97 protein-coding genes (1 of these 97 running past the window's edge) are annotated in these 115,343 nt (G+C 45.2%); 38 read left to right on the top strand and 59 right to left on the bottom strand.

Translation table 11 applies throughout. From position 1 onward, the window contains the following. The 3 genes from LZG72_RS07125 to LZG72_RS07135 all read right to left on the bottom strand — a co-directional run. Positions 1 to 1,071 carry the 5' portion of a TlpA disulfide reductase family protein gene (locus tag LZG72_RS07125; protein ID WP_233869443.1) on the bottom strand. Its footprint begins 81 nt before the window's first position, so the window shows 1,071 of its 1,152 coding nt (coding positions 1-1,071); the start codon lies at positions 1,069 to 1,071; its stop codon lies off the left edge, out of view. A gap of 29 nt (positions 1,072 to 1,100) precedes the next feature. Beyond that, entirely contained in the window at positions 1,101 to 2,597 is a 1,497-nt protein-coding gene (gene gatB, locus LZG72_RS07130; protein ID WP_233869445.1) for an Asp-tRNA(Asn)/Glu-tRNA(Gln) amidotransferase subunit GatB, read from the bottom strand. Positions 2,598 to 2,684: 87 nt separating this feature from the next. Further along, positions 2,685 to 3,242 (bottom strand): hypothetical protein, encoded by a 558-nt coding sequence (locus tag LZG72_RS07135; protein WP_233869448.1) that lies wholly within the window; start codon positions 3,240 to 3,242, stop codon positions 2,685 to 2,687. Between the two features lie 274 nt (positions 3,243 to 3,516). On the opposite strand from LZG72_RS07135, the gene rpmG reads away from it, so the two are divergent. From rpmG to LZG72_RS07160, 6 genes are all read left to right on the top strand, one after another. Further along, positions 3,517 to 3,699, top strand: a complete 183-nt coding sequence (rpmG, locus tag LZG72_RS07140) for a 50S ribosomal protein L33 (protein WP_031528413.1) — start codon at positions 3,517 to 3,519, stop codon at positions 3,697 to 3,699. A 27-nt stretch (positions 3,700 to 3,726) separates the two neighbouring features. Beyond that, complete coding sequence (locus tag LZG72_RS07145) at positions 3,727 to 3,879, top strand: DUF4295 domain-containing protein (protein WP_149639761.1); 153 nt, start codon at positions 3,727 to 3,729, stop codon at positions 3,877 to 3,879. Between the two features lie 156 nt (positions 3,880 to 4,035). Next, positions 4,036 to 4,998 carry a signal recognition particle-docking protein FtsY gene (ftsY, locus tag LZG72_RS07150; protein ID WP_233869450.1) on the top strand — a complete coding sequence of 321 codons (963 nt, stop codon included), beginning with the start codon at positions 4,036 to 4,038 and terminating at the stop codon, positions 4,996 to 4,998. Positions 4,999 to 5,218: 220 nt separating this feature from the next. Further along, positions 5,219 to 5,494 carry a type II toxin-antitoxin system RelE/ParE family toxin gene (locus tag LZG72_RS29410; RefSeq protein WP_409017672.1) on the top strand — a complete coding sequence of 92 codons (276 nt, stop codon included), beginning with the start codon at positions 5,219 to 5,221 and terminating at the stop codon, positions 5,492 to 5,494. 108 nt (positions 5,495 to 5,602) lie between these two features. Further along, positions 5,603 to 6,913, top strand: a complete 1,311-nt coding sequence (gene rimO, locus LZG72_RS07155) for a 30S ribosomal protein S12 methylthiotransferase RimO (RefSeq protein WP_233869453.1) — start codon at positions 5,603 to 5,605, stop codon at positions 6,911 to 6,913. 70 nt (positions 6,914 to 6,983) lie between these two features. Continuing rightward, positions 6,984 to 7,460: a DUF4293 domain-containing protein gene (locus LZG72_RS07160; RefSeq protein ID WP_233869456.1), complete on the top strand. Its 477-nt coding sequence runs from the start codon at positions 6,984 to 6,986 to the stop codon at positions 7,458 to 7,460. A 96-nt stretch (positions 7,461 to 7,556) separates the two neighbouring features. Here the strand turns inward: LZG72_RS07160 and LZG72_RS07165 are convergent, their stop codons facing one another. After that, positions 7,557 to 8,531 (bottom strand): SIS domain-containing protein, encoded by a 975-nt coding sequence (locus LZG72_RS07165; protein ID WP_233869459.1) that lies wholly within the window; start codon positions 8,529 to 8,531, stop codon positions 7,557 to 7,559. Positions 8,532 to 8,627: 96 nt separating this feature from the next. Between LZG72_RS07165 and recQ the strand changes: the two genes are divergently transcribed. The 4 genes from recQ to LZG72_RS07185 all read left to right on the top strand — a co-directional run bounded on the left by recQ (position 8,628) and on the right by LZG72_RS07185 (position 14,669). Further along, complete coding sequence (recQ, locus tag LZG72_RS07170) at positions 8,628 to 10,841, top strand: DNA helicase RecQ (protein WP_233869461.1); 2,214 nt, start codon at positions 8,628 to 8,630, stop codon at positions 10,839 to 10,841. 53 nt (positions 10,842 to 10,894) lie between these two features. Beyond that, positions 10,895 to 12,184: a phosphoribosylamine--glycine ligase gene (gene purD, locus LZG72_RS07175; RefSeq protein ID WP_233869465.1), complete on the top strand. Its 1,290-nt coding sequence runs from the start codon at positions 10,895 to 10,897 to the stop codon at positions 12,182 to 12,184. A gap of 117 nt (positions 12,185 to 12,301) precedes the next feature. Beyond that, positions 12,302 to 13,405 carry a stage 0 sporulation family protein gene (locus tag LZG72_RS07180; protein WP_409017674.1) on the top strand — a complete coding sequence of 368 codons (1,104 nt, stop codon included), beginning with the start codon at positions 12,302 to 12,304 and terminating at the stop codon, positions 13,403 to 13,405. 70 nt (positions 13,406 to 13,475) lie between these two features. Continuing rightward, on the top strand, positions 13,476 to 14,669 hold the full coding sequence (locus LZG72_RS07185; RefSeq protein ID WP_233869471.1) for an anhydro-N-acetylmuramic acid kinase: 1,194 nt from the start codon (positions 13,476 to 13,478) through the stop codon (positions 14,667 to 14,669). A gap of 29 nt (positions 14,670 to 14,698) precedes the next feature. Here the strand turns inward: LZG72_RS07185 and LZG72_RS07190 are convergent, their stop codons facing one another. The 7 genes from LZG72_RS07190 to LZG72_RS07220 form a co-directional block, all read right to left on the bottom strand. Continuing rightward, positions 14,699 to 15,376 carry a hypothetical protein gene (locus LZG72_RS07190; RefSeq protein ID WP_233869474.1) on the bottom strand — a complete coding sequence of 226 codons (678 nt, stop codon included), beginning with the start codon at positions 15,374 to 15,376 and terminating at the stop codon, positions 14,699 to 14,701. Positions 15,377 to 15,880: 504 nt separating this feature from the next. Next, positions 15,881 to 16,417 (bottom strand): hypothetical protein, encoded by a 537-nt coding sequence (locus LZG72_RS07195; protein WP_233869477.1) that lies wholly within the window; start codon positions 16,415 to 16,417, stop codon positions 15,881 to 15,883. 163 nt (positions 16,418 to 16,580) lie between these two features. Continuing rightward, complete coding sequence (locus LZG72_RS07200) at positions 16,581 to 16,886, bottom strand: hypothetical protein (RefSeq protein WP_233869480.1); 306 nt, start codon at positions 16,884 to 16,886, stop codon at positions 16,581 to 16,583. Between the two features lie 263 nt (positions 16,887 to 17,149). Continuing rightward, positions 17,150 to 17,368, bottom strand: coding sequence for a hypothetical protein (locus LZG72_RS07205; RefSeq protein ID WP_233869483.1), 219 nt, complete (start codon positions 17,366 to 17,368; stop codon positions 17,150 to 17,152). Positions 17,369 to 17,375: 7 nt separating this feature from the next. Next, on the bottom strand, positions 17,376 to 20,621 hold the full coding sequence (locus tag LZG72_RS07210) for an RHS repeat domain-containing protein (RefSeq protein WP_233869486.1): 3,246 nt from the start codon (positions 20,619 to 20,621) through the stop codon (positions 17,376 to 17,378). A 56-nt stretch (positions 20,622 to 20,677) separates the two neighbouring features. Further along, the gene (locus LZG72_RS07215) at positions 20,678 to 24,328 is read right to left on the bottom strand and encodes a T9SS type A sorting domain-containing protein (protein WP_233869490.1); all 3,651 of its coding nucleotides are present in this window, start codon (positions 24,326 to 24,328) and stop codon (positions 20,678 to 20,680) included. 292 nt (positions 24,329 to 24,620) lie between these two features. After that, positions 24,621 to 25,238 (bottom strand): Crp/Fnr family transcriptional regulator, encoded by a 618-nt coding sequence (locus LZG72_RS07220; protein WP_233869493.1) that lies wholly within the window; start codon positions 25,236 to 25,238, stop codon positions 24,621 to 24,623. Between the two features lie 161 nt (positions 25,239 to 25,399). On the opposite strand from LZG72_RS07220, the gene lhgO reads away from it, so the two are divergent. From lhgO to LZG72_RS07240, 5 genes are all read left to right on the top strand, one after another. Next, the gene (gene lhgO / locus LZG72_RS07225) at positions 25,400 to 26,599 is read left to right on the top strand and encodes an L-2-hydroxyglutarate oxidase (RefSeq protein ID WP_233869496.1); all 1,200 of its coding nucleotides are present in this window, start codon (positions 25,400 to 25,402) and stop codon (positions 26,597 to 26,599) included. A 129-nt stretch (positions 26,600 to 26,728) separates the two neighbouring features. Beyond that, the gene (locus tag LZG72_RS07230) at positions 26,729 to 26,902 is read left to right on the top strand and encodes a hypothetical protein (protein WP_233869499.1); all 174 of its coding nucleotides are present in this window, start codon (positions 26,729 to 26,731) and stop codon (positions 26,900 to 26,902) included. Between the two features lie 183 nt (positions 26,903 to 27,085). Continuing rightward, positions 27,086 to 27,448, top strand: coding sequence for a DUF6169 family protein (locus LZG72_RS29415; protein WP_409017675.1), 363 nt, complete (start codon positions 27,086 to 27,088; stop codon positions 27,446 to 27,448). 196 nt (positions 27,449 to 27,644) lie between these two features. After that, entirely contained in the window at positions 27,645 to 27,854 is a 210-nt protein-coding gene (locus LZG72_RS07235) for a hypothetical protein (protein ID WP_233869502.1), read from the top strand. 133 nt (positions 27,855 to 27,987) lie between these two features. Then, a complete protein-coding gene (locus LZG72_RS07240; RefSeq protein ID WP_233869505.1) occupies positions 27,988 to 28,257 on the top strand; it encodes a hypothetical protein in 270 nt (89 codons plus the stop codon). Positions 28,258 to 28,397: 140 nt separating this feature from the next. On the opposite strand, the gene LZG72_RS07245 is transcribed toward LZG72_RS07240, so the two are convergent. The 6 genes from LZG72_RS07245 to LZG72_RS07270 all read right to left on the bottom strand — a co-directional run bounded on the left by LZG72_RS07245 (position 28,398) and on the right by LZG72_RS07270 (position 36,962). Beyond that, positions 28,398 to 29,849, bottom strand: a complete 1,452-nt coding sequence (locus tag LZG72_RS07245; RefSeq protein ID WP_233869508.1) for an amino acid permease — start codon at positions 29,847 to 29,849, stop codon at positions 28,398 to 28,400. Positions 29,850 to 29,970: 121 nt separating this feature from the next. Continuing rightward, complete coding sequence (gene secDF / locus LZG72_RS07250) at positions 29,971 to 32,943, bottom strand: protein translocase subunit SecDF (RefSeq protein WP_233869511.1); 2,973 nt, start codon at positions 32,941 to 32,943, stop codon at positions 29,971 to 29,973. Positions 32,944 to 33,077: 134 nt separating this feature from the next. Next, entirely contained in the window at positions 33,078 to 33,431 is a 354-nt protein-coding gene (locus tag LZG72_RS07255) for a hypothetical protein (protein ID WP_233869514.1), read from the bottom strand. 165 nt (positions 33,432 to 33,596) lie between these two features. Next, entirely contained in the window at positions 33,597 to 34,493 is an 897-nt protein-coding gene (locus tag LZG72_RS07260) for a type VI secretion system baseplate subunit TssG (RefSeq protein WP_233869517.1), read from the bottom strand. 7 nt (positions 34,494 to 34,500) lie between these two features. Beyond that, a complete protein-coding gene (locus tag LZG72_RS07265; RefSeq protein ID WP_233869520.1) occupies positions 34,501 to 36,282 on the bottom strand; it encodes a hypothetical protein in 1,782 nt (593 codons plus the stop codon). Positions 36,283 to 36,533: 251 nt separating this feature from the next. Further along, the gene (locus tag LZG72_RS07270) at positions 36,534 to 36,962 is read right to left on the bottom strand and encodes a GPW/gp25 family protein (protein WP_233869523.1); all 429 of its coding nucleotides are present in this window, start codon (positions 36,960 to 36,962) and stop codon (positions 36,534 to 36,536) included. A gap of 78 nt (positions 36,963 to 37,040) precedes the next feature. On the opposite strand from LZG72_RS07270, the gene LZG72_RS07275 reads away from it, so the two are divergent. Beyond that, the gene (locus tag LZG72_RS07275; protein WP_233869526.1) at positions 37,041 to 37,808 is read left to right on the top strand and encodes a TssN family type VI secretion system protein; all 768 of its coding nucleotides are present in this window, start codon (positions 37,041 to 37,043) and stop codon (positions 37,806 to 37,808) included. A 117-nt stretch (positions 37,809 to 37,925) separates the two neighbouring features. On the opposite strand, the gene tssD (LZG72_RS07280) is transcribed toward LZG72_RS07275, so the two are convergent. From tssD (LZG72_RS07280) to LZG72_RS07410, 27 genes are all read right to left on the bottom strand, one after another. After that, the gene (tssD, locus tag LZG72_RS07280) at positions 37,926 to 38,342 is read right to left on the bottom strand and encodes a type VI secretion system tube protein TssD (RefSeq protein WP_233869530.1); all 417 of its coding nucleotides are present in this window, start codon (positions 38,340 to 38,342) and stop codon (positions 37,926 to 37,928) included. A gap of 42 nt (positions 38,343 to 38,384) precedes the next feature. Continuing rightward, positions 38,385 to 40,226 (bottom strand): type VI secretion system Vgr family protein, encoded by a 1,842-nt coding sequence (locus LZG72_RS07285; protein ID WP_233869533.1) that lies wholly within the window; start codon positions 40,224 to 40,226, stop codon positions 38,385 to 38,387. Further along, a complete protein-coding gene (tssD, locus tag LZG72_RS07290) occupies positions 40,227 to 40,727 on the bottom strand; it encodes a type VI secretion system tube protein TssD (RefSeq protein ID WP_233869536.1) in 501 nt (166 codons plus the stop codon). It lies immediately after the preceding gene. Between the two features lie 3 nt (positions 40,728 to 40,730). Continuing rightward, positions 40,731 to 41,138 carry a type VI secretion system tube protein TssD gene (gene tssD / locus LZG72_RS07295; protein WP_233869539.1) on the bottom strand — a complete coding sequence of 136 codons (408 nt, stop codon included), beginning with the start codon at positions 41,136 to 41,138 and terminating at the stop codon, positions 40,731 to 40,733. Between the two features lie 192 nt (positions 41,139 to 41,330). Then, positions 41,331 to 42,707, bottom strand: coding sequence for a DUF5458 family protein (locus LZG72_RS07300; protein ID WP_233869542.1), 1,377 nt, complete (start codon positions 42,705 to 42,707; stop codon positions 41,331 to 41,333). A gap of 77 nt (positions 42,708 to 42,784) precedes the next feature. Continuing rightward, positions 42,785 to 43,234: a hypothetical protein gene (locus tag LZG72_RS07305; RefSeq protein ID WP_233869545.1), complete on the bottom strand. Its 450-nt coding sequence runs from the start codon at positions 43,232 to 43,234 to the stop codon at positions 42,785 to 42,787. A 43-nt stretch (positions 43,235 to 43,277) separates the two neighbouring features. Further along, positions 43,278 to 43,577, bottom strand: coding sequence for a PAAR domain-containing protein (locus tag LZG72_RS07310; protein WP_233869548.1), 300 nt, complete (start codon positions 43,575 to 43,577; stop codon positions 43,278 to 43,280). Between the two features lie 334 nt (positions 43,578 to 43,911). Then, complete coding sequence (locus LZG72_RS07315) at positions 43,912 to 44,913, bottom strand: hypothetical protein (protein WP_233869552.1); 1,002 nt, start codon at positions 44,911 to 44,913, stop codon at positions 43,912 to 43,914. A 16-nt stretch (positions 44,914 to 44,929) separates the two neighbouring features. Beyond that, the gene (locus LZG72_RS07320; RefSeq protein WP_233869555.1) at positions 44,930 to 46,234 is read right to left on the bottom strand and encodes an OmpA family protein; all 1,305 of its coding nucleotides are present in this window, start codon (positions 46,232 to 46,234) and stop codon (positions 44,930 to 44,932) included. Continuing rightward, entirely contained in the window at positions 46,231 to 47,349 is a 1,119-nt protein-coding gene (locus LZG72_RS07325) for a hypothetical protein (protein WP_233869558.1), read from the bottom strand. The genes LZG72_RS07320 and LZG72_RS07325 overlap by 4 nt, the downstream gene beginning before the upstream one ends. Positions 47,350 to 47,358: 9 nt before the next feature. Then, positions 47,359 to 48,174: a fibronectin type III domain-containing protein gene (locus tag LZG72_RS07330; RefSeq protein ID WP_233869561.1), complete on the bottom strand. Its 816-nt coding sequence runs from the start codon at positions 48,172 to 48,174 to the stop codon at positions 47,359 to 47,361. 58 nt (positions 48,175 to 48,232) lie between these two features. Continuing rightward, positions 48,233 to 49,375: a hypothetical protein gene (locus tag LZG72_RS07335; RefSeq protein ID WP_233869564.1), complete on the bottom strand. Its 1,143-nt coding sequence runs from the start codon at positions 49,373 to 49,375 to the stop codon at positions 48,233 to 48,235. Between the two features lie 38 nt (positions 49,376 to 49,413). Further along, positions 49,414 to 50,256 (bottom strand): hypothetical protein, encoded by an 843-nt coding sequence (locus LZG72_RS07340; protein ID WP_233869567.1) that lies wholly within the window; start codon positions 50,254 to 50,256, stop codon positions 49,414 to 49,416. A 24-nt stretch (positions 50,257 to 50,280) separates the two neighbouring features. Further along, complete coding sequence (locus tag LZG72_RS07345) at positions 50,281 to 52,761, bottom strand: ATP-dependent Clp protease ATP-binding subunit (RefSeq protein WP_233869570.1); 2,481 nt, start codon at positions 52,759 to 52,761, stop codon at positions 50,281 to 50,283. 28 nt (positions 52,762 to 52,789) lie between these two features. After that, positions 52,790 to 53,740 (bottom strand): hypothetical protein, encoded by a 951-nt coding sequence (locus LZG72_RS07350; RefSeq protein WP_233869573.1) that lies wholly within the window; start codon positions 53,738 to 53,740, stop codon positions 52,790 to 52,792. A gap of 192 nt (positions 53,741 to 53,932) precedes the next feature. After that, complete coding sequence (locus LZG72_RS07355) at positions 53,933 to 55,096, bottom strand: hypothetical protein (protein ID WP_233869576.1); 1,164 nt, start codon at positions 55,094 to 55,096, stop codon at positions 53,933 to 53,935. A 23-nt stretch (positions 55,097 to 55,119) separates the two neighbouring features. Then, a complete protein-coding gene (locus tag LZG72_RS07360; protein WP_233869579.1) occupies positions 55,120 to 55,302 on the bottom strand; it encodes a response regulator transcription factor in 183 nt (60 codons plus the stop codon). Positions 55,303 to 55,444: 142 nt separating this feature from the next. Next, on the bottom strand, positions 55,445 to 56,095 hold the full coding sequence (locus LZG72_RS07365) for a response regulator transcription factor (RefSeq protein ID WP_233869582.1): 651 nt from the start codon (positions 56,093 to 56,095) through the stop codon (positions 55,445 to 55,447). Between the two features lie 306 nt (positions 56,096 to 56,401). Beyond that, complete coding sequence (locus LZG72_RS07370; RefSeq protein WP_233869585.1) at positions 56,402 to 57,520, bottom strand: P1 family peptidase; 1,119 nt, start codon at positions 57,518 to 57,520, stop codon at positions 56,402 to 56,404. Between the two features lie 93 nt (positions 57,521 to 57,613). After that, positions 57,614 to 58,516, bottom strand: coding sequence for a DUF4249 domain-containing protein (locus LZG72_RS07375; RefSeq protein ID WP_233869587.1), 903 nt, complete (start codon positions 58,514 to 58,516; stop codon positions 57,614 to 57,616). A gap of 53 nt (positions 58,517 to 58,569) precedes the next feature. Next, entirely contained in the window at positions 58,570 to 60,942 is a 2,373-nt protein-coding gene (locus LZG72_RS07380) for a carboxypeptidase-like regulatory domain-containing protein (protein ID WP_233869589.1), read from the bottom strand. 216 nt (positions 60,943 to 61,158) lie between these two features. Then, complete coding sequence (gene folK, locus LZG72_RS07385; RefSeq protein ID WP_233869591.1) at positions 61,159 to 61,650, bottom strand: 2-amino-4-hydroxy-6-hydroxymethyldihydropteridine diphosphokinase; 492 nt, start codon at positions 61,648 to 61,650, stop codon at positions 61,159 to 61,161. Positions 61,651 to 61,738: 88 nt separating this feature from the next. Further along, on the bottom strand, positions 61,739 to 61,978 hold the full coding sequence (gene rpmB / locus LZG72_RS07390) for a 50S ribosomal protein L28 (RefSeq protein WP_026632020.1): 240 nt from the start codon (positions 61,976 to 61,978) through the stop codon (positions 61,739 to 61,741). Between the two features lie 88 nt (positions 61,979 to 62,066). Next, complete coding sequence (locus LZG72_RS07395; RefSeq protein WP_233869593.1) at positions 62,067 to 62,756, bottom strand: response regulator transcription factor; 690 nt, start codon at positions 62,754 to 62,756, stop codon at positions 62,067 to 62,069. After that, positions 62,753 to 64,006: a sensor histidine kinase KdpD gene (locus LZG72_RS07400; protein ID WP_233869595.1), complete on the bottom strand. Its 1,254-nt coding sequence runs from the start codon at positions 64,004 to 64,006 to the stop codon at positions 62,753 to 62,755. Before LZG72_RS07400 ends, LZG72_RS07395 begins: the two co-directional genes overlap by 4 nt. A 24-nt stretch (positions 64,007 to 64,030) precedes the next feature. Then, entirely contained in the window at positions 64,031 to 64,885 is an 855-nt protein-coding gene (locus LZG72_RS07405; protein ID WP_233869597.1) for an N-acetylglucosamine kinase, read from the bottom strand. 59 nt (positions 64,886 to 64,944) lie between these two features. After that, positions 64,945 to 65,178 (bottom strand): cytochrome b5 domain-containing protein, encoded by a 234-nt coding sequence (locus LZG72_RS07410; RefSeq protein ID WP_233869599.1) that lies wholly within the window; start codon positions 65,176 to 65,178, stop codon positions 64,945 to 64,947. 149 nt (positions 65,179 to 65,327) lie between these two features. Between LZG72_RS07410 and LZG72_RS07415 the strand changes: the two genes are divergently transcribed. From LZG72_RS07415 to LZG72_RS07425, 3 genes are all read left to right on the top strand, one after another. Further along, complete coding sequence (locus LZG72_RS07415; RefSeq protein WP_233869602.1) at positions 65,328 to 65,783, top strand: hypothetical protein; 456 nt, start codon at positions 65,328 to 65,330, stop codon at positions 65,781 to 65,783. 87 nt (positions 65,784 to 65,870) lie between these two features. Then, entirely contained in the window at positions 65,871 to 66,890 is a 1,020-nt protein-coding gene (thiL, locus tag LZG72_RS07420) for a thiamine-phosphate kinase (RefSeq protein WP_233869605.1), read from the top strand. 138 nt (positions 66,891 to 67,028) lie between these two features. Continuing rightward, positions 67,029 to 67,883, top strand: coding sequence for a hypothetical protein (locus LZG72_RS07425; RefSeq protein WP_233869608.1), 855 nt, complete (start codon positions 67,029 to 67,031; stop codon positions 67,881 to 67,883). A 52-nt stretch (positions 67,884 to 67,935) separates the two neighbouring features. Here the strand turns inward: LZG72_RS07425 and LZG72_RS07430 are convergent, their stop codons facing one another. After that, positions 67,936 to 68,766: an aminotransferase class IV gene (locus LZG72_RS07430; RefSeq protein ID WP_233869611.1), complete on the bottom strand. Its 831-nt coding sequence runs from the start codon at positions 68,764 to 68,766 to the stop codon at positions 67,936 to 67,938. A 100-nt stretch (positions 68,767 to 68,866) separates the two neighbouring features. On the opposite strand from LZG72_RS07430, the gene LZG72_RS07435 reads away from it, so the two are divergent. Continuing rightward, a complete protein-coding gene (locus tag LZG72_RS07435) occupies positions 68,867 to 69,841 on the top strand; it encodes a polyprenyl synthetase family protein (protein ID WP_233869614.1) in 975 nt (324 codons plus the stop codon). A 23-nt stretch (positions 69,842 to 69,864) separates the two neighbouring features. Next, positions 69,865 to 70,485 carry a rhomboid family intramembrane serine protease gene (locus tag LZG72_RS07440; RefSeq protein ID WP_233869617.1) on the top strand — a complete coding sequence of 207 codons (621 nt, stop codon included), beginning with the start codon at positions 69,865 to 69,867 and terminating at the stop codon, positions 70,483 to 70,485. Here the strand turns inward: LZG72_RS07440 and LZG72_RS07445 are convergent. Then, the gene (locus LZG72_RS07445) at positions 70,477 to 71,136 is read right to left on the bottom strand and encodes a phosphatidylserine decarboxylase family protein (RefSeq protein ID WP_233869620.1); all 660 of its coding nucleotides are present in this window, start codon (positions 71,134 to 71,136) and stop codon (positions 70,477 to 70,479) included. The two genes, LZG72_RS07440 and LZG72_RS07445, sit on opposite strands and share 9 nt — an antisense overlap. A gap of 413 nt (positions 71,137 to 71,549) precedes the next feature. Continuing rightward, complete coding sequence (gene secA / locus LZG72_RS07450) at positions 71,550 to 74,891, bottom strand: preprotein translocase subunit SecA (RefSeq protein ID WP_233869623.1); 3,342 nt, start codon at positions 74,889 to 74,891, stop codon at positions 71,550 to 71,552. Between the two features lie 293 nt (positions 74,892 to 75,184). Here secA and LZG72_RS07455 point away from each other — a divergent pair, with 293 nt between their 5' ends. From LZG72_RS07455 to bshC, 7 genes are all read left to right on the top strand, one after another. Continuing rightward, complete coding sequence (locus tag LZG72_RS07455; RefSeq protein WP_233869626.1) at positions 75,185 to 75,418, top strand: PspC domain-containing protein; 234 nt, start codon at positions 75,185 to 75,187, stop codon at positions 75,416 to 75,418. Between the two features lie 160 nt (positions 75,419 to 75,578). Then, the gene (locus LZG72_RS07460; protein WP_233869629.1) at positions 75,579 to 76,757 is read left to right on the top strand and encodes an acetyl-CoA C-acyltransferase; all 1,179 of its coding nucleotides are present in this window, start codon (positions 75,579 to 75,581) and stop codon (positions 76,755 to 76,757) included. A gap of 104 nt (positions 76,758 to 76,861) precedes the next feature. Beyond that, positions 76,862 to 77,869 (top strand): glycosyltransferase family 2 protein, encoded by a 1,008-nt coding sequence (locus LZG72_RS07465; protein WP_233869631.1) that lies wholly within the window; start codon positions 76,862 to 76,864, stop codon positions 77,867 to 77,869. Continuing rightward, a complete protein-coding gene (locus LZG72_RS07470; RefSeq protein ID WP_233869634.1) occupies positions 77,866 to 78,981 on the top strand; it encodes a glycosyltransferase in 1,116 nt (371 codons plus the stop codon). Before LZG72_RS07465 ends, LZG72_RS07470 begins: the two co-directional genes overlap by 4 nt. A 1-nt stretch (position 78,982) precedes the next feature. Beyond that, complete coding sequence (locus LZG72_RS07475) at positions 78,983 to 81,874, top strand: putative Ig domain-containing protein (protein WP_233869637.1); 2,892 nt, start codon at positions 78,983 to 78,985, stop codon at positions 81,872 to 81,874. Between the two features lie 140 nt (positions 81,875 to 82,014). Beyond that, positions 82,015 to 83,829, top strand: a complete 1,815-nt coding sequence (locus LZG72_RS07480; protein ID WP_233869640.1) for an acyl-CoA dehydrogenase family protein — start codon at positions 82,015 to 82,017, stop codon at positions 83,827 to 83,829. 243 nt (positions 83,830 to 84,072) lie between these two features. Beyond that, entirely contained in the window at positions 84,073 to 85,623 is a 1,551-nt protein-coding gene (gene bshC, locus LZG72_RS07485) for a bacillithiol biosynthesis cysteine-adding enzyme BshC (RefSeq protein ID WP_233869643.1), read from the top strand. Positions 85,624 to 85,630: 7 nt separating this feature from the next. On the opposite strand, the gene LZG72_RS07490 is transcribed toward bshC, so the two are convergent. The 3 genes from LZG72_RS07490 to LZG72_RS07500 form a co-directional block, all read right to left on the bottom strand. Further along, a complete protein-coding gene (locus LZG72_RS07490) occupies positions 85,631 to 86,689 on the bottom strand; it encodes a hypothetical protein (protein ID WP_233869646.1) in 1,059 nt (352 codons plus the stop codon). Then, positions 86,646 to 87,257 carry a hypothetical protein gene (locus LZG72_RS07495; protein ID WP_233869649.1) on the bottom strand — a complete coding sequence of 204 codons (612 nt, stop codon included), beginning with the start codon at positions 87,255 to 87,257 and terminating at the stop codon, positions 86,646 to 86,648. Before LZG72_RS07495 ends, LZG72_RS07490 begins: the two co-directional genes overlap by 44 nt. A 181-nt stretch (positions 87,258 to 87,438) precedes the next feature. Continuing rightward, positions 87,439 to 88,002, bottom strand: a complete 564-nt coding sequence (locus LZG72_RS07500) for an RNA polymerase sigma factor (RefSeq protein ID WP_233869652.1) — start codon at positions 88,000 to 88,002, stop codon at positions 87,439 to 87,441. A gap of 201 nt (positions 88,003 to 88,203) precedes the next feature. On the opposite strand from LZG72_RS07500, the gene LZG72_RS07505 reads away from it, so the two are divergent. Both LZG72_RS07505 and LZG72_RS07510 read left to right on the top strand, forming a co-directional pair. After that, a complete protein-coding gene (locus LZG72_RS07505; RefSeq protein ID WP_233869655.1) occupies positions 88,204 to 89,427 on the top strand; it encodes a 4-hydroxy-3-methylbut-2-enyl diphosphate reductase in 1,224 nt (407 codons plus the stop codon). A 137-nt stretch (positions 89,428 to 89,564) separates the two neighbouring features. Next, positions 89,565 to 95,027 carry an alpha-2-macroglobulin gene (locus LZG72_RS07510; protein ID WP_233869658.1) on the top strand — a complete coding sequence of 1,821 codons (5,463 nt, stop codon included), beginning with the start codon at positions 89,565 to 89,567 and terminating at the stop codon, positions 95,025 to 95,027. 5 nt (positions 95,028 to 95,032) lie between these two features. Here the strand turns inward: LZG72_RS07510 and LZG72_RS07515 are convergent, their stop codons facing one another. Beyond that, positions 95,033 to 95,773: an MIP/aquaporin family protein gene (locus LZG72_RS07515; protein WP_233869661.1), complete on the bottom strand. Its 741-nt coding sequence runs from the start codon at positions 95,771 to 95,773 to the stop codon at positions 95,033 to 95,035. Positions 95,774 to 95,924: 151 nt separating this feature from the next. Between LZG72_RS07515 and purB the strand changes: the two genes are divergently transcribed. After that, positions 95,925 to 97,280 (top strand): adenylosuccinate lyase, encoded by a 1,356-nt coding sequence (gene purB / locus LZG72_RS07520; RefSeq protein ID WP_233869664.1) that lies wholly within the window; start codon positions 95,925 to 95,927, stop codon positions 97,278 to 97,280. 59 nt (positions 97,281 to 97,339) lie between these two features. Here purB and LZG72_RS07525 read toward each other — a convergent pair whose 3' ends face one another. From LZG72_RS07525 to LZG72_RS07545, 5 genes are all read right to left on the bottom strand, one after another. Further along, positions 97,340 to 99,892: an adenosylcobalamin-dependent ribonucleoside-diphosphate reductase gene (locus tag LZG72_RS07525; protein ID WP_233869667.1), complete on the bottom strand. Its 2,553-nt coding sequence runs from the start codon at positions 99,890 to 99,892 to the stop codon at positions 97,340 to 97,342. A 254-nt stretch (positions 99,893 to 100,146) separates the two neighbouring features. After that, positions 100,147 to 101,199: a hemin-degrading factor gene (locus LZG72_RS07530; protein WP_233869670.1), complete on the bottom strand. Its 1,053-nt coding sequence runs from the start codon at positions 101,197 to 101,199 to the stop codon at positions 100,147 to 100,149. Between the two features lie 30 nt (positions 101,200 to 101,229). Beyond that, positions 101,230 to 102,027 carry a heme ABC transporter ATP-binding protein gene (locus LZG72_RS07535; protein ID WP_233869673.1) on the bottom strand — a complete coding sequence of 266 codons (798 nt, stop codon included), beginning with the start codon at positions 102,025 to 102,027 and terminating at the stop codon, positions 101,230 to 101,232. Further along, complete coding sequence (locus tag LZG72_RS07540) at positions 102,024 to 103,130, bottom strand: iron ABC transporter permease (RefSeq protein WP_233869676.1); 1,107 nt, start codon at positions 103,128 to 103,130, stop codon at positions 102,024 to 102,026. The genes LZG72_RS07535 and LZG72_RS07540 overlap by 4 nt, the downstream gene beginning before the upstream one ends. A 3-nt stretch (positions 103,131 to 103,133) precedes the next feature. Then, positions 103,134 to 103,964: a hemin ABC transporter substrate-binding protein gene (locus tag LZG72_RS07545; RefSeq protein WP_233869679.1), complete on the bottom strand. Its 831-nt coding sequence runs from the start codon at positions 103,962 to 103,964 to the stop codon at positions 103,134 to 103,136. A gap of 188 nt (positions 103,965 to 104,152) precedes the next feature. Between LZG72_RS07545 and dctA the strand changes: the two genes are divergently transcribed. The 7 genes from dctA (at position 104,153) to LZG72_RS07580 (ending at position 111,778) form a co-directional block, all read left to right on the top strand. Beyond that, a complete protein-coding gene (dctA, locus tag LZG72_RS07550) occupies positions 104,153 to 105,430 on the top strand; it encodes a C4-dicarboxylate transporter DctA (protein WP_233869682.1) in 1,278 nt (425 codons plus the stop codon). A gap of 47 nt (positions 105,431 to 105,477) precedes the next feature. Then, on the top strand, positions 105,478 to 105,672 hold the full coding sequence (locus LZG72_RS07555) for a DUF433 domain-containing protein (RefSeq protein WP_233869686.1): 195 nt from the start codon (positions 105,478 to 105,480) through the stop codon (positions 105,670 to 105,672). 102 nt (positions 105,673 to 105,774) lie between these two features. Next, on the top strand, positions 105,775 to 107,508 hold the full coding sequence (locus LZG72_RS07560) for a M3 family oligoendopeptidase (RefSeq protein WP_233869688.1): 1,734 nt from the start codon (positions 105,775 to 105,777) through the stop codon (positions 107,506 to 107,508). A 61-nt stretch (positions 107,509 to 107,569) separates the two neighbouring features. Next, positions 107,570 to 107,836 (top strand): hypothetical protein, encoded by a 267-nt coding sequence (locus LZG72_RS07565; protein WP_233869691.1) that lies wholly within the window; start codon positions 107,570 to 107,572, stop codon positions 107,834 to 107,836. Positions 107,837 to 108,075: 239 nt separating this feature from the next. Further along, positions 108,076 to 109,152 carry an NAD-dependent epimerase/dehydratase family protein gene (locus LZG72_RS07570; protein WP_233869694.1) on the top strand — a complete coding sequence of 359 codons (1,077 nt, stop codon included), beginning with the start codon at positions 108,076 to 108,078 and terminating at the stop codon, positions 109,150 to 109,152. A 57-nt stretch (positions 109,153 to 109,209) separates the two neighbouring features. Continuing rightward, entirely contained in the window at positions 109,210 to 110,157 is a 948-nt protein-coding gene (locus LZG72_RS07575) for a glycosyltransferase (RefSeq protein WP_233869697.1), read from the top strand. A gap of 4 nt (positions 110,158 to 110,161) precedes the next feature. Beyond that, positions 110,162 to 111,778, top strand: coding sequence for a hypothetical protein (locus tag LZG72_RS07580; RefSeq protein ID WP_233869700.1), 1,617 nt, complete (start codon positions 110,162 to 110,164; stop codon positions 111,776 to 111,778). Here LZG72_RS07580 and LZG72_RS07585 read toward each other — a convergent pair. The 3 genes from LZG72_RS07585 to LZG72_RS07595 all read right to left on the bottom strand — a co-directional run bounded on the left by LZG72_RS07585 (position 111,770) and on the right by LZG72_RS07595 (position 115,325). Then, entirely contained in the window at positions 111,770 to 112,213 is a 444-nt protein-coding gene (locus LZG72_RS07585) for an Rrf2 family transcriptional regulator (protein ID WP_233869703.1), read from the bottom strand. The genes LZG72_RS07580 and LZG72_RS07585 overlap by 9 nt on opposite strands. 164 nt (positions 112,214 to 112,377) lie before the next feature. Continuing rightward, positions 112,378 to 114,783 carry a 3-hydroxyacyl-CoA dehydrogenase/enoyl-CoA hydratase family protein gene (locus tag LZG72_RS07590; protein WP_233869706.1) on the bottom strand — a complete coding sequence of 802 codons (2,406 nt, stop codon included), beginning with the start codon at positions 114,781 to 114,783 and terminating at the stop codon, positions 112,378 to 112,380. A gap of 74 nt (positions 114,784 to 114,857) precedes the next feature. Next, positions 114,858 to 115,325, bottom strand: a complete 468-nt coding sequence (locus tag LZG72_RS07595) for a MarR family winged helix-turn-helix transcriptional regulator (RefSeq protein ID WP_233869709.1) — start codon at positions 115,323 to 115,325, stop codon at positions 114,858 to 114,860. Positions 115,326 to 115,343 lie beyond the last annotated feature (18 nt).

Raw genomic sequence — 115,343 nt, forward strand, 5'->3', positions numbered from 1 at the left:
ATCCAACAAAAAGGTTGCGGGAATAGCATTCACACCATAAGCCTGGGCCACGCCCGAATTCCATTTTTTCAGTTCTGAACCATGCTGCCATTTCAGATTATCTTTCGTGATGGCGGTTTTCCAGGCCTTTTCGTTGTCATCGAGTGAAACTCCGAAGATATCAAAACCTTTATCTTTGAATTTATCATACATCCGCACCACATTCGGGTTTTCCATGCGGCATGGTCCGCACCACGATGCCCAGAAATCGATCAGCACAAACTTGCCTTTCAATGAAGATAATGCGATTGACTTTCCATCCGGGCTGGTCAACGTAAAATCGGGGGCCTGCTCGCCTACGGATACGCCCGCTATTCTTTTAATCCCACCGATAAACCCTTTTGCCAGCGTAGGAATCGGCTCTACTTTGGAATAATCGTCGGCCAATTTTCTCAAAACTTCCAAATCGTCTTCCGGGCGAAGGAAATTATTTGCTGTAAACAATGCCACCAGCGACGTTCCCATTTCAGGAATCAATTTTTTAATAATCCCTAACCGTTCCTGATCCGCTTTGGCAAATGACTGTTGAATTTCAGCGATCTTCTTCGAATCCTTTTTCTCCTCAGCTTTGGCATATTCTTCATTCCAGCCCGTGACTTTGGCCGCAAAATTTCGCATAAGCGCATCTACCTGAGCATAATACTCCATATTCTTCGATCCAGTCACTTCTGCTCCGCCACCTTTTCCATTGCTATCGCGACTAGTGCCGTCGGCAACTACCTTTAAATTCTCGCCACCTTCAACCAACAAAACCACTTTTTGGCGATCCGCGATATTCAGGGAGAAAAAAGTACCACGGTCTTTTTCAACTCCTTTAAGCAAAAAGCTTCCGTCAGCAGCCAGGAGTGCCGAATCCAGCTTGACGGACGATCCGCCTGCCGTAGATTGCATGAGTATTACCTTTTCCCCTTTTCCACCATTTTTGACCTTGCCGGAAACGGTAAAATCTTTGGGCGAAAGTTGCGCGATCGCATTCAGACTGAAAAACCCAATGCTGAAAACAAGTAGACCTTTTCTGATAATACCATTCATATTTTTAATGCTTTTATAAAAATGTGTGATCAATTAAGCTTTTGCGCCAGCAGTTGATTTACCACTTTCGGATCGGCGGTGTTGTTAGACTTTTTCATCACCTCTCCTACAAACAGCCCAATCAGTCCTTTTTTGCCCTTTTTATATGCTGCAACCTTATCCTGCATTGCGTTAATCACCTCATCTACCAACGATTCCAGCTCGTTTGTATTGCTGTTTTGAATCCAGTTATTTGAGGTAGCAATCTCTTTTGGCGTTCTCTCCGGCTGCGCAACAAGTAACGGGAAAATCTTCTGAGAGGCCACTGAATGGCTCACAACGCCCGATTCATTCAATTCTATTAATGCAGCCAGATTTTGAGCGCTCACCGGGAAAGATTCAATGTCCCCGCCATGATCATTCAAAAACGATTTCACCGGCCCCATTAACCAGTTTGATGCCGCTTTGTAAGACGAAGTTATTGAACATACTTTTTCAAAATATTCCGCCAGTTCTCTTGTGTCGGTCAATACCATGGCATCATAAACAGGTATACCGTAATCTGTTACAAACTTTTCGCGTAATTCATGAGGTAATGCAGGCATTGCATTTTTAATGCTGGCGAGCCATTCTTCTGACACCACAACCGGGCTCAGATCCGGGTCGGGGAAGTAACGATAATCGTTCATTGTTTCCTTTACACGCATTCCATAGGTCTGGCCGCTTTCCACGTCGAACATCCTGGTTTCCTGCTGCACCGCATCGCCACTTTCCAGCAGGGCAACCTGCCGTTTTTCTTCAAAGCCGATCGCCCGCATCATGTTGCGAATGGAGTTCATGTTCTTGATTTCCACCTTGGTACCATATTCGTCGGCGCCTTTTTTGCGAACGGAGACGTTCACATCACAACGTAACGAACCTTCTTCCATGTTTCCGTCACTAATTCGCAGATAGCGTACCAAACGGCGAATTTCAGTTACAAATGCACCCGTTTCCTCAGCCGATCTAAGGTCCGGTTCGGATACCATTTCCACTAATGGAGTGCCTGCCCGGTTATAATCAAGCAACGTTTCGGTATAACTTCCGTCATGCACCGATTTTCCCGCGTCTTCTTCGAGGTGAATGTGATGGAACCGGATCACTTTCTCAATATTCTGACCGTCTGAATCTTTAATGGATATAGTAACTCCTCCATTTTCACAGATTGGTTTCTTATCCTGAGAGATCTGATATCCTTTTGGAAGATCGGGATAAAAGTAGTTTTTCCGGTCAAATATTGTTTTCCGGCTGATCGAACATCCACAGGCAAGTCCCAAACGCACCGCATATTCGACTGCCTTTTTATTTATTTTGGGTAAAGTGCCCGGTAATGCGAGCGTGAGCGGGCCGATGTTGGTATTCGGTTCCGCACCGAAAAGATTGTAATCCCGGGCAAAAAGCTTTGAGTCTGTTAATAATTGACAATGTACTTCAAGTCCGATTACGGTTTCATAAGCGGTCAGAAGTTCATCGGATATATCAGAAGGGTGCAAGGTGTTTTGAATCATCTTTTAATTACAAATGCATTCGCAAAGATACAAATACGGGCCGTCCATAGCATGAACGGCCCGTATTTTCTGTTTTATATGAGATTGTTACAATCCGTTGATCCAGTTGGCAATGACAACAATATCCGCTTTTGGAACGTGGGGCAAAGGTGCCATTGGAGGATATCCAGGCCAATGTTCCGGCTTCGGATTATGTACCAATTCTACGATCTGATCTGCGGTATATTTCTTTTTAGCTACCTCTGAATAGGCCGGGCCAATTACTTTATCATAAGCCTGGTGGCAAGCAAAGCACGCATGTTTGTTGAGCAATGCAGAAACGTCCGCTGGAACAGGTTTACGTTTCGGTGCTGCTGCGGGAGCTGCTGTTGGCGCTGCTGCTACCGCTGCGGTATCTCCGCTTTTCGCCGCGCCTGAATCCGATGTTACGGCAGCCGGAGTTGCTGCTGCAGGAGTCGCTGCTGCCTTTTCAGCCTCGATTTTCCTGTCATTTTCAAGCTTTACAAGTGATGTTTCTTCTCTCGACTTGCTGCCTGATCCATAATAATGGTCATATTTTTCACGGTCTTCCTTTGAAGAACATCCGATAAAGACTGAAACTACCAAGGCAATGAAAGCCAAAGAAGTACTTTTTTTGAGTGTCATTGTTTTCAATTTTAAGAATTTCGCCAGATTAAGGTTAATATTTGAATCGCCACACGAAGAAAGCATGTTTGGATTAGAATTCCCTAATAATCGTACCAGAAATTACCAGCCCGTTAACAGATCTGCTGCGATAGTCTTTTGTACGACAAGTCGTTAGATGCGACACAATCGATGGTTAATACGAGATTTTTTTCACCATTATTTGACATAAATTATTGTATTAAAATTAAATGTTGTTACTTTTGCACTCCTATTTGTAAAAACGATTAAAGCAATGGCTAAGAAAGGCAATAGAGTACAGGTCATATTGGAATGCACAGAACAGAAAGACAGCGGTGTTCCGGGCATGTCACGTTACGTGACTACAAAGAATCGGAAAAATACGCCAGGCCGTATGGAGTTGAAAAAATTCAATTCTTTCCTGAGACGCTATACCATCCACAAAGAAATTAAATAAGTTTCACAACTTTAATAATATACAGACATGGCAAAGAAAGTAGTTGCTACCCTGAAAAAAGAAGGCGGTAAATCATTTGCCAAAGTGATTAAAGCCGTAAGATCTCCAAAAACAGGAGCTTATACCTTTAAAGAAGAAATCGTACCTCTGGACGGTGTTCAAGGCGCATTGAAAAACTAGTCTTCGGCTGCGGCGCTCAGACTGACATTGTTCGGCTTCACTAAGATTAATATTGATATTATCACACTGAGCGAGTCGAAGTGCGATCTTGAGTTGATTAAAAGTCCCAAACGGGACTTTTTTTGTTTTATTTTTGAACCATAAACATGCCGTGATATGAGTTTATTTGGTTTTTTTTCAAAGGAAAAAAAGGAAACGTTAGATAAAGGTCTGGAAAAAACAAAGGATAGCTTTTTTGGCAAATTGTCGAAAGCTATTATAGGAAAAACGACCATTGATGAAGAAGTTCTCGATGAACTTGAAGATATTCTGGTGAGTTCCGATGTCGGAGTTGAAACTACGGTGAAGGTGATCAGACGCATCGAGGAACGGGTTGCCAGAGATAAATATGCTACCACGGCCGAGCTTGATGGCATACTTCGTGAAGAAATTGCTGCATTACTTACTGAAAATAAGTCTGTTGACATAAAAGACAGTTTCGAGACCGAGCATTTACCAAAACCTTATGTGATTATGGTTGTTGGGGTAAATGGCGTCGGCAAAACCACTACGATCGGGAAGCTTGCACACCAATTTCATCAACGTGGGCATAAAGTGGTGTTAGGCGCTGCCGATACGTTCCGGGCAGCCGCTGTGGACCAGTTGAAGTTATGGGGAAAGCGTGTGGACGTTCCCGTAATCGATCACGGAATGAACACGGATCCATCCGCAGTGGCCTACGATGCATTGAAAAAAGGAACGGAAACCGGCGCAGATGTGATCATCATTGATACCGCCGGACGCTTGCACACGAAAGTCAACCTGATGAATGAACTTTCGAAGATCAAACGGGTGATGCAGAAGATCATCCCGGATGCACCTCACGAAGTTTTGTTGGTACTCGATGGCAGTACAGGTCAAAACGCGGTTATTCAGGCTCGCGAGTTTACAAAAGTAACTGAGATCACAGCTCTGGCCATTACTAAACTGGACGGAACTGCTAAAGGTGGCGTAGTAATCGGCATTTCCGATGAATTCAAGATTCCCGTGAAATACATCGGAGTTGGAGAGAAAATGGAAGATCTGCAGGTATTTGACAGAGATGAGTTTGTGGATTCGTTGTTTAAGAAAATAGGTTGACCGGATTTAGCTTTTATCTTTGATTATGGGCAAAATAAAACATCCAGAAAAAATCTTGCAGTTCCCGGGGCTCCGTTGAGTCAGGAGGAATTTTCTTTGATGATCGGAGAAGCAGAGAAAGGGCCATTTTATTCCGTCGAGCAAGCAGCAAAAAAAATAGATAGTTGGAAGTCGAAAATCGAGAAGTAGTCTTCAGTACCGAGGCAGTATCTAGTCTGGAATGTATATACGGTACGGCTGTGAAACATTCTCGCCAGCCTCTTCTGCCCTATTTATTGATGAATTGTTCTCCAAAATCAAAACACTTGTTACCGAATTTCTTCATCATCTCGAATGCCGTTACCTGGTAACTAAATCAAAACGATATCGCAATCTGCGGTTTGGAGGCTATCTGGTTGTCCATAAGGTAACAAAGGAAAGAATCGAAGTTCTGAATGTCTTACACTCCAGCCGGAGCATTGGTGCAATCAAATCCGTCAGAAAAATCAATATCTAACAAATAAACAGAACTTTGCCTTGGGATTACAGGTTCATAATCTGCCTCTTAATGCAATTCAAGTTATTCACAAAAAGCTAAAAGCTAAACCGCTGATAGCTAACATCAATGAAAACAAAAGGAATAGTAAAAAACAAAGTCAATATTGTGACACTGGGTTGTTCCAAAAACCTGGTGGACTCGGAAGTTTTATACACACAGCTGAAAGGAAATGGCTTTAATGTGGCGCACGAGTCTAAAAAGGATGATTCTCAGATTGTAGTGATCAACACCTGCGGCTTTATCGATAATGCAAAGGAAGAATCGATCAATACGATCTTGCGTTATGCCGATGCAAAAGCAGCGGGAATGGTCGATAAAGTGTATGTGACTGGCTGTTTATCACACCGTTACAAAGATGAACTTTCGGTTGAAATCCCGACCGTAGATGCTTGGTTTGGAACAAATGAACTTCCCCGTTTGCTCAAAACGCTGAAAGCGGATTACAAACACGAACTCGTCGGCGAGCGTCTGCTCACTACTCCAACACATTATGCCTACCTCAAAATTGCCGAAGGTTGTGACCGTCCATGCAGTTTCTGCGCGATCCCGATCATGCGCGGCGGGCACATTTCCAGGCCGATCGATGAATTGGTGAAAGAAGCCAGATCTCTCGCAAAAAGAGGCACCAAAGAACTGATACTCATCGCACAAGACCTTACTTATTATGGTCTTGATATTTATAAAAAGAGAAACCTATCCGATCTGCTAGCACAACTTTCCGATGTGGAAGGCATTGAATGGATCCGTCTGCAGTATGCCTATCCGGCCGGATTCCCGATGGATATTCTCGACATTATGAACGAACGCAGCAACATTTGCAAATACCTGGATATGCCGCTGCAAGCAGGTTCTACGGAAATTTTAAAATCCATGCGCAGGGGGATTACACGTGAAAAAACCGAGGCATTAATTTACAGCATTCGGGACAAAGTTCCAGGAATTACATTGCGTACCACACTGATCGTCGGCCACCCGGGCGAAACAGAATCTCTGTTTGATGAAACCTACGATTTTGTTGAAAAAATGCGTTTTGACCGTTTGGGTGCATTTCAGTATTCGCATGAGGACAATACACATTCCTTCACCATGCCGGACGATATTCCTGCGGAGATCAAGCAGGAACGTGCCGATGCGATCATGGAATTGCAACAAGGAATTTCTTACGAATTGAACCAGCGAAAAATCGGTAATACATACAAAGTACTTTTCGATCGGAAAGAAGGTGGGCATTTTATTGGAAGAACTGAATTTGACTCTCCCGAAGTGGATAACGAGGTGTTGGTTCCGGCAAGTCAGTATGTGAGGCTGGGCGATTTTGCCCATGTCAAGATTACCTCAGCAGAAGAGTTTGATTTGTACGGAGAAGTGATTTCCTGATTTGCTTCTTAAGCTAATGCCGCGTTAGTAAATTTGCGGCATATCCATTCAAAGAATAATATTAAAACACATGTTACAACGAATCCAAAGCATTTTCCTGGCGATCTCGATTATAGGAATGGGCCTTTTTCTGGCGTTGCCGATCTGGACCAAAGTTGCCGCTGACGGTGTACAAAAAGCGGAACTTACCGCCATTAAGCTTACCCACCAGATCAATGCAACGCAATCCAATATTCAGCCGGTTTACTACCTCATAATCCTCGCGATTTTAGTCGCTGGTATTGCTGCGTACGCCATTTTTCAGTTCCGGAACCGCGTTTTACAATCCGCATTATGCGCGGTAAATTCAATCGTAATGACGGTGATTATGGGTTTGGTGATCTATTTTACATTTTATAAAACAGCCAAACTATTTGATCCTGAGCTACCTGGGAAATATGAATTCGGGTTTTACGGATTGGTAGGCTCGATGCTGGCCAATGTGTTTGCAAACCGTTTTATCAGAAAAGACGAACGCGTTGTGCAGCAATCGAAGAGATTCAGGTAATTAGAATTGTCAATCTGAGTGCTGATTAGAATTGTCAGCCTGAGCGGAGTCGAAGGCATTGTGCACCATGCCTTCGACTCCGCTCAGGCTGACAATTTAAACCAATCCCTCCCTCAGCAAATCGTGCAGGTGTACAAACCCGACTGCACAGCCCTCTTCCACTACTACCACCTGCGTAATACTTCTGGATTGCATTACTTCCAGTGCTTTCACTGCATATTCATCGGCTTCTACGCTAATGGGCGATTTTGTCATAATGTCGGAAGCTCTCAACTGCAGAATACCATTTCCATCGTGTTCTTTGAGCATTCTCCGCAGATCGCCATCGGTGATAATGCCGATCATTTGTCCGGCTGCATCGTTCACAGCCGTCGCCCCCAGCCTTTTTGAGGTCATTTCTAAAATAACTTCCTGTAAAGTAGCATATGCACTGACCACCGGCAATGCATTATGCGGGTAAATGTCACATACTTTCAGGTAAAGCCTTTTTCCCAAAGAACCTCCTGGATGATATCTCGCAAAGTCGTCGTGGGTAAAACCGCGTGCCTCCAAAAGACAAATGGCGAGTGCGTCGCCCAACGCCATGGCTACCGATGTGCTCGTGGTGGGTGCCAGATTTAATGGATCAGCCTCCTTTGGTGTGAATGCGTGGAGAATAAAATTGCTATTTTTTGCCAGGTAAGACTCTCTGTTACTGACCATTGCGATCATGGTAACACCTGTGCGTTTCAGTAATGGAACAAGTACTTTTATCTCGGCAGTATCGCCGCTTTTGGAAATAACCAAAACCACGTCGTTATCCTGTATCATCCCCAGATCACCATGAATGGCGTCGGCCGCATGCATGAACAATGCAGGTGTTCCGGTTGAATTCAGAGTGGCTACGATCTTCTGTCCGACGATCGCACTTTTGCCCACGCCTGAAATGACGACACGCCCTCCGGAGTTTAAAATTGCATATACGCAGTTTTCAAATTCATCGTCAATCAATTCAACAATTTTATGCAATGCTTCTGCCTCCTGCCGTATTACTTCTTTTGCTATTGACTGAATATTTTTTATTAATTTCAAATCTGAAACACAGTTTAAAGGGATAGAATCCGGATTTTTCAATTTCCAAAAAAGCAAAGATACAGAAGTTTGGGATAACCATTTTGTTAACAGAGTATGGTAAAGCAGGTTGATCATGTCGTATTAGACACGTTAAAAGAAAAGCTCAAAGAAATATTTGGATATAGTCAGTTCCGCGGTGACCAAGAGGTAATTATTCAAAACATACTCCTCGGTAAAAATACATTTGTGATCATGCCCACGGGAGCTGGCAAATCCCTTTGCTACCAACTCCCTGCTCTCGTTAGTGAAGGATTGACGATTGTGATTTCACCGCTTATTGCCCTGATGAAAAATCAGGTTGACCAGCTTACCGCTTTTGGAATTAATGCCCAGTTTCTAAATTCTACCCTCACCAAAGCAGAAATGACCCGTGTGAAAACGGATGCTTTGGACGGAACCCTTAAACTGCTTTACATTGCTCCCGAATCGCTTACCAAAGAAGATAACCTAGACTTTCTCAAAAAAGCAAATATATCCTTCGTAGCCATCGATGAGGCACATTGTATCTCAGAATGGGGCCACGATTTCAGGCCGGAATACCGCCGGATTTACGGTATCATTGAGAATATCGGTCAGCTCCCGATCATTGCTTTAACTGCGACTGCCACTCCAAAAGTGCAGCAGGATATCCGGAAGAACCTTCAAATGGAGGAAGCCGAAACGTTTAAGTCGTCTTTCAACCGCAAGAATCTATACTACGAAATACGCCCGAAAAAGGATGTTAAAAAGCAGCTGATCCGTTACGTCAGGAATAACAAAGGCAAGTCGGGGATTGTGTATTGCCTCAGCCGCAAGACCGTTGAAGAGGTTGCCGAGCTGCTGACCGTGAACGACGTTCGTGCATTACCGTATCATGCCGGACTGGATAGTAATACCCGAATGGCTAATCAGGATGCATTCCTCAATGAAGAGGCGGACGTGATCGTCGCAACTATTGCTTTTGGAATGGGGATCGACAAGCCGGATGTGCGTTTTGTAATCCATTATGATGTTCCAAAGTCCCTGGAAGGATATTACCAGGAAACAGGCCGGGCCGGACGCGATGGATTGGAAGGTAACTGCCTCATGTTTTACAGCTACGAGGATATTCAGAAACTCGAGAAGTTTAATAAGGATAAAACCGTTACCGAGCGTGATAATGCACGCCATTTGCTGAACGAGATGGTTGCCTACTCGAGTCTCGGCGTTTGCCGTCGGAGGCAGCTTTTAAGCTATTTCGGTGAATATCTGGAAAAGGATTGCGGTTTTTGTGACAACTGCATTAAGCCAACCGAAAAAAGCAAAGTACAGGAAGATGTGATCCTGGTTTTGAAAACGGTACATTTAACCGAGCAACGATTTGATGCAGAACACATTGCAGACGTTTTAACAGCAACTGAAAATCAATACGTAAAAAGCTACGAGCACGATCAGCTCGATGTGTATGGGAAAGGATTAGAGTTGAATGAGTCCCGCGACTATTGGATCTCAACCATCAGGCAACTGGTTATCCTGAACTATCTTGAAAAAGACATCGAAAATTACGGGGTGATCAAGCTCGGAGAAAAAGGGGCAAACTACCTTGTCGACCCCTACCAGGTTACGCTTTACAAGGATCATAATTTCGATGAGGAGGAAGTGAAGCCGGAGGATGACGACAAGGATGCCGCGTCGGGTACCGGCAGCGCCCACGCTTACGATGAAGCACTTCTGGGAATGCTTAAAGCATTGCGCAAGAAAGTAGCAAAAGAGAAGAATCTGCCTCCATACGTTATTTTCCAGGATCCGTCGCTGGAGGAAATGGCGACTACCTACCCGACTACCCAGCAAGAAATGGCCCAAATTAATGGTGTCGGAATGGGTAAGGTGCAGAAATTTGGCCGGCAGTTTATCGATACCATTACACGTTATGTGGAGGAAAACGAGATTGAGACCGCCAAAGACGTTGTCATTAAATCGACTGTTAATAAGTCTAAAATAAAGATCTTTATCATTCAGCAGGTCGACCGCAAGGTAAGTCTGGATGAAATAGCAGAAGTAAAGGACCTGGACCTTGCCGATGTGATTGAAGAAGTTGAGCACATTTGTTACTCCGGTACAAAGCTGAACTTGGATTACTACATCAATCAGGTGATCGACAGGGAACGGCAGCAGGACATATATGACTACTTCATGACTGCAGAAACCGACAATATCGCCGTTGCATTGGATGAATTTTCGAATGATGAAATCAGTGAAGAAGAATTACGTCTGATGCGTATCAAATTTTTATCAGAACTCGCTAACTAATCTAAACCCAACCTCCGACAACCTGAAACGGTTAGCGAATTTTAAACCAGTTTATGAATATACTCATCTTGGGATCCGGCGGACGCGAGCATGCCTTCGCCTGGAAAATATCCCAAAGCCCTCTTTGTGACACCTTATTTGTTGCTCCCGGTAATGCAGGGACAGCAAGTGTAGCTACCAACCTATCTATTTCTTACAATGATTTTGATGCAATAGCCCATGCGGTCATTGACAATAAAATTGAGCTGGTCATCGTCGGACCGGAAGAACCGCTGGTGAATGGCGTCGTTGATTATTTCGAATCGAGAGAAGCGCTATCACATGTTAAGATCATAGGCCCTAATAAGGCAGGCGCTCAGTTGGAAGGAAGTAAGGATTTTTCAAAGCAGTTTATGCAGAAATATGGCATTCCAACTGCATCTTCCAGAACATTTACGGCGGAAACACTTGAAATAGGGCTCGAATATCTCGAAAGTCACCCGCTGCCGATCGTTCTGAAAGCCGATGGACTTGCGGCCGGCAAAGGTGTTATCATTGCAGAAAAACACACCGAGGCAGAGCAGGCATTTAAAGAAATGCTTATCGAGGGAAAATTTGGGGATGCGGGAAATAAGGTAGTAGTTGAACAATTCCTCAAAGGGATAGAATTGTCGGTGTTTGTACTTACAGACGGAGAACATTACAAGATCCTTCCCGAAGCAAAAGACTATAAACGCATTGGCGAAAACGATACAGGTCTGAATACAGGCGGAATGGGCGCAGTTTCGCCAGTGGCCTTTGCGGATGCAAATTTTTTAAGAAAAGTTGATGAAAAAGTGGTCAAACCGACGCTTAATGGGCTAAAAGCCGAAGGCATTAAATATGTCGGCTTTATTTTCATCGGATTGATGTTCATTAAAGGCGAGCCTTACGTTATTGAGTATAATGTGCGAATGGGTGACCCTGAGACAGAAGTTGTTGTTCCACGCATTCAGTCTGACTTTGCGATGCTGATGGCGTCGACAGCCAAAGGAACGCTGAATGATTTTGAATTGCAGATATCTCCGCAGGTAGCCGTTACCACCGTTGTGGTGTCGGGTGGCTATCCCGGAGAATACGAAAAAGGAAAGGTGATTTCCGGAAGTGAAAAAGTAGAAGACGTGTATTTATACCACGCTGGTACTACTTTTAATGGAAACACTGAAGTCGTGACAAATGGCGGACGGGTTATGGTATTGACCGGCCTGGCCAATTCACTTGAAAATGCAGTGCACAAATCGCAGCGTGCTGCGCAGGTTGTGCAATTTGAAGGTAAATACTTTCGTCATGATATAGGTGTGGATTTAATTCGTTATAACGATTGATGAAGGGATGTAATTATGGGATGTGGATCATGTTCATCCGGCGGATGCGGTTCTAACGGATCAGCGGCTGTCGGGTGTGGAAGCAAAGGAAATTGCGCGACAAGCGGATGCAATAAAATGAATGTTTTTGACTGGCTGAGCCATATGGATGTGCCGGCTAGTCAGCGCTTTGACGTTATTGAAGTTAAATTCAAAGGCGGACGAAAAGAATATTTCCGGAATATAAATCAGCTGGAATTTGTAACAGGCGACTACGTGGTCTGTGAAATGGCTTCGGGCCAGCATATAGGTACGGTTTCTCTTCAGGGAGAATTGGTAAGGCTTCAGATGAAGCGTAAAAATGTGGTGATCAGCGATGACTTGCACGTTGTGTACCGGATCGCCACGGAAAAAGATTTGGATAAACATACGCAGGCGATGGCCCGCGAAATGCCAACTTTGTATCGTACCAGAGAAATCATCAGAGAAATGAAGCTGAATATGAAGCTCTCTGATGTTGAATTTCAATCGGATAATACCAAAACCACGTTTTTCTATTCTTCGGAAGAACGTGTCGATTTTCGGGAGCTGATCAAATCACTAGCCTCTGAATTCAAAGTACGGATTGAAATGCGGCAGATCAGTTTACGACAGGAAGCAAGCCGCCTGGGTGGCCTCGGATCCTGTGGCCGTGAACTTTGCTGCTCGACCTGGCTGACCGATTTTAAGAACATTTCGACTTCTGCCGCGAGGTACCAGAATCTGTCTTTAAACCCCGCAAAACTTTCGGGGCAATGCGGAAGGCTGAAATGCTGCTTGAATTATGAACTGGAAACATACATCGATGCATTACGCGACATTCCGACCGTAGATGCTCCATTAAAAACCAAAAAAGGAGTGGCGACGCTTCAAAAAACCGATATCTTTAAAAAAATCATGTGGTTTGGTTTTGAAAAAGATACAAACTGGTACCCGGTGGCGATTGATAAGGTTTTAGAAATCATTGAGTTGAATAAAAAGGATATCATTCCTGAATCACTCGAGATCCTGACCCCACAAGCTGAAAAAAGTCTGGAAAAAGGTGCGGGGAAACTAAACAGCGACCTGGAAAATCTGGACAAAAAGTACAGCGAGGAGCAAAAGAAGAAGAAAAAGAAGAAAAACAGGTCCGGAAAAAATAAAAATCCGCAAAACAAGCCGCAGGCTTCTTCTTCGCCACAACAGCAGCAGCAGCAACAATAGCGTTGTTAACTTATAAAATAAATCGAAGTCAGGTCTTATCGCTTGACTTCTTTTTTTCTAAACCCAAAGTATGAAACAGCATGTAGAAAAGCTGCATGAAATCGCCAATCGCAAGTCGAGACGCATTATTGGGCTGATGTCCGGCACTTCACTGGACGGGTTGGATATAGCTGTGTGTAACATACAAGGCAGCGGCACACAAACCGTTCTGTCCCTCGAGAAATTTACTACGATACCCTATCAGGACAACTTTCGGGACCAGATCAGGAAAATTTTCGCCAAGCGTGAAATTGACTTTCAACAGTTGTGCCTGCTCAATCCATTCATCGGCGTTGAACACGGTAAAATGATTCTTGAATGTCTGGAACAATGGAACATCCCAGCTAACGAAATTGATTTGATCGCCAGTCACGGCCAAACGGTTTTTCATGCACCGCAAAAGCAGCATAGACTTCCGGATTTCCCAAATGCAACATTGCAGATCGGCGATGGTGATCACATTGCGGTTAAAACGGGCATTATTACGTTGAGCGATTTCCGGCAAAAGCATATTGCTGCGGGTGGCGAAGGTGCCCCGCTGGCTGTTTACGGCGATTATTTTCTTTTTTCAAAAAAAGGCGAAAACAGGATTTTACTGAATATGGGTGGCATCGCGAATTTTACCTATTTGCCCGCCAGCCTGGGTACCGAGGAAGTATTCACAACAGATACCGGCCCGGGCAATACCCTGCTCGACGCATATGCCCGACGATTCTTCCACAAATCGTATGACAAAGACGGCGAAATTGCCGCAACCGGTAAGGTAAACGAGACCCTGCTCAATGAGCTAAAATCATTATCCTTTTTCAAACTTCCATTTCCCAAGACAACCGGCCCGGAAGTTTTTAATTTTGACTACGTCGAATCCGCCATTCAAAAATCGAAACTAACTTCGCTTTCACGCCAGGATATCATTGCAACACTGACTGCATTAAGTGCGGATACCATCTCAGACGCGATACGGAGTGTGATGCCAGCCGATGAAGTTTTTAAGATTTATGCCAGCGGCGGTGGCGCACACAATGTAGTTTTAATGGCGCGTATCCGGGAAAATCTGAGTCGGCCAGTCCAGTTAATAGACGAACTCGGCGTAGCCGGCGATGCAAAAGAAGCTGTCTTATTTGCGGTTTTAGCAAACGAAGCCATCGCTGGAACCCAGTCTTTTTTTGGTAAAAAAGACGGTGTACCGGGGGTGAGTATGGGAAAAGTTTCGTTTCCAGGTTGATTGGTTGCTCATTGCACGATCTCAAAATACTATTTTCTCAGAACGGCTTTTACTCTGCCGGTCAAGTTAACATTCTTTGGATAAACCGGCCCGAGATGTGTGTTCCGGTCCATCATCATAAAACTGATGTCAAACCCGAGTTGGACTTCCCTGGTTAGCGTGTCATAGCTTTCAACATTGACGAAACTCAATTTACTTCTATCCAACTTGAACCGATCTTTGGGATTAGCACAATCCATTGTCGAAAAATTGATCGTAGCCGATTCAGACCGGCTCCCTGTCAGATATGCATTTAACACAGTTGTACCTTTCAAAGGCACCCGGATAAAGAAAAATTCCTTCAAGCAAGTACTTAGATTCATATTTTCCGAGAAAGCATTGATTACAAGCTGAACTTCTTTCACCTTGTTAGCCGTATCCAACGAATTAAAATCCTCAGCAGCAATCAGCATGTGCGGATAATGATTCCAAGTATGCCCATTAAAAGTAACATTCAGAACGCCGCCGACGACGTCTGGAATACTGGTCGTTATTTGACTTCCATCCATATTACGTGGGTATTCTCCATTGTAGGAAACGAAGTTGAATTTGTCCTCTTCCTTTTTACAGGAACTGATTAAAGCAATAAATAATAAGCCGGCAATAACAGGGTTAAGCATCCATTTCGAATGTCTTATCTGAGCGAATTGCTTCTCAATCGTTTTCATTAAAGTGCGGTTATAAAAAGAAACGTGACAATACTGCCAGTACCAGGATGCATAATCAATAATGGAAGGTTCTTTTTGAGGTGAAAAAAATTATCTGCCCGTTGCTGCTGATCCCCTAGTGCACATTCCTTAAATCATTCTCTACTTAGAAATGAATCTAAATATATTGTATAGAGCATGCCAAGTACCCAATTCCAATACTAACTTTATTGTACTATTATCTTCAATATTCAAATCCAAACCAGTACAGTTTTGTTTAAATAGCCGCTTCTTCCTGTGTTTCAGGCTTTTTAAACAGCCCAAAGAAGTCGCAAATCGTCTGTAATACTTCTTTTTACGGATCATCTGCTCACATACTATCCGGATTAATAAACCTTAATGGGTTATTACAGCCGTAAAAGTATGGAGACCAGCGCCTTGAAACATCGCTTAGCGGATCCACCACATTACGCCTCCCAATTACCAAGTCATAGAATTTTGCTTTGCCATCGTACTCATGTAAATTTATTTAGCTCCTACTAATACTAAATTACCTTTTTTGTCTAAAATTGCTCTGTCAACTAAAATGGTTGAATATTCCTTTTTTTCGTCATTCAAATAAATTAGTCTTTCCCTATTAAAAGAAGGATCGTCTACTTGATGGTAACCATATAAGTAACATTTACACGACTTGTCCAGGAAAACAGATGCGAGGTAATTATTATTCAAAAAGAGAACTTTATTTATGAATTCTTCCTTTTCTTCATTTGTGAAATTTCTGAACATTTTAACCGCTCCTATATTCAAGCTATCAGTATTACCTATCATCCTGTTATTAACATAGAAATTACTACTATCATCAAAGAAGTAATTATGCATCTCGTCTTTAATAGGTAATACTTTATCCATTAATTTATTCATCACCCTTAAACTTCCTTCTACTTCAATTACTGATTCCTTGAATTTAATACTATTCCTGTTAGTTTCTTCCGCGTTTTTACATTTGCTGGCAGTAATAATAAAAAGCACCAACACAGACATGTATATAATCATTTTTTTCATTTTTACTTATTACAACCTTGACTTATCATATGACTATCTCTTGGATCACATGCTAACCAAATAGTCAAAAAAAGCAAAGTATCATATATTTATGTAATACTCAATTAGTCTATCTGCCTACCGAAAATGCTTTGCGTCGCTTCATTCTCTTCGAGCCTGTGGATCATTCTTTGACGATTCGGTGCCCAGTAAACTGTTTCCAGGACCTATGTAGCAGTAGTCCCATTGCAAGCATAAAGATCAATAATGGAAGCCGCTTTTTGAGATTTGTGAAATTACCGGCCCATTCCTTTTTAGAAAGAGACTTTACTTTTACGAATAACAATGTGTAAATGATGCCCATGTTTATATAAAATGCACCCGTTCTCAACGTAAATTGCGGATATACGGCCCAGAGCAAAGCATTTAACAGCCAGCACATGAGCAATGCCCAATTGATAACTCTGATTCCGAAGATTGCATTCTTCATTGTCTTGTTTATTTACTGTTTCAAATATTGAGATGGGGTTGTAATTTGATTTTTGGCTCCCAATTGAAAACTCTCTTAAAGTAATTCACTTAACCCAAATGGAGTTTTCCAGCTGTTTTATTAACTTCCATTAATTAGATGGTGATTTAGGCATATCTGAGGTCTACGCCATTTCTGCCTTCATCGGGACAGAATAATACCCTGGATTTTTAGCAACTTTTTTCTGAGCTCGTAATAAGCCAAGACAGTTCTAGCCTGATCTTCTATTTCATCAATTGACTTTTTGCTTCAAATAACGCCGCTAATAGCGTGTCCAAATAAATATCCGATTGAACCTTTTCTTTAAAAAATTCAACCTTCATTCTATTCACGCCCTCCTCCTTTTGAACGATAGCAATTTCCTCGCCATTGATCCAAACGTATGCGACCAGTTCCTCGTAGTCAATTGGACTTCCTATTATTATTTGAAATTTATTTTCCATTTTCTTATCATTTAAATAATTCTCGAAAGCCATTAAATAGCCCATCTCTTGAAACACCAAATCCTCGGCCCGTAGTTTTGTCAAAAACATACTGGCCGCCTCCATTTGCTTTTTGAATAACTACATTTGGAGAATTAATTATTTGGTTTAATATACTAAGTCCCTCTTGATTAGCTGTTTTATGAGAGAATTCAATTCCTTGAAAAACAGACCCTTCTCTTCCGGCATGTTTTTGTAAGGCCCTTCCTATAACCGTTAACCCTTGCTCTCCCCACGCTTTGGTGGCACTTTCAAAAAACTCGTTTGCTAGACCCATTCCTACCTTACCACCACCTGGGCCTGGCAAAGCATCCAGACCAAATGAAGCCATTCCCAAAATTACCTGCGTATTATCCTTCCTAACAGCTCCTTGACTAATATCGGTAATAGCACCGATGAAAGGCACCCATTCTGCCTTATTTTTTAGTTCATCAGACCCTTTCTCTAATGCATCAACCGTTTGATTAAATGTCTCTTGTCTGTTTGAATATAGAGCCGCTTCTTCCTGTGTTTCAGGCTTTTTAAATAGTCCCAGAAAATCGAAAATCCTTTGAAATATTCCTTTTTGTGGATCATCTGCCAACCTTCCATCCGGATCAATAAACCTCAATGGATTATTGTAGCCATACGTATAAGGCGAAAATCTTCTGGACAACTCCGCAAGCGGATCACTCGTCCCCCACCGCCCAACCTCCGGCATATACATTCGCGCGCCATAATCCAGATACCCGCTGCCAACCTGCAATTCTTTCTCATTATACAAAAAACGATTGATTGCGTTTCTCTCGGTGGGCGTTTTTCCGTCTTTCGGAATGGCCAGGCCGAAAGGATAGTATTCCGTATTTTGTATAATCTCCCCTTTTTCATTAAATACAATCCGCACATTACCCAAATGGTCTTTGATGTAGTAATCAAAACGTAATGAATCGGGAGTGACGATCACCTGGCCTTCGGAAGTCGCGCCGCGTTTCAATGCATTGGCTCCGTCATATTGAAATACACCTGCATACTTGGCCGTGAATGCATCCGCTGCATTCACATATTTGTGTTTGTTGCCCGTTGCATCATACTCATACTTGAATGCCGGATTCGCCCCAATCGTAACGGTTTTGGGCAGGTTCAGGTAATTGTAAGTGATGGTGGCTCCGCGATTGCCATCGTTGCTCATATTTCCGTTCCCGTCATAAGCATAGCTGCTCGCTCCACTTTTCACACCCAGATTACTCCCGGAACCATCCCCGACAGCCGAAAGCCGATTGCCAACATAAGAATAAGTAAGCTGATCCACCGCAGCACCGGCGCGGGTCAATGTAGCGAGGTTCCCGTTTTTATCATACGTAATGCCACTTTCGGTATTCGTATACCCAAAGATCCCGGTTGAACCCGACATTCGGCTTGCTGCATCGTAGGTGAATTTCAAACCCGCTGTGAAAGCCGCCTCGCCCGTGTACCGCCACAAAAGGGAATCTATGCTGCCATTGCTGTAATTAGCATTAGTACGATGACTGGCATGGATTGCATAAAAAGATTCCTGCGGAACCGCATCGGACTGCTTGTATACTGTCTTCACATCGGTTTGCCAGCCTCTGATGTTGTAAGTATAATCGGTCCGGCGGCGGTATTTCGTCCCATCATATGAATGCAGCCATTTGCTTTGCAGCTGACCGAGACTGTTATACCGTTGCGCAACGGTATAAACCTCTTTGGTTTTTGTACCTGTAATTACTTTTTCTTTTACACTCAACAACCTATCAGCGTGATCGTACGTGAAACTGGATAAATGCGTATTGGTAGTCGCTCCCGAAAGTACCTGTTCTGTTTTTTGCTCTTCAACTACCGGAGCCAGGTCAAATTTGTATTTGATTGACGTCCGTTCATACGCGGTCGCGCCCAGGTCATACAATTCACGGATGGTTTGTACAGGCCGGTATTCTGCATCGTAATAAGTCACCGAAGTCAAAAAACTTCCATTTGTTCCATCGCTGAGAAGCATTCTCGTTCGGCTCCCTGTTTCCTGTCCTTTTACATTTACATTGTTAGCGGGATAATAACCCGGCAAATAAGACAATCCTGCCGCTTTTGAAAATCCATAGTCGTCATAAAAAGTAATCGTTAACAGGTTAGCCTCCGTCGCTGTTTTCGGAGCAGTATTGTTGAGCGTGTAACCAGCTGCAACTCCGTTATTCCGGATTTCGTGATGCTGAACGCCCGCATCAACATTGGCAGCCCAGGTTGTGCGGCTGTCGCCCGAGACTATTTCACCGGTGGCAATGGCCCTGTTTAACGCATCGTATTTTGTAAAACCCCATACATTCCGGGTTAGTTGGTTGGCATCGCGTGACATAGCCGGTCTATCGAACTGATCATATACAATCTCAACGGAACCTGCTCCTGGCATTTGCTTTCTGACCATCCGGTTCCGCGCATCATAATCGTACAGAAATGCGAAACTGGTAAAGTTGGGATCATCCTGGAACTTGGGCTGTAAAACTGCTCGTAACAATCCCTGGTTGTCGAAGACATAATAGGTATGTCCGGTTCCAGCGTCGTTCCTGCAAATCAGTTGTCCGGATTTATCCACGTATTGATTTGTTATAATTCCCTGCTCGTCGGTGCTTTGGATTCTGGTAAGCATAGCTGCCGCATAATTTCCATTCTGAACAACTGTATTGCTGGCCGAATTGTAGTCGTACCGTTTCACCTCATTGGCAGCATTTGCGAAATACTGCACAGAAGAATTGGCGCTCCGGGTACCAGGTGCACGCTGGCCGGTGGGTCTGTCAAGCGATTGTTCAAAGTATGTTTCTGTAAAAGGCCTTTCCAGATCGCTCGCTGCGGTTTTTTGTAACAAGGCTGTATTGGTTGAATACCATGAGCCAACGGCCGTAAGTACATTAGCCTGATACGATCCGTTTCCGGCGGCAACATAAGGCAGGTAATCATTCGGTTTCCTGCCGACATTGTCAAATGCAGCGGGTTGTACAAGGTCCTCGCCGGAAGGACTTTGCTTTACACCAACGTTCTGCAACAAGCGGCCAAGTCCGTCCAGATATTGCACGTGAGTAGTAACCTGGCTTACATCGTTCTCATTTGCCCCCGCCTGTTTATAGGTTTTGGATATGACATAGTTCTGACTGTTCGTCTGTTGTGCATGAACAATCTGAGGTAAGAGAAATATAACAATACCGAGAATATGCAAGTTGAAAGGTTTCATCCGTATCAGGAATAAGTGTGTAAAAAAGCCGATAGCCAAAAGCTGAAAGTCCTGCATTATTGTTTGATCACCCGATGCGAGCTTAAACTACCGTCGGTATACGTGATATGTACAATGTATAACCCGGCAGCTAGCCTTTGGACGTCTATTGAACGAGTGGAAGCGGATTGAAGAACCAATTTCCCGCCAGAATCAAAAATCTGAACCTTGCTCATTCGGGTGACATCCTCTGTAATCACATTCAATTTATCCCCGATTGTGATTGGGTTCGGGTAAAGTACCATTTCCGAAGTCCGGTCAAAAACCACACTTCGTATGCGGCTGTAAGCAAAAGTTTCGTCATGGTCGATCATTTTTAGCCGATAGAAGTTCTCTTTGTTCGCCGGATTGTCCCTATCTGGATGCGCATCCGTGAATGAATATTCCCTGCGTGCATTACTTTCTCCCCATGCAGGTAATGAACCAATTTTTGTCCATTGCTTTCCGTCATTGCTTCGCTCAATTTCAAACCGGTCACTGTTTGTTTCTGAGGTTGTTGACCATCTCAGGTTTACCGTATTTTCAACCTTGAATGCCTCAAAGTCGATCAATGTGACAGGCAATGCACCGCCTTCTGCTATCAACGTCAGTGCGGGTGCGACCATGCTTCCGGTGGGTGCCAGGGTGGGACAATCTACGGGTTGGCCCGCATAGTTGTAACAATAACCGGCTCTGATAGTACCCGGCACAGCCCCGTTCGCATTGTTGATGCTCATCAGCCTGCCAAAAGAATCGTACTGATAATGAATGGTTCTGCCATTGGGATCGGTCATGGTATTGATGCCCAGAAGTGAGGCGTAGGTATAGCTGGTCATTTGTGCAGATGGGTTTGAGCCCGCCAGAGCATTCCGAACCAATTTCAGGGTAGCCGGGACCGCCCCCTCACTCATCTCGGCATTATCCAGAATACCCTGGCTATTCACCGCATTTATCGAAGCGTAGTCACTCCCTGTAATTTTGGCAAGCAGGAAATGTGAATAATAGCCCCACAAGTAATTTTCCTTTACATCGCCGGGCTTTTGCTGCTCGAGCAAAGTGCCTCTAGAATCGTACTTGGTGAAAGTCTGGCGGGTTTCAATCGGGTTAGCCCCGTTTTGCACCTTCACTTCCTGAGGAACATATATGTTTGCGAACGGCGAAAAATAGGTAGTTTGGACCAGGCTCGATTGCGTTCCGCCAATCATCGTCTTGGTTTCAATAACCGGCGCGATCATGTGCTTGTTTTGCATCGCCAGACTAACCGGATCCGCCGGGGAATCGTGTGGATACTTATAGGAAATTACCGTACTCTGACCTTTACTATCCGTCGAAGCTTCTGAAGTAATTAATCGGTTCGTAACATGGTATGTGTTTGTAACGGTGTTCACTATATTTCCACCTTGCTCGTAATGGGTTGTTGTTTTCGTTTTCAGGTATGGATAATACGTGTAAACCAATGAGGCCGTGCAACGAATAGAGGGATAATTGGCTGTAAAAATTGGATTGGGTATCACTTTGATCCGCCGGACATGTGAATTGAACCGGTTGAGGTCATCATTATAACCATAAACAGACGCTTGTTTCAGCGTATTGGAACTGTTGTAAGCCTGGTCGGATAACATTTGCCCGCGTTCCAGTTCCATGCTATTCATTTCATCCTCCTTCCAGAATTCGCCAACATTGGAATTGTCAGAAACGCTGTTTTCAGCTGGTTTATCGTGGTAACCGTTGTCGTAGTTTTTGTATTTGTAAACTTTGTAACTGCCGTCGAGCTCAATTTCTGCCACCTCCGAATAACTGATGTGATTTCCTTTATAACTAAGTGTATTCAATGGGTCAGTGCCGTATTGCGTGTAGGTCATGTTACCCTCAAAATTGGATTCCCCGGGCATACCTTCGTATTTCGCAGGCGCTTGTACCTGGCCGTTGAAATACGCGAAGTGAATGGGTTCATAACTTAAAATACCGCTGGAAGATGTTCCGCCTGCTGCGTAATTCAGCTTGTAAACGTATTTTTTCTCCGTGGCTTTGTGGTTGAGGTAATCATAGTTGCTGACTCTTTTGATCCGCAAGCCTCCTGTATAAACTGGTCCGCTCGCATTTTCCTGGACGGATGCAGGCCAGTATTTTGCGATCCGCCCATATTCATTATTTTCATATTCATACTCCGTGTATCCGCCCGTTGGATAAGTCACTTTTTGAAGAACTTCTGCCTTTGTGAAGTTAATATCAGGCTTGCGCGAATCCAGATAGGCCTGGCGGGTTGCAGCATCCGTGAACAGGTTATAGTAGTAAAGCGGGTCGGCGGAATTGATATACAGATTTTTGTTATTAAAAAAACCGTAATCGTCTGTTTTAAAGGACAAATAGTCCGGCAAAGCCACAGGATTATATTCAAAGCTGTAAGTAGGTACATTTTGCGGCATGTCCGATGTTCCCCTTAATTTTATGGAAAGCAACTTCAGGCGCGTAGTCGCGGAATTGGTGTATGTAAAATCGACCTTCTTCTGCCGGACACCTACGGAATTAGTGACAATAAGGTTGTCGAGCTTGCTGGGAAACCGTCCGGTTATGACTGCATCCCTGATTTCCGGATATTTGGTAAAATGAAACTGACTATGCAAGTCACCAGGGACAGCATTGCAATTTGGCAATGGCGGGTTAACGACATTGAAAGCATAACCTAATTGCTGGTTGGCGATGCTCCAGGTAAACTTCACTTTGCTGATCGGTGTCACAATTTCATCCAGGTAACATGGATGGTAAAGCGTACTCTTAATAATCCTGCCTTTGGGCGAATTATCATTGTCTCCAAACTTGTTTGGCTTGATAATCTTATCACTGACAAATGCTTCATTCGTGATATAGAATTTATCCCTTTGATAGTTCAGATCAATTTTATAACCATTCGGAGATTCAATGGAAGTCAGGTACCAGCTTGTGGGAACTGTATTTTCGTCCTTGAGATCGAACCCGTTGTAAACCATTCCGGGCCGTGTAAATTCAATGGATTGATCCGTACCGCCAAAGGTGTATTTGATACCCTGACTGTCAGTCAATGTAAACTTGTACACAAAATTTCGCTGCTTGATGATATTGGTATACGCCACACCCGTAGCCAAGCATGAAAGCGGGAGTTGCGGTTCGGCGGGCATCGTAAACTCTTTATAGGTCACAGCCGGATCCTTTTGAACCAGAATGTCCTCTCCAGCCTCGGTCTTAATCCTGAATGCGTCGGTGTGATCGATGAAAAATTTACCGCTTCTCCCAGCAAAATGATATTGATATTCGTCATAACGGCCTTCCGCATTTACAAAAACCGTCTGATCCTGCAGATGCTTTTGCATGGTTGCCGCCGATGACCAGTCGATGCTACTGGTCGGGTTCATATTCACAGGCACCGGGACACCGGCGGGAAAGTTATAGGGCATTGTACCTCTGGAAACGCGGGTGATGGCACCGCCGGCATTTAAAACCCAGCCATTGCCGGTCGAGCCAGGAAACGCATCCGGTTTGGTCCCGATTGTCTGGTGATATCGCAGGTTGAGTTCGACAGACAGTTCCTTATAAGTCACATGGTATAAAGGAACTGTAATGTCGGGCGTTCCAGTAAAATGGCTTACCGGCGTGTGTCCGAAGACACCAAATCCGGTCGCAGCCGGCGACGCTGTAAGCGTACTTCGGTTCATGTATTTGTTAGATTCAAGTTTTTGCTGTGCGCACGCTGAAAGCTCGAAAATAAATGGCGCTACAAACGTTAAAAGAAGGATTCTTAGATGATAGCTGTGTTTAGTTTTTGAATGCATGGATCAAAATTTTGTTTCAGTCAAACGCGATAAAGCATGGCCAGAAAATGATTTTCATTTCCGGATCATTGATCTTCAATACTTGAATTGGGAAGCGCTGAGCTGATTGAGAGGCGTATTACTTCGCAAACTTAGAGGCAACTATGTTAACTGACAACCGTCAAAAGCCAGGAAATCATCCGCGATTTGACCGACTAGTTGGATTATTCTTTGACGGCAGGTCTTTGAATTGCTTCCTGATTTTAGAAAGCGTATCGGGCGTCATTCCCAGAAAACTGGCGAGATCTCTGACTTTTACATGCAGGTTTACGGACGGGAATTCGTGCATGAATTTCTCATATCTTTCAATTCGCGAGAGAGACTTCATTGAATCATTGTACCGGGCGTGTTTGTATAAAAAATTCCCTTGAAGACGGTTTGTGAATTCTTTAAAATCAGGGTATTCACCGCATAGTACGAGATAATCCTCTTTGTAAATTTGCATGACCACCGACGGACAAGCAGCTTCCAGACAAATATCAGAAGGTAATCCATAAAGAAATGTAAGTGCAGAACAGGCGAGATCGCCAGGGGAATAAAACCACCTTGTTATCTCGACCTCATCATGCCGAATGTAGCTTCTTAGTACGCCTTTTTTGACAAAATACAGACTATCCTGTCGTTGGTCAGGGTGGAAAATCGTAGCACCCTCACGAAGATCCAAACAAATAGCCTTGCGCTCAAAAGCCTGGTATACCGGCGAATGCGTGTCAAAATCAAATGAAGGGTTGGTACTCCTTACTAATGTCGTCATTCAAAACGTTCCGTTTCATTGCTAATACTGATTTCATATTCTGATGATTAAGTATTAAAGGAACATGTTGATGATTGATCAAAAGTAATGTTACTTTTTACTTTTCATAGCACATATATTGACGCACAATCTTTTTCTTTACAGAAAGAATTTGAGATAAAATGTACGACATTACCATCATCGGTGGCGGAATTGTTGGCCTGGCCACAGCTCTCCGCATTAAAGAGCAAAAACCTTCTTTGAAACTTCTTCTTCTTGAAAAGGAAAATGAAGTAGCAAAACATCAAACCGGCCATAATAGCGGCGTAATCCACTCGGGACTATACTATAAACCCGGCAGTCTGAAAGCCACGAACTGCATTCGGGGATACGAAATGCTGATTGATTTCTGCAAAAAGGAGAATGTACCGTACGATTTATGTGGAAAAATCGTAGTTGCGACTTCGGAGGAACAGCGACCATTACTAAAGAACCTGTTTGACCGTGGAATGCAGAATGGATTGGTAGACAACCGCATGATCTCACAATCCGAAATCCGTGAGATCGAACCGCATGTAAAAGGTCTGGAGGGAATCTGGGTGCCTTATACGGGCATTATTGATTATAAAGCAGTTTGTGAGAAATACGCTGAATGTCTCAGAAGGCTCGGTGGTGAAATCCTTTTTGGAGAAAAAATCATCGATATCAAAAACAGAAATACGTATTCAGAAGTCGTTTCGGCGACCGGAAAACTGTTTGAAACACGTCTGATCGTGAATTGCGCTGGGTTATATTCCGATAAAGTAGCGCAACTCACGCAGCCTGAAAATATTAAAGTCAGGATCATTCCATTCCGCGGCGAGTATTATAAGATCAAACCGGAGAAACACCATTTGGTCAAAAACCTCATTTACCCGGTTCCTGATCCCAATTTCCCATTCCTGGGCGTCCATTTCACGAGAATGATCGAAGGTGGCATCGAAGCCGGGCCGAATGCCGTTTTTGCATTTCGGAGAGAAGGTTATGACAAGCTGGACATCAACTTCCCGGAGTTAATGGAGTCCCTCGCCTGGCCAGGTTTCCGAAAAGTAGCCCTGAAATACTGGAAAACGGGTATGGGAGAATATTACCGCTCATTTTCAAAAGCCGCATTTACAAAAGCATTACAAGGATTAATCCCCGAAATCCAAAGCGACGACCTCATTCCCGGCGGATCAGGAGTACGCGCACAAGCCTGCGATTATGACGGCGGATTGCTCGATGATTTCTCTATTATTGAGAACAAAATGGCCATTAACGTCTGCAATGCACCATCACCTGCAGCAACTTCTTCACTGTCGATAGGTCAGACGGTTTCTGAGCGGGTTTTGGCGCGGATTTGATAGAAAATTTGGTAAAACTTTAAAAAATAGATTTTTCTCCCTACTTTTAGCCACGCTGATAAGCTCCTTCAAAAGACTTGTCGCCAATTACTACGTTCAAAAAAGTCAAAATCGAAACCAAAAAAAACCATGAACAAAACGGCAAACGCACCAGTGGCAGAAGCTGCTAATGGGGCAAAAAAAGACGATCGGTTGGCTCGCTTTATTGAAAAAGTAACGGCGGACAAGGAATCCGTTGATTTGTTCTTCGACGGAAAAATAACAAGGGATGAATTACATGCCAGAGGAGTTAGGTTCGTTTAGGGCTTATGATTACAAAATAGAATACCGAGGCGGCGACAAAGAATACATTTTTCAAACTGAATCTGGGACTGGTTATTCCTGCTATTTCGCAAATGCATCGGCGTATTTCGAAGAATATCCATTAATAAAAGATGACATTGTAACCTTGGATTGAAGAGATTCCGTCAAACCAAGGGTTTTTTTGTGGACAAATACGACGCAAGAATCAAAGCAACAGTCTTCCTAATACTTGGGCAAGTAATCGAAATGTATCCTGAAAGATCAATTTTCGTGATGTATGACACACAGGACGGCAGACAGCGAAATAGAAAAGTCGCCTTTAACCGGTGGTATAACGAATATTGCAACTTGCTAAGTGAACGAGTTACAAAAATCAGCATAATCGCACCAAATATTGAAGGCGGTAATACCTTCAATTTGATGATGCTGGTACCCAACTCATGCTCAAAGCTTGAACTAATTAAAAGTACCTGCATTGAAATCAAAGACGAATTTATTTCAAAGGGTTACCCACCATCACTTGAATGCAGGATTGAGTGCAAATGATTTAAAAACCTTCTCCTAATTCTATTGGCTGAGCTCAGGGTAAAATAGTATATTTTCGCCGAAGCTTGGGGTTTGTTGCCGTTTTTAGCTTGGTTAGCTTTCCCCCGGCTAAAGCCACGGGTAATTGATTTTGAAGAATTTCAAAAAGTTTTTAACCTGTTGTTGAAATTTCCCCAATTTTTGATAGCTTTGATCTATGAAACAGTTTTCCACGATTCGCGATGCGTTCGACTGGTGGATAAGGAACATTTATCCAAACTTACCGGCGGATCAGAAGAAAGGAAAATTGACGAATGCCTGGCGAGACTACATTCACAAGGAAAGTATGTCAGAAACCAGAATGAAGGAAGTCTTGATTGAATATGGACATTTTGAAATCCAAACAATCATTACTTATAAGCCTTAACAGGCTTTTTATTTGACTTATTTTTGGGGAAATTTCCCCAGTTATATTAAAGAAAAAACCCGGATGCTATCGTCGACAAACTTGAACACCCGGGCCAGTTTAATCAATTTAACAATCAAACTTTCACAAATGTATGAACACATTTCAGAATTCAACAGACAAAACATCGAAAACAGATTTATCACCATCTGAACAGGCAATGATGCAGGACGTCCGCAACTTTTTTCTAACCGACAGTTGCGCTCAAATTATCGGATCAATGAATGCATTGGTCGAAGCTTTTCTTTTTAGCGAAGATTTGGAAACTGTTACGCCTGAGATGCGGATCGATATTGCGAATCAGTTGAGGGCTGTGACCCTACTTTCCAAGTTGAACGAAAGTAACCGACGCGCCAGTTGTTAGCTGTTAGCTGTTAGCTGTTAGCTGTTAGCTGTTAGCCAAAATAAAAAAGTCGGGGCTGAGTTCCTCTGAACTTAACCCCGACTCAAAATATATCAAGAAACCGAAAAGGCTAAAAGCTAATCGCTAAAAGCCAACAGCTCCTAATACCTCCCTATCCTACTATTCTTCTTCCCATATCCAAAATACACAGCCAACCCGATTGCCAGCCAGATTGCCAGACGGTACCAGCTTTCCACCGGCAGTGAGTACATTAAATATAAACATACCACAATCCCCATAATCGGCACAAATGGTACCAGTGGTGTGCGGAATGAGCGGTGTAATTCAGGTCGTTTCACGCGTAACATCCAAACGCCCACGCAAACCAGACAGAATGCGAACAAGGTCCCGATACTCACCATGTGACCCAAATCACTCACCGGCACAAGGCCAGCGAAGATGCTCACGAAAGCCATGAAGAAAAGATTGGTTTTGTACGGCGTACTGAATTTCGGATGAACTTCGCTGAAAAATTTAGGCAGCAAACCATCTTTGCTCATCGAATAAAACACGCGGCTTTGACCCAAAAGCATGACAAGCATAACAGACGTATATCCGGCAAGGATCGCGATGATCAATGCAGTCTGCAACGAATCGTAGCCCGTTTTGGCAAATGCCGTTGCGGCGGGTTTTGCATCGTTTGCAAACTCGGTATACTTCACCAAACCTGTCATCACGTGCGCGAAAAGCACATATAATATGGTACAAACCACCAGCGAACCCAAAATACCGATCGGCATTCCTTTTTGAGGATTTTTAGCTTCCTGAGCGGCTGTGGATACGGCGTCAAAACCAATGAATGCAAAAAACACGACGGCGGCCCCGGTTGCAATACCCGACCAGCCAAAGTTTTCGTAAGCTCCCGTGTTTTCAGGGATATAAGGAACGTAGTTATCAGGATTGATATGGCTCCAACCTAACCCAATGAATATCAACACAACAGCCACTTTCAAAACTACCAGAAAGTTGTTCAGAAATGCGGAACCTTCTGTTCCACGAATCAAGAGAAGTGAAAGCATACACACGATGAAAATCGCTGGCAGGTTTACAATCCCATTATCAATCACGGTACCATTGCTCAGTGTAACGACCTCGAAAGGCGAGCAAACCAGCTGGGTAGGAAGATGTATATCGAACTTACTAAGAAATTCAAGAAGATATCTGGACCAGCTTACCGAAACTGTGGCTGCTCCCAATGCATATTCAAGAACAAGATCCCATCCGATGATCCAGGCAACAAACTCGCCCATGGTTGCATACGAGTAGGTATAAGCACTTCCGGCAATGGGGATCATGGAAGCAAATTCGGCATAGCAGAGGCCGGCAAAACCGCAACCCAAAGCGGCAAGTACAAATGAAATGGTTACCGCTGGTCCCGAGTGTTCCGCAGCTGCAATCCCGGTTAAAGAGAAGAGTCCGGCACCAATAATGGCACCAATTCCTAAAGCTACCAAACTGGCCGATCCCAAAGACCTTTTCAGCTGGTTGGCTTCACCTGTTGATTCATTTAATAATTTTTCAATGGGCTTTTTAGCCCATAATTGATTTGCCATAAGCTCTTTGTTGTAGTGATTTTAACATCTTATAAAACTAAAAGAAAATTTCGCTAATTACGTATCGAGACAGAATAAAAAAAGGGAAAGCTCAAAGCTCACCCTTTTTTATTCTTTATACTTATGCTTTTACTTTCTTACCAACAGCTGGCTCTGTAACCGTTAATGCCGGCTCCTTGCTTTTTTCGCGTTGCAGGAGGTCAACCACGATCGGTGCCGCCACAAATAGTGATGAATACGTTCCGACGATAACCCCAAGCAGCATACAGAATGTAAATCCGCGGATCACCGCACCACCGAAGATCATCAGTACAACCAACACCAGGATTACCGAAATACCCGTTACCGCTGTACGGCTCAACGTACTGTTCAATGCATTGTTGATAACCACTGAAAGGCTCTGGCCACGCGCCTTATCGTCGGCCAGATAATCACGGATACGGTCATAAATGACGACGGTATCGTTCATCGAATAACCGATCATGGTCAGGATCGCACCAATAAATGCCTGATCAATATCCAGTGACCATGGCAACCAGCCATTGAACAAGGAGAAGATCGCCAGGATAATTACCACGTCATGCGCGAGTGACATTACTGCACCATAACTGAATGCAACTCTTTTAAACCGGATCAGGATGTAGATAAAGTTAGCTGCGAGTGCCAGAAGAACAGCGTAAACCGCTGACCACAAGGTATCCTTCGCCATCGTCGGACCAACTTTATTGGAACTTACGATTTTAGCAGGATTGTTTGCGATTTTTTTAGTTGCTTCCAACACTTTCGCTTCTGCCTTCTGATCTGCCTCAGGAGTTGTTTCTTCAATGAGATAAGCCGTTGTAATTTTCACCTGATCTTGTCCGCCGAATGTTTTCACCTCGGTTGCCGAACCAAGAACTTCGTCCATATTGGTACGAAGTACGTCCGCATCCACATCGTTCTGAAAACGAACTACGTACGAGCGACCGCCTTTGAAATCGATACCAAGTCCAAAGCCTTTGAAAACGAATGAACCTACTCCGATCGCGATAATAACGCCTGAAATGAGATAAAAACGGCGACGTTGCGATACAAAGTCAAAATCGTTGTCTTTGAACCAGTTTTTTGTCAAACCGCTGTAAAAGTTGAAAACTTTTCCCTTTTTGATCTGATTTTCAAGCAGCAAACGTGTGATGAAAATCGCGCAGAAAAGAGACGTTAACAAACCCAGTACCAACGTAGTCGCAAACCCAAGAACAAGTCCGGTTCCAAATGTATATAGGATGATACCGGTCAAAAGCGTAGTAACATTGGAGTCGATAATTGCAGTCAGCGAGTGTTTGAAACCATCACGAATTGCTTGCGCGAACGGTTTGCCTGCCTCTATTTCAACTTTTATACTTTCATAAATCAGTACGTTCGCATCCACGGCCATACCAATGGAAAGTACAATACCCGCGATACCCGACAAGGTAAGAACCGCACCCAGAGATGCCATGATACCAAGTAGGAAGAACAAGTTGATAATCAATGCGATATCAGCGATCCAACCGGCTTTGTTGTAATAAGCCACCATGAACACAAGTACGATAAGCAAACCGATTGCCGAAGACCAAAGTCCGTCGCTAATCGCCTCAGCACCAAGTGTTGAACCCACTACCGCTTCCTCCACAATGTGCGTCGGAGCTGGCAGCTTACCCGCTTTCAAAACGTTGGACATATCCTTCGTTTCTTCCACCGTAAAGCTTCCGGTAATGCTTGAGTTACCATTTGGTATCTCACCTTGAACCGTAGGAGCAGTATAAACCAGGTTATCGATGATGATCGCCACCGGACGACCCACGCTGCGGGCAGTCAATGAACGCCATTTACGGGCTCCTTCTCCATTCATACGCATAGTAACTTCCGGACGGCCACGCTCGTCGTAATCGTGCGTCGCATCCACGATTACATCACCTTCCATGGCAGCTTCGCCATTTTGTTTTTTGATAAAATAAAGTGGCAATATCAACTGGTTAGCACCAGCTTCTGTTCCTTTGCGATCCCACATGAAAACAAGGTCAGCCGGGAATAATGAACGCACTTCCGGGCGACGAAGGATTTCGGCAGCACGCGCTGTATCTTTCAAATACACACCCAAACCTTGCGGCATTGGCACGAATAAGCTGGTCAATGCAGCTGTTTGCGCTGCTACTTTAGAAGAATCAGACTGGGTAGAATCCGCGTCGGCTTTCTGAGCAAGCTGCTCCGCCAGACCGCCGGTTGATTTCTTTGTAGTATCTGTCACCGCTGCTGCTGCTCCAGCTGCCGGCTTGGCAGTTGCTTTCTCGATCTCAGCTTGTTTGGTCAGATATCTTCCCAAACCTTCCAAACCTGCACCCAATTCATTGGTCAGATATACTTCCGCAAATTCAAGCTTTGCTGCGCCTGATAACAAACGACGTACACGCTCAGGGTTATCAACACCGGGAAGTTCCACCAAAACGCGGTTCTGGCCCGGCAAACGCTGAATATTCGGGTTTGTTACACCGAATTTATCAATACGTGCCTGCGTGATCTGAAATGCGCGGTCGATAGAACCGTCGATTTCCGTGTTAAGCATTTTTGTAACATCGGCGTCCGATGAATTACTGCTGATCTTGCCGCGGTTCGCACTGGTGGCAAAAACAGAAGCAAGGCTTGTGTTAGGCGCCGCTTCCTTATATGCCGCTACGAAGCGTTTGATAAAACCACTGTTGCTTGCTGATTTATCTTCACCAGCCTTTTTCAATGCAGTTTGAAAAGCGGCACTGCGGGCATTACCGCCAGCCATTCCTTTCAAAATATCTGCAGGTGCTACTTCGAGTACCACGTGCATACCACCTTGCAAGTCAAGCCCCAGGTTGAGCTCACGCTCGGTTACTTCTTGCAAAGTATGTCCCAAATACACGTCCTCACGCCACAATGAATCAATATAACGCTGTTTTTTTGAGATGTCCACCTCTCCTTTTGAATCCGTCGCGTAGGTAGTTGCTTTGCTTTTGAAGCTCCTGGATACGAATGTAAAAGACAGGTAATAGACGCTAATGAGGGCAATCACAATGGTTAGCCCTATTATTCCATTCTTGTTGGTCATTTTATTTTATTGTAAAAATTAACTGATATGCTGAATATAAATACGGATTGAACTGCCCGGGATCAGGCAAAAAGTAGTCGCGACGTCAGAAAGAGAAGTTTGTAAAAGCGCGAAATACCCTGGACAACGAAGCGTCAGGGAGCGTTGGTGACTATGAACCGTCCGAAAATCCGGTGAAAATGGGAGACCAGGAAAAATGACTCCTGAAAAGAAACCCTTACAACTGCCTTACTAACAATAAATTGCCAGGCAGGTTGCGGTGAAAAATAGAAGTAATGCGAAAAATCAAAGGAAATGGCGGGCGTGATTACCGCGTCCAGCGAAAGCGTGCTCACCTTCGCTTCATTGGATTCAGGCGATTGGGATGCCTGTTTTTTTGAAAAGTCTTTGCCGATCTCCTTAGACTTGGAGGCAGATTGCTGAACTGTTCCCGCGTGATCGGACAAGGTACGCGTTCCTGCAACCATCAAAAGCATGATGGCAAGCATGAGGCTGATTGTCTGATTGATAGTCCTTATTGAGGACCGCTTTACAGTTTTCACGTTCAAATAGCTGTTCCTTTGAAATCGCAAATTTTGTTTTAATAAATTACAATCGCAAACTATTTTTTCGAACAAAAGGATGGAACCAGCTGAACATGATTTGGTTTCGCATTAAAGTGTAGCGTACCCTAATCGTGATGAAATTCCACCTTCCCCAGCCAATTGCAATGCAGACGCATTCGGATCAGGTTTTAATTCAATCTCGTAGTCGCATTCAACCGGCACAAACCATTCCAATAGCCAGTTGACAAGAATATTAAAATCACAATCTTCCAAACACTTCTCCAACGCTACCGGGTCAGGCAATTGAATCTCGACCGTCAATTCAGGTTGATAGCATTCCATTTCGCCTCCAAACAAAGTGTCCAGCCCCAGCCGCGCGCCATTCAGGCTGGAATTGTTTAGCATTGCAATCTTCTTCCCGAATGCATTTGTAATGCGGACCGGCAGATCCAGCGCCGAGCTCAGTACTTTTTCCGCTACATTCATATCACCCCGGTTTTCAGATACAAAAGGCAGAACCGGCATTAATCGTATGAATGTTTCCTGATCGATCGAATCGGGCGCCTGCCAGAACTCTTTCAGTTGTGCCAAAAAGCCGGATTCCGGGTGAAGCTCAAATGCCTTTTGTTCCAATAACGTAAGTCCGACCCGGTTTTGAAAAAATTCCTGTTCGAGCGGCAGAAAGAATAATCTCGATTTTTGCTCTTTTTCACGCTGCAACCGGATTTCATCAACCTTCTTTTTTAATGTATTAATAGAAGTAGAAGATGGCAAATGAAAAAGCTGCTCGGGCAGGTAATCGTACAACCCACTTCGGTTTGACTCGATGACTTTCCCTTTGAAATTGCCCAATTCCTGGTCGGTGATCGCCTCAACATCCAAATGGCTCCGGCGTTTGAATGAACCGAGCGAGCGAAATAGAATGCTTTCCGACGAAATCCCGTCTTCCAGCCAGGAACCGGCGATAAATTCGGCACGTAAGTCGGTTATCTGTTCTGCGATCATTGGATTTTCAGTTAGATGAAACGACTTGTACCGGGTACATCCCGCTCGAAAGTTTCTTTATTTTCAATTCCAACGTCTGACATGCGCCGGTCCATTCAGAATTATTTGCCTGGTTTCCAATCGGCGTCAATGCAATTTGTACACAGCGAACAAATCCCTGTCCAGGCATCGTACTTGGCATAAAGTGTGGCTTCACCTGAACGCTTTTGAGCCTGTCGCCCAATTCCGCCCGGCAAAAAGTGCGGATATCTTCCATGGTGACCAGCCGATTTCGCGTAATGATGTTCTTCCGAAGTTCCTGAACATACGCCGTTTCGTCCGGTTTAGGTTTTCCACCCGCGGACTTTGTGAGCAACAGCATATCTGCATTACTAATGCCCGTCGCTGCATAAGACTGCAACTTCGATCCCGCAGGAAGTCCATTAGCCGACTCGGATAAAGTAGTCCAGTATGATACAAAAAGGGTATCCGGATCTTTCTTCCCCTGGATCACTAAAAACGGTTGCGCGGTTGTTTCACTGGCCTTTTTTACGCCCAGCTTTTGTTCAATACGCGCCATATTCTGAGCGATCTCGCGTAGTAACGAAGAAAGGAAATCTTCCCCGATCGCATTGAATGCCGTCACTTCGTCGCGAAGCAGTTCCATGAGCTGATACAAAACAGCTTTTGCATTGCGCTGATCAAACCGTCCAATTCCTTGCTGCCTCAGCGTGTATACTTTCCCGGATGCCTCTTCATCCTGATATAAATTTTTACCGGTAGCTGCATACACCTGGTTTTTTTGATTAACTACTGCATTCACGCCAAGAAATGCATCCGCAGACGGCAAAGCCACGCCATTGAGACCGGATTGCAAGCGGTAAGTCAGTTTGTGCAACTTCTTGTTCAGCACCGGAAATGCATTTAATGCCACCGTTATATTTTCAAAACCAGCCGACGGAAAGCTGTCCGGCAAATTGACTTTCACCCAAACCAGTTGTTTTTTTAACATTTGAAGTGTGCGATTGTCAAACATATCCTCAAATGCAGCCGGATATGCCTCCGTTTTTACCTTTCCTTTTTCCCAAAAATCATCACTGGTAATGCGGATGAAATTGTTGTTGTAAAGTAAAACAGCATCATCCACCTCCTCGGAAAGCCCGGTTTTATACGGCATTACTTTCCCATTTCCTTCCCATCCGGTGAGAGGCAGGAACGCGCGGTAGGTGTAATGCGAACCATCATTCGTCCAGTCGAAATAGAACCGAAAACCTTTCCAGGAAGTAATTGCAGCGTCGACTTCCATTCCAATCCACATATTTTGTCCGCCCCCGGCCACCGGCCGCGCCGAGGAAATCAGTGTTTTTGTACCTTTTTCAATACCATATAATGCATTCGGTGTGGTATAGTGTACAATGGATGCATTCACCAGCGGATACCTGCCAGCCGGTGAAAAGAAAATCTCCGAAGGTTCTCCTTTCCGAACTATATTTCGCTTGCATAACAGTTGGTTTTCCGGTTCAATCCAGGCCAGTGGTTCCACCGACCGCGCCTGCGCAATGGCGCTGGCAGCCTGCGGACTATTCACGGTTTCGGGCGACAATATCTCCGCCAAACGCGTCATCAGCCGCAATTCCGTCCCTTGAATTTCCTGCCCAACCTTTTCAAACTCCACCGAACAAGCGTCCGTCAGCAACTTCACCAGCGGATCAAAATGATCCAACTGCGACTCATCATACCCCCACAATTCAGCGGACCGTTTCAGCAGACGGCGGGAGATGGTTTCTTTGGAATAGGTGGTTTGGTGCATATATCTTGGTTAATGGCTTGGTTGGGTGGTTAGGAGGGGTCATTAATTGTCATTGGTTGTCATTGATTGTCATTAATTGTCGTTAATTGTCATTGATTGTCATTTGTAGTTAAAAATTCCAGCTACTGCCATGATAATCGGACATAGTACACCTGAGTTTAGCGAGATGTGACAATAAATGGCTACCAATGACCACCAATGACCACCAATGACAATTAATGACCATAAACAACATTCCCTACCCACGCTCCCTACTCAATCGACAACGGTGAAATAAAAATCCTTTCGAAAAACACAAAAGCCTCATTTATGCGCTTGATGGTGGCTTTTACTTCTACTCCTACCCGTTTCCGGACGTAGTTATTACTTTTGGTCAGCACTTCATATTCTTCTACTTCTACACGGATTTTGGCATTGGTCAGGCGCGGCTCGTATTTGCAAATGGCTTCTTCGAGTGATTCCCGGATCAGGTCTTTCCATTTAATTTGGGACAAAACGGCAAAATCATGTTCCCACAATGCACAACCGTAGCCGCTGTCGAACCGGGCCTCGTCGAAATGCGTCACCATCAGCAGGTACAAATGCTGATGAACCGCCTCTCTGTCAGCACATTTTGGGTGCAATTGCCCGGCGACGATGCGGTCGAGCGCGAGGGGCAATGCATAGTTTTGATCTTCCATGAAGGCGATTAATAAATTCTGGTTGCATTAATGAAAGTGTATCTTATTTTTGTCCGTACTAAACGGCCCCTTGACTAAATGAATTTCTCTTTCCTTAAAACACTAAATCAACGTCTTCAGCTTCTATACGGCATTATCCTCATCGCCGTGCTGGCATTGATTGGGTTACTTGGCTTCTGGATTGCCGACTACCGCGACGCATATCCGATGGCGATGGTCAGTTTTCTGGTACTGGGTATTCTGCACGTTTATTTATTATCTCAATGGTTTGATCCGCTTTTTGAAAACAAATCCGTCAAAGCGATCGGATTCACATTGCTAGTTACCTTACTAGCGGCCATCCTGATCATTTTCCTTTTCCATAAACTTTCAAACGAACTGACAAAAGGTGCCGGAATGGCCACTGCTTTGGTCGGTTTTATGTTCCCCATATTCGTCGCGAGAGTGTATCAGAACTACCTCGAAATACCCCTCAAAGAATACAAAAAATGGTACTATCCCGTGGGCCAGCCGCTGCCCGACATGGATTTGCTCGATCTGTCGCGTGTGTTGGTGATCCAGTTTGAGTTTACCAAAAAATTCAATGAAACTGCATTTACCAACTTCCGCGCAAAAGCTCCGAATGCCATGCTTTTCGGCGAGCTTTTTTTTATTTTTCTAAACGACTACAACGACCGTAACCCGGCGAGCCCCATCGAATACCTTGCCGCAAACGGTACACCCTATGGATGGCTTTTTTACCAAAAATCCCCGTGGTACAAGCGCCGCAAATACATGGACCCCGATCTTACATTTCAGGCAAATGGCGTTCTCGACAACGAAACGATCGTCGCGATCAGAGGCTGATGCCTACCAGTTGCTGTCGGAAGTATAGGTCGAAGCCAGTAGGTACTGTGAAGCCATGTGAAAACAAGCTTTGTTAATAAAGAGGCCGTCAGCCGATCGCCGACGGCCGAAAGCCGCCTACCAGCGATTGCTATGCGGGGTGCCGAACAGTTTCACTTCCCTCGCGGATAATGTCAGGCTTGTAGTCATCGGCATGGAGCCCGTTTCGATGAAGCTTTCACTGTACTGGACGCAGTATACATCCGTCAGTTCCAGCTCCTTCTGAGTTTGCTCCTCATCCACATTTTTGAATACGATTTTGGCCGAAGATTTTTTTCCGTCCGGATCCACCATCCATTCCCACAGTCCCTGACTATCCGACGCACTCGAAGAATCGACCTGGATAAACACCGTTCCTCCGTATACTTTTGAAGAAACACGGCCTTTATCGTCTATGGATTGGGACAAAGAATAGTTGCATGAGATCACGGCAATACCGTCGCCTGAGGGACCGCCGTCCCAGGTAAAATACGCGTCAAAACTTGAAGCTGGCATAGTTGTAACTGTTTAAAAAGTGAAAAGAATAGTTATGGATATTTAGTTTAACATGATTAATGCACCTTTAATGGTCGTCGGCCCGCTCGCAGATAGTTCGGCTGTGGCGTCGCCTTCTACTGTTACCGTTGCCCCTTTTAGCTTCGCACTCGCAGTACCTTCTGCATTGAGTTCGGTACCCGCTTTAATGTCGGTCGATGTGCCGCTTTCTATTTTAATATCCTGATCGGCTTTCATGGAAATGCTGCCGGCCTGGACACTGAAACTGGAATCCGCTTTCATGGTAATGTTATTGGTCGCCTCTACATTCACATCCTTGGCAGTGAGGTGAATCTGTCCATTCTCGACTTGCATTTCAATTAATCCGTCGTCTTTAAAGCTGAACTTCAGATTGGTATCTGTCTTATTGCGGTTGCTGATCTGGATTTTCGCATCGCCATCTTCGTCGATGAAAATCAACATATTCCCTGATCGGGTGGCGATCACTTTCATGTCATTGTTCTCGCTGGTGTAGTTGATGTCTTCTTCCGGTTTCGGATAAAGGCTTGTCATCACAAATGGATTTTCCGCCAGATTTCCTTCATACCCCACCATCACCATCGCCCCGATTTCCGGTACAAAATTGGCCCCGCGACCCTGTGAATTATGAAATGTACCCACCCGCATCCAGATCGACTCCTGGTCCTGCTGCCGCGACTGGCTCCACAAAAATTTCACGCGAACCCTTCCGAGACTTTCACTATCGTCATTCGCGATCACTTCCGCCTGTTCGGTTTCACCCAATGGATTTTTCACAAAAGGATTATTCGGCGGATGTTGGGCCGATTCCGGAACTGCATTGAATGTATTCTGATAGCTTCCTGCCGTATTGATCTCGTGGCGAATGTGTACCACCCGGTATTTTCCAAAATTCTCCTCATACTGCTCCCCACGCTCATTTAATCTTTGACCTTTCACCACCAAAACAGTCCCGACACTCATCGTGGGCGTTTCACCGCTCCCACGGAAATCGACCATGGAGGTAACCCGAGCCGATCTCTCCATTTTGGTCAATTCATCGATCTCACTTTGGCCGCCGATGATTTCCGGCGAGGGTAACAACGATGTTTGCGCAAAAAGACTGTCCGATTGTTCCAATGCAAACTCGCTCAATGAAGTAAGTCCGTCCACATTTTGCGCCGCCGAGTCGCCGAGATACGATTCCGCCACCGTGTAATTGTACCCATCAAAACTGAATTTGGAAGGTTGAAGTTTTAATGCAACATCAAAGTTTTGCAGCCCGTCCACCAGGAAATCGACCTCCGGCGCATCATTACCATGTCCCAAAACCAGCTCGCGGCCATTGTAGTAAAACCATTCGCAACAACGATCCGCTACCCGGCTGAGGAATTTGTAATTGCTTTCATTGTATTGGGTAAAAGGCACTGCGCGACTGCCATTTTCAGGATTCAATTGTTTTCTCAAAAGGTTTTGCGGATAAGGCTGCAAAACGGAATTGAAAATATCCTGGACCGTGCCGCGAAGGAACGAGCGCCTTTGCACCGAATCTTCCAGAACGATCGTCGGGCTAAACCCTTTCAGTACAAATGCGCTGCTCATATCGCTCAGACTTTTGAGCCGGATCTCCGTCACAATGCCCTGAAACGTAAAGTCAAACGATTCCTGGCCGAGCCGCGGGCTGAATGAGAAGGTAATTTTCTTACCCATTACCGCCCGGTGCGACCGGTTGAAAAAATGCTCGCCCGCGTCTTCCAGTTGCTCGAAAGGTACCAGCAGCTCAAACCAGTGGTGCGCGAACAGATCCTGCTCGATCACCAGGCCGAGGTGACGGGTTATCTCCGTGCCGCCTTCAATTTCAATGGAAGTATTAACCTGTCGTGCCATTTAACATTTGATTTCTACCTGTCCGATCTTCACCTTCATTGGAAGCAGTACCAGCTCATACACCAGCGCCAGGCTGCTGTCGCGAACGAAATAATCCTTCCCTCTGTGTTGCGGCAAATAATCCTTGGCATCAGGCACATGTGCAATCTGGTACGCCCGCATGGTCGACTGCTGCGCCGCGAAGGATTCTCTGAAACCCACACAATACGCATCCTCAAACTCCATCTTGCGCAACAGCTGCGAATCATTGTCATATTTGAATTCGATCTGCCCGCTCAATTGCCGGTCATTTTTGAATGCCCAGTCGTACAACAATGCAAAATCATCGTTTTGGGCCGGAGAAATCGTCATTCTGATCAACCTTGCTTTGGGCGCGTCAGTAGGACTTCCACGCTCGTCGGCATTGCGGTTGCAGCCGTAGGATACTTTTCTGACCAAAAAATTTTTTCCATCCAGCGTGAAATGCGCCTCGACTCCGATGGTAGCATCCTGTTCAGCCATTTTCTAAAAATTTTCCAGTTTAGCCTCATCGATTTCAACGCTCGACGCGGTGATGGTCAGACAGGTAATAAAATTCTGCAGTCTCTTCGCGAGCTTCTTATCCATGTCGTCGGTACCATCGTCAAACATTTCCACAAACTCCGTACAAACCGAATCTTTAAAACTGAGCGTTTTGAAAGGCCCGTTTTCGCCAAACTGCTCCACTGTCAGATCATATTTTTGCGACGGTTTGTTGGCCCATTCGATCAAAAAATCATCCATCACCATTTCCAGCTCCATATACAAATGCGCCCACTGGATCGGCGAAGTGATCGACATCGCATCGTCCACCGTCTGATGCAACTCAAACCGCATGAACATCACGCTGTATTCGTGGTCACCGTCGATTTTTACGTTTGTGCTGAAAGCCATGTGTGTGAGATGTGAGATGTGAAAAGTTAGATGTGAAATGTAAGATGTGAAAAGTTAGAAGTGAGATGTGTCAGGTGTGTGATGTGAAATGTGACCGGTTTCACCTGGTCTCAGAGTCATTAATAATAAGGTCTTATTGCGCGGTCCCCATCTCACATCTCACATCTCACATCTTACATCTTACATCTCACTTCATTGCTGCGCATATTCCGCCGCCCATTCCGCCGCATCCAGGTCGTCTCCTTTTTGCCCGGTTAATGCGATCATAAAGTTTTTGGCTGGGAAATACGGTACCATGTGAATGTCCAGATACACTTTATCCTTCTGGTTCTTATCCTGTTCGAATCGCATGACACTGAATTTTTCGATCAGTTTTCCAGGTCCGGTTACGCTGTCGAGGAATTTGATCACCTGTTTTTTCAGGTCATTTTTGGTGTTGTAATCAAAGTTTTCAAAAGCCCTGCGGTTCAGGAAATCGATGAGCACTTTCGTGATATAGTCAAAAACCCGGACTACCGAATAGGTCTGCAAACCCACATTATCGCCATTAAAAAGCGTTTTGGCCGAGAATGCCATCACTTTGCTATACTCATTGACCATCGGGATCAAACCCATTTTTTCAAGATCCGCGATCTCCGATTTTTTCAATGGAAACCGTACCCCATCCACTTCGCTGAGCGTACCGTGCTTCTTACCCGCCGCCACCTGCGACATTAAGGTTTTGTACACATTACCTGCCAATGCAGTCGACGGCGGAATGTAGAGATCTTCTTCCTCTCCCAGGTCGGCATGTTTTGCGCGGCCTACCAGCCAGTTGCAAGTCATCATGACATTGGATAAATGTGCCGCGCCGCCCGTCAGGTTTGCAGACTCAAAAAGCTCCATAACATCCTCAGGTGCATCCAAATGCATAAAATCCGTTACCAGCATGGTTTTATTCTTATGCGCCAGTTTCGCCCATTTGTCCACTACTTTACCCGAACCCAGGTAGCCCGGTACATTCAGGATCGAATAGTTTTCCCGGAGATCCAGACGGTCGAATTTCGAAGCCAGTTCTTCCCCAACGGCATCGATAAATGTCGTCACATCCAGATCCTGCAACTGATCCGGCGCTGCATTCAGGAATGTTATGTTTTTGACTTTTTCCTGCTCCGTATTTTTGAAAAACATCGCCACCGAACGGTACGATTGTTCCAGCGGACGAATTTGCTCCACCGCTTTTCCAAGGTTTTCTTTCAGTGATTCAAAAGCAGTATCCGCCTGCTTCTGACCGGCCTCGATCATTTCAGGCACCGAATCGGAGCTGCTGAGTAACTCCGACCAGAGTTCAAGCCGTTTTTTCAACTGCTGACGTTCCTTCTTTTTATCAGCCTCCGTCAGGAATATCTTCTTACGTGCCTTTTTTTCAGGATTAATGTTCGCCGCACCTTCGATAATGGTTTCAACCAGATCATAACTTCCGTATTTCGCTAGTACAGGTAGTCCGGCTTCCAAAGGGACCGCCACACGTTCTTTCAGCCCGCCCTGCGTGGGCGATAAGTCTTCGTTTATTTCTGCTCCGTTTGACATATAGTTAAATTTTAAATGATCGACCGACCCGCCGGTGCAATGATTAAATAAATACTTCCTCCCTTCTCCCTTTCCTCCTAACCTGCCTCCTCCAACTCATTAATCAACGTCTGAAACACCCCCAACAACGCAGCCTTCGCTTCTGGCTTTTCCAATGCGGCTTTCAGGATTTTATTCACTTTTAAATGCCTTACTACCTGCTGATAAGCTTCATTTCTTGCATCCAGATCCTGTAAAAAGGCACTCTGAGCGATGATTCCTTTTTTACCAAAATCACCCAGGTTTTTAAACCGCAGATTTTCGTTGATCAGACTTCCGTCCGATGTGATGAATTCTACCTCAGCTTCCGGCTGGTAATGCGCGAAAACTTCTTCCGTAGTTTTCAGGTCGTAAACCATTTGCGGACGTGGGGCGGGGTCGCCGGTAAGCATGGTTGCAAAAAGCGTTCTGTTTTGTGGGATATCCGCAATGCCCTCGCTCGACTGGTCGATCTTGCGTTCGTTACCACCTATTCCGTAGTTGAACATATTCGTATATGATTAAGAGTAAACTTATAATACCTATTGATAATCAACCTATTAAAACCGTCGGACAACCTGCCACGATCGTTCCTCCGTGCGCAGTTGAATCCCCCATCCGCGCGGCTGGCTTTCCGCCGATCAGCACCGTTGTGGATCCCATCACGATCACATCAGGCGGGCCGACACATACACACATATCGCCCATACACGCAGCCGGCGCGCCTCCAACCAGTACCGTAGGAACCCCAGGCGGCAAAACCGGCCCGCCAACATGCGGAACAGGCGGCGTTCCGGGCGTTACCATCGGGCAAACATGCATATCTCCGATTCGTGCTGCTGGTTGGGACATTGTTTCTAGCTTTTGGCTGTTAGCTGTTAGCTGTTAGCTGTTAGCTGTTAGCTGTTAGCTGTTAGCTGTTAGCTGTTAGCTGTTAGCTGTTAGCTGTTAGCGATTAGCTGTTAGCTGTTAGCTGTTAGCTGTTAGCTGTTAGCTGTTAGCTGTTAGCTGTTAGCTGTTAGCTGTTAGCTGTTAGCTGTTAGCTGTTAGCTGTTAGCTGTTAGCTGTTAGCGATTTTTTTTCGACTCTGTTAAGTTCCATTTATATCAAATCCTTCATAAATATTATCGCGCTAGCAAAAAAGCTAAAGGCTAATAGCTAATGGCTAACAGCTAATAGCTTCCCCCTACCTTCCCTTCGCCGTCTTAAAATCAAATATCGAACTTACTGACAGACCGATACCTACTGCGGCGGCGCCTATTGAGATGTATACTCCCGGCTTTGCGTAGCTTGTGAAACCTTCGGAGTTTTCGATCCGATTTTTGTAATCTTTATAGTCTTTGTTGAGCATGCTGTACGTCACGGCCCCGAAGGCCAATGCAGCTACTCCAGCGCCCAGCTTGATCGCCCCCCATTTCCTGGCCTGCGCGATTTGCGCCTGGTTAACCTGACTGATCTGCTGCGAAACCCGTTCGGTTTGGCGTGTTTCTTCCGGCGTTGCCACAGGCTTTTTGTCGGTTGGCTGGGCTGCTATCGGTTCTTTTTTGCGCTGCAACGAATCGTATTTTTCCGAAGGTTTTGGTGTTACGGGAACTGCTTTCGCATTTTCAGCGGAGTTGAAGGCAATACGTGTCAGAAATACCACCCAATCATTTCCTGATTTGTCGGCACGCAGCTCGGCCACGCGTGAAATAGATGTAAATGGCGTATTATCACGGTTGCTTTTTCCTTTGAAATGCTGGGTATAAAAGACTTTAACAAACGGATATTTATCCACTTTCACATCACCCACCACGATGTTGGTAAATTCAATGGTGTTGATCTCTGTTTTGGTGTAAAACAGGTCAAAATTGCTCAGGTACTTTTCAATGGGCGTGTCCAGTCCGGGCGCGCTGACTTTGTTTTTTGGGTCGGTATCATCTTCCACGATCACGCCGTCGTTGACAAAAATCTGATCGTTACTCGGCATATAACTGTTCATCATCAGGTACCTGCGTTCGTAATTGCTGAGATCTTCATTGGCAATCGCATTCAAAAGATCATTCAGCCCCTTCACCTTTTCGCGCGCCAGTACCCGTATCTCGTCCGCGTCTTTCCGGCTGAGCGTTTGCGCATATCCCTGACCAGCCAGGCACATCAGTGTAAAAACAAACAGGATATTCCGTCTCAAATTCGTAGACCTTCTCATTGCATTGACCATGATTTCAATTACTTTTTGCCTGTAAATCAATAATTTGAACCTCTACACGTCTGTTCTTCCGACGGTTTTCCTCCGTATCATTGGGTACCACCGGATGCTTACTGCCCATTCCCGTTGCTGCGATTACACTTTCCGGAACTCCTTTATTTACCAGATATCTTGTGATCACACGCACCCGGTATTCCGATAATGTGAGGTTCAGACTCGGGTTTCCCACATTATCGGTGTGGCCCGTAATGCGCAATCCTTTGTCCTTATTTTCAAGAATGTACATCGCCACAGAATCCAGATAAGTGCGCGATTGTGTCGGCAGTTTGTAGTCACTTCTTGGGAAATAAAGCGTTTTGCCGGTTGCCGTAATGCCTTTTGGAACTGCCTTTTCCATCGTCGGAACTGCTGCCGTTTTTTCAGGTATCCGCAAAGATTTTAATGTAAGTCCCTCTCTCAGAGACGATACCACGCTACTAAATTCTTTGTTATCATTTCCGCTCATACCCAGACTGTACGATTTTCCAGGCGCCACTTCCGCGTAATAATGCCCGTCATTAATCCGGTTTAATGGAATGGCAGCACGAGTTTCATCGAAAAGCTGTGTGTGAATTCCAGCAGCCGCATTGATGATGTTTACGGATAAAATGGAATGCAGCCTGTTGAGTTTAATAATGTAAGTCCGTGGTTCCTGATCAGTTTTATCCAGGATCAAATTTCCATTATAGGCTTGGTAACCAGCCGATTTGACCTCCATGGCCACAATGTCTTTTTCTGTAAAAACAACCTCTGCCGAAGGTTTTGAAACCAGCAGATTGAGACAGTCTTTCTTTTGTTTTTGTGTATAATAAAGGCAGATCTCCGCCGGCAGCGCCTGGTTCGATAAGGCGTCCTTTACCTCAAATCTCCGGATAATGGACGTTTGCGCTTTTGTCGTATCTTTTAATTCATAATGCGTTTGTTCCGATTGCGCATACGGTTCGTCGCTGGTTTGCTTGCCCAAAGGCATCAATGCAAATGTGACAAAATAGGTACCTTCCAGCTTGGAATCCACATTCAACGGGATATGCAATGTTTGGTGTTTTAATGCTTCGACTGTGATAACAGACACATTACAAGGCATTTCCACATTAAATACACCGAGAGAATCCGTCTTTCCCAGCCGCACTTTCCCCTGATCCGTCTTTGCCGAAATAGTAGCGGCGAGCGGAACATTCCCTGTAATTTCAGTCACTTTGCCAGCCAGGAAGCCGCATTGCGCCCGGACTGAGAGCCAGGCCAGTCCCATTAACATTGTCAAGAAAAACCGGTTGTATTTCATTGTCCTTCGGTGGTTTCGACGCCAATATTTCCCAGTAATACTTCCCAGTTCACCGTATCTTTTCCATCAATGGTTTTTTGATACGATTCCAGTTTTACGCGGATGTTCTTCTTGGTAATGTCCCCGTAAGCGACTTTCCCATTCGCCGCAAACCCTTCAAAAACCTGCTGCGCAGCGATAATGCCATAGTAATTCCCATCCGCCTCCTGTTTGAGTTCACTCACATATTTGACCTCGTTCCAGGTGATGTTGATCTTGCTGTAAGGCAGCAATTTCAGCCTGTTCAAGTATTCTTTAACCGGGTATTTTTTCACGCCTTTTGCAGAACTTACCGCCACCGTCGCCTGTGGCTCAAACAAGCTGAGTGCCTGTTGTACAGCTTTATTTTTATCTTCCGACTTCAAGCTTTTGTCCCCGATAATGCGCAGGTAAGAAGTAAATTCATCCACCCGCCTGATCCCTTTCGCACTATACTCCTTGTATTCCGAATCAGACAAAAAAGGCTTTGCAGGTTCTTTGGGCGGGGCGGGTTTTTCCGGTTTGGCGGCCACTTGTGTTACCGGCTTTTCCTGCGCTTTCCGGACAATTTCCCGTTCCTTTTTTTCAATTTCCTTATGTGCCAATGCAAGCAACGGCGCCACGTCGACTACGTCACGGAGTATCTCGTGCCTGCCATCTTTATAAATCACCGCGGCCACTTCTTCTTTGTTAATGGAAGCTGCATTGCCCTCGCTGCTCAGGTAGTTGATCACCTCATCGCTCTCATACGAAATGGAACCTGCGATCACCGTCAGCGGGACGCTTTTTATAATTACATCCTGACTTACATTTCTCGCCGGCGATTTGTAAAATGCCTCGATCTGAGACTGGGCTTTGGATGAATTTTCATTTAATTCCGAGATGACGATGAACTGGCCGCTGGAAGAAAACACCACTAAAAAGCGTTTTCTGCTATAAATACGCGGTATTCCGTCGGCTGCGATCCATTCCAGCTTGTTGTCCATGGCGCGGCTCAGCTTGGCCTGGACCGGATTTCCATTGTCCAGCCAGATCCGGTCCTGGGCAGTCACCGAAAGCATTGGAAATAAAAATAAGAGCGTAACAAAGTACTTCATCGGTTCATGCTATTTATCATAAGTGATCAGACTTATGGTCGCGGTGTTCGCTGTTGAATTTTCGATTCTCCATTTCCCGTATCGGCCTTCGGCAGTTTTAAATGCAATTACCGTGTTCGCGGTATTGGCGTTCAGGGTAATGCCTACGGGTTCGGTTTTGTAATCGGTGATATTAAGCAATGTGAAATAGGAAATGAGTGCATAATTGGTCACACCCAGGTTTTTGAGCGTAGTACTACCTGCCACACTTACACTCAATACGGTACCACGGCCGGTAATGGTAAAAATATCAATGGTAATATCCGCTCTGGAATCGCCGGCGGGTACAGATACCCCCGCGTCGAGGTCAAATGCGCCGGATTTAATCGAAACCGATGTTTTGGAATCGAAAATGGTCGGCTGGTCCACGGTTTTGATATTGACGATCGGACTGTAAGCCATTCCGGCACCTTCATTTCGTGCATACAATGAAATGTAGTACTGGGTATTCCCAGTCAAACCCGTAATCTTCTGGTTCTGAATGGCAAGTGGCAAAGTCCCCGTTGTCCCGAGCTTCACAACCGAATTCGTTTCTACACTTAAATTCTGACTTGTTCCATAAACCAGCCCGTATTCCACTATTTCCCCGCTCTTTTTTTCCTGTCTGTCATTTTTAAAATCAGGCCTGTCAATGGTCCCGTTCACCGTCACTTCCGTACGCTTTACGTCCACGACTTCGAGTGTGGAAATCGTTGGCGCCAGCGGGTCAACAGGTCCGAAAAGGTTGCATGAAAGCAGCAGGCCGGGCAGAAAAAACAATGCGGGACTTATTTTTATTTTTCTCATAATGTCAGGGTTTTCCCCTACGTGATTACCTTACGGATAGTCTTATACGCAAGTGGTTTCAGTCATTGTTGTAGGTCACGATCGTCACTTCCATATTTCCGGAAGACGAGTTCGTTTCGGACCGTTCGGAGCCTTTTGCATTGATCCGCATTTTCCCGAAATGGCCCACATTCGTCACATATGCGACCACGGTACCGTTGGACAGCTTGTTGTTTTTAGTGGTGTAGCTTCCGTCGATAAAATCGGCTGTATAATTTAGCCCGGTGAGATCAGAGTATTTTAAAGTTTTGAAATCTGTCCCGGACTGCATTACGAAAAACTTCGCGCCGTTTTTTGGATAAATACCTGCTGGCTGCCCATAAGGATACCAATACAGATCTTCCATTCCATTCCGCGATGGGAAGTAACCGGTTTCGAGATCATACATATTTGAAAAATTCATGACGAACGAAGTGTCCTTCAATATGGCGGGCTGGCCGGCAGTGAATGTCAGCACGTTTCCATAAGCTACACCTGCATTGGTTGTCACATAGGCCCGTGCATAATAGGACGTTCCGGCTGCTAATTTTTCGAGATTTGCAGCATACGTGCCCGTCTTTGCTGGCCCTGAAACCTGTATTTTCGAATCGTTAACAGTCGGCGTTTGATTTGTGCCTGAGTAGCAAACTCCGTAGGCAGTCATTGTCGCATTGGTGTTGCCGAGCGCAATGGAGTAATTCACGGTCGCGGTTGTCTGCTGAACTGCCGATACACTGACGGTTTTTACAGCGGGCAGCACGAAATTTCCGGTTGTGAAAGTGGCAGTGGGGCCGTAAATAATGCCTCCACCTTCATTTTTAGCATAAACCCGGATGTAGTATTTCTCCTGGGAGGATAGTCTGGTGATCTGATCTTCCCAGTTGTATGGAGAGCTTGCGACCGTTTGTCCACCTTGTTCGACGTACCCGTTTTCAATCGTCGGATCGTTCAGTATGCCGTACACAAAACCGAAATCCTGGATTTTTCCGCTTTTCTTTTCTTGCCGGCTATTCTTTGCGTCCGGATCCGACACCTGCGCACTCACTTTCACGGAAGTATTGGAAACAGATAGTATGGTTACTTCCGAAACTTGCGGCGTGAGTGGATCAACCGGTGTGAACATGCTGCACGAATCCAGAAGGATCGGCACGCAAAAGATCAGGTATTTGGTTAAACTTTTCATTTTTCTCGTCATTTTTCCAAAACACACACTCCGAAATCCTAGGTAGTAGCTGCTGGCCGCCAGTCGTTATCCCAATATTCAATCAACTGCGGGCTGGCGACTCTGCCTGTAAATACCACCCGGTCTTCCGGGTGATGATGCTGTGGCAGCAAATGATGCCGATCCCATAAGCCTCTGATCCAGGGTCTTGCGTGTGCCGCCGTGAGCCGCCCACCCATTCCCATCTGATTTTCACGCTGTTCGAGCGTGACGCCGTAATGTCTGTCCGAGTTACCGACCCCATTCACGTGGTTTAAGCCTAATGTATGTCCGAATTCGTGGTTGATCGTGGTCTGCAAAAAGTCGACACTATGGTCTTCCGAGCCGATTCTTGTGAGCCTGTTACCCCATTGCGATTCCAGGTCGAGGTGCGTAAAAACGCCCGACCGGTTGTGTTCCTCTACGTAAGACCTGAAACGGGTACTTTGCGGATGGATGATCCGGTAGGTCTGGTGCGCCTGGGCCGAAGTTTCCACGAGCTGAATGGACAATCCACATTGAATAAGCGCCGAAGTAAGGTTAGCTCCGATCCTGGGACGATACCATGCGCGGTCGGGATCGAGGATAAATCTGTCGCTCCAGTGCCTCTGCACCACTTCCACAAACCTTCGTTTGTAATCTTCCCACTCCTGGTCGGTCCAGGCATCCAACTGAAAAGTACCGTATGTGTCGTGCAGCCTTCCATTTCCGGTAGCATAGGTTTCTCCATTGAAAAACCGGCTTGTAGGTTCAATGCGCACCAGTCGTACCCTGAACTGAAGTATAAACCCAAACGTGTTGTCGTCGATGGGCAGCAGACAAGAATCCCAGCGCCGTGCGCTTCTGAATAAATGGATTTGCATAGGATTGTCGTTAAATGTCTTGTACTAGGAAGCAACCACTTCCCGATTGTTTTCCCAAATAACTTCTTCATTCTCAGCGAGGCTCAGCCTGATCACCGATCCTTTTTCGGCCTCACCGGAAATGATCATCCGGCTGATCGGACGTCGCAGCATATTCCGGATCACACCTTTCAATGGACGCACGCCGTATCTGGGAGTGAAACCCTGCATCGCAATGTGCTTCCTGGCTTCGGGTGTCAGCTCCAATGCAATACCTTGTTTTTCAAGCAAATCCGTCAGGCTGCGCAAATGGATATTGAATATCTTAACCACATTCTCTTCTGAAATCGGCGCGAATGGAACGATCTCTGTCAATCTGGCCAGGAATTCGGGGCGGAAATGTTTCGCCATAATTTCCATGAGGTCATTTGATTTGGGCACAATGCCTTTGTTGAAATCCTGGACGATGTGTTCCTGACCAATATTGGAGGTAAAAAGGATCACGGCATTTGAAAAGTCGCCTTCTTTACCCAGCCTGTCGTGCAGCTTGCCTTCGTCCAGTATTTGTAAAAAAAGGTCGAAAACAGACGGGTGCGCTTTTTCTATTTCGTCAAAAAGAACAACGGAGTAAGGTTTCTGGCGGATTTTGTTGACTAATAAACCGCCTTCTTCATAACCTACATATCCGGGAGGCGCGCCGTAAAGCAATGCAGCCGAATGTTCTTCCTTGAATTCCGACATATCGAACCGGATCAAAAACGATTCATCGTTAAACAGGAAATCGGCCAGTGCTTTTGCAATCTCGGTTTTACCCGTTCCGGTTGGTCCGAGCAAAAAGAAAGACCCGATCGGTTGCCCGGCTTTTATTAACCCCGAGCGTGATTCCAGAATGGCCTCACTTAATGCTTTCACGGCCTGGTCCTGCCCGACTACCCTTTTTTTCAAAACCTCATCAATCCCCAGCAACTTATCACGTTCAGAACTTTGCAGCTTACCGAGCGGAATGCCGGTTTTATGAGAAATAACGGCGGCAATCTCATTTTTTCCAACACTATCCGAGCGCAACGTGGCCAGTTCGTGCAATGCAGCAAGTTTACTGGTCAAATGGCTGTGGATACCTTCGGCCGTTTCCAGTTCTGCCTCATCCGCCTGGTCCAGCTTTCCGATAAGTAATGGACTGAGGCGGTTTGGAAGTTGCCTGGCAAACCACCGCAGTTCATGTACCCGCTCGGCCTCGTCTATGGCTAATAGTGCATCAAGATCTGTTTGTAATGTGGACAGTTCGGTCATAGAAACCTCGTCCATTAAGCGCATTGCGGCCATTGTCCTGTCGAGCAAATCCAGCGCGACATCAGGTAACCGTCTTTCTTTCACATATCTTTTCGACAATTTTACAGCTTCCGCCGCGGTGCCGGCGGCGACTTTCAGGCCATGATGTGCCTCGTACACCGGCAGAATGTGCTCAATCATGCGTGTGGCAGTAGCTTCGTCGGGTTCTTCTACATTCAAAATTTCAAATCGCCGCGAAAATGCCTCGTCTTTTTCAATGTATTTCCGGTATTCTTCGGGTGTAGTCGCGCCGATCAATGTAAGTTCACCGCGGGCGAGTTCCGGTTTCAGCAATTGCGCGACTCCGGCCCCTACCGAACCTTTTGGGTCGAGCAGAATATGGATTTCATCAATAAATAAAACGGCTTTGTCGAAGGATTTAATTTCATTTAAAATACCTTTTAATCTTTCCTCGATCTCACCTTTATAAGATGCTCCGGCTACCAATGCACCGGTGTCCAGTTCCAGTAATCTTGCATTTTGGAGCAATTGAGGTACTTTTTTCTCCGATATCAATTTGGCAAAACCCTCCACTAATGCGGATTTTCCGACACCCGGCTCTCCGATCAAAATTACATTTGGCTTACTTCTGCGACCCAGTATCTCTGCCATTTGGCGTATTTCCCGGTCACGCCCGATTACTGAATCGGTCTTTCCATCCGCAGCTCTTTGTGTTTTATCCGAGGTAAATTTTTCAAGGTTTGTAGTACCCGTTTTTACCGCATTACCATTTTTCTGAACTACTTTCTGATCATCAGCAACATGATTCCCGCTCGGTTGGGAAGTGTTACCGTTCAAAGCCAGCACTTCTTTTTGGGTGATCGGCAGCGACTTCAATTGATCCGCCGAAAAACCTACTCCCGGCTTCAATACTGCCGCCAATGCGCACAATGGATCCGTGTCTGAATTCAATTGCAATGCAATCAGTTCGGCCAGTTCGAGGCAGGCGGCAGCTGCATGGTCAGCCTGCGGATTTTCCGGTACTTTGACCGATTTGGCACTTTCTTCAAGCCTTACCTCCGCCCAATCCCGCAGATAGGCGACGTCTTTTCCAGCCATCGCCAGCTCGGAGGCGAGGCCAACATCGTTGTGCAGCAGTCCCATCAGCAAATGGGGCGGGCCAAAACGTTCCTGCCGGTATTCGCGCGCCAGCGACTGCGCAACACTGATGGCGTATCTGAGTGCTTCGGTTTGCATGGATTTAGATTTTGAAGATGATCGCAGCCTAGGGCTGATTCTTTTGTAAACTGATAAGCCGTTCCGTCGCTTTTGCCTTCATTTCCTTGTTCGCGGTTGAAAGCTGCAATCCGTCGTAAATTTGCTTCGCCTGGTCATAATATACCCTGCGGTCATTTTTTCGGAGATTTCCCTGCGTCATAAGCTGGTAGTATCCCTCCGCTTCCGAGTATCTGAGCCATTCCCGGTACGTTACTGCGGTACCATTTTTGGCCGACAAACATTCATCCAATTGTTTTTGAATGGCCGCCGCATCTCCGCCTCCACCGCCGCTGCCAGACTTACCCGCGCGACAGTTATCCAGGTCTTTCTGAACGAGGCTGAGTTTGGTCTGCAGTTCTTTCGGATCAGCACCGCCGCCGCCACCTCCGCCGCCACCTCCAGCAGCACCTGCCAGCAGCTGACGTTCCATTCCTTTTATTTCCAGATCTTTCATATTGATCTGATTCCGTAGATCATTCACCATTTGCATGTCAATGCCTTTACTATCCAAGGTTCTCCGGAGCTCTCCGATCGTTTGTCTGTAAGTCACCAGAGCTTCCGTCAGCTTTGCGATGCCCAGTGATAATCGCTTATTCTGTTCGTGCGTTGCAGAATTCGCCAGTGCATTGAAATGACTCATAATCCCATTAATGCGACTTTCAATATCAACGAGTTGCGTCCGCGCCGTCGCTTTCGACATTTCGTCTGTCGCGCTGCTATATGCGCCATCGAGCTGGATCACCTTTCGCGAGATGTTGCTCAGTGTGTCCGTATCGGTCAGCATCGGAACCTGCTCGTCTACGATTTGCTTGAATTTGGTTGTTTCCGACTCGGCTACCGAGCCTGGTACCCGCAGAAGCAGGTACACCGCCAGCACCGGAAATGTCATGGAAAGCGCATACATCCCAATGAATTTTCCGATCGCCGTTTTCCGCTGATTTTTGTTAGTTGGTTCCATTTTTCTGGTTTTAGCCGATACTTTTAAGTCTTAGGCGACGCCGCTGGTCTCAGCCGACGCTATTAGTCGTAGCCGTTGGCTGAAGCCAACGGTCATTGATTATATCTGTGCTCCCAATCAATCTCCGTTGGTTTCAACCGACGGCACCGACGGCACCGACGGCAGAGGGGTGTCGACGGAGGACGATTTTATTCACAATGGGCTCCACCGTGATTTTGTTTTTTCCTGTTGTACTGGTGGCTCGTGTACCGGACTTTCTATGATGAATACCTGCTGGCCTTTTCGTTTTCCGATAAATTCCAATTGGCTTAATTTCAGAAACAATGCTGCCCACATGCTGTAAAATCCATCGATTGTTCTGAGGCATGGAAGCATGTCATTGTGGTTATAGTGAACCTGAATGACTGCGGTGATCTGCTTTTCTAAACTTCCCGGAGAATCGTCCGCCCATTCACCCAGATATGCCAGTAACTCTTCCTTTTCCCGATCGGTGAGGCATTCCAGCGAGGTGCGGATGCTTTGCACGGCCTGGATCATGGATACAATCATCGTCAGCGGGGGCTCAAAAGGGATTAATCTTTGATAAGAAATATTCACCACTGCAAACACATTCACGAGCCTTTCCACGAGCAGCTGAACACTGTCAGACAATGTACTTTTCTGGCTTTTCGTCTTGATCTTCTGTATGATACGAAACGAGTAAGTTTCAATATCATTCAAATACCCGCCAAACCGGTTGTACCATTCCAGTAACCCTTTGTGGCTTTTTACAGCCCTGCTGGCCGGGATAAAATCGTGCATGACGCGCAACTCTGCATTACCGTATTCCAGCTTTCCGATAATCAACCCTGCGATGGCCCATTGTTCCGTATTAATATGCTCGGCAGGAACGATGCTAATGCGGTAGGTTGGCGTAGTGTTCGGATGTCTGAATGGAATTTCGTTTTCCTGCGGGTTTCCGACTTGTGTCCTTTCAAATAAGCTGACGCTTAAAACAATGTATAGAACGAGATTCTGACTGGCTGGTAAATGATATTTTTCGGTAATGCTGGCCAGGGATGTTTCCAGCTTCAACTCGTTGGCGGGCGTTACATCCAATAAACTTCCGTCTGGGGCAATTCCCAAACCTTTATCAATCCGGATCCTGATCTGCTGGCTGGCGTCTCCCAGAACCTGCATTTGCAACGCATCCAAACCATCGTTCGGAATAAGCAAACCGTAACTTACCGGTGTTTGAAAAATAGCCTGGGCGCGTCGTACCTGATCTGTGTGATGCTGATCTGTTTCGATAAAATGCTGTTTTGAGATTTTCATCCCATCTACCCAATTCACCGCCAGGTACCTAAAATCTGCCATATCCAATTCGAATTTCTTAATGACTACATTTTCATCGCCGCTCTCACCAGCCCGATCACCGAATGCACTCCAAACTTCCTGAAAAGACTTCTGCGATAGGCCTCCACGGTGGAAATGCTGATCACCAGCCTTTCCGCAATCTCTTTTGAGCTCAGCTCATCCATGATAAGGTCCAGGATTTCCTTCTCGCGATTCGTCAGTTCCATAATTAAAATGCTTAGACAAAATTGCCGAGTACGAAGCGCTATTTCAATCGACGGATACCCTGATTTTAATTACGATTTACCCTGATTTTTTTCGGGATTCCGGAGGGGTTTCTAAGGGTTTTCCATCAGTGAACAATGGATTTCAAACGACGCCCATGCGGACAGCTACTTTGGTCAAGCCTACGGAATTCTTGACTCCGAGCTTGTGAAAAAGGTTTCTGCGATGCGTTTCAACGGTTTTGTCGCTGATACAAAGTTCGTTTGCAATGCGATTTGTGGAGTACTCGCTTGCGACCAGTCTTAGGATCTCTACTTCTCTTTTGCTCAAAAAATCCCGGGTGGTAGGTGCCGGTTCTTGTATAAAATTATCCAGGGAACTCTCCGCCAGTTTAATCATGACTTCCTGACCATAATATACTTTTCCTTCCGAAACAGCCCGGATTGCCCGCTCCCATTCATCCAGTTCAGCCTCAAAAACGATATAACCACTTACCCCCGATCGCACCACTTCTCTCACTGACTCCGTCGACGGACTAGGTGCAAGAAGCAAAAATTTTAGTTTCGGGTATAATTTGCGGATTTTAAGGATTTGATCGGCGGTTTTTTCGGCATGATGTGCAAACACGACGATAATGTCAATTTCTTTCAGGTAGGGCAGTTGTGTAATGTGTTCGAGGCTGTCACACTTTCCAACCAATGCAATGTAGGATCTTCGCCTCAGCCATTCTGCAACTGCCTCGCACTCCAGCGGATGGGGGTGCACCAGGCAGGCATGAGTAATAGCATTTTCCATGTTTTCCGGGGTTGAGTGTTTAGATTCAGGAAGTCAAAGGTAGTCTTTCAATACACCTGGCGTCAATACGTTAAAGTACAGGAAAACGCAGGTAAGATTACCTGGTTTCCCAGAAACACCTGATAATTAAGTCATTTATCCTCAATGATAAAAGGATTTAAATTAGGGAATTCAACTATAAGGTAAACACTTAGGGGTTAACACTTACTCTGATGTATATACGTTGTAGCAAAAATTAAATTCGAAGTGAAGAAGCACGTATGGTTACTAGTGATAAAGGGTGAATTTACCTGATCGTGAATCTGGTTATTCTTTCAGTCTGCCGTACTTGCGCATAACCTGCAACACCTTATCTTTCGGGATCTCTTCTACTATATGTCCCTGCGTGCCTTCCATTGTTCTAGCCATAAAAAGCGAATTGATGATCGCTTCCTCCGTGGATTCTATGGCAGCCAGAAAAAGAGGTGAAGTGTAATCGTTATGTAAAAAATTGCCCGTGAAGATACTCTCCGAGGTTTCGTGCGACACGATGTTTGCAGTCGAGAATGCGATCACGTAATCTCCGCTGCCGTTTGCAGCAATTCCGCCGGTTTGTGCCATTCCCATGAAAACCCGTTTCGCAAGCCTTTTCAGATTCCTTGCATCCAGCGGAGCATCTGTCGCGACGACCATCATGCATGAACCGTCCGCTGATTTATCCAGTGTTTCTTTAAAAGAATACTTTCCCAGTTCCTGCCCCACCGGCACTCCATTGATTTTCAAAACTCCCCCGAAATTAGTTTGTACCAATACGCCCACCGTGTAGCCGCCCAGTTTCTCCGGAAGTTTGCGGGAGGCTGTTCCAATTCCGCCTTTCCACCCAAAACAAACGGTGCCCGTTCCGGCTCCAACATTACCTTCGGCCACAATGCCACTTTCGGCCTGCGCCAATGCATTCAATATATGGTCTTTCCTGACGTGGCGGCCGCGGATATCGTTGAGAAACCCGTCATTGGTTTCCCCTACAACGGGATTCACGGATCTCACATTCTCATTTCCTTTTTGTCCCAGCGTCCAATCGATAATGGCGTCGGCAGCTGTGGGGACGCTCAATGTATTGGTCAGTACAATCGGTGATTCGATTGTTCCCAACTCCTCCACCTGCGAATATCCTGCCAGCTTTCCAAAACCATTGCCAATGTACATGGCAGCCTGTACTTTTTGCTGAAAAAGATTTCCTTCATGTGGGAGGATAACAGTCACACCTGTACGTACATCTGCACCTTCGACAAGCGTTACCTGGCCTACTTTGACGCCTTTTACATCGGTAATGGCATTGTTGGCGCCGGCAGGCATTACACCGATAACAATTCCCAGCTCACGTGCACGCTTTTGCGCCTCGGTAATCAGAGGGAACAGCAGGAGCAGCAACAATATCTTTTTCATTCCGTAATTCGTTCGGTTCAAAATTGAAATATAATAAAAAATCCACTGGCAAATTGGAGTCTGCCAGTGGATAAAGAAGTCTGGATAAAAAGATCAATCTTCGTCAGGACGGGCTTTTTCAGGATCGATGATCGTTTCTTTCCGGCTCACTGCCGATGCCGCAAAAAAACCAAGTGCAGGCTTCCCTTTCGGATCCGAGTTTACTACATTGGATTTGATATTCGCAATCGGTGTTGCGAACAATCCCCCGTTCTGCGCCTGTTCACGTATTTGTTTTAAGTACTCGAAAGTTTCATTCGTAATGCTGTGCAACTCAACGCCGACAGATGCGCCTGCAGAGTAAAGCGAATCGGTCGTAATGGATTGCCGGAGCGGGAGAATGAAAATCAACCCGTCGGAAGGCGCGCCTGAGCCAAATGCAGCATCATAAGCAATGGAAATGCCAGTCGCTTTATCCACCGTAGCTTTTCCTCTGATCACCGGTTTTATCCAATAGGTATTTCCTACACCGACCAGATCCCGGGCATAAAATTCGGCGATATAACCTTCCTGCGGACCCTTATCCGGCTTAAATGGCAATTTCTCTTTGGTATAAACAACAGAATCAACCGTTGGTACCGGATTCAGTTTTGTGCTCGCCGTGTATACTTCAGTTCCGTTGGTGATTTTCAAAGAGTATGTTCTTCCGATTTTTCCAAGTGTATCGGTTCCAGTTTTTTGCCAGATGTATTCTCCGTTTGCCGAGAGATCTTCAAATTTGTAAATACTACCTTTATCGTCCGTCACAATCACTTCTGCACTTAAAACCGGCTTTGGCGTTCCATTATCAAAGTAGCTGGAAGACAAGCTTAACCTTATTTTCTGGGGTCCCGGCTGGTTCGTGATCCAACCATCCACCACCAGCTGGGCAGGCCCGGTTTCTGTTTCGAGGTCGATTACATCTTCGCATGAGGTGAGAAAAAGCGCTGACGTAATGGCCAGTATCCAAATTTTCAAACTAACTATCTTCTTAAGATTTTCCATGTATTGTTTCTGGCTAATGCTGTTTATCAAAATTTGAAGTTGTAGGTAATGGCAGGAATGAAGTTTCCAATCACTGCATAGCGAACTGCTTCTGTTTTTAATGGCGTATCCTCGTTTGCCCGGGTGTACACCGAAAATGGGTTCCGGCGGTTGTATACATTATACACCGAAAATACCCACTCCCCTTCTCCGGTTTTGAACAATTTCCTTTTCGCTTTCAGGGTTGCTGCGAGGTCCAGACGATGGTATGCGGGAATGCGGTTGTTGTTTCTTGCACCCTTGTAGTTGTTACCAATCGGCCAGCCGCCCCATTCATACCGGTTTGTCGGGAAAGTAGCAGGAGTACCGGATGCAATGGTGAAGTTTGCCGAGAGTGACAGTCGTTTTTTCAGCTCATAAATGGCAACTGACGTGAAATTGTGGGGCTTATCAAATCTTGCAGGAAACCAGTCATTATTATTGATCGTTTCGACATTCCGCTCCGTTTTCGATAAGGTATAGCTCACCCAGCCTGTCAGTTTTCCTTTATTCTTTTTAAGATAAAATTCAGCACCATAAGCCCGGCCTTTGCCGAAAAGCAGGTCACCTGCTACAAACTGGTTCAAGAGCAGATCAGAACCCGGCACGTAATCAATCTGGTTGTAAAGCTTTTTGTAATACACCTCCACCGACGCTTCATACGTATTGTTTTTGAAATTCTGAAACCAGCCTAATGCAACCTGATCTGCTTTTTCAGGCTGAATATTAAGCGAACTCAATGTCCAGACATCCAGCGGAGAGCTCGCAGCAGTATTCGATAAAAGGTGAAGATACTGAGCAGTACGATTGTAACTGGCTTTAATTGATGTGGTTGAATTGATACCTACATTCACAGAAGCCCGCGGCTCCCAGTTTCCATAACTCTTGATCTTATCGCCTTTTTTATAGGTTGTTCCGGGAAAAACCGGCTCTTTTCGCTGGCCGTTGGCTATTTGCCGGTATTCATATTCGGTACCGGGGCCCAGACTTCTGAAATAAGAATAACGGATCCCGTATTGAAGGGAAATATTATCGGTCAGTTTCTGCTCATTTCCGATGTATAATGCAGATTCATCTGCATATCTCGGTTCAAGGCTGATGTCGGTATTTTCCCCCTCGGATACGGCAATTGCTTTTCCGGGACGGCTATCATAGTAAATGTACTGTCCGCCAAAAGTCAGCTGGTTGTTTGGGGTAATGTAATACGTAAAGTCAGGTTTAATGCTGGAACTGATGATCTTGGATTTCCAGTCGAACTTGTCTTTTGCGTCCGGTTTGTTTGTGTTCTGGCCTAATGAATAATCGTAGTTACTGTAATAGCCGGTCAGGTTCATGAAAAGCTTGTTGGAAAAAATGTGGTTCCAACGCGCAGTAGCCGTCGCATTACCCCAGCCAAAACCAAAGTCGCCGCCACCAAAGACGTCTTTCCCAAAATAACCCGACGCGTAAAATGTATCCTTATTTCCAAGCTGATAATTGACTTTCGCAGTCAGGTCGTAGAAATAAAATTTCGAGTCTTTCAGATCAGAATTTAAAAAAGGCTTGGCAAGTACATCGATATAGGAACGGCGTCCGGCCACAATGAACGAACCTTTGCTTTTTGCGAATGGCTGCTCATACGTAAGTCTGGAAAAAATAGTACCGATCCCACCGTTGATCTCCCGTTTTTTAGCATTTCCTTCTTTCATCCTGACATCCAGAATGGAAGAAATGCGACCGCCATACTGCGCTGGAATCCCACCTTTAATGAGCTTGACATCTTTTACTGCATCCGGATTAAAAACGGAGAAAAACCCGAAAAGGTGGGACGAATTATAAACCGGTGCTTCATCGAGCAACACCAGGTTTTGAGAAATATCACCGCCGCGCACATTAAAGCCGGAAGCCCCCTCGCCCACCGTGGTAACGCCGGGCAACAGCTGGATGCTGCGGATCAAATCCACTTCCCCGAGTAATGCAGGCATTTTCCGGATCGTTTTCATCTCCACCTTATTGACCGACATTTCGATCCCGCGGACGTTCTCGTCTTCTTTTGCTGTTGAAATGGTGACTTCTTCAAGTTCATTACTTTCGTCGGTCATTTCGATACTGATGGTCTTATCACTATCCAGCGCCAGACTTTTGATCGTTTTTTGATACCCGATGTACGTAAAAACCAGATTGTAATCTCCTTCTGGAAGGGTGAGTGAATAGAAACCATACGAATTGGTTACCACGCCGGTTGCCGCCTCGCGGACATAGACAGAAACGCCGATCAGTCCCTCGCCGTTTGCATTATCCTTCACAAACCCGCTGACAGTATGCCGGTTCTGACCCAGCACTGGCAAACTAAGGCAAAAAAGAAGAACGATAGATGAGTAGTAGAAAATCTTATTTTTCATGGGCTTTACTTTTTGAACTTTTCCTTTTTCTGAGAGACAACTCACATTGTACTTCCCCTTAAAAACGTGCCGGTTAATTATTCATTAGCCGTTTGAATAGTGACAAAGCACGTGTTAATGAGCTTAATATGACAGGAAAAAATGACGAACTAGCGAAAAAAGGGAATAAGTGGCCGATCAGCAAAAATGAAGCCATAAAAATAAAATGGTATTTTTTTAGGAATATTTTACCACCTTACTGTTGTCGGCAGATCCTGACAGGATTTCAACGGAGGTTTTTTGCAATAACGGGTGAAGAAAATCCGGCGCGATTTCGGTGAGTGGAATCAATATAAAACGACGGTCCTGAATGCGTGGATGTGGTAATGTGAGCCTGGCACTGTCGAGGATACAATCTTTATAATAAAGCAGGTCAATGTCGATGACCCGAGCGCCCCAGCGTTCGTAACGGACGCGGCCCAGTTTGTCTTCAATGTCAAGGATATTTGTTAAAACCTCCTGGGGCGTTAATTCCGTATCTATTTCAACCACCTGATTGAGAAAAGCCGGCTGGTCGGTCAACCCCCACGGTGCCGTTTCGTACATGGAGGATTCTTTAAGGATTGTGCCTACTTTTTCGGCAATCTGTTCGCGGGCAGATTTCAGTATCAGCGACCTGTCACCAAGATTTGATCCCAAAAGAAGGAACACCTGACCGGAAGGAACCATGGCGAAATCGGTTGAGGTTTGGTTAAATCCACGAAAAAAAGGACTTCCCGTTTTAGGAGAAGTCCTTTTTTCATTCAATGCTTTACTATCAGAACGTCAAAGTTCCTTTATCGTATGCTTTCTGTATAGTTGCTTCGATACCATTTTTATTGATAGTACGAAGTGCAGATGTTGCTACTTTCAACGTAACCCATTCTCCGGTTGAAGGAAGGAAGAAACGTTTCTTTTGCAAATTCGGGAAGAATTTACGTTTTGTTTTATTATTAGCATGGGAAACGTTATTTCCAACGCGAGTTCTTTTACCTGTAATTTGACAAACCTTAGCCATAACATTCAATTTTTCCAAATGAGGGTGCAAAGATGCGGAATTATATTTTTTTGACCAAACCTGAACAAAAGAAATTAAAAAAAAAACCTCAGGACCAGCGCATTCTGAAACCCACTCCGTGCACATTATCAATGCGGATATCAGGGTCGCCGGAAAGGTATTTCCGCAACCGCGAAATGAACACATCGAGGCTTCTGCCCATGAAATAATCATCGTCGCCCCAGATCGCTTTCAGCAATTCTTCCCGCTTGATCACCTGATCCGGTCTTTCTGCCAAAAACTTCAAAACCTCGGCTTCACGGAATGTCAGATTCTGCGAACTTCCATTTAAAGACAGGGTAAGTTTTTGAAAATCAAATGTATAGTGCCCGATTTTACTTTTGTCGACCTTGATCGGGGCAGGTTGGTCAGACTTACTTCTGCGGAGGAAAACGTCAATCCGCAGCTTCAACTCTTCGATGCTGAAAGGTTTGGTAATGTAGTCGTCGCCACCCAGGCGCAAACCTTTGATCTTGTCCTCCTGCAATGCGCGCGCGGTCAAAAACAAGATGGGTACCTGGCTATCCGAATCTCTGATCTTTTCTGCCAATGAAAAACCGTCCATTTTCGGAAGCATTACATCCAGCACGCAGATATCGTAATGTTCTTTCCCAAAAAATTCCAGTGCCTCCACGCCATCCCCGGCATGAACTATCTCATATTCATATTGTTCCAGGTTATCCTTTGTAGCAAATGCCAGGTTTGGATCGTCTTCAACGTATAAAATCCTCTTTTTCATGAATCGTGTTTCTGCGGAATGGTGATTTTAAATGTACTTCCCTTGCCCAATGTACTTTCAAGTTCCAGCCGCCATTTGTGCGCCCGCACGATTTGTTTTACATAACTCAGCCCGATACCAAATCCTTTTACTTTATGTACATCGCCATACGGAATGCGGAAAAACTGGTTGAAAATCTTCTTTTGATATTCTGGCGCAATGCCAATTCCCTGATCCTGCACCGCAATGACGAGGCATTTTCCTTTGTTGTGCATTTCAATACTTACCTCAGGAACATCGTCCGAATACTTTAACGCATTATCAATCAGGTTGGTGATCATACACCGAAAGTGAAATGGATCTGCTTCGATCAGCGTATTTTCTGCATGGCAATTGCATTTCACTTTGGATTCAAAAGGAAGCAGGATCGACTGTACCAGCTCATTGGCGTCGAGCTGCTCCTTTTGTAAAGTCAATACATTACGTTCGGCTTTTGCCATGGAAAGCACCATTTCCACTTGCCCCTGCAACCTCAAAATCTCTTCCTGGACAATCTGGACATATCTTTTATGACGCTGCGGCTGGGAAACAATGTTACTGGAATTCAACACATCCGCCGCAATGCGGATCGTAGAAATCGGCGTTTGCAGTTCGTGGGTCATGTTATTGACAAAATCACGCTGCACTTCCGAAAGCTGTTTTTGTCTTAAAATCACAAAAAGGGCGTAGGCAAAAAAGGAAACGGCAACAAGTACCAATATCGAGGACCAGATCGCCCCGTCGATCGTGCCGGCAAAATAGGTTTCCTGCTCGGGAAAACGCACACCGAAGTAGTACGGATATTTATCGGTTTTGATCCAGTTGGAAGTCGTCGCAGGGATTTTATCATTGTTTTTTGTACTCAATGACATGCCGTAACGCATTTTGTTGGTAGTACAATCGTAGATCCCAACCTCGAAATCGGTGATCAGATTATGTTTCTGAAAACTGTCTTTTATAAAAAATTCCAGGAGTTCGGGCTGCGTCGTAGAATTGGTATTGACCAGAAAATATTCCGGAGAAAGCTGCTCGACCGGATTGGTCGTCTGCATGACCCCATTTACATTCGCCAATTTGCCCGCGACATCCTGCAAAGCCACGTGCGCATTCTGATTAAACTGTCTGTGACGAAGGTCCAGCGCCTGTTTTACCCAGAAAATCTGCGTAATGACCACACTAATGATCAGTAGTGCAGAAAAAACGGTGAGCGACTGAATGGTACGTCTTGACATTTTATAATTAGAGGATCAGTAAAGTTAAGCGCAATAATACTGTACCAAACCTTCCATTGGCGACTTCAGAATGCGGCCGGGGTGCAAATCATTTTTAAGAAGAACATCACGGAGAAGATCCTGGTAATGGTACGCAATGGAACCCGTGAAATGAACCGGATATTTTCGGGCGTCGGAATGCCTCAGAATGTAGTTTGTTACGAATAATGAAAATGCATTTTCCACCAGATTACGCATATTTTCATGGTCAATATTTTCAAAAATAAACTTTGAGAATGCCGCGAAATACCGGTTTGGATACGGTTGTTTGTACGCATGATCCAAAACGGTCAATCGGTCGGTTCCCGGATAAGTACTGGCAAATTTTTCATGCAGATCAGCCGTCAGGTCGTTTCGCAGGAACTGCACAACCAGCGTTTTTCCCAGATATGAGCCGCTACCCTCGTCCCCGAGCCAAAATCCCAGCGAACCGATCGACCGGACAATTTTTTCACCGTCAAAAAATGCATTGTTGGCACCGGTACCAAGAATACACGCCAGCCCCGGCTCGTGCCCGCATAACGCCCGGGCCGCTCCGAGCATATCAGATGCAACTTCAATGACCTCTGCCGATTGAATGCAATGCGATAATGCATCATATACCGGTTTGCTTGATTTTTCATCGGCGCAGCCTGCGCCAAAGAAATGGATCTTCATCACTTCGTTTTTCAAATGGGGAACGACTTCTTTTTCCAGTACCGGAATAATCTCTTCCGCATTCTGATAAAAAGGATTGATACCCGCAGACTGAAATGCAAAGGTTTTATTCTCCCGATCAATAAAGGTCCAATCTGTCTTAGTAGAGCCGCTATCGGCAATCAAAAGTGAATCTAGGGGCATATTAAAGGGTTTTCGGCGGTTGGCTTTCGGCGTCGGCAGTCAATTGTCAGTGCTCAATATTAAACTTTTTGCAAACGTCCGATTACGGTGAAACGCTCAAAAACACGATCGGTATGCGGAGCATCGCCGAGTTCTTTGGTAAGATCCTGGCCGGCCCAATGTTCATAATGGTGACCGTTGCGCCACAATCTCGACGGTCCGACGTCGTAAATAATGCCTTTGTATGCGCACCAGATTTCTTCCCGATCCTGCCCGTTGCGAAGTGCCAGCTGAGCCTTTGTATATTCTTTCATTAATCCGTTTTACCCCGCAATTTAAGTATAACGCTCATTCAGCCTGAAACGAGCCGCCGAAATTAAAATGATCTTGATTGAATATTTTGATAATAAGACTAAAAAGTAAGAACTTGGCGTTCTGTTAAGAAATTCATGAAAAAAGGAATATGAAAAAAAGTTACTCTCTGATTTGGTGTACACTACTGGTAATCACGCTGATTGCAACGGGTTGTAAGGAAAAAGTAAAACCAGTCTCTGAACGTATCGCCAAGGCCTGGACAGCAGAAATAGTGAAACACGGAAGTGCGGTTGTTTACACCAGAGGCGGATCAAATAATCAGACTCCGGCTTATTCCGCTTTCAGATTGACACTTGTAAACGCATCGGGTGCAAAAACAGTAACGCTGACCGAATTTGATGGTTCTACTTTTACAGGAACCTGGGACCTGGAAGGAGACACGAAGCTGATCCTCAGCGGACTTACCCCGCAGCCAACCGGATCGGGCGGAACAATAGAATTTACCATCAGTTCACTCGAAGACTCAAAAGTGATTCTTACCCGCCTGAAAGCAAGTTCCAAAACAGGAGGTACCATCAATGAATACACATTGAGCAATCCATAAGATAATATCTGACACCATTTTATATTTCAAAAAGCGAAGCCATTTCTATCCGGAAGTGGCTTCGCTTTTTTGTCTAATTTTGCAGCCATGGAAACAAGAACCGAAATAAGCAGCCTGGGTGAATTCGGGCTGATTAAAAGAATCAATGAAAAAATAAAAACAACACTGCCGGATACGATCCGGGGAATCGGCGACGATGCGGCGGTGATCGATAGCGGCGAAGAATATGGACTGCTCACGTCGGATATGCTGCTCGAAGGAGTACATTTCGACCTGACTTTCTTCCCATTAAAGCATTTGGGATATAAAGCGATCGCTATCAATGTCTCCGACATTGCGGCGATGAACGGCATTCCGCGGCAGGTCATTGTAAACCTGGCAGTGAGCAACCGTTTTTCAGTGGAAGCGATTGATGAACTTTACGAGGGCATCAAGGTCGCTTGTAAAGACTTTAATGTGGATCTGGTTGGCGGCGACACCTCTTCCTCACGTTCGGGACTCATGATTTCGGTCAGTGTTTTTGGAAAGGTGGGTAAAGAAAAAATCGCATATCGGAATACCGCAAAACCGAACGATTTGCTTTGTGTTACCGGTGATCTGGGTGGTGCATACCTGGGCCTGCAATTGCTGGAAAGAGAAAAGCAGGTGTTTCTAGCCAATCCGAATATGCAGCCTGAACTTGAAGGAAAAGATTACGTAATCCAGCGGCAATTACGTCCCGAGGCGCGAATGGACGTAATTTATGAATTGGAAAGTGCAGGGGTGATTCCTACTTCCATGATCGACGTTTCAGACGGTCTTGCTTCGGATCTGTTGCATATTTGTGCGCAGTCCGGTGTCGGCGCGGTTGTATTTGAGGAAAGGTTACCGATTGATGAGCAGACATTCCTTGCCGCCTCTGAACTGAATATCGGGCCAATTACTGCTGCATTGAATGGCGGTGAAGATTATGAATTGCTTTTCACGGTCTCGCAGGCTTCTTACGAACTGATCAAAAACAACCCGAAAATCACTTTTATCGGTTATATGACGGATAAAAAGGACGAAATTGTACTGCACACAAAAGGGGACAGTCGCGTTCCGATCACCGCGCAGGGCTGGACCTAGTATCTCCCTAAACAGGGACTGATTTTCAGAAAGGCATGACCTCCGGGTTGTGCCTTTTTTTGTTGGCTGCGCAACCATCGCTTGCATTGAACCGTATTCTGGTCAATCCAATTCATCTCTAACAAAATTTAAATTTCCATGAAAATCTTTTCAACTTCCCGCCTGGCTGGGGTGCTGGGCTTGCTGATGGCGGTCAGTATTTCTTGCTCCGATGATGACGAAAAAACGCCAGATCCGGTCATTCCTAACGATGTGCAATTAAAGGATGTGGCCAAACTTGGTAAAGTATTGACTGACAAGGATGGAAAAACACTGTATTTTTTCACCAGAGATGTAGCAGGTACTTCGGCTTGTACCGGTACATGCCTGGACACGTGGCCGATTTTCGCATCAGCAAGTACTGCATTGAAACTGGACGCAGGTTTGAAAGCTTCGGACTTTGGCACCATCAACCGTGCCGACGGCAAACCGCAAACGACTTACAAAGGATGGCCGTTGTATTATTATAAAGATGACGCGGCTGCGGGTGAGGCAAAAGGAGAAGGTGTAGGTACGCGCTGGTATGCCGCCAAAACGGGATATACTGTGATGCTGGGTAATGCGCAGCTTGTCGGGCTGGATGGTAAGTCATACAAACCCGATTACACGGAAGGAACGGTGGAAACACAGTTTCTTGTGGACAGCCTTGGGCGTACGCTTTATGCATTTGCCAGAGATTCATCCATGAACAACAATTTCACAACGAACGACGCGACCCACGATGCCACATGGCCGATTTATACGGCTGAAATCTCGGATTTGCCATCAACTGTCGATAAAACGCTATTCGGTTCCATTACTGTTTTTGGTAAAAAACAACTTACGTATAAAGGTTGGCCATTATACTACTTTGGCGCCGACGAAATGAAACGCGGGATGACGAAAGGGGTAAGTGTTCCGAGGCCCGGCGTTTGGCCGATCGTTAATAAAGACTCTCCGGAAGCACCTAAATAAATCTGAATTATTACAGCTTTTGAAAGTGGTGGTCCGAACGGACCATCACTTTTTATTTGCCCCAGTCCGCAACGACTTTTTCAAACAATTCCTGCAGGTATAATGTACGTTTTCCAGCCAGACCGTTTTGTACCAGCAAATTACCGATATGCACGACCGGCATCACCCATTTGGTTGTACTGGTCGTAAAAACCTCGTCCGCAGTAATCACTTCTTTGTAGGCAACCGGCCTTACTTCTATCTCAAAATGAGGCTTGGCAAGTTCCATAACTACTTTTCTTGTAATCCCATTCAGGATATTCCGGTTTGAAGTAATGAGTTTATCACCGCTGAATATGAAAATATTGCTTCTTGTTAGCTCACTTACCTCGCCATCTTTATGAAAAAGCAGATCGGATGCCTGCTGGCTTCTCATTTCGTCGGCCATTAAAACCATGTGAACGTAGTTGGTAGTTTTTACCTCGGCCAAATCGCGCACATATTCGTAAGGCAGCACTTTAATCCCTTTCAAACGTCCGGCGGGGTTATCCTGCGGCAGCGATTCGGTACGGATCACGAAATTGGGCTGAACAACGTTTACGCTATCGGGCGCATATCCCCCAGTGAGCAAAAAACGGAATGCGACTTCCTGCTCGCCCGACATCGCATATAAATCCGCCAAAATCTTTTCTGTTTCCTTCTGGCTAACGGGTAGCGGTAATTTTAAAAGCCGCGCCGAATTTTCGAAACGCTGCCAGTAATCATCCCAGCGAAACGGTACTCCGTTATAAGTCCGGAAGTAATCAAACAGCCCGAAACCTCTCAATAATCCCAGATCGTTCGTTTTAAAAACGGGGCTGTCGATGGGTAGAATGTCTCCGTTGAAATATTGGTTAAAGGGCATATCGCAATTTTGGGATGTGAATGTTCGTCAAATTCAAAGGTATTGAATGAAATTTAAGGTTGAAAATTTCCCTACTTTGCATGGATCTCAGAATACATAAATGATAAAAACGGAACATTTGCTTCAAACCCTTCAAACTGAATTCGATAAGCATTCATATGGAGAGAATCCTGCGGAACTGTACGAACCCATTGAATATATTATGGCATTGGGCGGAAAAAGGTTTCGCCCGCTGCTTACCTTACTTGCTGCATCCATTTATACCGATAATCTCACCGACGCCATCAAACCGGCGATGGCCGTCGAGGTTTTTCATAATTTCACACTAATGCACGACGATATCATGGACCGGGCGCCACTCCGGCGCGGAAAACCGACGGTACATGAAAAATGGAATGCAAATACCGCTATTCTTTCGGGTGACGTCATGCTGATCAAAGCCTACGATCTGCTGCTGGATGTGCCCGCTGAAAAACTTCGGAAGGTACTCGCACGTTTTAACCAGACTGCGGCGGAAGTATGTGAAGGTCAGCAACTCGACATGAATTTTGAGACGCGCACGGATGTTATGGAGGAAGAATACATTGGGATGATCAGGCTGAAAACCTCTGTTTTACTCGGATTTGCGCTGGAATTGGGCGGGATCATCGGCGGCGGAAACGAGGAAGATGTACAACTTCTTTACTCGGCCGGCGAACATATGGGCATTGGTTTTCAGTTGAAAGACGACCTTTTGGATGTTTTCGGTGACCCTTCGAAATTCGGAAAACAGGTCGGAGGAGACATTATCGCGAATAAAAAAACCTTTTTGTTAATTGAAGCTTTATCAAAAGCAGAAGGATATGTAAAAGCCGAGCTTGAAAAATGGATTGGCCCCGGTGAATTTGATAATGAAGCAAAGATCAATGCCGTCAGAAATATTTATGAAACCCTTGGCATACGCGCATTTACCGAACAAAAAATTAATGAGTATTTTACGAAAGGCTTGTCGGATCTTGAAGCATTAAAAGCGGAAAAGCTCCGCAAAGAGCCATTGCTTACTTTCGCCCGTCAACTTGTAGAGCGGGACAAATAGAACTTTAAACCATAACAGAATTTATGTCCATTACCCTCATATTAGTCATTATCACTTCCGGGATCAGTTACTATGCACTGAACAATTACAGCCTGATGGATAAAATGATCTTCAATCCGCATCGGGTGAGGCAACACAATGAATATTACAGGTTCGTTACATCCGGCTTTGTTCATGCGGATTTCGGTCACCTGATTTTTAACATGCTCAGCTTATGGTTTGTCGGAGAAGGAATCGAGCGGCTCTTCGGAATGCTTTTCGGATCGAGCGGGACGTTCTACTTCCTGTTTTTGTACATCGCGGGGATCGTTGTAGCTGATATTCCGACTTTCATAAAACATCGTAACAATTCGCGTTATAATTCCCTGGGAGCTTCGGGAGGCGTTTCGGGAGTACTTTTTGCAGCCATTTTATATGCGCCATTAATGAGCATATGCCTGTACTTCTTCATTTGTATGCCCGGATTTATTTTTGGATTGCTCTTTTTGGGCTATTCATTCTGGGAAGGCCGCCGAGGGACCAGCTATGTCAACCACAGCGCTCACATGTATGGCGCGATCTTCGGAATGGTGTTTATGGCGATTGTGTACCCCGCTTCCGTTCCGCAGTTTTTTGAACAAATTCTGAGCTGGCGATTATTTTAATTCGGCAAGAACCGTCACGCTTCCCACAGTTTTATCCTGCAAGTTAACTTTGATCTCTGCATCGAGAGGTACAAAAATATCGACTCTGCTGCCAAATTTGATGAAGCCCATTTCGGTACTTTGCTCCACCTGGTCGCCTTCCTTCACGTACCAGCGGATCCGGCGCGCAGCAGCGCCTGCGATTTGACGGAATAAAATATCAATGCCTTCGATCGTGCGGATAACGATGGTGGTGCGCTCATTGTCTGTACTGGATTTTGGGTGCCACGCTACAAGGTACAGTCCGGGATGGTATTTAAAATATTGGATTACGCCGCTGATCGGGTTCCAGTTGATATGTACGTTCAGTGGGGACATAAATATGCTGATCTGCCTTCTAGGGCCCTGGAAAAACTCTTTTTCCACTACTTCTTCGATCACAACCACTTTTCCATCGCAGGGAGCGACAATCTGCCGGTCGCTTTTATACACCACTCTTTTTGGTACACGAAAGAACTGAACAACCAGTAAAAGGACAATCACACTACCTACCAGCACAAGTCTTGGAATCCAAAAACCCTCTGGCAGAAGGTAGTTGACCCCTAAGTTTATCAATATCAATATAATGAGGGTGACGGCTATAATGGTAAATCCTTCTCTGTGCAGTTTCATGCAGGTTGCTGTTTCGTTAATATCAGTCCTTATCTGCAAATATCGTATAAATCCTGATTTACTAGCAATGAAAAAGCCCTGCCGATCGAATTGAAAGGCAGGGCGGGGTATGCAGTATCTATGTAAGCTATTTTAATCCTGATTGTGTTTGGTCATTTTTGTTCGATGTGGTTTGGAATTGTTACTTGTTGTTCGGATTTGATAGGGATAGTTTCGAATTGTCATTAGTGGTCATTAATAGTCATTAATTGCAAAAACTCATTGAAATGTCAAGCTTTCATTGATAGGACTATAAGTGACCCAATGACAACAAATGACCTAATGACAATAAATGCCCCAATGACAATAAATGACTCAATGACTATAAATGACCAAACTTAACAATACCAAACTCCGCCCAACCATTCAGCCCGTCACTCAATCACCACACACTCCCCATTCTTCACTTCCTGTTCTACTTTTTTAAATTTCACATCCCGTAAAATCCGTCCGTCGCGATACTGAACGGTAACCTTCTGGTTTCTGTCAGCAATTTTAATGGTGCGGACCGGCTGCGTTTTGGTAGTAGATTCCGGGCGGGCATAATCCATGTGCCCTTCCAGATCGAGATCGAAATCCTCCTCGCGGTTGGTATGCAATGCAGGTGCGGGAGCAGGTTTATGAACCGTTTGCTGAACTGCAGTTGCAGGTACCGCTTCTTCCTGCGGAATGTCCGCTTTCATCAGGAACGAGATCATATCAAAATTCACTTTGCTTAAAAAGCGTTTGAACAATTCGACCGATTCAAACTTATAGATCAACAATGGATCTTTTTGCTCGAATACTGCATTTTGAACCGACTGTTTCAAATCGTCCATTTCACGCAAATGCTCTTTCCATTCCTGATCGATCAGCGAAAGCACGATGGCTTTCTCCATTTCGTGGGTAATTTCTTTACCCTCATTATCGAGCGCTTTTTTCAGACTTACAACCACACCAGCCTGACGTATCCCGTCACTGAATGGAATCATAATCTCGGAAATAGTCGCTCCACGCTCGGAATGGATGGAACGCAGGATTGGAAGCGCTTTCTGCGAAATAGCGTTGTTCTTTTCCTGATATTGTTTTTCCGCAGCTTCGTAAAGTTTCTGAGAACGGTCAGCAGGCTTAAACGAAGCATATTCATTCTCACTGAATGGAAGTTCCATTGCCAGGGTAGTGATCGTCGCCAGTTCCAGTTCCGCGTAGGTTCCGGCCGTGTTCACCAATTCATCACATACATCATATAATGTGTTTGCGATATCGACAGCCAGACGGTCCCCGAACAATGCGTTGCGGCGGCGGGTGTAAATGGCATCACGCTGGTAGTTCATTACGTCATCATATTCCAGAAGACGTTTACGCATACCAAAGTTATTTTCCTCTACTTTTTTCTGTGCTCTTTCAATGGACTTGGTAATCATGCTGCTCTGGATCACCTCACCTTCTTCCAGTCCCATCCTATCCATTACTTTCGCCATACGGTCAGAACCGAAAAGGCGCATTAAATTATCTTCCAGCGAAACGAAGAACTGAGAAGAACCAGGATCACCCTGACGGCCGGAACGACCGCGAAGCTGCCTGTCTACCCGGCGGCTTTCATGCCTTTCGGTACCGACAATGGCCAAACCGCCAGCTGCTCTGGATTCCGGCGTAAGCTTGATATCGGTACCCCGACCTGCCATGTTGGTGGCGATCGTCACGGTTCCCGGCTTACCTGCTTCCGTTACCACCTCAGCTTCCCGCTGATGTTGTTTCGCATTCAAAACCTGGTGTTGAATTTTCCGGAGTGTCAGCATCCGGCTGATGATCTCTGAGTTTTCAACCGAAGTCGTACCCACCAAAACGGGACGGCCAGCCTCCACCAGTTCGACAATTTCGTCGGCTACTGCATTGTATTTTTCACGAACAGAACGATATACTTTATCCTCCTGATCTTTACGGACTGCATTCACATTCGTTGGAATGGTAACCACATCCAGCTTATAAATTTCCCAGAATTCACCTGCCTCCGTTTCAGCAGTACCGGTCATACCCGCCAGCTTGTGGTACATCCGGAAATAATTCTGCAGCGTAACTGTCGCGTAAGTCTGCGTTGCATCTTCGACACGCACATTTTCCTTCGCCTCGATCGCCTGGTGCAAACCATCTGAATAACGGCGGCCTTCCATGATACGGCCGGTCTGCTCATCCACGATTTTCACCTTTCCATCCATGATCACATATTCCACATCTTTTTCAAAAAGTGTAAATGCTTTCAAAAGCTGGTTAACGGTGTGAATACGTGCTGTTTTTACGGAATAGTCACGAATCAATGCTTCTTTTTGAATGACTCTTTCCTGCTCGGTCAGACTTGCATCCTTTTCAATCGCATCAAGGTCAACCGCGATATCGGGCAGAATAAAGAAATTTGTTTCCTCCGATTCTCCAGTTAAAAAGTCAATCCCTTTTTCGGTCAGTTCAATGCTATTGTGGCGCTCATCAATGGTAAAGTAAAGCGGAGCATCTGCCTGCGGCATCAGTTTCTGGTTTTCGGCCAGGTGAATGGATTCCGACTCCTGCATTAATGCTTTAATCCCCGATTCACTGAGGTATTTGATCAAAGGCTTGTACTTAGGCATACCGCGGTGTGCCCGGAATAATGCCAATCCGCCTTCTTTCTTATCACCTGCGGCAATTTTCTTTTTCGCATCGTTCAGAAAGTCCATCGCCAGCTTCTTCTGAGCTTCGACAATCCTGGAAACGCGTGGCTTTAATTCAATATATTCCTGCTCGTCGCCACGGGGAACCGGGCCGCTGATAATCAATGGCGTTCTCGCATCATCAATCAACACGGAGTCAACTTCATCGACCATGGCGAAGTGATGCTTGCGTTGAACAAGCTCTTCGGTCGTCCGTGACATATTGTCACGCAGATAGTCAAATCCGTATTCGTTGTTTGTTCCGTAGGTAAGATCTGCTTTGTAAGCGTTTCTTCTGGCAATCGTATTCGGCTGATGACGGTCAATGCAATCCACGCTCATTCCGTGGAACTCGAAAAGCGGTGCGTTCCATTCCGCGTCACGTTTGGCCAGGTAATCGTTGACGGTTACGATGTGAACACCTTGGCCTGCGAGTGCATTCAGAAACGCGGGAAGCGTTGCTACTAAGGTTTTACCTTCCCCGGTCGCCATTTCAGAAATTTTACCCTGGTGTAAAACCACACCACCGATCAGCTGCACATCGTAATGCAGCATATTCCATTTAATAGGCTGACCAATCACATCCCAGGTCGTATTCCAGATCGCTTTGTCACCTTCAATCGATATATGCGATTTTCTCGGAGCAATTTCGCGGTCAAAATAGTTAGCTGTAACTTCCAGCGAATCGTTTTCTTTGAAACGTCGTGCCGTATCTTTTACGATCGCGAACGCTTTCGGAAGAATTTCAAGAAGTACTCTTTCAAGCTCCTTGTTCCGATCCAGATCCAGCGCATCGATCTTCTTGAATATGACTTCTTTGCTGTCGACGTTCGGCTCATCGCTGGCTTGCTGTCTCAAAACCGCAATCTGATCATCAATGGATTGCAGCTGGTCTTTAATATGTTGTTTGAGACCCTCCGATTTGGCGCGGAGCTCATCATGGGTTAGGGAAGCCAGCAACGCATACTCGGCATTTACTTTATCAACATACGGGAGCAAATCCTTCAAATCCCGCTCTGACTTTGTGCCAAATAGCTTAGAAAATATTTTAAACATGATATTAATGTATGTTTTTTGAACCGTCTTTTTTCTTTTACAAAATATTGAGCCTGCTTTCAAACAGATGTCAGTTTGTCAGCAAAGCTATCATTTTCAATTCCAAAGGTAATTCTTTGCTCAAAGTATTGCGCAACATCTTTAACAATCTAAGTCAGTTCTAATCCACATATATATTCATCGCAGCTATTTACCCGCTCTCCCTTCATATAACCGTTTATAAATAAAATAAACCAGTACTATGTATCACATAGTACCTTTGAAACATCAAAAGAAAACAAACAGATACAGCCATGAACCACAATAAATTATTCCGCAATACAAATAACAAAATGATTGGAGGAGTTGCTTCGGGACTAGCCGATTATTTCGAAATTGATGTAACCATTATCCGGGTACTTTTTGTCCTCGCGGCATTCATTCCCGTTCCATTTCACATCTTTTTGATATATATCATTCTTTGGATCGTGATGCCGGATATTGCAAAACGCCCCAGACAGCTGGAAGAAAGCAACATTCATTCCTAGAAATCAAGAATCCATCAGCAAAAACAAGTAGTTACAAACCGCCGGAAAAACAAATTCCGGCGGTTTGTTGTTTTATGCCTAATTGCTACTTTTACCAATGGTATGCACACATACTAATTGTTACAAAAGTCAGTTTTCATCTGAATTAATCGATCCTGATATGAATGCTTATATCGTTGCCGGCTATCGCACTGCCGTTGGTAAAGCCACGAGAGGTGGTTTCCGGTTTACCCGCCCCGATGACCTTGGCGCGGCAGTTATCAAACATTTACTGGAAAAGCTGCCTAACCTCGACCCTGCCCGGGTAGACGACGTAATTGTGGGTAATGCGGTCCCGGAGGCGGAACAAGGAATGCAAATGGGACGTTATGTCGCACTTTTGGCACTTCCAAAAAATGTTTCTGGCATTACCATCAACCGATACTGCGGTTCGGGCGTGGAAGCGATTGCGATGGCTTCTGCGAAAATCCATGCCGGAATGGCTGAATGCATTATCGCCGGCGGCACGGAATCCATGTCACTGGTACCGACAATGGGTTGGAAAACAGCCCTGAATTATGACATTGCTCACAGCAACCCCGACTACTATTTGAGCATGGGACTTACCGCCGAACAAGTCGCGAAAGATTTTAACATCAGTCGGGAAAAACAGGATGAGTTTTCATACCAATCGCACCAAAAAGCATTGCGGGCGCAGAAAGAAGGCTGGTTCGCCGATGGTATTGTTCCGGTAACCGTCAAAGAAACCTACTTTGACGCTGCGTCAGGAAAGAAAAAAACGAAAGAAATTGTGGTAAACCAGGATGAAGGCCCGCGACCCGACACGACCCTGGAAGCATTAAACAAACTGAAACCGGTTTTTGCAGCAGGCGGATCTGTTACTGCGGGTAATTCTTCCCAGACATCCGACGGGGCTGCATTTGTAGTAGTAATGTCAGAAAAACTGGTTAACGAGTTGAATTTAAAGCCGGTTGCCCAAATGCTTTCCTACGCAACTGCCGGTGTGGATCCGAGAATTATGGGAATTGGCCCGGTGGCCGCCATTCCAATCGCATTGAAACAGGCTGGATTGAAACTGGAAGATATTGAGCAAATTGAACTCAATGAGGCATTTGCAGCGCAATCGCTTGCCGTGATCCAGGAACTGGGCATCAATCCTGAAATCGTAAATCCAAATGGCGGGGCGATCGCATTAGGCCATGCACTCGGTTCGACCGGGGCGAGGTTGTCCGTGCAGCTATTTAACGAAATGCAACGTAGAAATCAGAAATATGGCATGGTAACCGCGTGTGTCGGAGGCGGCCAGGGAGTTGCTGGCATTTACGAACGATTGAACTAAACCGCAGACTAATAAAAGCTACATATTTACCCGTCTCCCTGGAAGTGATACCGATCTTCCGGGGAGATTTTTTACTTTTGCCCTAAACATGCACGCGTTTTTTCATGGATGTATCCATCATTATCATCAATTACAGGGCCCCTCAGCTAATTCTAAATTGCTTAAATTCAATATATAAGTTTACTTCCGGCGTAACTTTAGAAGTGATCATTGTTGACAATGATCCCGAAAATGGAGGACGCGCAAGCATCAGAGAGGCTTACCCCGATGTGCGATGGATCGATATGGAATTCAACTCCGGCTTCGGCATTGCGAATAATGCAGGAATGCAGGTGGCAACCGGCACTTATTTCTTACTGTTAAATGCCGATACCCTGCTCACGGACAATGTAATAGGCCGCTGTTTCCAACGGATGAACAATCGGGAAGATGTGATTGCCTGCGGCGCTTTGCAATACTATGCAGATGGCACCCCAATGCCTTTTTACAAAAGCTTCAATGAATTCCGCAGGACATTCTTTATTCTTCCTCCAAGCGGATTTATCGAAAAAACCGTCAAAAACTTTTATCCTGACCCTAATTATGCCGATCCCGATCAGCACGATTGGCTGGTAGGCGCATTCGTTTTTTTAAGGCGGGAAGGGTTTGAGAAAACAGGCGGCTTCAGTGAGGATTTCTTTATGTATGGCGAAGACGTGGAATGGTCGGGCAGGCTGGGAAAACTTGGAAAGCTTTGCTATTTCAAGGACTGCACATTTATACACCTCGAAAATAACAACCCATTTCGGCGGACCAACATCTCCTGGATCAACCGGTTCAGTACACAAATGCAGGTCTCAAATTTTCTGTGGGTACGAAAGCAATATGGAATTTTTCAATATATATTATTGATTTTACACTACATTGTCATGATTCCCATTGTGTTCAGTTGGAAAATCGGGCTTAACATTACTGCATTGAAAAACCCATTCTTCGGGTTACGCACACAACATATATATCTACGAAAAACCTTAGTTCTCTTGAAGTATTTCTGGAAAACCTTATTTCTGAAAAACGGTCCGTACAGAATAAAACCCTACGAGAATATTGACTTGCTAACTGCTTCCGCATGAATACCGGTAAAAAGAAAATCCTTTTTTTCACACCTTATGCTACCCGGACAGGATCAGAGATGATGCTGCTGTATATCCTGAAAAAAATTGACCGTTCCCGGTTCGACATCGGCATTGTAAGTTTTGCTAATGGTGAATTACTGAACGAGTTTCCGGAAGATATCCCTGTATTTATCGCCCCAAAAAATTTCAATGTTCTTCAAAAAATTTCCTTTCATGTGGGGATGAACCCGACTTTAAGGTATCTGAGGAAGCTGGCAAAAGAGTTTAAAGCGGATTTCTGGTATGTAAACACTACCATGATCCCCGAAACAATCGTGGTAGCGAAAGAATTTTCGATCAAAGTGATCACACATTTCCACGAAATGCCTTTGACCTACCATTATCTGAGTGGAGCTGATTTTCGGAGTATCATTGATTATTCTCACTTGCTGATCGGCTGCTCCCAGGCAACATGTGAAGGAATCGAACGTGCCGGAGGAAAAAACGTCGGACTGCTTTATTCGTTTATCGACCATACTTTGGTCAAAAAAAATGAGAAAAGAACAATGGAGTTGCGGGCCAGCCTGGGTATTCCGGAAGATGCGTTTGTGTGGGTATTATCCGGAATGACCTCAGAAAGAAAGGGTTTCGATCTGCTGCCCGACATTGCGGATGAACTGGATGATCCCCGTGCACATTTGATCTGGGTAGGCGGCCGGATCGATGACGGGCTGGTTTATTATACAGAGCAGCGATGCAGGAATTCGACTTCGGCTACGAAAATTCACCTTCCCGGAAAGCAAAAAGAAGATTATTATAATTACCTTAACATGGCAAACGGATTTTTGCTCACCTCCCGTCAGGATCCGTTTCCATTGGTGATGATAGAAGCTGCGTTATTAGGTAAACCCATTGTTTCATTTCCTTCCGGAGGCGTTTCCGAATTTGTCAGAGAAGGGATGGGTGTTGTTACGAATGATCTGAGCGTGCAACAAATGGTGAAAGCCATGCGATTGATCATGAGCGGCGGAATTCCCACCGACAGTTCAAAAAGCATTGAAGTTGCAAGTCGGTTCAATGTGGAAAATGGGTATAATGAATGGATTAAATTAATTGACAAAGACGGTTAGCATGTTCAACTCTACGGCCTTTTTAGTTTCTGTTAAAAGAATCGCTTTCTTCATCAGCATCTGGATCATTGCTTCTCCCCATCTTCGCGCGCAAAATGGTCAGAAAACAACAGAAGTAGACACTCAGCGGTACCTGGCGCTCATGTTGCTGAACCTGACCGACCCGGACAACCGATGGCCGGAACCCGACCTGATCCGCAGCGCAGGCCAGTATGGAATGAATGCCGTATACATTACAATCCCCTGGGACAAAGTCTATTACAGCTCGCCGACCGAGGCGCCGAAATGGGCCAAATATGATGAGCAGATCAAAATAGCCACGGATCTCGGCATGAAAGTCGCGCTCCGGATACACGTCGGCCGCCATAGTACCCGGATCAAAGGCTTCTGGGAAACCTCCGACAGCCAATTCAGCCACTCCGGAAAACCGATGCTTACAGGTTATCTGGATACTGCATTTGGATTTGACAATCAACCCATTACCAACAAAGCAATCGCATTTGTAAAAGAAACTGTAACCCGGTATAAATATCTCCAAACGGCCGGAAAGCTCATTTACGTTTCGGTAACTAATACAGGTACACAGGAAGGCGAATATTCAAGCAGCCTTATTGAAAATGACGGCAGAGAATTACCGGCTGTATATGATTATTCCAAATCCATGGTCACCGGTTTCCGGGAATTCCTGAAATCGCATTATACCAAAATTGAACGGATTAACTATCTCTGGGGTGTGTCGATGAAGTCGTGGGAAGAGGCAATGCCGCCCTCAACACCCTGGGCTCCCGAAGAATCCTTCAAACAACGTTATGGCAAAGACTGGTATATCTATCGCCATATCGTGATGAAAAAATACATCGAGCAAATGATCGATGCGATTAAAAGCGTCGATCCGGCAATCAAATTCGTCGCTGATTACGGCTCTGTATTCGACGCGATGTCGGTGACGAGAGGTACACTGGGTTTCAGGGATTTGAATAAAAAAGCGGACGGAATTAAGGTAAACGACAATTTTGACCATGACCACAGATGGTCGGTAGATATCCTTAAAAGTGATGCACCGCCCGGTTTCATAACAGCAAACGAGTTGTTTGTGAATGCCTTTGTCGACAATGCAGCACATGAAAAACACATTAATGAAAACTTTTCCCAGGGAGCAAATGTAGTCGCGGTAGTAGTGTCATCGACCGAACAGATGGCACGTTCCGAGTCCTTTCTTCGCGGCGCATCCAATAGCTGGCTACGCACTCCCATTCCACCCATCACATACACCGATACCGTAAGTTACCGGTTATCGGCCGCGGTGGAGAAAAAAGGTCCGGTTAATGTGATTTATTCCGAGTGGGCCAAAAGAGCGTATGCAAATCCTGCAAGTCCAAAGCCCGTTCTGATCCGTCTGGAGGAAGATCTTCTTACCCCTGAATATTGGAAAGATGCGGGTAACAATATGCCTTACGTCTTCCGCCCGGTTCCCATGCAGATCATTGCTGTGAACCGCGATTTCGTATACAAACTTCCAACTGATACATTTTCCGACGTCGACGGAACGATCGTCAGGATGGATGTAGCAGAATTGCCCGCGTGGCTCCGCTATGAAGGTGGCCAGCTGAGGGGCAGGCCGACCGCTTTGGGCGATTACCGCATTACAGTGAAGGGAATTGACGATGAAGGCGGCTCTGCCGACGCATTTTTTACAATCCGGGTCGATACCAGAGAAAACGCAAATAAGCCGCCGACTGTCGATAGTAATTTTTCCAACCAGATGGTGGCGGTAAACAAGCCATTTACATTTGCAATACCGAACGGAGCTTTCAAGGACAGCGACGGGACGATCACTAAGGTTGAAGCCAGCGGCCTTCCTGCCTGGCTGAAATTTGTAAACGGCTCGCTCACAGGAACGCCCTCTACATTAGGCGAATTCAGGATTATCCTAAAAGCCTATGATGATCTGAATGCGTTTGTCGAGACGTATTTTACGATAAAAGTCGTAGAGCCACAATTCCTGAATGCTCCGCCATTTGCCAGCAGCACATTGCCGGTAAAATATGCGCAGCTCGACATGCCATTCAATTACATTCTTCCGACCAATATTTTCGGTGATCCCGACGGTTACATTTCGTCGATCACCATTCAAAACCGTCCTGCATGGCTTGATTTTTCACTGAATGTATTTTCCGGAACACCAACTGTTGAAGGTGAATATCGACTGATTATCAGGGCTTATGACAATTCCGGGGCTTATGTGGAAGTACCGCTGGTACTGATCGTGCAAATTCCGGAACTTCACTTCGAACTTGTTCAGGGGGGCAGTAAGGTGGAGCAGCGCGTAATACGTAAACTGGATGGTGACGATATTCTCGCTTATGATTCCCTGCCGCCGTTTTTGAACATATATGCTTACGGAAATTTCGAGTACGACGAGGTGACTTTTGATTTGAATGGGCCTTACCGGAAAAAATCGACAACCAAAATCTTTCCCTACGCACTTTATGAAAATGAAATGGGGTTCGCGCCTTACGTAGGAAATTACACGCTGACTGTAACCGCTGCAAAGGAAGATTCCGCCATAGTAACTAATTCCATTCAGTTCAGCATTTCATACTCCGGAGCTGTGAATATCACAAAGGGTATGGAAGACTGGGTTTTTTACCCCAATCCGGTTGAGGAAATCCTGAATGTCCGGCTACCCGAAGTTCAAACCGGGGAAGTGATCTCCTACGAAATAGTAAACGCGGCTGGCCGAAAAATTCCATTACCGGAAAACTACGTCACCGTTTCGGATAACCTCGCCAATATCGATCTCACAGGTCTTGGATTGTCTTCGGGGATTTACTTTGTTCGCATCGAGGATGATGGCGCGTTATTGAAGCAATTCAGGATTTTCAAGAAGTAGTCTATCCGTTTTTCGAATTTTAATCATCGATTTTTAACCGCAGTATGCACGCATAATAATGCAGATAATTATATTTGCAATTAGCGATAGTATGCATGCATACTATTTAACATCTTATCATAACTGTTAAAATTACCATCATGGCCGTTGCAGAAGCAAACAAAACGACTAGTAAAGGAGGTGAGTTTCTGGTTAAGGAAACACTTGCTTCCGGGGTTTTTATACCGGAGGAGTTTAATGAAGAGCAGCGTATGATTGCAGATACCTGCAGAGATTTTCTGAGTAAGGAAGTCTGGCCCATTCTGGATGAAATTGACCACGCAAAAAGTCCGGAGCTGATTTCCGGTTTAATGGATAAAGCGGGTGAGCTCGGCTTGCTGGGAACCGCTGTTCCTGAAGAATATGGAGGTTTTGGAATGAATTTCAATACATCTATGCTGGTCGCAGAGGCTACCGGCGCTGGTAATTCCTTTTCTGTGGCATTGTCTGCACATACTGGTATTGGTACGCTGCCGATTCTCTATTATGGTAATGAAGATCAAAAAACAAAATACCTGCCAAAGCTTGCGACGGGTGAGTGGAAAGCCGCCTACTGTTTAACAGAGCCCGATTCAGGTTCGGATGCAAACTCTGGAAAGACAAAAGCAATCCTCTCTCATGATGGGAAAAACTATATCATTAACGGGCAGAAAATGTGGATCACAAACGGTGGTTTCGCTGATGTTCTGATCGTTTTTGCGAAAGTGGAAGAAAACGGCCAGACGGATAAAAACCTGTCTGCATTTATCGTTGAAAAATCGTTCGGTGGAATTACCATGAACGAGTCCGAGCATAAAATGGGTATCAAAGGCTCCGATACCCGTCAGATTTTCTTTAATGATTGCCTTGTGCCAGTCGAAAATTTACTTTCGGAGAGAGGTAATGGTTTTAAGATCGCGGTGAATATCCTGAATATCGGAAGGATCAAGCTGTCGGCAGCTGCATTGGGTGGTGCTAAACGGGTTGCAAAACAGGCAATTAACTATGCCAATGAACGCAAGCAGTTTGGGACCGCGATTGCCAATTTCGGTGCAATCAAACACAAACTGGCTGAAATGGCTGTACAAATGTTTGCCACAGAATCAGCCGCATACCGCGTTGGTCAAAATATCGACGACCTCATTGTCTCATATCAGGATAAAGGAATGTCCGATGCAGAATCCAAGTTAAAAGCATTGGAAGAGCTGGCGATCGAATGCGCGATCATGAAAGTGCATGGCTCAGAAGTACTTGATTTTGTGGTAGATGAAGGTGTGCAGATCTTTGGCGGAATGGGTTACTCGGCCGACGCTCCCATGGACCGCGCCTACCGCGACAGCCGCATTAACCGCATCTTTGAAGGTACCAATGAAATCAATCGATTGCTGGTTGTGGATATGCTTTTAAAACGTACCATGAAAGGTCAACTCGACTTAATGGGACCTGCTACTGCAGTTGGAAAGGAAATTATGTCCATTCCCGATTTTGGTATGGAGGAAGATGAGACCCTTTTCGCTGCGGAGAAAAAAGTCATTAAAAACCTTAAAAAAGCGGCATTGATGGTTGCCGGCGCCGCAGTGCAGAAATTTATGATGAAACTTTCTGAGGAGCAGGAAATCATCATGAACCTGGCGGATATGGTGATCGAAATTTTCGCGGCAGAATCCATTTTGCTGCGTGTCGAAAGACGTATTGATTTACTTGGCGCCGAGGCGAATGCATTGCAAAAAGATATGGCGCTGATTTACCTGAACCGTGCAGTAGAAAAAGTAAATAATGCGGGTCGCGCAGCTATAACCAGCTTTGCGGAAAGCGATGAGTTGAATGTGATGCTGATGGGACTGAAAAGGTTTACCAAAATTGCCCCCATGAACCTGAAAAACGCACGCCGCCGCATTGCCGACGAGCTCATCACGAAAAACGACTACACTTTTTAAAATATTCAAGACTTCTCAGGTTTATTACCTGCGCAACTAAAAACCAAAATATAAATAGCTAAAAGCCGAATCTGTCTCAGGTCCGGCTTTTTTGTATCCATTCAAATGCTTTTTATTGTTGGTCAAAATGCGCAAATTTGGGAAACCAAAATCGCCGACTTCCACGTTAGGTAGTTAGTTGTTTTGACCAAAATCGAAAAAAATACGTTGGATTCTCTACTAGTTACTGAAAAGCCACCTTTCATGACCCTGCATTCTGTGGATCTGCGAACAACAGGCCAGTTTCCCGCGTTACTGCTCGATTATATAGATAAAAAACCTGGATTAGAGGAGTTTTACGGCACATATCCTGCACTTGAAAACGCCGAAGAAGTTATTTTAAAGAAAGCTGCTTTTGATCCTGAAAAGCGTAAAACGTTGGTAAATGTTCTGACTGAGCAATACCACGGACTACCCTATCTCCCGGATTTTTCGATATTATTAAAAGAAAACACATTCACGGTCACAACGGGACATCAGCTTAATATTTTCACCGGCCCGTTATACATCATTTACAAGATCGTTACCACGATCAACCTTGCGAAGGCATTAAAGGAAGCATATCCGGAGTACAACTTTGTGCCGGTTTACTGGATGGCCTCCGAAGATCATGACTTCGAAGAAATTGCCACATTTCATTTATTTGGGCATACCCATAAATGGACCGGTGAGCATTCCGGTGCAGTTGGAAGGCTGAATCCGAAAGAACTGGCGGGGATTTTGAAGCAGTTGCCCGACAAGCCTCTTCTATTTACCAAAGCCTACCTTGAAAATAATACCCTGGCCGATGCCGTGCGATGTTATATGCATGAATTATTCGGGCAATATGGCTTGATTAGTATCGATGCCGATCACGCGGATCTGAAACGCCACTTCCTCCCCGTCGTCAGACAGGAACTTACCCAATCGATTTCCGAAAAGCTGGTTACTACTACCACCACGAAACTGAATTCCCAAGGCTATCATACGCCCCTCCATGCTCGGGAAATCAACCTTTTTTATCTCGAAAACGATGTACGTGAGCGAATTACAAAAGAAGGCGATCTTTTCAAAGTGTTGAACACGGAGTTGTCTTTCACTCAATCTGAGATCCTTGATCTATCCGAAAAACATCCGGAATATTTCAGTCCGAATGTGATTTTAAGACCATTATATGAAGAAATTATTCTGCCGAATCTCGCGTATATAGGCGGACCGTCAGAGGTTCCTTACTGGATGCAGTTGAAAGGTGTTTTTGACCATTTCCAAGTCCCGTTCCCGATGCTGATGCCGAGGAATTTTGCATTGTACATCACGGGACATCAATGCAAAAAAGCTAAAAAACTGAATATCGATTATAAAGATCTTTTCCTCGATGAGGTCGCGCTCCGCAAAACGTTTATTGAGAGAAATACAACCCATTTACTGAGCCTGGACGAACAAAAAGAAGCATTCAATGCGATTTTTGAAGCTATCTTGGAAAAAGCCAGTGCGGTGGATCAAACCATGGAAGGAGCAGTAAAAGCGGAACAAACCAGGCTTCTGAATTCTTTAAAACACCTCGAAAAACGCATTGTGAAAGCCGAGGAACGTAATCATGAGTCCGAAATCGAGCAACTGCTGGGGCTTAAAAACAAATTGTTCCCGAACGGAATCGCCCAGGAACGTTATGATAACTTCTTGAATTTTTACATCAATGATCCCGGCTTTATTCAACGACTTTTCGACACGTTTGATCCGCTGGATTTCAAGTATAATGTACTTCTTGAAAAGTGAGATGAACCTAATCTTTGAGTTTCACATCCCCGAAACGCGAATTGACCGTGATTTTAGTGCCTGAGCCGGTTCCGATTTTTCCCTGGTACTGCTTCGATTTATAGGATTTACTATCCTTCGCCGGTTGCACGGAAAAATTCACATTGCTCGTTGGATAGCTGAAATTCCCGTAACTCACCGTAACATCGAACTGATTGGCCTCGGCCGGCAAGATCACAGAGGAATAAGAAGCCTCAATATCAATGTTTTGCGCAGAGTTTGTCAGTTCATTTATTTTGAAATTCCCCGAGTAATTCAGTTTTATTTTCCCGGAGCCACGGATGGTACCGATTTGTGTACCGGAATAATCAATATCCGCATCCAGATCAATTACATCCCCAATTCGCAGCTCTCCGAATTTATTACTTATCAGAATCTGTTTTCCCAAATCGAGTTTCAGGTTCGAGTACTGACATTCTAATCTGCCGCCATCCATTCTTCCGATTTTTGCAGTACAAAACTGAAGATCAATCTTGTTATCCGCATTATCCAGGAAATTTGCCACAAAATTCCCATGCTTCGAATTGATCGTCAGCGGCGCGTGGAAGGAAGGAATATCCGTATCGCCAAACTCATTTCGCACGATGAGCGCATTTTCTTTCGGCATATAAACCGTGTAGTCGATCTGGATGAAGTTCTTCTCTCCTTTCCGGTTACTCCACGTATTTCCAAATTGCTTCCTGTCAATGTGTGTGGTCAGGTTAATCTGGTTTTTCACCCGTTTTTCCTCGATATTGACTGCGCCGAGATATTCGGAAGCACGTCCATCTGACGGAGCATTTGCGGTAATAATGATCTCAACCTTGATTTCTTCTTTGCTCCATAGATTAATCTTGACCTGCCCAAACTGGTTGTTTACCATCAGCAAATCGTTGTTTTTCACATCGAAAACCTTCACAATATTTCTTCGTTTTTCGATGAGCCCCTTTTGTTCAGGATCCGGGCCAGCTGCCAGCGCGGCGTGGGTCAGAACGACCGCCAGGCTAAATAACAGGTGCGTTATTATTGCTTTCTTTATCGGTATCATCTTTTACTTTATTAAACCGTTGCAAAATATCTAATTGTTGGTTGAGCAAATCAACCTGCCATTGTAGGTTCTGGATCATGGCTTCCAGTAATGCCTCCTGATTGGGGGCATTCGATAAGCTGGACCGTAGGTTACGGTAACTTACTTCCAGACTTTCCAGATCAGCCGAGAATTCTTTATAAAGCTCCGGATTGTTCCGGGCGAGCTTGATGATCTCCTCTCGTTTCTGATCAATTGCAACATTATACTGATTGAACTCCCGGGCATAGGTAGGAACTTTCAATGCCACGCGCGGATCACGGGTGATACCGTATTCGTTATTGAGATAAACCAAAAACCCGATTCCAAGAGCAAGAAATACCCCGGCAGCAATGCGCCAGTCGAAATAGTGATTACTTAACCGCCTAATTTTTTTTTTGGACTTTTCTGGAACTATCGGAATTTCATTATGTAACTGGCTCTCAATTTGGTTCCATAAAGAATCCTGCGGTAAGAAAGTATCAAATCCATCCCTGTTATCTCGCACAAACCGCTCCAATCGATCTTTTTTATCAGAAGAATTTTTCATAGATTCATTAACTTGTCATGTGTAAATAATTTTTTCAAATCCGTATAAATTTAGATAACTGAATAACTTCTGCTTTGTAATGTCATTGGTTGTCAGATATTGTCATTTGTAGTCATTCATTGTTTTTAGACTTCCTACTATCAATGACAACTAATGACCTCAATGACCATTTCCACTAAAATCACCTCCCCAGCATCTCCGTCAATTTCCTTTTCGCCCTCATATATTGTGTCCGGGAAGTCGTTTCGCTGATTCCCAGCACCTCTCCGATCTCTTCATGGTCGTAACCTTCGAACAGATAAAGACTTAAAACAACTCTGTAACCATCCGGCAACTTCTGAACTGCATTACGAACGCGTTCTACTTCCAATGTAGTATCACTCTCGTCCAGTCCAAACGAATCCTCATTCCTTTCGCTCCTTTCCAGCGTTTCCTCGAATTCGTCGATTTCCACCCATTTCACTTTCCGGCTTCGCATGTGGTTGATCGCCTTATTAACAACAATCTGCTTCAGCCAGGCGCCAAATGTCGATTGCTGCCGGAATTGGTGCAGGTTTGTGAATGCATCCACAAAAGCCTCCTGCAAAGCATCTTCCGCCTCACCCATGTGGTTTAATATCCGCATGCAAATGTTGAACATGGCTTTCGAGTAATGTTTGTATAACTCGTACTGCGCCTTGCGCTCACCAAGTTTACAACGCTCCACCAGTTCGACATGCCGGTCGGGATAGATTTGTGTTTTCAAGCAGAAGGTTTAGATTTTGAACGTTCTGAATTAAAGACAATAGAGAGAAGTACATGTTGCATCCTGCCGGAGTTATTTTTCAAAACAAAGACAACCCGAACAAAGGCGCATCTTACATTGTTCTTAAAAAAGGCTCGTATCTCTTTGAATATTGGTATTAAAATAGCCTATTTTGTTAATTGCAATCTACCATTTTAGTTCATGAAAACGTTTAACATACCTGATTTTTACCGGAGCCGGATCATCACCCCGATCAAGGAATTCCGTCGTAAAAACGATAAGCTGAAACGTGACTATGCGCCTACTTTGCTGGATTTCGGGCCGGTGCAGTTTCTCATTGCCCGCCATTTCGGGTTTTGTTATGGGGTTGAAAATGCCATTGATATCGCCTACAAAGCAATCGCCGAAAACCCCGACAAACGTATTTTTCTGCTGAGTGAAATGATCCATAATCCGGATGTAAACCGCGATCTGACCGACCGTGGCGTGCGTTTCATTATGGATACAAAAGGAAATCAGTTAATTGACTGGCAGGAACTTACTACCGAAGATATTGTCATTGTCCCCGCATTTGGAACAACGGTTGAAAACCAGAACAAGCTGACAGAGCTTGGCATCAACTCATACGTTTACGATACCACTTGTCCATTTGTAGAAAAAGTCTGGAACCGGGCTGCACAGATTGGCGAGAAGGATTATACGATCATTGTTCACGGAAAACCGAATCACGAAGAAACCCGCGCCACTTTTTCACACAGTAAGGAAAATGCGCCGACCGTTGTGGTTGAAAATATAATACAGGCTGAGCAGCTCGCCAGGTACATCGTCGGTTCGGTGCCAGCCAGCCAGTTTTTTGCAGAGTTTCAGGGACAGTATTCAAATGGTTTTGATCCTGAAAAGGATTTAAAACGAATCGGCGTTGTCAACCAGACTACCATGCTGGCATCTGACACACAAGGAATTGCAGATTATTTGAAAAATATCATGGTCCGGCATTACGGACTTCGACCCGAGCAGGTGGAAACTCATTTTGCCAATACGCGGGATACATTATGTTATGCTACTAATGACAATCAGGATGCAACGTATGCGTTGCTGACGCACGAGGCGGATCTGGTGATCGTCGCGGGTGGATATAACAGTTCCAATACCTCGCATTTGGTAGAACTTTGCGAGCATAAATTTCCGACTTACTTCATTGAATCGGTAAACAAAATACTGGACAAGCAGCTGATCCGGCATTTCAATATGCATTCAAAAGAAGAAGTGGTTACTGAAAATTACCTGCCTGAAACGCGTCCGGCCCGCATTATGCTTACTTGCGGCGCATCTTGCCCCGACGCCGTCGTGGAAGCAATTCTTCTCCGGCTCGTTTCTTTTTTTGAAGGTGCAAAACCCATTGACGAAATCATGCAAGCATTTTAATCGAGGCACCGGAAAATATGAAATCTCACCTTTGGCTCATTTGAATGGATTAATCGGATTGAATTAACTTATAAAGTTTAAATTAGACGGATGGTTTTTTGTTATAAAAATCATCCGTTTTTTTATATCCAGACTTTATGAAAAAGATCTCCTCTCTCCCGATTTTTGTTCTCTTTTTTTTCTCAGTAATACTAGACAGCTGTTCCTCATTAAACGAAATTCGAATTGCAGGAACCAACTTCACAAACGAGATCAGCCAGTCGCAAAACCTGATTTTTACATTCAATAAAGATCTTGTTGATAAAAGTCGTCTGGACGATTGGGATTCCACACAATATGTGCAGTTTGAGCCCGCTGTAAAAGGAAAATTCAAATGGACAGCCGCGAATGAGCTTGTTTTTTCACCTGTCGCAGGTTTCAATCCCGCCACTGCATATAAAGCCCGGCTCACTAATCTGCTGACAGAAAAGTCGGGAAAGGAAACCAAATACGATATCAGCAAAGAACCCATTGATTTTCATACACCATACCTGCAACTTTCGAAAACGGAAAGCTGGTGGACGATCTCCCGGGAAAGCGAAAAGCAGGAAGCAAGATTGAAGTTGATTTTCAACTACCCGGTAAATAGCCAGAACGCCTCCGAAAAATTGAAAGTTACGATTGCAGGCAAGTCACAGGATTACCGCATTTTGCCCTCTTCCGACGACAAGTCGCTGACACTCGCATTGGCGAATACAGGTCCGGGTGACAATAATGCGGTACCCATCGATATTACCATCGAAAAAGGCATTCAAATCACAAATACTTCGCTGAAAAGCCAGGAAGTACTCACCAATACCGCGAGTTTACCTTCCCCGCTGCATTTGGAAATCGTTGACATTCAGACCGGTTTCGAAAACAATGCTGGCTATGCAAAAGTCATTACCACACAAGAACTTGACAGTAAGAGTATTGCGACCGGTTTTAGTTTCAGTCCGGATACCACAGTTCAGACACAGGCTATTGAGAATGGGTTCATTATTCGTGGCGAATTCAATGAGACGGATACATATACATTATTGGTTAACAAAACGTTACGCGGGGTTTTGGGTAAAACACTGGAAGAAGAAACATCGCGCGACCTGTTTTTTGGGAAAATGCCTGCAGCCATTTCATTTGCCAACAAAAAGGCATTGTATATTTCTACCAAAAGTGCTAAAAATGTAGGCGTCCAAATCGTAAACGTGCCGAAAGTTCAGGTACGTATTTCCAAAGTTTACGCAAATAACATCCTGGGTTTCATCCGGAACAACCGCTGGGAAGACTATGGTTACGTCGGCGAGGAATGGCAGCGTATGAACAGCTTCAATTACAGCGACGATCCGGATGGGAATTTTAGTGATGTATTGGTGGATAAAACCGTTGACACGGAAAACCTTCCAAAAAGTAAAGGAACATCGGCCCTCAATATCGCATTACCCGACGATAATGGCCGTCGCGGCGTTTATCTGGTTTCCGTAAATTCCAAAGAAGAAGCTTATATGGGCGCAACCAAGCTGGTTTCCATTTCGGATATCGGGCTGATCGCCAAACAAGGAAAAGACGAAATCTGGGTTTTCGCCAATTCAATCAAAACAAATGAGCCACTAGCTAATCTTGAAATCACGCTCGTAAGTTCTAATAACCAGACGGTTCATACCATTACCACCGATGGAAAAGGAATTGCGCACGCGGACAAACTGGATGAAAAAGCACCGGGTTTTAAGATCGCGATGATCACGGCGAGTGATAAAGAAGATTTTAACTTCCTGATCCTTAACGACACGCAAGTCGAGACCTCGCGTTTTGAGGTGGAAGGATTGCGGGACAACAGTTCTGGTTTGCAGGCATTTATTTATGGTCAGAGAGACATTTACCGTCCAGGCGAAACCATGTATTTCAATACCGTGCTACGTACCAATAATTGGCAAAGTGCTTCCAGGATTCCATTAAAAATCCGATTACTAACGCCTAATGGACGTGAGTACCGTACCTGGCGGAAAACAACCAACGAACAAGGTGCGGTAGAAACGCAAATTCAGATCGATGCAGCTTCATTAACAGGCAGTTATGTACTGGAAGTGTATAATGCGAACGATGTTTTGCTGGCTTCGCAGGGAGTAAGTGTGGAAGAATTTATGCCCGACCGCATTAAGGTGGATTTAAGCGGTGCCGCCACCGAATATAACTCTGGCGGCAACATTTCCCTCACTGCGACCGCCGTCAATTTGTTCGGACCGCCAGCGACAAACCGTACCTATGAGATGGAATCCCAATTAAAAAGAAAGGGATTTAATACAAAACAATTCCCCGAATTCACATTCGATATTCCGGCAGAAACGACTTTTGAGAGAGAAACCCGGGAAGGTGTGACCAATGAGCAGGGCCAGGCAAATGAAAAATTTGTGTTAGCCCCTGGCCTGAAAGACATTGGCGTTCTTGAAGGCAAGATTTACGTGACCGTTTTCGACGAGAATGGTCGACCGGTTAACCGTCTGCAAAAGTTTGACGTTTACACACAACCCACATTCTATGGCATTCGCCTGCCCGACACCTATGTTGGCGTAAATGCACCCGTTCCCATTGAACTGATCGGGGTTAATCGGAAAGGGATTTTACAAAACGGTACCTCGGCCAGCATTGAAGTAGTCCGCATTGAATATCAGACGGTTGTCGAGAAAAGGTACGAACGTTTGCAGTACACTTCCAAAAAGCGAGAAAAGACGGTTTATTCAAACACATTACCATTAAAAGGCGGGCGTAATGAAGTGAAATATGTCCCTACCGTTTCGGGAGAGTACGAGATCAGGGTTCGCAGGCCGGGCGCAACGCATTATTCCATTGCCCGATTTTATGCTTATGGATATGGGTATACGCAATATTCGTCTTTCGAAGTCAGCAATGAGGGCCGGGTTTTAATGGAAACGGATAAGGCTAAATATAAGGTTGGAGAGTCAGCCACTGTTTTATTCAAAACACCCTTTGACGGGAGGTTGCTGGTGACGGTAGAGCGAAACAACGTTTTGGAACAACACATCCTTACAACTGAGAAAAAGGCTGCCGAACTGAAGCTGGAAATGAAGGAAGCACATTTACCCAATGTGTTTGTCACCGCCACTTTGATACGCACATTGGAAGCCTCGGATATGCCGCTCACAGTGGCCCACGGATTTACACCCATTTTTGTGGAAGAGCCAGACCGCAAATTACTGGTTAACATTACGGCAATCGAAAAATCACGCTCGAAAACAAAGCAACAGATTAAGATTAAAACAGAGCCGAATACACAAGTTACGCTTGCCGTGGTCGACGAAGGGATTTTGCAGATCAAGAATTCAAAAACGCCGGACATTCATGGGCATTTTTATCAGAAACGCGCATTGGAAGTTACCAGTCACGATTTATATGCACAATTGTTTCCTGAACTAAGTATTACCGGTTCATCCAGTTTTGGCGGTGATGGCTATGATCTGGAAAGACGCATTAATCCGCTGAGCAATGGCCGGACTGAATTAGTCTCGTTCTGGAGTGGGGTTCTTACAACAAATGGAAACGGCGAGGCCACCTTTGAAGTCAGCATTCCGCAATTCAGCGGCGATCTCAGGATGATGGCCGTCGCATATAAAGACAATGCATTTGGCTCAGCGACCCGTAATATGAAAGTAGCCGATCCGGTTGTGATCAGCGCCGCAATTCCCCGGTTCCTCAGTCCGGGCGACGATCTGAACTTGCCTGTGAATATCAGTAACACGCAAAATGTAGCAACCGAAGCTACGGTTTCCCTGAAACTCAATGGCCCTCTCGTTTCCGGCGCGATGCCCGTAACTCAGAAAATAATGATTCCGGCTGGAAAAGAAATGCGGGCTGTATTTTCGGTTAAAGCGCAGCAGGCCATTGGGTTAGGCAAAATCACCGTTCAGGTAAATGCATTTAAAGAGACATTTGTAAACCAGACTGACATTACCATCCGGCCGGCATCGCCACTTTTAAAAACCAGTGCTTCCGGATTAATAGCGGGTGAAAAATCAGGACTTATCGATCTGACTTCCTCATTTATTCCGGCAACTACGCGGAGCCAGGTTGTGCTCAGTCGGTCACCGCTGGTTCAGGGAGGTGGCAAAGCACTTTCTACCTTGCTCGGATATCCATATGGATGCCTCGAACAAACCATTTCAAAAGCATTTCCTCAGATCTATTTTGCTGATCTAATCAAGGCAATGGCGGCCCCCATTTATACAGTTAAAACGGGCGAAAGCGATTTTAATCCGATGACCAATGTTCAACTGGCGATCCGGAAAGTGGAAGCCCAGCAACTTTTCAACGGCGGAATGACGATGTGGCCTGGCGGTACCGAGGATGACTGGTGGGCGACGGCGTATGCTGTTCATTTTCTCGAAGAAGGGAGACGGGCCGGGTTTGAAATCAATGAAAAAACAATGAGCAAGGCTGTCGATTACCTCACTGCGCAAACGGGTACGATGGCCAACCGCGAGGTGGTTCTGGCAACGGCGGGTACTGGCTTGCAATATGAGACTCAACCAACGCCAGGCACGCAGGTAAGGAAATCGGTGGCCCGACGCGAAGCCATTTACTCGCTTTACGTACTCGCATTAACGGGACATCCAAACCGGTCATCGATGAATTATTACAAGCAAAATCCGGGTTTGCTTACCACGGATTCGAAGTATTTGCTGGCGGCTGCATTCCAACTGACGGGTGATGCCAGAAGTTTTGCCGCATTGGTCCCGAAAGCCTACAATCCCGAAAACAGTTCGAGTTACATTGACAATAGTTACTCGTCTCCATTGCGCAATGTTTCGCTGGTTCTCAATACGTTACTAGAAAGTGATCCCGGAAATCCTCAGATCCCGATCCTCGCCAGACAATTATCAAAAGCTATTAATTCCACATCTTATCTGAATACGCAGGAAGCTGCATTCAGCGTACTGGCTTTGGGTAAAATCGCCAAGAAAACCTCCGGCTCCACAGTAACTGCCACCGTTTCTGCAAATGGAAAACCGCTGCCAGCTTTCACAGGTAAGGAAATGAAACTATCCAAAGGAATTGTCAACCAGAAACTAACCGTCAAAACGAGTGGCAAAGGCGACCTTTACTGGTTCTCTCAGTCCGAGGGAATGTCGGCGACCGGCGCCTATGTTGAAGAAGATAACGGTTTAAGCATACGCCGGCAGTTTTTGACACGAAACGGAGCCCCGGTTGAAGCTTTTCACCAAAACGATTTGGTGATCGTAAAACTCACATTATCAAGCATAAATGGTTTACCGATTGACAATGTAGTGGTAACAGACTTACTGCCCGCCGGTTTTGAAATTGAGAATCCAAGGGTAACCGAGCCTAGAGATATGCCGTGGATCAAGAATGCTGCCACTCCGGAATATTATGATATCCGCGATGACAGGATCCATTTCTTCACCACAGCCAACAAAATAGAAAAGACATTCTATTACCAGGTACGGATCGTTTCGAAAGGCACATTCACAGTGGGCCCGGCAGCTGCCGATGCCATGTACCAAGGTGAATACCGCAGTTACTCGGGAGGAGGAAAAGTAGTTGTCGAGTAAGTTTTTTAAAAAGAAAAACCCCGAAGAATCAACCCCGCCACGATGGCTCCTGCAATGGGGGCCACGACGGGAATCCAGCCGTAGCTCCAATCGGAACTGCCTTTATTCGGAATTGGGAGAATTGCATGTGCGATCCTGGGTCCGAGATCGCGAACGGGGTTGATTGCATAACCAGTGGTCCCGCCAAGTGACAAACCAATGCTCCATACCAGCATACCCACCAGGTAAGGTGCTACTCCCGATGGAATTCCGCCTTTTTCAGGATCAGAAGTTCCCGCATAGCCGATTGCGACAACTCCCACGATCAATACAAGGGTAGCAATAAATTCGCTCAGAAAATTAGGCCCGGTTGCTCTCACAGCCGGATCCGTCGCAAAGCATGCCAGCTTGGCGCCACCCTCTTCCGTCGCCTTCCAATGTGGAAAATATTGAAGCCAGACCAAAATCGCGCCCAGAAATGCGCCGATCAGCTGGGCCGGAATGTAACTCGCCACATTGCTGTAATCATTTCGCAAAACGGCCAGGCCAACCGTTACGGCAGGATTTAAATGCGCAGCTGCACTGCCAAATGCATTCGCAGTGAAAATTCCGATCATTACCGCAAAACCCCAGCCCGCGGTGATCACGATCCAGCCGCCACTTTCGCCTTTGGTTTTTTTAAGTACAACATTGGCGACTACGCCATTACCCAGCAAAATGAGCATCATTGTTCCTACTAATTCTCCGATAAAAGGGGAAGGCTGCATGTGATATAAATGGATTGAATGCGCGAATATGCGATTAGTTTTATAAAATCTGTCGCAAATACCAAAAAGAATATTTCATGCTGTTTATACCATTTTGGGACGATGAATTCTACTAACTTTACCTGATAATCAATTTTGAGTATTGAAAATCATGTCTTTAAATCAACTTACGGCGATCTCTCCCGTCGATGGCCGTTATTACAAACAAGTATCTGAGCTCTCGGCTTATTTTTCTGAATATGCCCTGATTTATTACAGAGTATACGTTGAAATCGAATATTTCATAGCACTCTGCGAGATTCCTCTGCCTCAACTATCCGAATTTGATAAGAAGAAATATGCGTTACTACGGAAGATCTATGAGGATTTTAGCGAGCAGGACGCATTGCATATTAAGGATATCGAAAAAGTGACCAACCACGATGTAAAGGCGGTTGAGTATTTTATTAAAGAACAATTCGAAAAGCTGGAAATTGAGTCTTATCAGGAATTTATCCATTTCGGCCTTACTTCGCAGGATATCAACAATACGGCGATCCCGCTTTCATTGAGAGACGCGCTGGAACGTCAGATCAAACCGTTGTTCCGCCAGGTTCTTTTTGTGTTAAAAAGAATGTCGATTGAATGGAAAAATGTACCGATGCTCGCTTTCACACATGGACAACCCGCTTCACCGACACGGGTAGGAAAAGAATTCCTTGTTTTCGTTGAAAGATTGGAACGTCAGCTTGAAATGCTGGACAAGATTCCTCATTCTGCCAAATTTGGCGGCGCTACCGGCAATTTCAACGCGCACCACGCGGCTTACCCCAAACAAGACTGGATGGCTTTTGCAAACCGCTTTGTAGAAGGCCTAGGATTAAAGAGAAGCAAGCATACCACCCAGATTGAGCATTACGACAACCTCGCAGCGACATTTGACTGCCTAAAAAGGCTTAATACCATACTTACCGACTTGAACCGCGATATGTGGACTTACATATCAATGGGTTATTTCAAACAAAAGATCAAAGCAGGTGAAGTCGGTTCGTCGGCGATGCCGCACAAAGTGAACCCGATTGATTTCGAAAATTCGGAAGGAAACCTTGGTCTGGCGTCTGCTTTGTTTGAGCATTTTGCAGCAAAATTGCCCGTTTCACGTCTTCAACGCGACCTTACGGATTCAACTGTGCTCAGAAATATCGGGGTTCCCCTCGCGCATCTTGCCATCGCATTGAATTCGCTGATGAAGGGTTTGGGTAAGGTGGAATTAAATGGCGAAATGCTGAAATCCGAGCTGGAAGATAACTGGGCCGTTGTTTCGGAAGCAATCCAGACCATTTTGAGGCGTGAAAGTTATCCAAAACCATATGAAGCTTTAAAAGAACTGACGCGTACAAACGAAAAGATCACGCACGATTCGATTTCCAGATTCATCGAAACGCTCGACGTTTCCGAAAAAATACGCGAAGAACTACGCGCATTGACTCCATTCAGCTATTTAGGAGTTGTAGAAGATCACCTTTAGATTTTTCTGGTTAAAAAAAAAAGAGGAGACTGGCCAGTCTCCTCTTTTTTTTACCAATATCACCCGCACTTCGAAGAACCGCAATCTTTGCAGGTCAGGCAGCCTTCCTGATATAACAGGTTTGTAGAATTACAATTCTGGCATTTTTGCTTCGCAGCTTCCGTTCCATCCGGGATATACCGTTTCAATGCGCGTGCAACCCCGGCTTTCCAGGTATTGATCGCTTCGTCCAGTTGCAGGCTGCTGATCAAATCCACCACTTTTTCAATCGCCATACCGTGACGTAATGTGCTGGAAATCAACTTCGCATAATTCCAATATTCCGGATTGAATTTGTAAGACAATCCTTCAATGGTCGTCTTGTAACCGCGTGGATTTTTGTATTGAAAATCATATCGCGAGCTTCCGTCCGCCTCGCGATTTTTGATGATCAAACCGTCATTAACCCATCTTGGAATCAAAATACCGTCTTCATCGTCGGCAAACCCGGTGAAGATTTCATACGGCCGGCCATCGATGCAACCGATGAATGCAATCCATTTGTCTTTCTTATTTTGAAAACGGACTACATCGGCTTCTAAGATCTGGGGTCTTTCCGTTGGGAATGGAGTAAGCCCGTCGGCAGTGGTTTCTTCCTTCTTTTCAGTATTGGCAATCAAAACGCCCGATCTGGAACCATCTCGATAAACCGTAACTCCCTTACATCCAGCCTTCCACGCTTCCATATAACATTCGCCGACTAACTCTTCGGTCACATCATTCGGCATATTAATGGTCACACTGATCGAATGGTCTACCCATTTCTGGATCGCGCCCTGCATTTTTACCTTTTTCAAATAGTCAACATCATTCGAAGTTGCTTTGTAGTAAGGCGACTTTTTGACAAGATCATCCAGCTCTTTTTGAGAGTAATTCTTTGTGAGATCGTGCCCATTCACCTCCATCCATTCCTTGAAACGATGGTGAAAAACCACATATTCCTCCCACGAATCGCCGACTTCATCCACAAAATCGACGCGGACATCCTTGTCATTTGGATTAACCTTTCGTCTTCTTTTATAAACCGGCAAAAATACCGGCTCGATACCCGACGTAGTTTGTGACATCAGGCTTGTAGTACCAGTCGGTGCGATGGTCAGCAATGCAATATTACGTCTGCCGTATTCCAGCATTTCATAATACAATTGCGCATCCGCCTCTTTCAAACGGAGAATAAATGGATTGTTTTTCTCTCTTTCCGAATCAAAAATGGAAAATGCACCTCGTTCCTTTGCCGTATGTACCGAGCCGCGATATGCCTCCAATGCAACGGTTTTGTGGATTTCAACGGCGAATTCATTTCCTTCATCACTTCCATAACGCAAGCCCAGCGCCGCCAGCATATCACCTTCTGCGGTAATGCCGATACCCGTTCTCCTGCCTTCTCTCGCCTTCGTTTGAATGTTCAGCCAAAGGTTTTTCTCCACTCTTTTCACTTCCTCGTCTTCCGGATCAGCAATGATTTTCTGAAGAATCCCGTCAATTTTTTCGAGTTCAAGATCGATGATATCGTCCATCATCCGTTGGGCGGCTGCTATATGCTTTTTAAATAATGCCCAGTTAAATGTCGCTTTTTTCGTGAATGCGTCATCCACATACGAAAACAGATTGATCGCCAGCAACCGGCACGAATCGTACGGACAAAGTGGTATTTCGCCGCAAGGGTTTGTAGAAACTGTTTCATAACCCAGGTCCGAGTAGCAATCCGGCACAGACTCGCGGATAATGGTATCCCAGAACAAGATTCCAGGCTCCGCCGATCGCCACGCATTATGGACGATCTTTTTCCAAAGCGTAGTCGCGTCGATTTCTTTCAAATGCGATGGATTGGCGCTCTTGATCGGATATTGTTGTTTGTAAACACTTTTAGAATCGACCGCCTTCATGAATTCGTCATCGATCCGCACCGAGACATTGGCGCCGGTCACTTTGCCCTGCTCCATTTTGGCATCGATAAAATCCTCAGAATCAGGATGCCGGATCGCCACAGAAAGCATTAACGCACCCCGGCGACCATCCTGGGCTACCTCTCTGGTGGAATTTGAAAACCGCTCCATGAATGGCACAATGCCTGTAGAAGTCAATGCAGAATTTTTAACCGGAGAACCTTTTGGACGGATGTGGGATAAATCATGCCCCACGCCGCCGCGACGTTTCATTAACTGCACTTGCTCCTGGTCAATCTTCATAATGCCTCCATATGAATCGGAAGCACCATTATTACCAATTACAAAGCAATTGGACAGCGAAGCGATCTGGTAGGGATTACCAATCCCGGTCATCGGGCTTCCCTGCGGAATGATATATTTAAAATCCTTGATCAGATCGAAGATTTCAGTTTCACTCAGTGGATTCGGATATAACTTTTCGATCCTCGCAATTTCACTGGCGATCCTTTTGTGCATATCGTTTGGAGTAGCTTCATAAATCGCTCCGTAGGAGTCTTTTAAAGCATATTTATTCACCCAAACACGGGCTGCAAGATCATCGCCTTTGAAGTATTCGAGAGACGCCTGGTAGGCTTCATCCGTCGTGTAGGTACGTGCGGATTGGGAAGATTTTATGGTTTCCATTGGTGAGTATATGGGGGAATCTTTCGTGATGTATGAAGACTGTAAATGTACAGAATTTTATACAAGCGGCATGTATAAGTTTAAAATGTTAACAAAAAATATTATTTATATTTCTCAATATCAGGATGTTAGTTTTTAATTTAGATACAAAAGTTTACAAATTTTTGATTTTCAAAGCTTTGGAATATAAACTATAAAAACAAAAAAACCGGCTCAATGCGAACCGGTTTTTAATTACTATGACGAAATTTAATTTATAAGTCTGTCTTAATAACCGTACGTTCAAGAAGTTCCGGCCACTCTTTCAATTCAGGAATTCCAGGTTTGCGTTTACCAAAAAACTGGTTGAACATCACACCTTCTTTATCAATCAGCTCAATGCCTGTCACGATTCCATCCTCGGTCGGTTTTCTCACAATCCAAGCCTCATCGATGGCGTCTTCCCGCAAATGCAGGTTAAATTCAGGATCCATAATATTCAGCCAGGGACCCATTACAAAAATCTTTTTGATCGGGCCGGTGTGGATCTGAATACAATTTTGATTTGAAACAAAAACCATGATCGGAAGCCCGGTTTCTGAAACCGCTTCAAATACCAGTTTCATACTTTCAGGCTTGATCCGGTATGCATAACCCTCGGGAGCGTGACGCAATGCCTGCTTTCTGCTGAGCTTATACTTCCGAAGTAATGTAAAAAAGTCGTGCGTATCCTTCAATCCGAGCCACTCGGCCTGAAATGCAGGAACATCTATCTCAACCTCTGCATTGGGTTCCGCAGCCTTTTCCGTTTTCTCGGTAATATTTAGCTTAACATTCTGATCAGCAGCCAGATATTTAGCTACAAGTGCATCGTAAGCTTCTTTACTACTTTTCTCGGTCAGATAGATCTTATGTGCAGCTTCCCCAAAACTGTTGAAAAACTGCAGACTATGGCGATCGTTTTCAGAAACTGCAAAACCGAATTTCCAGTCCCCCAAAAACAAACGAAGGTCGATATCCTCTCCCAGCACAAGGCCAACGTGGTTATTGAACGAGATTTTTTCATACACGCCTTTGCGTTCATGCACCACGTGATCGTTACGGGTAAGTGCCATTACGTGGCCCAGTGAACCCATTTCCTTCATTAATTCACGAAAATCTCCTTCGAGCAAGGATACGTTTTCTCCCAATCCGGTCGCGAGAAGTTCTGCTTCGGTTGTGCCCAGTTCGTTGGCAGCATCACGTATTCTTGTTTTTGGATTCGCAAGCCTGAACTCGGCCCAACGCTCTTTTAATTCAGTTCCGTCAGGTGAAAGGGTTGATCTCATTTCTATCTTATTTAATGGTAAAACTCAGTTTTATGAAAGTGTCAGCAAGGCTGGATTTACATCTGGCACAATGATCGGAAAGTCGATACCGTCGGGTTGGATTATTTGTACAGGCAATCCAAATCCGGCTTTTATAGCGTTTTCCGTCAAAACTTCGTCGGGCGCTCCTATGCCGTAGCTCCGGCCATCTTTTAGCATTAGTACTTTGTCGGCATACTGCAAAGCCTGATTCAGATCGTGTACAACGGCGATCACCGCGAATCCGCCTTTGGTTAACTCTTTGGCCAAATGGAATGTTTCGAACTGGTGAAGCAGGTCCATTCCGGTTGTAGGTTCGTCCAGAAGCAGCAACCCGTTTTCCACCTCCCAGATCTGCGCCAGTGCACGCGCCACCTGCACACGCTGCTGCTCACCGCCGGAGAGTGTGGGATATAACCGGCTTTTCAACTTCCCGATCCCTACCTTTTTCAGGCATACATCCACAATCGCCAGATCGCGCTGCTCAGGTTCGGAATCGTAGAATGGATAACGTCCCATTAAAACAATTTCCTGGACGGTAAACGACAACGAAATAGTGTTTTGCTGAGAAAGAACCGCTCTTTTGCGGGCAAGTTCTTTCAATTTATAGTTTTTTAAATCCCTGCCCAAAAAGTCAACATGACCGGAAGTTGGGGTTAACTCAGACGATAACAGCTTGATTAACGTAGACTTACCTGCGCCATTCGCACCCACCACCGCCCAAAACTCTCCGGATTTCACTGCGAAGCTTACATCCTCCAACAGTTTACGTCCTCTGACTTCAAATCCCACCCGACGAACTTCTATCATAGCCTTTTCCGTTTTTGCTCCCAGAGAATGTAAATGAAGAAAGGTGTTCCAAGTAAAGAAGTAAGGATCCCGATCGGCATTTCCGTAGGCGCCACGATGGTCCTGGATAACGTATCCGCCAGAGTCAGCACGATGGCGCCCGCCAGGGCCGAACCAACGATCAGCGTTTTATGATTAGGCCCAAATGTGGTGCGTATAATGTGCGGCACTACAAGTCCGACGAAACCAATTGTTCCGGCGACTGCAACCGAGGCCCCGACACCCATTGTCGCCAGAATGATTACTTTTTGTTTCAAAACTTTCATATTCACCCCTAAACTGGCAGCCTGACTTTCGCCTAAAACCAACAGATTCAGTGCTTTGGAAAGATAGGGCATGAATAAAACCGAAACCATTACGAATGGGGCCACTGCCAAAACCGACGTCCACGTTGCGCCGCCCAGACTCCCCAGGTTCCAGAAGGTAATACTCCGGAGTTGCTGGTCATCAGCCAGGTAAGTCATCAGCCCGGTCACTGCGCCGACAAACGCATTTATAGCGATCCCGCACAAAAGCAGCGTAGTAATGCCTCCGTCCCCGGTAATTTTCGATAATTGATATACAAAAAAAGTCGTGACTGCGGCACCGATAAATGAAACAAATGAAATGCTGTAAACCCCAGCGAGTTCATTCAGCATTCCAAAATATTTAACGTTGAGCATTAATACGAAAACAGCGAAAAGCGACGCCCCGGAAGTGACTCCAATTAATGTAGAATCGGCGATCGGGTTTCTGAAAAGTCCCTGAAGTGATGCCCCGGCAATCCCCAGGCCGGCACCGATCAGCACCGCCAGACAAACTCTCGGTAACCTGATCACCCAGAATACGATGGATTTTTGTTCGTCGACCGTTGTTGCGCTCACCAGCCCAAGCTTGTACCCGATAATCTCGCCAAACTCAGAAAGCGAAATGGACAATGCGCCGGTACACGCGGAAAAAACGACACAAATCATTAATAATGAGCTAAGTATCCAGACCATTTTACCCGTTGACGAAGGTAAAAACAGCCGCTCGGAAACGTTTTTAGCCTCAATATCTGTCTCGTTTTCTATTTCTGTCAGCATCGGTCAGTTTACTTTTTGTGAAAGCTCCAATGCTGCTTTGCCCAGTCTCGGCCCAAAACCGGTTAATAACTGACCGTCCATGGTGACGATCTTCCGGCTCTTTCCTGCATTTGTATTTGCAATACCCGGGACTTTTAACAGCCCGTCCATTCCTTCCAGACTTTCGAGCCCGCTTGAAAAAAGCACCAGTACATCCGGATTTGCAATAACCAGTGACTCAGCAGTTAACGGTTTGAAATCGGTAAATCCTTCCACGGCGTTCTTATGTCCGGCCAGCAGGAACATTTTATCCAGCGACGTTCCCGTTCCCGACACCATCAATGTCCCCGTTCCTCTCGCGTATATGAAAAGCAGCTTCTTAGGATTTCTGGGGGCCGGGATTTTTGTAAGATCTGACTGCAGGGTTTTGATAAGCTTTTCGGCCTGCGGTTTTGCATTAAAATAGGCACCAACCTCTCTGATCAGCTTTATCGCACCTTCTTTCGAATATTCATGCTTGAATTGTACCAGCTTTTTCCCTGCACTGCCCAGCTGCTTCACAACATTGGGAGTTAACATGCTCTGATCGGTATATACGATAATGTCGGGATTGAGTGTCAAAATCCCCTCGGCTGCAATGGTGCGATTGTGTCCGATTTTTGAGATTTTATCCAGTGATGCAGGATAGGTACTCGTCACATCCACACCAACGATCTGCTTTTCCAATCCCAAACCCACCAGAATTTCACTCAATGTCCCATTTGCCGAAACGATGCGCAAGACCTTATCGGCGCTAACCGTTCCACTGGTCAGACAAAACAGGATCAGAATGAAATGTCTCAAAGACGACTGCATTGCATGAGGGATTGATATTGTATTAATCAAAAACCGAGGTTAACGGCAAATATATGGCATTAATTTAGACCAAGTATAAATAGTTTAGAAAAATTTACTTTTCCGTCAGGAAAGTCCGGCGCCGGGCTTTTATTATTGTAAATTCATAAATTACCCCTTTACTATTCCTTTACCTTATCAGGCTGAAATTGAAAAAGTTATTTACCAACCTTACTTTCTGGGTACTTACTGCCATTACCTGCGGCGCACTTCTGGGCCATTATTATCCTGCCCAGGCTGTGGAAATGGAATTTTTGGGGAAAGGGTTTATTCAAATTGTCAAGCTTTTCATAAACCCGATCATTTTCCTGACCATCACAATGGGGATCATTGGTATGGGGGATTTGAAAAAAGTCGGCAAAGTTGGGGCGAAAGCCTTGCTCTATTTCGAAGTTGTAACTACCCTCGCACTCATTGTCGGAATAATCGTAGCCAACATCATCAGGCCGGGCGACGGTGTGGTAACCGGCAGTCTGCAAAAAGGCGACATTTCTGCTTATGCAAGTAAAGTGCAGGATTTTAGCTGGTTACAGTTTTTTCTGGACAACGTCACTTTGCAGGTGTTGCTGTTTTCGCTCGTTCTGGGGACGTTTTTAAGTAAATATTCAGGAAAAGATAAAGTCATTCACTGGCTTGAATTTTTTTCAAAATACGTTTTCCGCGCCTTGCATCTGGTTATGATCTTCGCACCGATCGGTGCATTCGGGGGAATGGCTTATACCATTGGAAAGTATGGTATTGATACTTTATTACCGCTCGCCAAACTCATGGGAACGGTATATGCGACGATGGCGGTCTTTATTTTCGGTGTGCTGGGGCTCATTCTTCGCACATGTAAGATCAATCTCTGGTCTTACCTCAAATACATTCGCGAGGAACTGCTGATCGTGCTCGGAACATCTTCCTCAGAGGCCGGATTGCCTTCTTTAATGGTAAAATTGGAACGAATGGGCTGTTCGAAACCCGTAGTAGGGCTGGTCGTACCAGCAGGCTATTCATTTAACCTCGACGGGACTACCATATACCTCTCGATGGCGACCATATTTCTGGCCCAGGTTTTCAATGTACACCTTACATTCGGGCAGATACTCTCATTGATCGGGATCTTAATGGTCACCTCAAAAGGCGCCGCGGGAGTAACGGGCAGCGGTTTTGTGGTTCTGGCTTCCACGCTCACGGCGATCAAAGTAATCCCGGTCGAGGGACTTGCGTTATTACTTGGCGTCGACCGGTTTATGTCGGAGGCCCGCGCGATTACCAACTTTATCGGAAACGGCGTGGCTACTATCTGGCTCGCCAACCATGAAAAAGAATTCGACCGTGATAAAATGATCTATGCATTTGCAAACGTGGATGAAACGGAAAGTGTGATTACGGATAATCTCACCGACGCCACGCAGCGACAAGAAACCAAATTTCAGGGTTAGCAATTTTTAGTACTTTTAAATGGTTGTTGAAACGACTTGCTTTAACTATGAACTATAAAAATTTCATTACATCTGATCATCGTGTGATGCTGGGCAAACCGGTGATAAAGGGTACGAGGCTACCCGTTGAGATGATTCTTCTAAAACTTGGCGAAGGTGCCTCCATGGAAGATTTGCGAATGATGTACCCGGATCTTAGTATAGAATCCATTCAGGCTATACTTCAATATGCCGCGGAATAACTCGCTTTTCGACCATTTTACAACGGTCAATATTAATAAGATTCGTTCGAGACCTTTTTTAAAATAATACCTTTCAGTTTATTACAAATTGCCTTTACAAAAATGACAGAACAAGAAACCATTCATATCCCGACGCGCTCGAAGAGAGCTTTTATTGGGGAAGAATTTGAGTTAAAAAAATGGGAAGATGTAGAGCCATTTTTTGAAAACCTGAAAAACAGAGAGATTAATTCCGCCGATGATCTGAGACAATGGTTTTCGGACCGCAGTGAAATCGAATCGTATTTATCAGAAAATTTCGCTTGGCGCTACATTCGTCAAACTTGCGACACCGCAAATCAGGGCCTGATCAACGCATTACAGTTTTTCATCACAGAAATTCAGCCAAAACTTGCCGAATATGGCAATGAACTGGATAAAAAGGTAGTCGACAATCCATTTCTCAGCGAACTTACCGATGCCGGATTTGCGATTACGCTGCGGGGAATGAAAAAGGCGATCGAGATTTTCCGTGATGAAAACATTCCGCTGATCACCGAAATGCAGACGGAAGAGCGCAAATACGGCGCAGTCGCCGGTGCAATGACGGTCACGCTCGATGGCGAGGAAATGACGTTGCAAAAAGCTGCAGACCGTCTCCAATCTACGGACAGAAACGTACGGGAAGAAGCCTGGCGCGCCATTGCAGGCCGTCGTTATGAAGATCATGAAAAGCTGGACGAGTTGATCAATAACCTGGTCAGACTTCGGGACAATGTTGGTCGAAATGCAGGTTTTGCCAACTATCGCGACTACATGTTTGCGGCAATGGGCCGGTTCGATTACACGGCGCAGGATTGTTTCGATTTTCATGCTTCGGTCAAAAAAGCGGTTGTCCCAATGCTGAGTAATGCGGCGGCTGAGCGGAAAGAGGCGTTGAAACTCGAACAGCTTCGCCCCTGGGATACCAAAGTAGATCCAAGTGGCCTGCCTCCATTGAAACCGTTTTCAACCGGCGAAGAACTGCTCGATAAAACCATCCGCTGCTTTACACGACTCGATCCGTTTTTGGGCGATTGCCTGCGGATCATGAAAACCATGAAGCATCTCGACCTGGAATCCAGGAAAGGAAAAGCGCCGGGAGGGTACAATTACCCGCTCGACGAAATTGGCGTTCCTTTCATTTTCATGAATGCAACTTCAAACCTCCGCGACATGGTCACCTTGCTTCACGAAGGAGGTCATGCGGTGCATTCGCTGGTAACCAGAGATTTAGCATTGAATTCGTTCAAACATACTCCATCCGAAGTTGCAGAATTGGCTTCCATGTCAATGGAACTGATCACCATGGATTTCTGGGATGAGTTTTTTGAAGATGAAAACGACCTGAAAAGAGCCAAGATCCAGCATTTGGAATCGATCCTGGAAACGCTTCCCTGGGTGGCGACGATCGATAAATTCCAACATTGGATGTACGATAATCCGCAACATACGCCTGAACAACGCACGGAAGCGTGGACGGGCATTTATGAGGAATTTACGGATTCAGTAATGGATTGGACTGGATTGGAGAACTTTAAAAAATACCTGTGGCAGCGCCAGCTTCATATTTACGAGGTGCCTTTTTATTATATTGAATACGGTATCGCGCAGCTTGGAGCGATCGGCGTTTGGAAAAACTACCGTGAAAATTCGGCCAAAGGTTTGAAAGGTTACCTGGATGCATTGAAACTGGGTTACACAGCCACAATCGGTGAAATTTACCAGGCTGCCAACATTTCTTTTGATTTTTCAGAACAGAACATTACAGAACTGATGCAGTTTGTGCATAACGAGTTGGCAGAGTTAAAAAAATAGGATTTCAATCTGCCAGTATTTGGTGGTTATGAAATTGGCGGTTATTTTTGCAGACAATCCTATGAACAATCAAGAAATGAAATTCAATAAAATAGTTGCGTTTGTTGCGTGTGTGGCTCTGCTTTCATCTTGTGATTACCAAAAATACAATCACATCGAGCAGAAGGATTTGAACCAAGGAAACGAGTACGTTTACGGCGTAAGCCCTGACTCTCTTCCCCGCCAGATGTCATACAAATATGACGCAAAACCTGAGCTGGAAACCCGTGTGAGTGACATCCGTGCGAAATTATATGGCGGTTCAACCAGTTCCGTTGTCAAACAATAAGACATCATTTAAGAAATAAACGAAGATATCCCTGTTCATCCGGGGATATCTTTTTTTTGAGATACCCCTCCCCACTGATTGAACAATTTCAATACCGTAGTACGGATATAATCCTTTTCCCTCGTATCCGTTCACTAACGCCGGTTGTGACAATTGAACATTTTTAATTTACTTTACGTATTCGAGGCAGGTGAAATCCATCTTTCAGAACAGAACAAGCAATTAAAAGTACACAACACATGAATATAGCTTTGGTAACCGGCTCGGCCGGACTGATAGGAAGCGAATCGGTTGCTTTCCTGGCCGACAAGTTTGATCTCGTCATTGGTATTGATAACAATCTTCGCGAATATTTCTTTGGCGCTGATGGGAATACAGAATGGAATAAGAACCGCATTGAAAGTGCATTCAACAATTACAAGCATTACTCTGCAGACATTCGCGAAGCCAGCCAGCTTGAACCGATATTCAAAGAGTACGGAAGCGACATTAAAATGATCGTTCACGCTGCTGCGCAACCAAGCCATGACTGGGCAGCTCGCGAGCCGTTTACCGATTTTGGCGTAAATGCGGTAGGTACGTTGAATATGCTCGAAATGACACGCTTGCATGCTCCTGAGGCTGTTTTCATCTTTACTTCTACTAATAAGGTTTACGGAGATAACCCTAATTACCTGCCGCTTATCGAGCTTGAAACCCGCTGGGAAATTGACGAAAGCCATCCTTATTTTATAAATGGCATCGACGAAAACCACAGCATCGACCATACAAAACACTCGATTTTCGGGGCTTCAAAAGTTGCTGCGGATATCATGGTACAAGAATATGGCCGGTATTTTGGAATGAAAACGGCGGTTTTCCGTGGTGGATGTTTGACTGGCCCGAACCATTCCGGCGCGCAGCTTCACGGTTTTCTTGCTTACCTGATGAAATGTGCGATCACTGGAAATCATTACACGATTTTCGGATATAAAGGCAAGCAGGTACGTGACAACATTCACAGCCACGACCTTGTAAATATGTTCTGGCATTTCTATCAAAATCCCCGTCCAGGCGAAGTTTACAATGCAGGCGGCGGACGTTTTGCAAACTGCTCGATGCTGGAAGCGATTGCATTGTGCGAGCAAATTACCGGAAACAAGCTTTCTTATTCATATTCTGACACAAACCGCGTCGGCGACCACATCTGGTATGTGAGCGATCTTACCAAATTTAAATCGCATTATCCGGACTGGAACTGGGAATATGGTCTGGTTGAGACACTGACTCAAATCCACGACGGTATCTCTTCGCGACTTGGAGTAAAAACGGCCTAATATCTTTTTGAATCTCCGAAGTGCGTATCTTCGGAGATTCTCAATTCTTATTCTCCCATGTCAGAAAATTTTGTCATTATTATTCCCCAATTCAACGACTGGGAGGCGTTGAATCTTCTGATACAAAAAATTAATGCAGACGTCGACACCGCGATTTTAGCAAACACAACTTTACTGATCGTCGACGATTGCTCCTCTAAACGACAGGTAAATCCTTTCGCTCCGTTTCGGGGAAAAGAAATCAAGCTTCTTAAATTATACCGCAACCTGGGCCATCAGAAAGCGATCGCGATCGGACTTTCACATGTCGCTGAGCACATGCCTGCGGATAAAGTAATCGTGATGGACGCCGATGGCGAAGATGCTCCCGGCGACATTAACCGCCTCGTAGCGAGATCTTTGCAAGAACCTGACAAGATTATTTTTGCCGAAAGAAATAAACGCACTGAAAACTTCCTGTTCCGGTTTTTCTATGTGATTTATAAGCTGGTTTTCAAGCTGCTGACAGGGAAAGTCATCACATTTGGTAATTTCAGCCTGATCCCGCAAAGCCGCCTCCAAAACCTCGTGCGTGTTTCCGAGATCTGGAATAATTACCCCGGAGGCATTATCAAATCCAGGATTCCTTACGATTCTGTTTTAACAAACCGCGCGACAAGATTAGCTGGCGAAAGCAAAATGAATTTTGTTTCCCTGGTTTTACACGGATTAAGTGCCATTTCGGTGATGGTAGATACCACGGCGGTGCGGATCCTGATCTTTTCCATTATGATGTCCGGTCTCGCGATCGCATTCATTTTCGTTATCCTGTTTCTGAAACTGATCGGAAATGCTACGCCGGGCTGGGCATCCACACTGGGAAGTACGTTGATGATCCTGATGCTGCAATCCTTCCTGATTTCTCTCTTCCTTGTTTTTATGGTACTTCAATACCGTTCGCAACAGCATTTTATCCCGGCGGTACATTACCGCGACTTTGTGGAAAAAGTAGAGACTTTCAGCTAATCGTATGATTTCATTCGATCATTCTCCGACGGTATACTGGTTTTTGGGATATCTATTGGCGGGGCTTGTGATTGTTTCAAGCCGGTTGAATCGCGTCCCAATCAGCCTGTATCTGGTGTTATGCATGGCACTTCTGGTTTTCATGCGGTTGCCGGTTGTAGTTTACAATCGGGAAATCAATCCCGATGAAAGTCAGATGATTAGCCACGCCATCACCCTTTTTCAGGATGCCGTATATTGGCGTTCGGTGGATGGAACAACCATTGGGCCACTGGATAATTACTTGCTGGTTTTGCCGAAGCTGCTCGGTTTTCAGCTCAATTATTCTTCGGGGAGATTTATGGGGCTTCTTTGTACCGCCGGTTCCCTACTATTTTTGTTTTTCTCCATAAAAAACTGGTTTGGAGCAAATGTAGCGCGCGGGCTCATACTTGTGCCGCTATTTTTACTGGCCTTCACGCAGGAAATCGACTTTGTTCATAATTCCAGTGAGCAACTTCCTATTTTCCTTTTAGCGTGGAACACCTGGCTGTTGTCCCGTCTCAGTACCAGTAATCGCAACTTTACCCGAAATGCATTTTTGATTGGATTTGTAGCGGGCACCATTCCTTTTGCCAAGTTGCAGGCGGTGCCTCAGGCTTTCGTGATCGCATTGGCTGCATTCTGGTTTTGCTACTTGCATTTTCGCAAAAACAACGAGTTTCGGCCCATACTTACCTTAATCGCCGGTGGTCTTAGTTTTCCATTTTGCGTATTGATCTGGACTTTATCAAATGCCGTTTTTAACGACCTGATCGACTTTTATATTCTGGGAAACATGGTTTATGCCGAGGGTGCCACGTTACCTCAAATCCCTTCACAGTTTATCAAAATCCTTGCTCTCTCGTCTGATTTCCAGTTATTTACATTAACGATTGTTATTGCCATTCTTGCAGGAATTTACTTTCATTTCAAAAATCCTGACAAAAGGCGTGAAGGAATGGAAATTCGCTTTTTCATTTTAATGCTCGTTCTATCCAGCATTTATGCCATTACCAAATCGGGCAATGATTTTATCCATTACCTCAATTTTTGCATTATCCCACTGACTTTACTTGCTGCGTCCGCAACCGCTCGCCTCGGCAAATGGGCATCCGTATTTCCGTTGGTACTGCTTTGCTGGTTTGTCGGAAACGACGCATTTTCCTACGCAAGAGAAGGCATGCTAAACAAGTTCAATTCCGTAAACGCACGGACCTTAGGTGAAAGCCCGGTGGTGACGGAATTGAAAAAATATAGTAAAAAAGGCGATTATATGACTGTATGGGGCTGGCAATGTGTGTATTACGTGGAGGCTCAACTTGCCCAGGGTACGTCTGAAAACCACACGGAGCGATCCATCTTCAATCATCCCATGCGCGAAACGTACCGCCGGAAATTCCTTTCCGACCTGAACCGGACTAAGCCCGCATTCATCCTGGATGCTGTGGGGAAGAATAGTGTTTGGGTTCAAAACAAAGAAACTCAGGGCATTTCGAGTTACCCTGAGTTGTTTCAATATGTTCAAATGCACTATAAGCTAGCCGGAGACTTTGACGATACGCGTCTTTATGTGCGCAAAGACCGGCTTACTTTAAGATAAAATATCAATCCGGTTCGCATTCTCAGCTTCGAGGAGATCATTTAATGTGGTTCTGTCCAGAACCGCCAGGTTTGCATCACGCCATTTTTCCAGTACCGACCTCAGACTGCACGATTCCTCATCTTTACAATCGTCGCATCGGCCATAGAAAAACATAGAAACGCAGAGTGCGGGGGCAATGGGCCCATCGATAATACGCAGTACTTTCGAGAAATTGACCTCACCCGGCGGCACGCGTAACAGATATCCCCCTCCTTTTCCTTTCTGACTCTGCAAAACGCCATTATTCCGAAGATCTAGCAAGATTGCTTCCAAAAACTTCTTGGGAATGCGCTCTTTTTCAGCAATATAGGAAATCAGCACAGGACCTTTTCCATACTGCTCAGCCAAAACTTTCAGAGCCTTCAGGGCGTATTTTGCTTTTTTTGAAATCATTGATAATTAGGTATTTCCTGGACGAATTAGTATGCGTGAAGAAAGATTTTTAAGGAATAAAACCTGTCGATTAAATCTAAATATCGAACATTTACACGATAATTGTGCAAAATGTAAAACATAAACTGGCACAAAAATAATCTCTGATCAAAATACGCCATTTACTAGTTGCGGGGCGGCTTCCCTCCGCTAAGTAAACCCTGCATTCTTTCCAACGTTTTCTTTTCACTGCAAAGTGATAAAAATGCTTCCCGTTCCAAGTCCAGCAGGTATTGTTCCGTCACATTTTGCGCGTAACTCAAATCCCCGCCGTTGATAACATAAGCCAGTTTATTCGCGATTTTGGCATCATGATCTGAGATATAGTTGGCAAGTCGCATTTGAGCGATGCCTGCCATAAATAACGCAATTCCCGTTTTTCCCTGAACCTTGATATCCGATCTCTGTTTCGGCTGAGTATACCCATTATCCGCCAGCTCGATCGCCGCTTGTTTTGCCTCCGCGATTAACCGGGACCTGTTTAATACGATCTGGTCTTTTTCCTGCAGGTAATTCATTTCACGCGCTTCCTGCGCAGAAGTTGAAACTTTGGCCTGGGCGATGTTCATAAATGCGGTTTGCAGGATATTAAGCTCAGGATCACCGGTTTGGTACATATCCGAGCATCTCAATGCCATTTCTTTGGTCCCGCCACCGGCAGGTATCAAACCTACACCAAACTCGACAAGTCCAATGTACGTTTCGGCATGTGCTACCACCTTGTCGGCGTGCAGGTTAAGCTCGCAACCACCGCCCAATGCAAGGGAATGCGGCGCTGTCACGACCGGGATCGAGGAGTAGCGGGCGCGCATCATCGTTTGCTGAAACTGCGCGATTACCATATTGATCTCGTCAAACTCCTGCTCGATCGCGAACATGAAAAGCATGCCGAGGTTGGCCCCGGCAGAAAATGCCTCGCTGGACTCATTTCCGATCACCAGCCCACGGTAATCTTTCTCCGCAATGCTGATACTTTTCTGAATGCCTTCGATCACCTCAGCACCCATGGTATTCATTTTCGATTTGAATTCAAGGTTTAGAATTCCATCGCCCAGGTCATACAAATTAGCGCCTGCATTGTTCCATACAATGTTATTCGTCAGATTGCTCAGAATAATAAAGCTATCCTGACCTGGTATTTTCTTATAGGTTTTGGAAGGAATGTCATAGTAGAGCCGGCTTCCTTTTTCGACTTTGTAAAATGATTCGTTACCCGCATTTACCATTTCGTAAACCCATTCAGCCGGTTTCAAATCCAGACTTTCCATGATCGAAAGCATGTTTTTGACACCAATGGCATCCCAGGTTTCGAAAAGGCCATATTGCCAGCCAAACCCTGCCGAGATCGCCTGATCTATTCTGAAAGTTTCGTCCGAGATCTCCGGAATGCGAAAACTTGCGTACCTGAAAATGTCGGCAAACGTTTTTCTGTAAAATTCACCTGCATTATCGGTCCCAGCCAGCAGTACCGGAAATCTCTTTAAAACATCACTAATTGCTTTGGTGCCTTCGAGCGTCGCAAACTTTACTTTTTCAGAAGGTTTGTATTCCAGGGAATTAAAATCCAGTGCCAGAATAACCGACTTCCCTTTCTCGTCTTTGATTTTTTTATAAAAACCCTGTCCGGTTTTGTCTCCCAGCCATTTGTTATCAAACAGCTTTTGCATAATGCCCGGCAGCTTAAATGCATCCCGCGACTCGTCCGTATTCTCTCCCGAAGCATATAAGTTGTTGGCGACGTGAACCGTCGTATCGAGCCCCACAACATCAGACAACCGGTATGTTCCGGATTTTGGCCGGCCCGCGACGGGTCCCGTCAACTTATCGACTTCGTCCACGCTCAGGTTCATTTCTTCGGCAACGCGGATGGTCTGGATCAATGCATATATACCGAGCCGATTGGCAATGAATCCGGGCGTATCCTTGCACAAAACGGTCGTTTTTCCGAGAAAAAGTTCTCCATAATGCATCAGGAAATCGATCACAGTTTGATCTGTGTCGGCTGTGGGAATAATTTCGAGCAGCCGCAGATACCTTGGCGGATTAAAAAAGTGCGTTCCGCAAAAGTTCTTTTTAAAATCCTCACTTCTCCCTTCCGACATCAGATGAATGGGGATACCCGAAGTATTGGAAGTGATCAATGTGCCGGGCTTGCGTAAAGCGTCGACTTTTTCATAAAGACTTTTCTTAATATCAAGCCGCTCGACGACCACCTCGATCACCCAGTCGTAATTTTTAATATCCGCCAGATTGTCATCAAAGTTCCCCAGCTTAATCCGCGAGGCGAAAGATGGGCTGTAAAGCGACGCGGGCGTTGCTTTTAATGTCTGTTGAAATGAATCGTTTACGATCCGGTTCCGGAAAGCGGGGTGTTCCGTCGTGACGCCTTTTGCTTTTTCAGCATCAGAAAGTTCTTTTGGAACAATATCGAGTAATAAAACCTCTACGCCAATATTGGCAAAATGACAGGCAATACGCGACCCCATAATGCCGGAGCCAAGCACTGCTACTTTACGAATTGATCGGTTCATGGGTTTTTGGTTTTTGGCTCGAAGCTTTTAGCTATTAGCCGTTAGCTTTTAGCTATTTCACTTTTTGCTCTGTTTTATTCTAAATCCGCGGTGGTTTCGCCCGCTTTTAATTTCTGGTTTTCTTCTTCTACGAGCTTGTTGATGTCTTTGATCACCTCGAAAAACGTAACCAGTTTTTCAAGTGGTATTTTGTCACGGATCATCGTGTTGAATGATATGACACCTTCGCGGGCGAGTTCGCGCTTTTCTTTTCCGAGTTCCGTGAGCACAATCCTTACAAAACGTTTGTCACTTTCACTGACTTCGCGTTTGATCAGCCCTTTTTCTTCCAGGTTTTTAAGCATCCTCACGAGGCTTCTCGGCTCCATGCCCAACAGTGGCGCGATCTTGGTTGCGGGTGTGCCATTTTCCATATCAATATTCAGCAATACATAGCCTACCGCCATCGTCGTGTCGAAACGGGCGGCATAGGCATTGTACATTCTTGAAATGGAATGCCATGCCCATTTGATCTGAAAATCGATTGTTTTCTCTTTACGCATCTTTTGCAAGTGGTACAT

This window comes from Dyadobacter sp. CY323, assembly GCF_021390245.1.
Lineage (GTDB): Bacteria > Bacteroidota > Bacteroidia > Cytophagales > Spirosomataceae > Dyadobacter.

Bases quoted from the DNA above. Each gene is read 5' to 3' on its own strand.
- gatB (WP_233869445.1), bottom strand. From the start codon at position 2,597: ATGATTCAAAACACCTTGCACCCTTCTGATATATCCGATGAACTTCTG.
- LZG72_RS07135 (WP_233869448.1), bottom strand. From the start codon at position 3,242: ATGACACTCAAAAAAAGTACTTCTTTGGCTTTCATTGCCTTGGTAGTT.
- rpmG (WP_031528413.1), top strand. From the start codon at position 3,517: ATGGCTAAGAAAGGCAATAGAGTACAGGTCATATTGGAATGCACAGAA.
- LZG72_RS07145 (WP_149639761.1), top strand. From the start codon at position 3,727: ATGGCAAAGAAAGTAGTTGCTACCCTGAAAAAAGAAGGCGGTAAATCA.
- ftsY (WP_233869450.1), top strand. From the start codon at position 4,036: ATGAGTTTATTTGGTTTTTTTTCAAAGGAAAAAAAGGAAACGTTAGAT.
- LZG72_RS29410 (WP_409017672.1), top strand. From the start codon at position 5,219: ATGTATATACGGTACGGCTGTGAAACATTCTCGCCAGCCTCTTCTGCC.
- rimO (WP_233869453.1), top strand. From the start codon at position 5,603: ATGAAAACAAAAGGAATAGTAAAAAACAAAGTCAATATTGTGACACTG.
- LZG72_RS07160 (WP_233869456.1), top strand. From the start codon at position 6,984: ATGTTACAACGAATCCAAAGCATTTTCCTGGCGATCTCGATTATAGGA.
- recQ (WP_233869461.1), top strand. From the start codon at position 8,628: ATGGTAAAGCAGGTTGATCATGTCGTATTAGACACGTTAAAAGAAAAG.
- purD (WP_233869465.1), top strand. From the start codon at position 10,895: ATGAATATACTCATCTTGGGATCCGGCGGACGCGAGCATGCCTTCGCC.
- LZG72_RS07180 (WP_409017674.1), top strand. From the start codon at position 12,302: ATGAATGTTTTTGACTGGCTGAGCCATATGGATGTGCCGGCTAGTCAG.
- LZG72_RS07185 (WP_233869471.1), top strand. From the start codon at position 13,476: ATGAAACAGCATGTAGAAAAGCTGCATGAAATCGCCAATCGCAAGTCG.
- LZG72_RS07190 (WP_233869474.1), bottom strand. From the start codon at position 15,376: ATGAAAACGATTGAGAAGCAATTCGCTCAGATAAGACATTCGAAATGG.
- LZG72_RS07195 (WP_233869477.1), bottom strand. From the start codon at position 16,417: ATGAAAAAAATGATTATATACATGTCTGTGTTGGTGCTTTTTATTATT.
- LZG72_RS07200 (WP_233869480.1), bottom strand. From the start codon at position 16,886: ATGAAGAATGCAATCTTCGGAATCAGAGTTATCAATTGGGCATTGCTC.
- LZG72_RS07205 (WP_233869483.1), bottom strand. From the start codon at position 17,368: ATGGAAAATAAATTTCAAATAATAATAGGAAGTCCAATTGACTACGAG.
- LZG72_RS07210 (WP_233869486.1), bottom strand. From the start codon at position 20,621: ATGAAACCTTTCAACTTGCATATTCTCGGTATTGTTATATTTCTCTTA.
- LZG72_RS07215 (WP_233869490.1), bottom strand. From the start codon at position 24,328: ATGAACCGAAGTACGCTTACAGCGTCGCCGGCTGCGACCGGATTTGGT.
- LZG72_RS07220 (WP_233869493.1), bottom strand. From the start codon at position 25,238: ATGACGACATTAGTAAGGAGTACCAACCCTTCATTTGATTTTGACACG.
- lhgO (WP_233869496.1), top strand. From the start codon at position 25,400: ATGTACGACATTACCATCATCGGTGGCGGAATTGTTGGCCTGGCCACA.
- LZG72_RS07230 (WP_233869499.1), top strand. From the start codon at position 26,729: ATGAACAAAACGGCAAACGCACCAGTGGCAGAAGCTGCTAATGGGGCA.
- LZG72_RS07235 (WP_233869502.1), top strand. From the start codon at position 27,645: ATGAAACAGTTTTCCACGATTCGCGATGCGTTCGACTGGTGGATAAGG.
- LZG72_RS07240 (WP_233869505.1), top strand. From the start codon at position 27,988: ATGAACACATTTCAGAATTCAACAGACAAAACATCGAAAACAGATTTA.
- LZG72_RS07245 (WP_233869508.1), bottom strand. From the start codon at position 29,849: ATGGCAAATCAATTATGGGCTAAAAAGCCCATTGAAAAATTATTAAAT.
- secDF (WP_233869511.1), bottom strand. From the start codon at position 32,943: ATGACCAACAAGAATGGAATAATAGGGCTAACCATTGTGATTGCCCTC.
- LZG72_RS07255 (WP_233869514.1), bottom strand. From the start codon at position 33,431: ATGCTTGCCATCATGCTTTTGATGGTTGCAGGAACGCGTACCTTGTCC.
- LZG72_RS07260 (WP_233869517.1), bottom strand. From the start codon at position 34,493: ATGATCGCAGAACAGATAACCGACTTACGTGCCGAATTTATCGCCGGT.
- LZG72_RS07265 (WP_233869520.1), bottom strand. From the start codon at position 36,282: ATGCACCAAACCACCTATTCCAAAGAAACCATCTCCCGCCGTCTGCTG.
- LZG72_RS07270 (WP_233869523.1), bottom strand. From the start codon at position 36,962: ATGGAAGATCAAAACTATGCATTGCCCCTCGCGCTCGACCGCATCGTC.
- LZG72_RS07275 (WP_233869526.1), top strand. From the start codon at position 37,041: ATGAATTTCTCTTTCCTTAAAACACTAAATCAACGTCTTCAGCTTCTA.
- tssD (WP_233869530.1), bottom strand. From the start codon at position 38,342: ATGCCAGCTTCAAGTTTTGACGCGTATTTTACCTGGGACGGCGGTCCC.
- LZG72_RS07285 (WP_233869533.1), bottom strand. From the start codon at position 40,226: ATGGCACGACAGGTTAATACTTCCATTGAAATTGAAGGCGGCACGGAG.
- tssD (WP_233869536.1), bottom strand. From the start codon at position 40,727: ATGGCTGAACAGGATGCTACCATCGGAGTCGAGGCGCATTTCACGCTG.
- tssD (WP_233869539.1), bottom strand. From the start codon at position 41,138: ATGGCTTTCAGCACAAACGTAAAAATCGACGGTGACCACGAATACAGC.
- LZG72_RS07300 (WP_233869542.1), bottom strand. From the start codon at position 42,707: ATGTCAAACGGAGCAGAAATAAACGAAGACTTATCGCCCACGCAGGGC.
- LZG72_RS07305 (WP_233869545.1), bottom strand. From the start codon at position 43,234: ATGTTCAACTACGGAATAGGTGGTAACGAACGCAAGATCGACCAGTCG.
- LZG72_RS07310 (WP_233869548.1), bottom strand. From the start codon at position 43,577: ATGTCCCAACCAGCAGCACGAATCGGAGATATGCATGTTTGCCCGATG.
- LZG72_RS07315 (WP_233869552.1), bottom strand. From the start codon at position 44,913: ATGAGAAGGTCTACGAATTTGAGACGGAATATCCTGTTTGTTTTTACA.
- LZG72_RS07320 (WP_233869555.1), bottom strand. From the start codon at position 46,234: ATGAAATACAACCGGTTTTTCTTGACAATGTTAATGGGACTGGCCTGG.
- LZG72_RS07325 (WP_233869558.1), bottom strand. From the start codon at position 47,349: ATGAAGTACTTTGTTACGCTCTTATTTTTATTTCCAATGCTTTCGGTG.
- LZG72_RS07330 (WP_233869561.1), bottom strand. From the start codon at position 48,174: ATGAGAAAAATAAAAATAAGTCCCGCATTGTTTTTTCTGCCCGGCCTG.
- LZG72_RS07335 (WP_233869564.1), bottom strand. From the start codon at position 49,375: ATGAAAAGTTTAACCAAATACCTGATCTTTTGCGTGCCGATCCTTCTG.
- LZG72_RS07340 (WP_233869567.1), bottom strand. From the start codon at position 50,256: ATGCAAATCCATTTATTCAGAAGCGCACGGCGCTGGGATTCTTGTCTG.
- LZG72_RS07345 (WP_233869570.1), bottom strand. From the start codon at position 52,761: ATGCAAACCGAAGCACTCAGATACGCCATCAGTGTTGCGCAGTCGCTG.
- LZG72_RS07350 (WP_233869573.1), bottom strand. From the start codon at position 53,740: ATGGAACCAACTAACAAAAATCAGCGGAAAACGGCGATCGGAAAATTC.
- LZG72_RS07355 (WP_233869576.1), bottom strand. From the start codon at position 55,096: ATGGCAGATTTTAGGTACCTGGCGGTGAATTGGGTAGATGGGATGAAA.
- LZG72_RS07360 (WP_233869579.1), bottom strand. From the start codon at position 55,302: ATGGAACTGACGAATCGCGAGAAGGAAATCCTGGACCTTATCATGGAT.
- LZG72_RS07365 (WP_233869582.1), bottom strand. From the start codon at position 56,095: ATGGAAAATGCTATTACTCATGCCTGCCTGGTGCACCCCCATCCGCTG.
- LZG72_RS07370 (WP_233869585.1), bottom strand. From the start codon at position 57,520: ATGAAAAAGATATTGTTGCTGCTCCTGCTGTTCCCTCTGATTACCGAG.
- LZG72_RS07380 (WP_233869589.1), bottom strand. From the start codon at position 60,942: ATGAAAAATAAGATTTTCTACTACTCATCTATCGTTCTTCTTTTTTGC.
- folK (WP_233869591.1), bottom strand. From the start codon at position 61,650: ATGGTTCCTTCCGGTCAGGTGTTCCTTCTTTTGGGATCAAATCTTGGT.
- rpmB (WP_026632020.1), bottom strand. From the start codon at position 61,978: ATGGCTAAGGTTTGTCAAATTACAGGTAAAAGAACTCGCGTTGGAAAT.
- LZG72_RS07395 (WP_233869593.1), bottom strand. From the start codon at position 62,756: ATGAAAAAGAGGATTTTATACGTTGAAGACGATCCAAACCTGGCATTT.
- LZG72_RS07400 (WP_233869595.1), bottom strand. From the start codon at position 64,006: ATGTCAAGACGTACCATTCAGTCGCTCACCGTTTTTTCTGCACTACTG.
- LZG72_RS07405 (WP_233869597.1), bottom strand. From the start codon at position 64,885: ATGCCCCTAGATTCACTTTTGATTGCCGATAGCGGCTCTACTAAGACA.
- LZG72_RS07410 (WP_233869599.1), bottom strand. From the start codon at position 65,178: ATGAAAGAATATACAAAGGCTCAGCTGGCACTTCGCAACGGGCAGGAT.
- LZG72_RS07415 (WP_233869602.1), top strand. From the start codon at position 65,328: ATGAAAAAAAGTTACTCTCTGATTTGGTGTACACTACTGGTAATCACG.
- thiL (WP_233869605.1), top strand. From the start codon at position 65,871: ATGGAAACAAGAACCGAAATAAGCAGCCTGGGTGAATTCGGGCTGATT.
- LZG72_RS07425 (WP_233869608.1), top strand. From the start codon at position 67,029: ATGAAAATCTTTTCAACTTCCCGCCTGGCTGGGGTGCTGGGCTTGCTG.
- LZG72_RS07430 (WP_233869611.1), bottom strand. From the start codon at position 68,766: ATGCCCTTTAACCAATATTTCAACGGAGACATTCTACCCATCGACAGC.
- LZG72_RS07435 (WP_233869614.1), top strand. From the start codon at position 68,867: ATGATAAAAACGGAACATTTGCTTCAAACCCTTCAAACTGAATTCGAT.
- LZG72_RS07440 (WP_233869617.1), top strand. From the start codon at position 69,865: ATGTCCATTACCCTCATATTAGTCATTATCACTTCCGGGATCAGTTAC.
- LZG72_RS07445 (WP_233869620.1), bottom strand. From the start codon at position 71,136: ATGAAACTGCACAGAGAAGGATTTACCATTATAGCCGTCACCCTCATT.
- secA (WP_233869623.1), bottom strand. From the start codon at position 74,891: ATGTTTAAAATATTTTCTAAGCTATTTGGCACAAAGTCAGAGCGGGAT.
- LZG72_RS07455 (WP_233869626.1), top strand. From the start codon at position 75,185: ATGAACCACAATAAATTATTCCGCAATACAAATAACAAAATGATTGGA.
- LZG72_RS07460 (WP_233869629.1), top strand. From the start codon at position 75,579: ATGAATGCTTATATCGTTGCCGGCTATCGCACTGCCGTTGGTAAAGCC.
- LZG72_RS07465 (WP_233869631.1), top strand. From the start codon at position 76,862: ATGGATGTATCCATCATTATCATCAATTACAGGGCCCCTCAGCTAATT.
- LZG72_RS07470 (WP_233869634.1), top strand. From the start codon at position 77,866: ATGAATACCGGTAAAAAGAAAATCCTTTTTTTCACACCTTATGCTACC.
- LZG72_RS07475 (WP_233869637.1), top strand. From the start codon at position 78,983: ATGTTCAACTCTACGGCCTTTTTAGTTTCTGTTAAAAGAATCGCTTTC.
- LZG72_RS07480 (WP_233869640.1), top strand. From the start codon at position 82,015: ATGGCCGTTGCAGAAGCAAACAAAACGACTAGTAAAGGAGGTGAGTTT.
- bshC (WP_233869643.1), top strand. From the start codon at position 84,073: ATGACCCTGCATTCTGTGGATCTGCGAACAACAGGCCAGTTTCCCGCG.
- LZG72_RS07490 (WP_233869646.1), bottom strand. From the start codon at position 86,689: ATGATACCGATAAAGAAAGCAATAATAACGCACCTGTTATTTAGCCTG.
- LZG72_RS07495 (WP_233869649.1), bottom strand. From the start codon at position 87,257: ATGAAAAATTCTTCTGATAAAAAAGATCGATTGGAGCGGTTTGTGCGA.
- LZG72_RS07505 (WP_233869655.1), top strand. From the start codon at position 88,204: ATGAAAACGTTTAACATACCTGATTTTTACCGGAGCCGGATCATCACC.
- LZG72_RS07510 (WP_233869658.1), top strand. From the start codon at position 89,565: ATGAAAAAGATCTCCTCTCTCCCGATTTTTGTTCTCTTTTTTTTCTCA.
- LZG72_RS07515 (WP_233869661.1), bottom strand. From the start codon at position 95,773: ATGCAGCCTTCCCCTTTTATCGGAGAATTAGTAGGAACAATGATGCTC.
- purB (WP_233869664.1), top strand. From the start codon at position 95,925: ATGTCTTTAAATCAACTTACGGCGATCTCTCCCGTCGATGGCCGTTAT.
- LZG72_RS07525 (WP_233869667.1), bottom strand. From the start codon at position 99,892: ATGGAAACCATAAAATCTTCCCAATCCGCACGTACCTACACGACGGAT.
- LZG72_RS07530 (WP_233869670.1), bottom strand. From the start codon at position 101,199: ATGAGATCAACCCTTTCACCTGACGGAACTGAATTAAAAGAGCGTTGG.
- LZG72_RS07535 (WP_233869673.1), bottom strand. From the start codon at position 102,027: ATGATAGAAGTTCGTCGGGTGGGATTTGAAGTCAGAGGACGTAAACTG.
- LZG72_RS07540 (WP_233869676.1), bottom strand. From the start codon at position 103,130: ATGCTGACAGAAATAGAAAACGAGACAGATATTGAGGCTAAAAACGTT.
- LZG72_RS07545 (WP_233869679.1), bottom strand. From the start codon at position 103,964: ATGCAGTCGTCTTTGAGACATTTCATTCTGATCCTGTTTTGTCTGACC.
- LZG72_RS07555 (WP_233869686.1), top strand. From the start codon at position 105,478: ATGAACTATAAAAATTTCATTACATCTGATCATCGTGTGATGCTGGGC.
- LZG72_RS07560 (WP_233869688.1), top strand. From the start codon at position 105,775: ATGACAGAACAAGAAACCATTCATATCCCGACGCGCTCGAAGAGAGCT.
- LZG72_RS07565 (WP_233869691.1), top strand. From the start codon at position 107,570: ATGAACAATCAAGAAATGAAATTCAATAAAATAGTTGCGTTTGTTGCG.
- LZG72_RS07570 (WP_233869694.1), top strand. From the start codon at position 108,076: ATGAATATAGCTTTGGTAACCGGCTCGGCCGGACTGATAGGAAGCGAA.
- LZG72_RS07575 (WP_233869697.1), top strand. From the start codon at position 109,210: ATGTCAGAAAATTTTGTCATTATTATTCCCCAATTCAACGACTGGGAG.
- LZG72_RS07580 (WP_233869700.1), top strand. From the start codon at position 110,162: ATGATTTCATTCGATCATTCTCCGACGGTATACTGGTTTTTGGGATAT.
- LZG72_RS07585 (WP_233869703.1), bottom strand. From the start codon at position 112,213: ATGATTTCAAAAAAAGCAAAATACGCCCTGAAGGCTCTGAAAGTTTTG.
- LZG72_RS07590 (WP_233869706.1), bottom strand. From the start codon at position 114,783: ATGAACCGATCAATTCGTAAAGTAGCAGTGCTTGGCTCCGGCATTATG.
- LZG72_RS07595 (WP_233869709.1), bottom strand. From the start codon at position 115,325: ATGCGTAAAGAGAAAACAATCGATTTTCAGATCAAATGGGCATGGCAT.